95 protein-coding genes, 1 tRNA gene, 5 pseudogenes and 1 riboswitch (1 of these 102 only partly in view) are annotated in these 106,319 nt (G+C 71.3%); of the genes and pseudogenes, 53 read left to right on the plus strand and 48 right to left on the minus strand.

Annotated features, from left to right (window positions below; genetic code table 11):
- Window positions 1-661: the 5' portion of a sacsin N-terminal ATP-binding-like domain-containing protein gene (locus tag ACTWQE_RS02935; RefSeq protein ID WP_443327286.1), read on the minus strand. The gene continues 2,720 nt to the left of window position 1, outside the view; only the first 661 of its 3,381 coding nucleotides appear in the window; the start codon lies at window positions 659-661; its stop codon lies off the left edge, out of view.
- Between the two features lie 210 nt (window positions 662-871).
- The gene (locus ACTWQE_RS02940) at window positions 872-1,813 is read right to left on the minus strand and encodes a DUF3027 domain-containing protein (RefSeq protein ID WP_443327195.1); all 942 of its coding nucleotides are present in this window, start codon (window positions 1,811-1,813) and stop codon (window positions 872-874) included.
- Between the two features lie 903 nt (window positions 1,814-2,716).
- On the opposite strand from ACTWQE_RS02940, the gene ACTWQE_RS02945 reads away from it, so the two are divergent.
- The 4 genes from ACTWQE_RS02945 to ACTWQE_RS02960 are packed head-to-tail and all read left to right on the plus strand — an operon-like array spanning window position 2,717 to window position 6,384.
- Window positions 2,717-4,186, plus strand: a complete 1,470-nt coding sequence (locus tag ACTWQE_RS02945; RefSeq protein WP_443327196.1) for an MFS transporter — start codon at window positions 2,717-2,719, stop codon at window positions 4,184-4,186.
- Between the two features lie 26 nt (window positions 4,187-4,212).
- On the plus strand, window positions 4,213-4,737 hold the full coding sequence (locus ACTWQE_RS02950; RefSeq protein ID WP_443327197.1) for a hypothetical protein: 525 nt from the start codon (window positions 4,213-4,215) through the stop codon (window positions 4,735-4,737).
- A 52-nt stretch (window positions 4,738-4,789) separates the two neighbouring features.
- A complete protein-coding gene (locus ACTWQE_RS02955; protein ID WP_443327198.1) occupies window positions 4,790-5,545 on the plus strand; it encodes a futalosine hydrolase in 756 nt (251 codons plus the stop codon).
- Window positions 5,542-6,384, plus strand: a complete 843-nt coding sequence (locus ACTWQE_RS02960) for a 1,4-dihydroxy-6-naphthoate synthase (protein ID WP_443327199.1) — start codon at window positions 5,542-5,544, stop codon at window positions 6,382-6,384. The genes ACTWQE_RS02955 and ACTWQE_RS02960 overlap by 4 nt, the downstream gene beginning before the upstream one ends.
- A 245-nt stretch (window positions 6,385-6,629) precedes the next feature.
- On the opposite strand, the gene ACTWQE_RS02965 is transcribed toward ACTWQE_RS02960, so the two are convergent.
- Window positions 6,630-6,890 carry a hypothetical protein gene (locus tag ACTWQE_RS02965; protein ID WP_443327200.1) on the minus strand — a complete coding sequence of 87 codons (261 nt, stop codon included), beginning with the start codon at window positions 6,888-6,890 and terminating at the stop codon, window positions 6,630-6,632.
- An 83-nt stretch (window positions 6,891-6,973) separates the two neighbouring features.
- On the opposite strand from ACTWQE_RS02965, the gene ACTWQE_RS02970 reads away from it, so the two are divergent.
- Window positions 6,974-7,495, plus strand: coding sequence for a GtrA family protein (locus tag ACTWQE_RS02970; RefSeq protein ID WP_443327201.1), 522 nt, complete (start codon window positions 6,974-6,976; stop codon window positions 7,493-7,495).
- An 825-nt stretch (window positions 7,496-8,320) separates the two neighbouring features.
- On the opposite strand, the gene ACTWQE_RS02975 is transcribed toward ACTWQE_RS02970, so the two are convergent.
- Window positions 8,321-8,704 (minus strand): cold-shock protein, encoded by a 384-nt coding sequence (locus ACTWQE_RS02975; protein ID WP_443327202.1) that lies wholly within the window; start codon window positions 8,702-8,704, stop codon window positions 8,321-8,323.
- A 169-nt stretch (window positions 8,705-8,873) separates the two neighbouring features.
- Here ACTWQE_RS02975 and ACTWQE_RS02980 point away from each other — a divergent pair, with 169 nt between their 5' ends.
- On the plus strand, window positions 8,874-9,134 hold the full coding sequence (locus ACTWQE_RS02980; RefSeq protein WP_443327203.1) for a hypothetical protein: 261 nt from the start codon (window positions 8,874-8,876) through the stop codon (window positions 9,132-9,134).
- On the opposite strand, the gene ACTWQE_RS02985 is transcribed toward ACTWQE_RS02980, so the two are convergent.
- Together ACTWQE_RS02985 and ACTWQE_RS02990 are read right to left on the minus strand one after the other, a co-directional pair.
- Window positions 9,113-9,736, minus strand: coding sequence for an HAD family hydrolase (locus ACTWQE_RS02985; RefSeq protein ID WP_443327204.1), 624 nt, complete (start codon window positions 9,734-9,736; stop codon window positions 9,113-9,115). The genes ACTWQE_RS02980 and ACTWQE_RS02985 overlap by 22 nt on opposite strands.
- 185 nt (window positions 9,737-9,921) lie before the next feature.
- Window positions 9,922-11,043 (minus strand): hypothetical protein, encoded by a 1,122-nt coding sequence (locus ACTWQE_RS02990; RefSeq protein ID WP_443327205.1) that lies wholly within the window; start codon window positions 11,041-11,043, stop codon window positions 9,922-9,924.
- Window positions 11,044-11,919: 876 nt separating this feature from the next.
- On the opposite strand from ACTWQE_RS02990, the gene ACTWQE_RS02995 reads away from it, so the two are divergent.
- The 3 genes and pseudogenes from ACTWQE_RS02995 to ACTWQE_RS03005 form a co-directional block, all read left to right on the plus strand.
- Window positions 11,920-14,781: a helicase C-terminal domain-containing protein gene (locus tag ACTWQE_RS02995; RefSeq protein WP_443327206.1), complete on the plus strand. Its 2,862-nt coding sequence runs from the start codon at window positions 11,920-11,922 to the stop codon at window positions 14,779-14,781.
- A gap of 231 nt (window positions 14,782-15,012) precedes the next feature.
- Window positions 15,013-16,662, plus strand: coding sequence for a DNA repair helicase XPB (locus ACTWQE_RS03000; RefSeq protein ID WP_443327207.1), 1,650 nt, complete (start codon window positions 15,013-15,015; stop codon window positions 16,660-16,662).
- 149 nt (window positions 16,663-16,811) lie between these two features.
- A pseudogene (locus ACTWQE_RS03005) lies at window positions 16,812-17,606 on the plus strand (ATP-binding domain-containing protein); the annotation flags it as partial.
- A 387-nt stretch (window positions 17,607-17,993) separates the two neighbouring features.
- Here the strand turns inward: ACTWQE_RS03005 and ACTWQE_RS03010 are convergent.
- Window positions 17,994-18,674 (minus strand): copper homeostasis protein CutC, encoded by a 681-nt coding sequence (locus ACTWQE_RS03010; protein ID WP_443327208.1) that lies wholly within the window; start codon window positions 18,672-18,674, stop codon window positions 17,994-17,996.
- A 56-nt stretch (window positions 18,675-18,730) separates the two neighbouring features.
- On the opposite strand from ACTWQE_RS03010, the gene ACTWQE_RS03015 reads away from it, so the two are divergent.
- Window positions 18,731-19,384, plus strand: a complete 654-nt coding sequence (locus ACTWQE_RS03015) for an HD domain-containing protein (protein ID WP_443327209.1) — start codon at window positions 18,731-18,733, stop codon at window positions 19,382-19,384.
- 335 nt (window positions 19,385-19,719) lie between these two features.
- Here the strand turns inward: ACTWQE_RS03015 and ACTWQE_RS03020 are convergent, their stop codons facing one another.
- Window positions 19,720-19,980, minus strand: a complete 261-nt coding sequence (locus ACTWQE_RS03020) for a DUF4031 domain-containing protein (protein ID WP_443327210.1) — start codon at window positions 19,978-19,980, stop codon at window positions 19,720-19,722.
- 2 nt (window positions 19,981-19,982) lie between these two features.
- Window positions 19,983-20,345 carry a hypothetical protein gene (locus tag ACTWQE_RS03025; RefSeq protein ID WP_443327211.1) on the minus strand — a complete coding sequence of 121 codons (363 nt, stop codon included), beginning with the start codon at window positions 20,343-20,345 and terminating at the stop codon, window positions 19,983-19,985.
- A 315-nt stretch (window positions 20,346-20,660) separates the two neighbouring features.
- On the opposite strand from ACTWQE_RS03025, the gene ACTWQE_RS03030 reads away from it, so the two are divergent.
- From ACTWQE_RS03030 to ACTWQE_RS03050, 5 genes are all read left to right on the plus strand, one after another.
- A complete protein-coding gene (locus ACTWQE_RS03030; RefSeq protein ID WP_443327287.1) occupies window positions 20,661-21,545 on the plus strand; it encodes a MurR/RpiR family transcriptional regulator in 885 nt (294 codons plus the stop codon).
- Between the two features lie 31 nt (window positions 21,546-21,576).
- Entirely contained in the window at window positions 21,577-22,524 is a 948-nt protein-coding gene (murQ, locus tag ACTWQE_RS03035) for an N-acetylmuramic acid 6-phosphate etherase (RefSeq protein WP_443327212.1), read from the plus strand.
- A gap of 489 nt (window positions 22,525-23,013) precedes the next feature.
- Window positions 23,014-24,660, plus strand: coding sequence for a PTS transporter subunit EIIC (locus ACTWQE_RS03040; protein ID WP_443327213.1), 1,647 nt, complete (start codon window positions 23,014-23,016; stop codon window positions 24,658-24,660).
- Window positions 24,661-25,021: 361 nt separating this feature from the next.
- A complete protein-coding gene (locus tag ACTWQE_RS03045) occupies window positions 25,022-26,647 on the plus strand; it encodes a hypothetical protein (RefSeq protein WP_443327214.1) in 1,626 nt (541 codons plus the stop codon).
- A gap of 358 nt (window positions 26,648-27,005) precedes the next feature.
- Window positions 27,006-28,649 carry a hypothetical protein gene (locus ACTWQE_RS03050; protein WP_443327215.1) on the plus strand — a complete coding sequence of 548 codons (1,644 nt, stop codon included), beginning with the start codon at window positions 27,006-27,008 and terminating at the stop codon, window positions 28,647-28,649.
- A gap of 214 nt (window positions 28,650-28,863) precedes the next feature.
- On the opposite strand, the gene ACTWQE_RS03055 is transcribed toward ACTWQE_RS03050, so the two are convergent.
- From ACTWQE_RS03055 to ACTWQE_RS03070, 4 genes are all read right to left on the minus strand, one after another.
- Window positions 28,864-30,066 carry a cytochrome P450 family protein gene (locus ACTWQE_RS03055; protein WP_443327216.1) on the minus strand — a complete coding sequence of 401 codons (1,203 nt, stop codon included), beginning with the start codon at window positions 30,064-30,066 and terminating at the stop codon, window positions 28,864-28,866.
- 78 nt (window positions 30,067-30,144) lie between these two features.
- Window positions 30,145-30,405: a DUF7848 domain-containing protein gene (locus ACTWQE_RS03060; protein WP_443327217.1), complete on the minus strand. Its 261-nt coding sequence runs from the start codon at window positions 30,403-30,405 to the stop codon at window positions 30,145-30,147.
- Window positions 30,402-30,611, minus strand: a complete 210-nt coding sequence (locus ACTWQE_RS03065) for a hypothetical protein (RefSeq protein WP_443327291.1) — start codon at window positions 30,609-30,611, stop codon at window positions 30,402-30,404. Before ACTWQE_RS03065 ends, ACTWQE_RS03060 begins: the two co-directional genes overlap by 4 nt.
- Complete coding sequence (locus ACTWQE_RS03070) at window positions 30,608-30,838, minus strand: hypothetical protein (RefSeq protein ID WP_443327218.1); 231 nt, start codon at window positions 30,836-30,838, stop codon at window positions 30,608-30,610. The genes ACTWQE_RS03065 and ACTWQE_RS03070 overlap by 4 nt, the downstream gene beginning before the upstream one ends.
- A 113-nt stretch (window positions 30,839-30,951) precedes the next feature.
- Here ACTWQE_RS03070 and ACTWQE_RS03075 point away from each other — a divergent pair, with 113 nt between their 5' ends.
- The 6 genes from ACTWQE_RS03075 (at window position 30,952) to ACTWQE_RS03100 (ending at window position 35,987) form a co-directional block, all read left to right on the plus strand.
- On the plus strand, window positions 30,952-31,785 hold the full coding sequence (locus ACTWQE_RS03075; RefSeq protein WP_443327219.1) for a helix-turn-helix domain-containing protein: 834 nt from the start codon (window positions 30,952-30,954) through the stop codon (window positions 31,783-31,785).
- Window positions 31,775-31,981: a DUF397 domain-containing protein gene (locus ACTWQE_RS03080; protein ID WP_443327220.1), complete on the plus strand. Its 207-nt coding sequence runs from the start codon at window positions 31,775-31,777 to the stop codon at window positions 31,979-31,981. Before ACTWQE_RS03075 ends, ACTWQE_RS03080 begins: the two co-directional genes overlap by 11 nt.
- Window positions 31,982-32,504: 523 nt before the next feature.
- Window positions 32,505-32,969, plus strand: coding sequence for a hypothetical protein (locus ACTWQE_RS03085; protein ID WP_443327221.1), 465 nt, complete (start codon window positions 32,505-32,507; stop codon window positions 32,967-32,969).
- A gap of 396 nt (window positions 32,970-33,365) precedes the next feature.
- Window positions 33,366-33,836, plus strand: coding sequence for a hypothetical protein (locus tag ACTWQE_RS03090; protein ID WP_443327222.1), 471 nt, complete (start codon window positions 33,366-33,368; stop codon window positions 33,834-33,836).
- Window positions 33,837-34,477: 641 nt separating this feature from the next.
- On the plus strand, window positions 34,478-35,056 hold the full coding sequence (locus ACTWQE_RS03095; RefSeq protein WP_443327223.1) for a Uma2 family endonuclease: 579 nt from the start codon (window positions 34,478-34,480) through the stop codon (window positions 35,054-35,056).
- A 139-nt stretch (window positions 35,057-35,195) separates the two neighbouring features.
- A complete protein-coding gene (locus ACTWQE_RS03100; RefSeq protein ID WP_443327224.1) occupies window positions 35,196-35,987 on the plus strand; it encodes a VOC family protein in 792 nt (263 codons plus the stop codon).
- 179 nt (window positions 35,988-36,166) lie between these two features.
- Here ACTWQE_RS03100 and ACTWQE_RS03105 read toward each other — a convergent pair whose 3' ends face one another.
- The 5 genes from ACTWQE_RS03105 to thrC form a co-directional block, all read right to left on the minus strand.
- Complete coding sequence (locus tag ACTWQE_RS03105) at window positions 36,167-36,478, minus strand: hypothetical protein (protein WP_443327225.1); 312 nt, start codon at window positions 36,476-36,478, stop codon at window positions 36,167-36,169.
- Window positions 36,479-36,843: 365 nt separating this feature from the next.
- On the minus strand, window positions 36,844-38,466 hold the full coding sequence (groL, locus tag ACTWQE_RS03110; RefSeq protein ID WP_443327226.1) for a chaperonin GroEL: 1,623 nt from the start codon (window positions 38,464-38,466) through the stop codon (window positions 36,844-36,846).
- Window positions 38,467-39,331: 865 nt separating this feature from the next.
- The gene (locus ACTWQE_RS03115; RefSeq protein WP_003986833.1) at window positions 39,332-39,535 is read right to left on the minus strand and encodes a cold-shock protein; all 204 of its coding nucleotides are present in this window, start codon (window positions 39,533-39,535) and stop codon (window positions 39,332-39,334) included.
- 411 nt (window positions 39,536-39,946) lie between these two features.
- Window positions 39,947-40,225: a MoaD/ThiS family protein gene (locus ACTWQE_RS03120; RefSeq protein ID WP_443327227.1), complete on the minus strand. Its 279-nt coding sequence runs from the start codon at window positions 40,223-40,225 to the stop codon at window positions 39,947-39,949.
- The gene (gene thrC, locus ACTWQE_RS03125) at window positions 40,222-41,535 is read right to left on the minus strand and encodes a threonine synthase (protein ID WP_443327288.1); all 1,314 of its coding nucleotides are present in this window, start codon (window positions 41,533-41,535) and stop codon (window positions 40,222-40,224) included. The genes ACTWQE_RS03120 and thrC overlap by 4 nt, the downstream gene beginning before the upstream one ends.
- Before the next feature lie 17 nt (window positions 41,536-41,552).
- A riboswitch (SAM riboswitch) is annotated at window positions 41,553-41,696 on the minus strand.
- 189 nt (window positions 41,697-41,885) lie between these two features.
- On the opposite strand from thrC, the gene ACTWQE_RS03130 reads away from it, so the two are divergent.
- Both ACTWQE_RS03130 and ACTWQE_RS03135 read left to right on the plus strand, forming a co-directional pair.
- The gene (locus ACTWQE_RS03130; RefSeq protein WP_443327228.1) at window positions 41,886-42,869 is read left to right on the plus strand and encodes a glucosyl-3-phosphoglycerate synthase; all 984 of its coding nucleotides are present in this window, start codon (window positions 41,886-41,888) and stop codon (window positions 42,867-42,869) included.
- 410 nt (window positions 42,870-43,279) lie between these two features.
- A complete protein-coding gene (locus ACTWQE_RS03135) occupies window positions 43,280-44,845 on the plus strand; it encodes an alpha,alpha-trehalose-phosphate synthase (UDP-forming) (protein ID WP_443327229.1) in 1,566 nt (521 codons plus the stop codon).
- Window positions 44,846-44,985: 140 nt separating this feature from the next.
- On the opposite strand, the gene ACTWQE_RS03140 is transcribed toward ACTWQE_RS03135, so the two are convergent.
- From ACTWQE_RS03140 to ACTWQE_RS03155, 4 genes are all read right to left on the minus strand, one after another.
- The gene (locus ACTWQE_RS03140; RefSeq protein ID WP_443327230.1) at window positions 44,986-45,495 is read right to left on the minus strand and encodes a GNAT family N-acetyltransferase; all 510 of its coding nucleotides are present in this window, start codon (window positions 45,493-45,495) and stop codon (window positions 44,986-44,988) included.
- Window positions 45,496-45,541: 46 nt separating this feature from the next.
- Complete coding sequence (gene otsB, locus ACTWQE_RS03145) at window positions 45,542-46,390, minus strand: trehalose-phosphatase (RefSeq protein WP_443327231.1); 849 nt, start codon at window positions 46,388-46,390, stop codon at window positions 45,542-45,544.
- A 34-nt stretch (window positions 46,391-46,424) separates the two neighbouring features.
- A complete protein-coding gene (locus ACTWQE_RS03150; protein ID WP_443327232.1) occupies window positions 46,425-46,664 on the minus strand; it encodes a DUF3263 domain-containing protein in 240 nt (79 codons plus the stop codon).
- A 237-nt stretch (window positions 46,665-46,901) separates the two neighbouring features.
- Complete coding sequence (locus tag ACTWQE_RS03155) at window positions 46,902-48,203, minus strand: extracellular solute-binding protein (protein ID WP_443327233.1); 1,302 nt, start codon at window positions 48,201-48,203, stop codon at window positions 46,902-46,904.
- 172 nt (window positions 48,204-48,375) lie between these two features.
- Here ACTWQE_RS03155 and ACTWQE_RS03160 point away from each other — a divergent pair, with 172 nt between their 5' ends.
- From ACTWQE_RS03160 to ACTWQE_RS03180, 5 genes are all read left to right on the plus strand, one after another.
- Window positions 48,376-49,320: an SIS domain-containing protein gene (locus ACTWQE_RS03160; protein WP_443327234.1), complete on the plus strand. Its 945-nt coding sequence runs from the start codon at window positions 48,376-48,378 to the stop codon at window positions 49,318-49,320.
- A gap of 658 nt (window positions 49,321-49,978) precedes the next feature.
- Window positions 49,979-50,908, plus strand: coding sequence for an ROK family protein (locus ACTWQE_RS03165; protein WP_443327235.1), 930 nt, complete (start codon window positions 49,979-49,981; stop codon window positions 50,906-50,908).
- Window positions 50,908-52,059, plus strand: a complete 1,152-nt coding sequence (nagA, locus tag ACTWQE_RS03170) for an N-acetylglucosamine-6-phosphate deacetylase (protein ID WP_443327236.1) — start codon at window positions 50,908-50,910, stop codon at window positions 52,057-52,059. Before ACTWQE_RS03165 ends, nagA begins: the two co-directional genes overlap by 1 nt.
- Before the next feature lie 133 nt (window positions 52,060-52,192).
- A complete protein-coding gene (locus tag ACTWQE_RS03175) occupies window positions 52,193-53,131 on the plus strand; it encodes a 1-phosphofructokinase family hexose kinase (protein WP_443327237.1) in 939 nt (312 codons plus the stop codon).
- Window positions 53,132-53,261: 130 nt separating this feature from the next.
- Window positions 53,262-54,161: a class II fructose-bisphosphate aldolase gene (locus ACTWQE_RS03180; RefSeq protein ID WP_443327238.1), complete on the plus strand. Its 900-nt coding sequence runs from the start codon at window positions 53,262-53,264 to the stop codon at window positions 54,159-54,161.
- 158 nt (window positions 54,162-54,319) lie between these two features.
- Here the strand turns inward: ACTWQE_RS03180 and ACTWQE_RS03185 are convergent, their stop codons facing one another.
- Both ACTWQE_RS03185 and cdgB read right to left on the minus strand, forming a co-directional pair.
- Window positions 54,320-55,300 (minus strand): carbohydrate-binding protein, encoded by a 981-nt coding sequence (locus ACTWQE_RS03185; RefSeq protein ID WP_443327239.1) that lies wholly within the window; start codon window positions 55,298-55,300, stop codon window positions 54,320-54,322.
- 571 nt (window positions 55,301-55,871) lie between these two features.
- Window positions 55,872-57,557 (minus strand): diguanylate cyclase CdgB, encoded by a 1,686-nt coding sequence (gene cdgB / locus ACTWQE_RS03190; protein WP_443327240.1) that lies wholly within the window; start codon window positions 57,555-57,557, stop codon window positions 55,872-55,874.
- Window positions 57,558-57,914: 357 nt separating this feature from the next.
- On the opposite strand from cdgB, the gene ACTWQE_RS03195 reads away from it, so the two are divergent.
- Window positions 57,915-58,415 (plus strand): flavin reductase family protein, encoded by a 501-nt coding sequence (locus ACTWQE_RS03195; protein WP_443327241.1) that lies wholly within the window; start codon window positions 57,915-57,917, stop codon window positions 58,413-58,415.
- 317 nt (window positions 58,416-58,732) lie between these two features.
- Here ACTWQE_RS03195 and arfB read toward each other — a convergent pair whose 3' ends face one another.
- Window positions 58,733-59,158 (minus strand): alternative ribosome rescue aminoacyl-tRNA hydrolase ArfB, encoded by a 426-nt coding sequence (gene arfB / locus ACTWQE_RS03200; RefSeq protein WP_443327242.1) that lies wholly within the window; start codon window positions 59,156-59,158, stop codon window positions 58,733-58,735.
- A 190-nt stretch (window positions 59,159-59,348) separates the two neighbouring features.
- Between arfB and ACTWQE_RS03205 the strand changes: the two genes are divergently transcribed.
- The 6 genes and pseudogenes from ACTWQE_RS03205 to ACTWQE_RS03230 all read left to right on the plus strand — a co-directional run bounded on the left by ACTWQE_RS03205 (window position 59,349) and on the right by ACTWQE_RS03230 (window position 63,413).
- Entirely contained in the window at window positions 59,349-59,924 is a 576-nt protein-coding gene (locus ACTWQE_RS03205) for a TerD family protein (protein ID WP_443327243.1), read from the plus strand.
- A 200-nt stretch (window positions 59,925-60,124) separates the two neighbouring features.
- Window positions 60,125-60,670, plus strand: coding sequence for a GNAT family N-acetyltransferase (locus ACTWQE_RS03210; RefSeq protein ID WP_443327244.1), 546 nt, complete (start codon window positions 60,125-60,127; stop codon window positions 60,668-60,670).
- Window positions 60,671-60,739: 69 nt separating this feature from the next.
- A pseudogene (locus ACTWQE_RS03215) lies at window positions 60,740-60,991 on the plus strand (M4 family metallopeptidase); the annotation flags it as partial.
- Between the two features lie 106 nt (window positions 60,992-61,097).
- On the plus strand, window positions 61,098-62,183 hold the full coding sequence (locus tag ACTWQE_RS03220; RefSeq protein ID WP_443327245.1) for an S-(hydroxymethyl)mycothiol dehydrogenase: 1,086 nt from the start codon (window positions 61,098-61,100) through the stop codon (window positions 62,181-62,183).
- Window positions 62,183-62,824, plus strand: a complete 642-nt coding sequence (locus ACTWQE_RS03225) for an MBL fold metallo-hydrolase (RefSeq protein WP_443327246.1) — start codon at window positions 62,183-62,185, stop codon at window positions 62,822-62,824. The genes ACTWQE_RS03220 and ACTWQE_RS03225 overlap by 1 nt, the downstream gene beginning before the upstream one ends.
- Before the next feature lie 91 nt (window positions 62,825-62,915).
- Complete coding sequence (locus ACTWQE_RS03230) at window positions 62,916-63,413, plus strand: hypothetical protein (RefSeq protein ID WP_443327247.1); 498 nt, start codon at window positions 62,916-62,918, stop codon at window positions 63,411-63,413.
- A gap of 156 nt (window positions 63,414-63,569) precedes the next feature.
- Here ACTWQE_RS03230 and ACTWQE_RS03235 read toward each other — a convergent pair.
- Window positions 63,570-64,276: pseudogene (locus tag ACTWQE_RS03235) on the minus strand (pentapeptide repeat-containing protein).
- A 143-nt stretch (window positions 64,277-64,419) separates the two neighbouring features.
- On the opposite strand from ACTWQE_RS03235, the gene ACTWQE_RS03240 reads away from it, so the two are divergent.
- Window positions 64,420-65,424 (plus strand): zinc-binding dehydrogenase, encoded by a 1,005-nt coding sequence (locus ACTWQE_RS03240; RefSeq protein WP_443327248.1) that lies wholly within the window; start codon window positions 64,420-64,422, stop codon window positions 65,422-65,424.
- A gap of 268 nt (window positions 65,425-65,692) precedes the next feature.
- Complete coding sequence (locus tag ACTWQE_RS03245) at window positions 65,693-66,514, plus strand: SDR family NAD(P)-dependent oxidoreductase (RefSeq protein WP_443327249.1); 822 nt, start codon at window positions 65,693-65,695, stop codon at window positions 66,512-66,514.
- 297 nt (window positions 66,515-66,811) lie between these two features.
- On the opposite strand, the gene ACTWQE_RS03250 is transcribed toward ACTWQE_RS03245, so the two are convergent.
- Window positions 66,812-67,288, minus strand: a complete 477-nt coding sequence (locus ACTWQE_RS03250) for a GNAT family N-acetyltransferase (protein WP_443327250.1) — start codon at window positions 67,286-67,288, stop codon at window positions 66,812-66,814.
- Between the two features lie 88 nt (window positions 67,289-67,376).
- Between ACTWQE_RS03250 and ACTWQE_RS03255 the strand changes: the two genes are divergently transcribed.
- The gene (locus ACTWQE_RS03255) at window positions 67,377-68,312 is read left to right on the plus strand and encodes an NAD-dependent epimerase/dehydratase family protein (protein WP_443327251.1); all 936 of its coding nucleotides are present in this window, start codon (window positions 67,377-67,379) and stop codon (window positions 68,310-68,312) included.
- Window positions 68,313-68,542: 230 nt separating this feature from the next.
- Here ACTWQE_RS03255 and ACTWQE_RS03260 read toward each other — a convergent pair whose 3' ends face one another.
- From ACTWQE_RS03260 to ACTWQE_RS03280, 5 genes are all read right to left on the minus strand, one after another.
- Entirely contained in the window at window positions 68,543-70,696 is a 2,154-nt protein-coding gene (locus tag ACTWQE_RS03260) for an alpha-galactosidase (RefSeq protein WP_443327252.1), read from the minus strand.
- Window positions 70,697-71,015: 319 nt separating this feature from the next.
- A complete protein-coding gene (locus tag ACTWQE_RS03265; protein ID WP_443327253.1) occupies window positions 71,016-71,603 on the minus strand; it encodes an HhH-GPD-type base excision DNA repair protein in 588 nt (195 codons plus the stop codon).
- Window positions 71,604-72,256: 653 nt separating this feature from the next.
- Window positions 72,257-73,069, minus strand: coding sequence for an alpha/beta fold hydrolase (locus ACTWQE_RS03270; protein ID WP_443327254.1), 813 nt, complete (start codon window positions 73,067-73,069; stop codon window positions 72,257-72,259).
- Window positions 73,070-73,288: 219 nt separating this feature from the next.
- Window positions 73,289-74,482, minus strand: coding sequence for an o-succinylbenzoate synthase (gene menC, locus ACTWQE_RS03275; protein WP_443327255.1), 1,194 nt, complete (start codon window positions 74,480-74,482; stop codon window positions 73,289-73,291).
- On the minus strand, window positions 74,479-75,522 hold the full coding sequence (locus ACTWQE_RS03280) for a chorismate synthase (RefSeq protein WP_443327256.1): 1,044 nt from the start codon (window positions 75,520-75,522) through the stop codon (window positions 74,479-74,481). Before ACTWQE_RS03280 ends, menC begins: the two co-directional genes overlap by 4 nt.
- Before the next feature lie 127 nt (window positions 75,523-75,649).
- Here ACTWQE_RS03280 and ACTWQE_RS03285 point away from each other — a divergent pair, with 127 nt between their 5' ends.
- Window positions 75,650-77,341 carry a helix-turn-helix domain-containing protein gene (locus ACTWQE_RS03285; protein WP_443327257.1) on the plus strand — a complete coding sequence of 564 codons (1,692 nt, stop codon included), beginning with the start codon at window positions 75,650-75,652 and terminating at the stop codon, window positions 77,339-77,341.
- Window positions 77,342-77,433: 92 nt separating this feature from the next.
- Here ACTWQE_RS03285 and dapE read toward each other — a convergent pair whose 3' ends face one another.
- Together dapE and ACTWQE_RS03295 are read right to left on the minus strand one after the other, a co-directional pair.
- The gene (gene dapE / locus ACTWQE_RS03290; RefSeq protein ID WP_443327258.1) at window positions 77,434-78,495 is read right to left on the minus strand and encodes a succinyl-diaminopimelate desuccinylase; all 1,062 of its coding nucleotides are present in this window, start codon (window positions 78,493-78,495) and stop codon (window positions 77,434-77,436) included.
- 17 nt (window positions 78,496-78,512) lie between these two features.
- Window positions 78,513-79,238, minus strand: a pseudogene (locus tag ACTWQE_RS03295) (amino acid permease); the annotation flags it as partial.
- 268 nt (window positions 79,239-79,506) lie between these two features.
- Here ACTWQE_RS03295 and ACTWQE_RS03300 point away from each other — a divergent pair.
- The 6 genes from ACTWQE_RS03300 to ACTWQE_RS03325 all read left to right on the plus strand — a co-directional run bounded on the left by ACTWQE_RS03300 (window position 79,507) and on the right by ACTWQE_RS03325 (window position 83,696).
- Entirely contained in the window at window positions 79,507-79,776 is a 270-nt protein-coding gene (locus ACTWQE_RS03300) for a winged helix-turn-helix domain-containing protein (protein ID WP_443327259.1), read from the plus strand.
- A 140-nt stretch (window positions 79,777-79,916) separates the two neighbouring features.
- The gene (locus ACTWQE_RS03305) at window positions 79,917-80,354 is read left to right on the plus strand and encodes an NfeD family protein (protein WP_443327260.1); all 438 of its coding nucleotides are present in this window, start codon (window positions 79,917-79,919) and stop codon (window positions 80,352-80,354) included.
- A gap of 29 nt (window positions 80,355-80,383) precedes the next feature.
- The gene (locus ACTWQE_RS03310; RefSeq protein ID WP_443327261.1) at window positions 80,384-81,487 is read left to right on the plus strand and encodes an SPFH domain-containing protein; all 1,104 of its coding nucleotides are present in this window, start codon (window positions 80,384-80,386) and stop codon (window positions 81,485-81,487) included.
- A gap of 20 nt (window positions 81,488-81,507) precedes the next feature.
- A complete protein-coding gene (locus ACTWQE_RS03315; RefSeq protein ID WP_443327262.1) occupies window positions 81,508-82,254 on the plus strand; it encodes a DUF427 domain-containing protein in 747 nt (248 codons plus the stop codon).
- Entirely contained in the window at window positions 82,209-82,796 is a 588-nt protein-coding gene (locus ACTWQE_RS03320; RefSeq protein WP_443327263.1) for a redoxin domain-containing protein, read from the plus strand. The genes ACTWQE_RS03315 and ACTWQE_RS03320 overlap by 46 nt, the downstream gene beginning before the upstream one ends.
- Before the next feature lie 6 nt (window positions 82,797-82,802).
- Window positions 82,803-83,696: a cytochrome c biogenesis CcdA family protein gene (locus ACTWQE_RS03325; RefSeq protein ID WP_443327264.1), complete on the plus strand. Its 894-nt coding sequence runs from the start codon at window positions 82,803-82,805 to the stop codon at window positions 83,694-83,696.
- Window positions 83,697-83,886: 190 nt separating this feature from the next.
- On the opposite strand, the gene ACTWQE_RS03330 is transcribed toward ACTWQE_RS03325, so the two are convergent.
- Window positions 83,887-83,959: transfer RNA gene (locus ACTWQE_RS03330), tRNA-Thr, on the minus strand.
- 199 nt (window positions 83,960-84,158) lie between these two features.
- Between ACTWQE_RS03330 and ACTWQE_RS03335 the strand changes: the two genes are divergently transcribed.
- From ACTWQE_RS03335 to ACTWQE_RS03345, 3 genes are all read left to right on the plus strand, one after another.
- The gene (locus tag ACTWQE_RS03335; RefSeq protein ID WP_443327265.1) at window positions 84,159-85,295 is read left to right on the plus strand and encodes an ABC transporter ATP-binding protein; all 1,137 of its coding nucleotides are present in this window, start codon (window positions 84,159-84,161) and stop codon (window positions 85,293-85,295) included.
- A gap of 188 nt (window positions 85,296-85,483) precedes the next feature.
- Window positions 85,484-85,906, plus strand: coding sequence for a hypothetical protein (locus tag ACTWQE_RS03340; RefSeq protein ID WP_443327266.1), 423 nt, complete (start codon window positions 85,484-85,486; stop codon window positions 85,904-85,906).
- A 90-nt stretch (window positions 85,907-85,996) separates the two neighbouring features.
- Complete coding sequence (locus tag ACTWQE_RS03345) at window positions 85,997-86,764, plus strand: nucleotidyltransferase family protein (RefSeq protein ID WP_443327267.1); 768 nt, start codon at window positions 85,997-85,999, stop codon at window positions 86,762-86,764.
- Between the two features lie 365 nt (window positions 86,765-87,129).
- Here ACTWQE_RS03345 and ACTWQE_RS03350 read toward each other — a convergent pair whose 3' ends face one another.
- The 7 genes from ACTWQE_RS03350 to ACTWQE_RS03380 all read right to left on the minus strand — a co-directional run bounded on the left by ACTWQE_RS03350 (window position 87,130) and on the right by ACTWQE_RS03380 (window position 93,952).
- Window positions 87,130-88,710, minus strand: coding sequence for a DoxX family protein (locus tag ACTWQE_RS03350; protein ID WP_443327289.1), 1,581 nt, complete (start codon window positions 88,708-88,710; stop codon window positions 87,130-87,132).
- An 87-nt stretch (window positions 88,711-88,797) separates the two neighbouring features.
- Window positions 88,798-89,751, minus strand: a complete 954-nt coding sequence (gene rlmB / locus ACTWQE_RS03355) for a 23S rRNA (guanosine(2251)-2'-O)-methyltransferase RlmB (protein ID WP_443327268.1) — start codon at window positions 89,749-89,751, stop codon at window positions 88,798-88,800.
- Between the two features lie 76 nt (window positions 89,752-89,827).
- Window positions 89,828-91,237, minus strand: a complete 1,410-nt coding sequence (gene cysS / locus ACTWQE_RS03360; RefSeq protein WP_443327269.1) for a cysteine--tRNA ligase — start codon at window positions 91,235-91,237, stop codon at window positions 89,828-89,830.
- Window positions 91,234-91,773: a PPOX class F420-dependent oxidoreductase gene (locus ACTWQE_RS03365; protein ID WP_443327270.1), complete on the minus strand. Its 540-nt coding sequence runs from the start codon at window positions 91,771-91,773 to the stop codon at window positions 91,234-91,236. Before ACTWQE_RS03365 ends, cysS begins: the two co-directional genes overlap by 4 nt.
- A gap of 114 nt (window positions 91,774-91,887) precedes the next feature.
- A complete protein-coding gene (ispF, locus tag ACTWQE_RS03370) occupies window positions 91,888-92,397 on the minus strand; it encodes a 2-C-methyl-D-erythritol 2,4-cyclodiphosphate synthase (protein WP_443327271.1) in 510 nt (169 codons plus the stop codon).
- Entirely contained in the window at window positions 92,384-93,157 is a 774-nt protein-coding gene (gene ispD / locus ACTWQE_RS03375) for a 2-C-methyl-D-erythritol 4-phosphate cytidylyltransferase (protein ID WP_443327290.1), read from the minus strand. The genes ispF and ispD overlap by 14 nt, the downstream gene beginning before the upstream one ends.
- A gap of 312 nt (window positions 93,158-93,469) precedes the next feature.
- Window positions 93,470-93,952, minus strand: a complete 483-nt coding sequence (locus tag ACTWQE_RS03380; protein WP_003953493.1) for a CarD family transcriptional regulator — start codon at window positions 93,950-93,952, stop codon at window positions 93,470-93,472.
- A 529-nt stretch (window positions 93,953-94,481) separates the two neighbouring features.
- Here ACTWQE_RS03380 and ACTWQE_RS03385 point away from each other — a divergent pair.
- Window positions 94,482-95,207 carry a DUF461 domain-containing protein gene (locus tag ACTWQE_RS03385; RefSeq protein ID WP_443327272.1) on the plus strand — a complete coding sequence of 242 codons (726 nt, stop codon included), beginning with the start codon at window positions 94,482-94,484 and terminating at the stop codon, window positions 95,205-95,207.
- Between the two features lie 286 nt (window positions 95,208-95,493).
- On the opposite strand, the gene ACTWQE_RS03390 is transcribed toward ACTWQE_RS03385, so the two are convergent.
- Window positions 95,494-96,174, minus strand: a complete 681-nt coding sequence (locus ACTWQE_RS03390; protein ID WP_360860746.1) for a response regulator transcription factor — start codon at window positions 96,172-96,174, stop codon at window positions 95,494-95,496.
- A 139-nt stretch (window positions 96,175-96,313) separates the two neighbouring features.
- Window positions 96,314-97,618: a sensor histidine kinase gene (locus ACTWQE_RS03395; RefSeq protein ID WP_443327273.1), complete on the minus strand. Its 1,305-nt coding sequence runs from the start codon at window positions 97,616-97,618 to the stop codon at window positions 96,314-96,316.
- Window positions 97,619-97,897: 279 nt separating this feature from the next.
- On the opposite strand from ACTWQE_RS03395, the gene phoU reads away from it, so the two are divergent.
- Together phoU and ACTWQE_RS03405 are read left to right on the plus strand one after the other, a co-directional pair.
- A complete protein-coding gene (gene phoU / locus ACTWQE_RS03400; RefSeq protein ID WP_443327274.1) occupies window positions 97,898-98,575 on the plus strand; it encodes a phosphate signaling complex protein PhoU in 678 nt (225 codons plus the stop codon).
- Window positions 98,576-98,703: 128 nt separating this feature from the next.
- Complete coding sequence (locus tag ACTWQE_RS03405; RefSeq protein WP_443327275.1) at window positions 98,704-98,874, plus strand: hypothetical protein; 171 nt, start codon at window positions 98,704-98,706, stop codon at window positions 98,872-98,874.
- A 418-nt stretch (window positions 98,875-99,292) separates the two neighbouring features.
- Here the strand turns inward: ACTWQE_RS03405 and asnB are convergent, their stop codons facing one another.
- Window positions 99,293-101,140 carry an asparagine synthase (glutamine-hydrolyzing) gene (asnB, locus tag ACTWQE_RS03410; RefSeq protein ID WP_443327276.1) on the minus strand — a complete coding sequence of 616 codons (1,848 nt, stop codon included), beginning with the start codon at window positions 101,138-101,140 and terminating at the stop codon, window positions 99,293-99,295.
- 149 nt (window positions 101,141-101,289) lie between these two features.
- On the opposite strand from asnB, the pseudogene ACTWQE_RS03415 reads away from it, so the two are divergent.
- Window positions 101,290-101,541 (plus strand): annotated as a pseudogene (locus ACTWQE_RS03415) (tyrosine-type recombinase/integrase); the annotation flags it as partial.
- A 126-nt stretch (window positions 101,542-101,667) separates the two neighbouring features.
- Here ACTWQE_RS03415 and ACTWQE_RS03420 read toward each other — a convergent pair.
- On the minus strand, window positions 101,668-102,429 hold the full coding sequence (locus tag ACTWQE_RS03420; protein WP_443327277.1) for a phosphoglyceromutase: 762 nt from the start codon (window positions 102,427-102,429) through the stop codon (window positions 101,668-101,670).
- 135 nt (window positions 102,430-102,564) lie between these two features.
- On the opposite strand from ACTWQE_RS03420, the gene ACTWQE_RS03425 reads away from it, so the two are divergent.
- Window positions 102,565-104,019 (plus strand): MDR family MFS transporter, encoded by a 1,455-nt coding sequence (locus ACTWQE_RS03425; protein ID WP_443327278.1) that lies wholly within the window; start codon window positions 102,565-102,567, stop codon window positions 104,017-104,019.
- 137 nt (window positions 104,020-104,156) lie between these two features.
- Here the strand turns inward: ACTWQE_RS03425 and ACTWQE_RS03430 are convergent, their stop codons facing one another.
- Both ACTWQE_RS03430 and mshA read right to left on the minus strand, forming a co-directional pair.
- Window positions 104,157-104,678, minus strand: a complete 522-nt coding sequence (locus ACTWQE_RS03430) for a YbjN domain-containing protein (RefSeq protein WP_443327279.1) — start codon at window positions 104,676-104,678, stop codon at window positions 104,157-104,159.
- Complete coding sequence (mshA, locus tag ACTWQE_RS03435; protein ID WP_443327280.1) at window positions 104,671-106,050, minus strand: D-inositol-3-phosphate glycosyltransferase; 1,380 nt, start codon at window positions 106,048-106,050, stop codon at window positions 104,671-104,673. Before mshA ends, ACTWQE_RS03430 begins: the two co-directional genes overlap by 8 nt.
- Window positions 106,051-106,319: the final 269 nt, after the last annotated feature.

Raw genomic sequence — 106,319 nt, forward strand, 5'->3', positions numbered from 1 at the left:
CCGCGAGATCGGCGGCCGCGCCGTCGCGCAGGGGCAGCACGACGGCGGTGTCGTAGCCCACGGGGGCGATGCCCTGCGCGGGCAGCGGCAGCCGCAGCAGGGGTACGTGGCCGTCGCGGCGGCGCAGCTCGTCGGCGAGGCCCGGACTCACTGCGGCCGCCTCGGTCGCGAGCTCCCGGGCCTCGGCGAGGGACCAGCGCACTCCCCCCGTGCGGCCGACGACGGCGGGCTCGTCGCTGACGGCGAGCACGGCCGCGAAGCCCACGCCGAACCGGCCGACGGAGCGCGCAGTGTTCTCGTCGTTCTCGTCGTTCTCGTCGTCCCGCTTCGCCGAGGCGCGCAGTGTGGAGAGCGACTCGACTCCGGCGGCGTCGAGCGGGGCTCCGGTGTTGGAGGCTGCGAGCACGGCGGGGGCGCCGTCCGCGGCGGGGTGGAGCGTCAGCCTCAGGCGACCGGGGACACCCGAGCGGGCGGCCGCGTCGGCGGCGTTCTGGGCCAGCTCGACGACGAGCCGGTCCCGGTAGCCGCCGAGAGCCAGATCCTCCTCGGCGTTGGCGTCCTCGCGGAAGCGGGCGGGTGACGCGGCCCACGCGTCCAGGACACCGCGCCGCAGCCGCGCCGTCCCGAACGGGTCCGCCCCGTCGGCCGTCGCCCGCACCATCGCCGTGCCGCTCACGTGTCGTCTCCCTCTCCCGGACCACGCACTGTCAGCGCCGAACGTACCGCTTACGACGCCGGAAGGCTGTCCGCACCCCCTGCCGGTCCCCCGGGGACGGGTCCCGCGGACGGATACACGCGCCCCTTCCGGGAGTGTTGAGCGGGCACACCCGCAAGCAGGCTGCTCCTCGCGGACGGCGGCCGGAGGGGGAGGTCAGGAGTGACCGAGTTCTTCCTCCGCCGGAGTCGTGTCCTCCACCGAGCCGCCCGTACGGTCCGGGTGCAGCGGCAGCAGGTCCACCTTCGTCTCGTCGATCACCGGAGGCGCCGGGCGCGGCGGCTTCGGCATGACCGCGGCCTCGGAGTGGCCGCCGCAGCCGTAGGCGAGCGACACGACCCGCCCGTCCGCCGGGGAGAACTCGTTCGCGCAGACCCCGAACGCCTGCTTGAGCGATCCGGCCAGCGGCAGCAGGAACGCACAGGTCGCACACGCGGCGGGTGCGGCCTGTGCCATCGGCGTCTTCGCACCGTACGCCTCGTCCCAGCGGTCCGCCGCGGTGTGCAGCCCGTAGCGGGAGAGGACCCGCGCGCGGCGCATCCCCAGCTCCTCGGCCACGGCCGAGATGCTGCCCCGGGCCGGGGGGATGTTCAGCGCCGACGGCGGTACGGCCGAGACGTCCGCGTCCTCGGCTTCGGCGAGCTCCTCCAGGTCGCGTGAGCGCTCCGTCTCCTCGGAGACGAGGGAGTTCGGCGGAGGCGCGTCCTCTCCGGTGAAGCCGGGCTCGAGCCGCAGGTCCTCCGCCTCTGTCGGCAGCAGGTCTCCCGGGCCCATGTCCCCGGGCCGCAGGCGCTCGCTCCACGGCACCCACTCCGGCGCGAGCAGCGCGTCGGAGCCGGGCAGCAGCACCGTCTCGTCGAGGGTGACCACCTTGGCGCGGGAGGCGCGGGCGACGGTCACCGCCCACCGCCAGCCGCGGTAGGCCGGTTCCCTGCAGTCGAAGAAGTGCGTGACGACCCGGTCGCCGTCGGCGACCACACCGAGGTGCTCGCCGACGGACTCCTCACCCGCGGCCTCCACGGCCGCGGCCAGGGCGAGTTCGACCGCCTCGGCGCAAGCACGGTCAGGGGTACGGCTTCGCATCGTCGCAGCACTCACAAGAATCGATTCTCTCCTACGCCGTATGACGAGTGCGCCAGCCGAACCGGCCGAGCGGCCGGAAGGACAACGGACGGAGCGGACCGTGGGACCGCGTCGACGTCCGCGCCCGATCGGCTTCGGGCGCACCTGTTACACCCCATTCTGCGGGATGGCGGACAGGCGCGCGGCCATGAACAACCGCTGGTGGCGCGCTAGTGCTCCGCCGTGCAGGTCCGGCGAGGGTCGGTGCGGCGTCTGGTGCCGTGTAGCGCAAGGCGGAAGATCGCTCTCGTACCGAGATCCCATGCCGACCGGCCGGGGGGTACTCGAGCGACTCCGACAACGCGGCGCGGTGCTCCCGGCCGACGGCCGGGGGCGTGCGGTGCCAGGCGTCGCGCCGTCGCAGGATCTGCGCGGCGGAGCACTAGGCACGCTACCCCCAACCGCTGCCCGTGGCCCACCCTCCCCCGACTTCGTCCCCGCCGGAACGGCACGGCCGCCCCCACAGGAGCACCGCACGAGTCCGGCCGGAGCGCTCGCCCGTACGGGCCGGAGGGCTTCGCGAACCCCCGGCACGGCCCGTCCGGACCCCGCCGGAAGGGCACGGTCGTACGGGCGGTGGCCACGCACGAACCCGGCAGGAACGGCACGTTCGGCCTCGCCGGAAAGCGCCCGGACCCAGCAGGACCAGCACGTTCCGCCTCGCCGGAGGACGGCGCGTACCCCACCCGAAAAGCGCTCGGGCCCAGGCGGGCACGGAGGAAGGAGGCGGAGAGCATTTGCCCGGGGGCGCCCCGGGGACGGCGGGCGGGGCGTCGGCGGAGCGGTGACAGGCAAGCCACCACCGCCGTCCGGCGGAAAGACCCCTGGCGCTCACCGGACCGGCGGTCTGGTGTGGATGGGTTGGGGCATATTGACGGAGTGGCAGCCGACTGGTCGTCCGACAGCACGGGTCCGCTCCGCCGCGTCGGCGCGGCAGTGGGCCGGGCGCTGCATCTGCCCTTCACCGCCACCGCCCGTGGCATCCGCCGGGCCACGCACGCCCACGGCGCGGGCGAGTCGGGCCTCGGCAAGCTGATCGAGCTGCACGCCGTGAACGCCGCCGGCGACATGATGATCACCGTCGCGCTGGCCTCCACCGTCTTCTTCTCCGTCCCCACCGACGAGGCGCGCGGGCGGGTCGCGCTCTATCTCGCGGTCACCATGGCCCCGTTCACCCTCCTCGCCCCCGTCATCGGCCCGCTCCTCGACCGGCTGCCGCACGGCCGCCGCGCCGCGATGGCGGGCGCCATGCTCACCCGGGCGCTGCTCGCCCTGACCATGTCGGGCGCCGTCGAGACCGGCGGTCTGCAGCTGTATCCGGCGGCGCTGGGCGTGCTGGTCGCCTCCAAGGCGTACGGGGTCGTCCGCAGCGCCGTCGTGCCCCGGCTGCTGCCGCCCCGCTTCGCGCTCGTCAAGGCGAACTCCCGGGTGACCCTGGCCGGGCTGCTGGCCACGGGGGTGGCGGCGCCCGTCGGGGCCGTTCTGCAGCACATCGGGCCCAGCTATCCGCTGTACGGGGCCTGCGCCGTCTTCGGCCTCGGGACCTTCCTCGCCTTCACGCTGCCGCACAAGGTGGACTCGGCGAAGGGCGAGGCGAAGGCGCGCTTCCTCGCCCACTCCCACGGCCGCACCGCCGCCACCGAGCAACACCACGAGCCCGGTGTGGTCGGGGCCGGGGCGACCCGGACACGCCACGTCCCGGCCTGGTTCGCCCGACTCCGGCGCCGCGGGGCGGTGACCCGGCCCCGACGGCCCGGGCTGCGCACCGTCGGCCCGTCCGTACTGCACGGGCTGCAGGCGAACGGCACGCACCGCGCGCTCTCCGGCTTCCTGATCTTCTTCCTCGCGTTCCTGCTGCGCGAGCAACCGCTGGGTGGGCTCAGCGCGGCGTTCTCGCTCGGCCTCGTGGGAGTCGCGGCGGGCGTGGGGAACGCTCTCGGCACGGCGGTCGGAGCGTGGCTGAAGGCGCGCGGCCCGGAGGTGATCATCGCGACGGTGCTGGGACTGGCACTCGCAGCGACGCTCTCGGCGGCCGTGTTCTTCAACCCCGTGACGCTCGCCCTCGTCACCGCCACGGCGGGCTTCACCCAGGCGCTGTCCAAGCTCTCGCTGGACGCGCTGATCCAGCGGGACGTACCGGAAGAGGTACGGACCTCCGCGTTCGCCCGGTCCGAAACGCTTCTGCAGATGTCGTGGGTGGTGGGCGGCGCGATCGGGATCTCGCTGCCGCTGAACGGCGTGCTGGGGATGTCCGTGGCGTCCGCCGTGGTCGCCGGGGGTGTGATCGCGACCGTACGGGGGCTGCTCGCGGCGGCCCGGCGCGGCACGCCGCACCCCCGCGTGGCGTGAGAAGAACGGCCCGATAGCCTTCGCGCATGAGCATTGCCACGCGGCGGAGCCGCAATTCGATGCAGAGCAGGAGCAGGACCGCCCGCACCGCCGCGGCCGCCGGTGCCGTGACGCTGGGGCTCCTCGCCCTCTCCGCCTGCGAGAAGCCGACCCCGCTGGCCACCGTCACCGTGGGCTCGGACACCGTGTCCTCCGAGGCCGCCTGCTACACCGACGGCAAGAAGCTCTCCGAGAAGGACCTGCGCGACTGCATCAGCGCGAAGTCCGGCAAGAAGCTCACGGTCAGCGAGGGCGAGCGGATCCGGATCGGTGTCGATCCCGAGGTCGCCGACTCGGGCTGGGCCATGGTCGTCAACGGCCAGGGCACGATGACCGAGGCGAGCAAGGACACCTACCGGAGCTTCGACTACGACGAGATCTTCGCCCCGACGCAGACCCCGACGGGCGGCGGGGCCGCTCCGAAGACCGCGCAGGTGGCGATCATCGAGGTGGACGAGTCGGGTCAGGCGAAGGGCGCCTGGCTGTTCACGCTGAAGCGGAACTCCTCCTGACGGACGGCCCTCCGTACCGAAGGGCACAGGCGCGACCGAAGGGCACCGGCTGATGCGCGTCCTCGTCGTCACCGCTGTACCGGCGGAGTCCGAGGCGGTCACGGCCGGGCTCTCGGGGGTGCTCGCCACCCCGGCCGGGGCCGTGCCCGATCCCGGTCGCACCCCGACAGGGCCGGTGTCCCCGGCCCCCTCCGCCCCCGCCCCGGCTGCCGGGCCCGTCATCGATGTGATCGCCCCCGGCGTCGGGCCGGGGGCCGCCGCGGCCGGGACCGCCGCGGCGGTGACCGCCGGAGCCCTGACGGGCCGGCCCTACGACCTCGTCGTGTCCGCCGGGATCGGCGGCGGCTTCACCGGGGTCGCACCCGTCGGCTCGGTGGTGGTGGCGGACGCGATCGTCGCCGCCGATCTGGGAGCCGAGACCCCGGAGGGCTTTCTGCCCGTCAGCGAACTGGGCTTCGGTACGAGCGTGCACCGGCCCCCTCCCCTCCTCTCCGGCGCCGTTGCAGGGACGGCCTCCGCCGTTCACGGGACGGCGCTCACCGTGTCGACCGTCACCGGCAGCGCCACCCGCGCCGCCGAGCTGGCCGGGAGCCACCCCGGCGCCGCGTCCGAGGCCATGGAGGGCTTCGGTGTCGCGGAGGCCGCCGCCGCACAGGGGCTGCCCGTGCTCGAGATCCGGGCGATCTCGAACGCCGTGGGCCCGCGCGACCGGGCCGCCTGGCGGATCGGCGAAGCGCTGGCCGCCCTCACCGGGGCCTGCGGCGCGCTGGTGTCCGTACTCGACACATGGCAGGAGCCCCTCTCGTGAGCGCAGCACTGAAGATCGCCTACTCGCCGTGCCCGAACGACACCTTCGTCTTCCACGCCTGGGCCCACGGTCTCGTCCCGGGCGCGCCCGCACTGGATGTGACCTTCGCGGACATCGACATCACCAACGGGATGGCCGAGCGCGGAGAGCTGGATGTGCTCAAGGTGTCGTACGCCGTGCTGCCGTGGATCCTCGACCGCTACGCCCTGCTGCCGTGCGGCGGGGCGCTCGGCCGGGGCTGCGGCCCGCTCGTGCTGACCCGGGAGCCGGGCACCGCGCTCGCCGGGAGGACCGTCGCCGTACCGAGCGAGCGGTCGACGGCGTATCTGCTCTTCCGTCTGTGGGCCGCGGCCGAGGTCCCGGGCGGGGTGGGGAACGTCGTCGTCCTGCCGTTCCACGAGATCATGCCCGCGGTCCGGGACGGCAAGGTCGACGCCGGACTCGTCATCCACGAGGCCCGCTTCACCTACCGGGACTACGGCCTCCACTGTCTCGCGGACATGGGCGTGCACTGGGAGTCCACGACCGGTCTGCCGATCCCGCTCGGCGCGATCGTCGCCCGGCGGGACCTGGGCACCGAGCGGCTGACCCGGCTGGCGGAAGCCGCGCGCACCTCGGTACGGATGGCGTGGGCGGACCCGGAGGCGTCGCGGCCGTATGTCCTGGAGCACGCCCAGGAGATGGACCCGGCCGTCGCCGACCAGCACATCGGGCTGTACGTCAACGAGTTCACCGCCGACCTCGGCGAGGACGGCTACGCCGCCGTACGCGGTCTGCTCACACGTGCGGCGGCCGAGGGGCTCGTACCGCCCCTCGGCCATGACGCGCTCAGCTCCTAGCCAGCTAGGGCGTGTTTCGAAAGTCCCGCCTGGCCCGCGACGCCTGGCACGCACGCTCGCTGCGTTGTCGGGCTCGTCCGAGTACGCCCAGTACGAGGACGACCCTCCGCCTTGCGATCGCACGCACCAGCCGCCGCGACCCCCGCCCTTCAGGCGGACGGCGCTACTTTCGAAACACGCCCTAGTCTCGTGATTCCGTTTAACTCACTTCGAGTCATTCCTGACCAGCTTCTTCGGCGCTTCTCCTACAGGCCGGCCAGCCCGCGCGCGGTATAGCGGGCCTTCCAGCGGTCCACGCGGTCCACGTCACCGGCAACACTCCGGCGAGGTCTGTCCTTGCGACGCCGCCCCTCGGCGGACCACAACGCAATCCGGGCCCGCAGGGCAACATCAGCAGACACGTGACGCGAGCCCGCCACCTCCCGTAAATCATCAATCTGTTCCGAGGAGAGATCCATGCCGGGAGCAATGAGCCCATCGACGAAAGGTGACTCAAACAGGATCACGAGGCACTGGAGGGGTCCGGGTCCTGCGGAAGCGTGCAGCTAGCATGCATGAGCTACGGCCTACTACAGACGAGGTGCGCACTTTGACCATCACCGGATTAGCGGTATTGGGGCAGAAGCTGAAACGGGTTGGCGGCGAGGTCGGCAGATTCGGCACGGTGGGAGCTGTCGGCTGGGTGGTGGACACAGCGGTGTTCAACCTTTGCTTGCATCTGGCGCACCTGCAGACAGTCCGTTCCGGATTGATCGCCAACTCGGTCGCGATCGGGACCAATTACCTCGGAAACCGCTACTGGACCTACCGCAACTGCGACAAACGCCACGGCATCAGAGAGGCCACCCTGTTCCTGCTGTTCAGCAGCGTGGGAATGGTCATTCAGAACGGTGTACTCGCCCTGTCGCACTACGGCTTCGGCTACACATCGTCTCTTGCCGACAACGTGGCGAAGAACGTGATCGGACTCGCCTTGGCCACCGGATTCCGCTTCTGGTCCTACCGGACTTGGGTGTTCCGGAAGCGGCCCCGGAGCGAAAGCGACGTGGACCACACAGAAAGCGTTCTTGAACGCGCGGGGTCGGGTGGAAGCCGGGCTCGCGGTCTCTGAGGTGGGTGACTGCCTCCTCGGCTCGAGGTTGCTGAACGGAACAGCAGGGGGGAATTCCATCAAGTCCGTGGATCAGCGCAAAGCCACATGCTCGTCACTCATCCGGAAGGGACGTACGCCAAGTCGATTACCGGCCCCGAGCAAGGGCGGGCACCGCTGGCCGGCGCAAGTCGCCGTAGTGCCGTCGATCGTGACGTCAGCGCGCGGTCTGTGGGGCATAAGGCGTGATCGGTCGATGTGGCGGGACGAATCCGTCACTTTTCAGATGGCTCACCGGAGCTTCCCCGAGTTATGGGCGACGCTGGAACAGCAAAGCAGTGCACGGCCTGTACTACCTGCTCATACATGCATGGTTCGCCCGTCTGGGGCGGCGGTCTGATGGCCACTACGTCTGCCATCCGTGGTGGCCATGGCCACCCCAGCCGGTGCCGTGACATGGCTGGGGCCAGACTCCTCCAGGTCTCCGGGCTGGTTTCGGCCCTGGCCAGGCTCGCCCATGCCTTCCTGGCCGCGATAGCCACGTCAAGGTCGAAAGGGAGACGAAGAAACGGTGCTCCACGTGTTACTCCCCTCACCGTGGCAGAAGTGCGGCGTCTCATGGCCGCTACCCGCACCAAACCCACCGACCGGCGGCGTCGAACGCGCGCTGAACTGGTCCCGCTGGCGACGGCGTCGCAAGGCCACCGCCCAGGGATGCCACTACCGCCGCCGCACGGGTTCAGTGTCTCGCCGCCATGAGTCACGAACCGCCGGCACATGACGTGCCATGACCTCGATATACTCAGCACCAGCACCCTGACCAGCACTGATACCGGAACTGGAGTGCTAGACGTCCAGCTGGTCGGCCACCGCGCGCAGCATGCCCGCGATCTTGTGGCCGTGCGCCTTGTCGGGGTAACGCCCGCGCTCGAGCTGCTGCGAGACGCTCTCCAACAGTGTGGTGAGGTCCTGGACGATCGAGGCCAGCTCATCCGGCTTGCGACGCTGCGCGGCCGCCACGGACGGCGCCGGGTCGAGAACCGTCACGGACAGTGCCTGGTCTCCGCGGTTGCCCGCCACCACACCGAACTCGACGCGCTGGCCCGGCTTGAGTGTGTCCACTCCGGGCGGGAGTACGGAGGAGTGCACGAAGACATCGCCGCCGTCATCGCGGGAGAGAAAGCCGAAGCCCTTCTCACTGTTGAACCACTTGACCTTGCCGGTAGGCACGTCTGTCCTCGTCCTCGTACTCGTCGGGGAAAACAACCACAAACAGCTCTGGATAGCAGTACAGCGGGCCGTGAGACCCGCCATGTCCAAGGCTAATGGTCCCGTACCTGGTGACAAGACGTCGCCTGGTGGTTCCTCAGCGCTCCTGGAGCCGATCTACCCTGGTCCGATGAGCAGTACTCCTTCCTCCGCGGGTGACCGGCTCGTCCGGATCGGCGCGATCGTCTTCATCATCGGCGCGATGGCGACCCTGGCCACCATGGCGCCGCTCTTCCTGGGCGGTGATCCCCTGCCGTCGGCCGCGTACTTCGTCTGCATGCTGATGGGCGTCGGCTTCGTCATCGCCGCGGCCGGCGTGCTGCGGTCGATCACCGCCGCGACCCCCCGCGCCGAGGGCCGGGGGCGGCGTCAGGCCGGGCCGGACCGGTAGCCGACGAGCCAGGCCGGGAACTCGGTCAGGTCGGAGAGGACCACATCCGCCCCGGCGGCGCGTAGTTCGGCCGCGCCGAACGGACCCGTGGCGACCGCCACGGACAGCGCACCGGCCGCCCGAGCTCCCCGGATGTCACCGGTGTGGTCGCCGACGTAGACGGCCGCGCCGTGTTCGCGCAGCGCCTCCGCCTTGGCCTCCGCCCACAGCCAGCCGATCACGGCGTCGGGGTCGATCCCCAGATGCTCGAGGTGGAGCTTGGCGTTGGGCTCGTGCTTGGCGGTGACGACGATCGCCCGCCCGCCCAGACCCTGTACGGCGGCGACGGCCTCACCGGCCCCGGGCAGGGCGGCAGTCGGGGCTATGGCCCGGGCGGGGTAGAGCTCGCGGTAGCGGTCACCCACCGCCTGGATCCGCTCGTCCGGGAACCAGTGCGCGAGCTCCTGTTCCAGCGGCGGACCGAGCCGGGTGATGGCGAGCTCGGCGTCGATGTACGTACCGGTCTCCGCCGACAGCGCCTCGTACGCCGCCTTGATGCCCGGGCGGGAGTCGATGAGCGTCATGTCGAGGTCGAAGCCGACCGTCAGGGGTTGCGTGGCCATCCCGTCATTGTGCCCTTGACCGGCCCCCTACTTAGGCTCGCCTTGCCTCCCCTGAGGATCGTCTCGTCCGACCGATGTCGCTACGGGCCATGGCCGCGCCGCCGTGGACGTACAGCGGGTGCTGGGCGGTCTCATGGTTGCCGCCCGGCACGCCGTCGGGGCACGACAGGCCGCGATGTCGCAGGTCAGCCTCCCGGCCGCCGCCGCGCTCTCCACACCAGGAAGAGGGCCGAGGCGACAGCCGCGGCGCGCAGGGCCACGGGCCAGGTCTCGACGAGCGCCGCGCCCATCCCGCCCTGGGGAATCGGCTCGCCCCAGCGCCCGTCCACCCGGCCCCACAGCCAGACGCCGGCGCTCGCCGCCACCAGCCCCGGCAGGCCGAGGGCGGCCAGCTTCGCCTCGGTGCGGGAGAGCTTGCGGGTGCCGTAGGCGATGAGCCAGCCGAGGGCGAGCGGGACCAGGGAACCGAGAGCGGCACCGGCGACGAGGAGGGCAGCGGCGGTCAGCAACAGCGGACTGAGCGGTCCCCGCGCCACGGCGTCACCGCGCCGCCGGGACAGCACACGCCGTAGCAGCCCCGGCCCGGCCGGGGCGGCCCCTTCCACGACCTCCGCGGGCCCGTCGCCCTCCGCGGCCTTCGTGCCCTTGGCGGCCTTCGCGCCCTTCCCTGCCCCCTCGGGGGCACGGTCCCGGGGCGGCGGCTCGAGTATCTCGGGAATCTCGATCCCGCCGGTGAAACCGGGGACGGACGCGCCCGGGCTGCCGAAGGGGCCGGGTTCGACCCGCCACCAGTCGGGCACGGCATCCCGCGGACCCAACTCGCCCTCACCAGCGAGATGCGGCGGCGCGGGCACGGCATCAGCGGCCGGAGCCGACTCCTGACGCGGTACGGGCACCCGGGGAGCACGGCCGACGCGCTGGGTGAACCCCGAGAGGCGCTCGCGGGCGCCGGCCGGCTTACGGACGGGTCCGGACGGCGGCGCAGGCGACGGCGCGGGCGAAGGACCGGGCGAAGCGTCAGGCACCTCGCCGACCGTGCCGCCCGACGCTCCGGTGGGTGTACCGCCCGTCCCGTCGCCGGATGTGCCGCGCGCCGCATCCACCACCTCGGTGGGCGTGCCCAGCTTGCCGAGAATCCGCTTCACGGCGGCCGGAGTGTCGGCAGCCCCGGCACGCTGCTGCTCGATCTCCGCCCGCAGCCGGGTGACCAGACGCATCCGGTCACCGGACGGCAGTTGCTGTTGCTGAGCCAGGTCACCGACCCGGCTCAGATAGTCGAATACGACCCGATCGCTCTCGATCCCCACCAAATCCCCTGCGGGCACGCGCACTTGTCGACGGCTTGACACCTGCCACGACGGTACCGGTTCACACGTCCCCCGGCCCCGGGGGACACGACGCCCTCTCCGGGCCCTGGGCCCTGCCGCCCCCGGGTGATCGCCAGGTCCGCTGCACGCCACGCGGTGCGTTCCCGGTCACCGTCGGCGAAGCGATGCTGTCAGGCCGGAGGGTCCGCGCCCGGGATGGTTGGGCGCGCAGGACGGTCGGGTGGCCGGAGCAGTCGGGCACCGCACACTTCGGCGCCCGGGACTGTTGGGTGCGCCGCGGCTTCACCGGCGGCGTCACCTGGGTAGGCGGGGAGCGGCTTCCCCCGATGGGGTGGGTTCGGCAGACAGGGCGCACAGCTCGGCGGCGGTGCTCCACAGCTCCTCTTCACGGCCCTGGTCGTAGGACGCAGGAGAGGACGGGGCTGCTTCGCGGCGGTCGATGTAGGAGCCGCTGGGGCCGGGACGGGTGCCTGCCGCAGCGTCGGCGACCCGGACGCCCGGCCCTTCACGCCCTCCGGCTCACTCCTCTTCGTTCCTCCACCCCGACCTCGTCCTCCCCCTCCTCCGCGGCACCGGCCGTGACCGGTCCGGGGAAGGGCACCAAGCCGTCGCGCGGCTGCGGCAGGCGTGGAAGCGTTGCGGCCCCGGGCTGTCGAGATCGGCGTGCTCGAGCCGGGCAGAAACCCGCCGCGGCACGAGCAGAGGCGGACGGTGGCGGCGTCCGGTCTGCGGGCGGGGCATGCGGGCCGGACGCGAGCCCGCCCGCAGGCCCCGGGGCGGAGGCCTGCGCCGAAGCCCGGGGCACCTGCGTCAGGCACCGAACGCCGGCCCCGCGGAGTGGCTATCGTGAGGCGGATGGCCACCAACCGGAACCGGGAGGAGCGCGTGCCGACAGAGCCCCGCGGCGGAAGCGGCAGCCGCCCCCGCACGGCCGCCCCGCCCCGTACGCTCGCCGACGAGTTGCGCACCCGGTCCGACGACGACCTCGCCGCCCTCCTCCGGGCACGGCCCGACCTCCTCTCCCCCGTCCCCGGCGACCTCACCCAGCTCGCCACCCGCGCCGGCACCCGCGCCTCCGTCGTCCGCGCCCTCGAACGGCTCGACCGCTTCGCCCTGCAGACCGCCGAGGCCCTGTCCATCGCGCCGGACCCCTGCCCGTACGCCACCCTGCTCGGCCTGATGGCGGGCGACCCCGGCGCTGAGGACGCACAGGCAGCCGACGACATCGAGCGGGAACTCCCCCGCGCCGTCGCCACCCTCCGCACGCAGGCGCTCGTATGGGGCGGGGACGAGCGGCTCCGTCTCGTCCGCACCGCCCGCGAGGTGCTGGCGGGCGGAGCCACCGGTTCGTCGCCCACCGGCCTGGGCCCCACCGTCGCCGAAGCGACCGCCGGAATGTCACCCGGCCGCCTCCAGGAGATCATCGCCACCGCCGGGCTCCCGGCCACCCATGACCCGGTGACCGCCGTCGACGCGCTCACCGCCCTCTTCTCCGACCGCACACGGATGTCCGCGCTGCTCGCCGGGGCGCCGGAGGAGTCCCGGGAGACACTCGCCCGACTCGTGTGGGGCCCGCCGTACGGGACCGTGCCCGCGCACCCGTCCCCACCGGTCCGCTGGCTGACCGCCCGCGGGCTGCTCCTGCCGACCGGGCCGGGCACCGTCGTCCTGCCGCGCGAGGTCGCCCTGCATCTGCGCGGCGGCCGGGCGCACCGTACCCCCGAGCCCGTGGCACCGGCCGTTCGGCCCGCGGCCGAGCACCGTCCGCACCTGGTGGACGCGACCGCGGCGAGCCAGGCGCTCACCGCGCTCGGCACGGTCGAGGACCTCCTGAAGGAGTGGGACCTCGGCGGCCCGGCGGTGCTGCGCGCGGGGGGTCTGAGCGTCCGCGACCTGAAGCGGACGGCCGTCGCGCTCGACACGGACGAGGCCACCGCGGCCTTCTGGCTCGAACTCGCGTACGCCGCCGGACTGCTCGCGTCCGACGGCGAGGCCGACGAACGGTTCGCGGCGACCCCGGCGTACGACGAGTGGCTTCGCCGGCCCGCGGAGGAGCGCTGGGCCGAGCTGGCCACCGCCTGGCTGGCGGCGACCCGTACGGCGGGTGTCGTCGGCGGGCAGGACGCCAAGGGCCGCACGCTCGCCGCTCTCGGCCCGGGCCTGGACCGTTCGCCGTCCCCCCGGATCCGCCGCCGCACACTCGAACTCCTCGCCTCCCTCCCCGAAGGCGTCTCGCCCTCCCCGGATGCCCTGCTGGCCCGGCTCCGCTGGGAGCACGGGGCGGCGGCCTCCTCGGGGGGCGACCCCGGAGCGCGTGGGCCGCGGGCGACCGACGCGGCCGGCCCGGGGGCGGCCCCGGCGGCCCGGAGCCGGACAGGCCCGACGGCGGCCCGGAGCCCCGCGGGCCGTCCCGCGCCGGGCAGAGCCTCCGCCTCCCCTTCCCCGGCCGATCTCCGCACCCGTATCGCCCGGTGGACCCTCGCGGAGGCCGAACACCTCGGCATCACCGGCCGTGGCGCCCTCTCGGCCCACGGACGCGCCCTTCTGGGGCCGCTGCCGCAGGACGACGCGGAGCACGGGGCGCCGACCGGGGCGGCCGGGACCACAGCGGACACGGCCTTCACCGTCGCCGGTTCCCCAGGAGGCGGGGTGGACGGAAACCGCATCCCGGCCCAGTCGGCCACAGCGCCCGGCCCCCCGGCCGCCGTCCCCGGGGCGGGCCCGGGCCCGGCTCCGGCACCAGGCCGGGACGCCACAGCGGCCCGAGCCGCGGCGCTGCTCGGCCCCAACCTCCCGGCCCCCCTGGACCACGTCCTCCTCCAAGCGGATCTGACCGCCGTCGCGCCCGGCCCCCTGGAGCGGCCGCTCGCCGAGATGCTGGGAGTGCTCGCGAACGTCGAGTCGAAAGGCGGCGCGACGGTCTACCGGTTCACCCCCGGCTCCGTACGTCGCGCCCTGGACGCCGGCCGGACCGCCGCCGACCTGCACGCCTTCCTCGCGGAACACTCCCGTACGCCCGTGCCGCAGCCGCTCAGCTATCTGATCGACGACGTGGCCCGTAGGCACGGGCACCTCCGCGTCGGAGCGGCGTCCTCGTACGTCCGCTGCGACGACGACGCCCTGCTCGCCGAGATCGTCGCCGACCGGCGCTCGTCCGGGCTGGGGCTGCGCCGCCTCGCGCCGACCGTGCTGGCCGCGCAGGCGACCCCCGACCAACTCCTGGAGCGACTGCGCGAGATGGGGTACGCCCCGGCGGCCGAGTCCGCCGAGGGCGATGTGCTCGTGACCCGCGCCGACACCCGTCGCACCCCGCCGCGCGCCGCGCCCAGGCCCCTCCAGAGCGGCCCGCCCGTCCCCGACAGCACCCTGCTGGGCGCGGCGGTCAAGGCCGTCCGCGCAGGCGATCTCGCCGCCACGGCGGTCCGCAGGCCCCCGGCCGCGCGGACCCCCGCCGCCGCGGACGACGGCCGCCTCCCCCGCACCACCTCGGCCGAGACGCTCGCCACCATGCAGGCGGCAGCCCTCACCAGCAGCGCGGTCTGGATCGGCTATGTCAACGCGGACGGCGCCGCCAGCCAGCGGGTGATCGCGCCGGTGCGCGTGGAGGGCGGCTTCGTGACGGCGTACGACCACACCGCCGACGAGGTCCGTACCTACCCCCTGCACCGCATCACCGGCGTCGCCGAACTCGCCGACGACCCGGCCCACGAGGCGTAGGCCCTGCCGGACGATCTCGATGTGCTCGCTCTCCCGCAGCTCCGGCCGTCCCACCGCCCCCCTCGTCATCCACGGCGCGTTCGTCCACGGACAGGAGTCGGCCGACGAGCCCGGCGCCCGCGGAGCGCCCGTACGGGCCCGTGGCCGACGATCCGCCCGGCCATCGCCGCCGCATGGGGCACACTGGAGATTTGGCCGTAAGGGCCGAACCCGCGCAGAAAGGGCCGAGGCGTGAACGGACCGCTCATCGTCCAGAGCGACAAAACGCTCCTCCTGGAGGTCGACCACGAGCAGGCGGACGCGTGCCGCCGCGCCATCGCCCCCTTCGCGGAGCTCGAGCGAGCCCCCGAGCACATCCACACGTACCGCGTGACCCCGCTCGGGCTGTGGAACGCCCGGGCGGCCGGGCATGACGCCGAGCAGGTCGTCGACGCGCTCGTCGAGTTCTCGCGCTACCCCGTGCCCCACGCCCTTCTCGTCGACGTCGCCGAGACGATGGCCCGCTACGGCCGTCTCCGGCTGCTCAAGCACCCCACCCACGGCCTCGTGCTGGAGTCCTCCGACCGCCCCGTCCTCGAGGAGATCCTGCGCTCCAAGAAGGTCCAGCCGCTGGTCGGCGCCCGCATCGACCCGGACACGGTCGCCGTGCACCCCTCCGAGCGAGGACAGATCAAGCAGACGCTGCTGAAGCTGGGCTGGCCCGCCGAGGACCTCGCGGGCTACGTCGACGGCGAGGCGCACCCGATCGAGCTGCACGAGGACGGCTGGGCCCTGCGCCCGTACCAGCGGCAGGCCGTCGAGGGCTTCTGGCACGGCGGCTCCGGCGTCGTCGTCCTCCCCTGCGGCGCGGGCAAGACGCTGGTCGGCGCGGGCGCCATGGCGACCGCCAAGTCGACCACCCTCGTCCTCGTCACCAATACGGTCTCGGCGCGGCAGTGGAAGCACGAGCTGGTGAAGCGGACGTCGCTCACCGAGGACGAGATCGGCGAGTACAGCGGCACCCGCAAGGAGATCCGGCCCGTCACCATCGCGACGTACCAGGTCCTCACCACCAAGCGGAAGGGCATCTATCCGCATCTGGAGCTGTTCGACTCCCGTGACTGGGGCCTGATCGTCTACGACGAGGTGCATCTGCTCCCCGCCCCGGTCTTCAAGTTCACGGCGGACCTCCAGGCCCGCCGCCGCCTCGGGCTCACCGCCACGCTCGTACGGGAGGACGGCCGCGAGTCGGATGTCTTCTCGCTCATCGGGCCGAAGCGCTTCGACGCGCCCTGGAAGGAGATCGAGGCGCAGGGCTACATCGCGCCCGCCGACTGCATCGAGGTACGGGTCGACCTCACCGACAGCGAGCGGCTGGCGTACGCGACGGCCGAGACCGACGAGAAGTACCGCTACTGCGCCACCACCGACACCAAGCGCCGGGTCACCGAAGCGCTGGTCGAGCGGCACCGGGGGCAGCAGACACTGGTCATCGGCCAGTACATCGACCAGCTCGACGAGCTCGGCGAACACCTCGGCGCCCCCGTCATCAAGGGCGAGACGACCAACGCGCAGCGCGAGAAGCTCTTCGAGGCCTTCCGGCAGGGCGAGCTCGGCGTCCTCGTCGTGTCCAAGGTCGCGAACTTCTCGATCGACCTGCCCGAGGCGACGGTCGCCATCCAGGTCTCGGGCACGTTCGGCTCCCGCCAGGAGGAGGCGCAGCGCCTCGGCCGCGTGCTGCGTCCCAAGGCGGACGGCCATCCGGCGGTCTTCTATTCGGTGGTCGCCCGGGACACGATCGACCAGGACTTCGCGGCGCACCGGCAGCGGTTCCTCGCTGAGCAGGGGTACGCGTACCGGATCGTGGACGCCTCCGAACTGCCGGCCACGGACGAGGCGTAGCCGCCGTCCCGCCGTCGGCCGGGCCCGCGCCCGGCCGGCGGCGGTTGGCGACGCGTCCAGCGACGGACCACCGGTGACCGCTCGGCGTACTCGCCGAGGACGACCACCTTGAACGCGGCGCCCACGTACACGCGGATCGCGCGCAGCGCGTCTGGGGGAAGCCGGGCCGGAGCGTGAAGTCCGCCCAGTGGTCCTCGGCCGACGCGGTACTGGTCGACGAGGCCTCGGATCTCGTCGAGCGCACGCACTCGCTCGGGCATGTCGTCCTGGACGAGGCACAGGACCTCTCCCCCATGCAGTACCGCGCGGTGGGCCGTCGCTGCTCGACGGGTTCCGCGACCGTACTGGGCGATCTGGCCCAGGGCACCACTCCCTGGGCGACGGGGAGTTGGCCGGAGGCCCTGTCCCATCTCGGGAAGGCGGACGCGCGGATCGAGGAACTGACGGCGGGCTTCCGGGTGCCGCGCGAAATCATCGCGTACGCCTCGCGACTCCTTCCCGCGATCGCACCGGGCCTCGCGGAGGCGACCTCGGTCCGGGAGGCGCCGGGATCGCTCGTCGTACGAGCCGTGGACGCTCCCGCGGACCTGCCCGCCTCGGTCCTGGCCGCGTGCCGGGACGCGCTGGCGCAGGAGGGGTCGGTGGGGCTGATCGCGGCGGACGCACGTGTTCCGGTGCTCGTCGCGGCCCTCTCGGAGGCAGGCCTCGGCCACCTCTCCCCCGGCGAGGAGACCTCCGCCGAGGCACGGCTCACCCTCGTCCCGGCCTCGCTCGCGAAGGGCCTGGAGTACGACTACGTGGTGCTGGACGAGCCGGCGGCGGTGGTCGACGGCGAACCGGACGAGCGCACGGGGCTGCGCCGGTTGTACGTGGCCCTGACGCGAGCGGTCTCGGGCCTCACGGTGGTCCACGGGGCGCCTCTCCCCTCGGCCCTGAGGCTCTGACCGCTCGCTCGCGCCCGTGCGTGGAACCGATCCGGAGCGGACCAATTCCTGGATCGGTCCCGGTCAAGGTCCACCGGACCGCGGCCACACCGACACTGCCCGGACCTGGTCCGCAGCGAGCCCCGTCCGAGCACCCACCGGACCCCGGTCCGGGAGCGTTGCCCGGGACTGTCCGCGTCATGGTGACGGGGGCCGCGACCTCCGGGTGGGGGTCCTGGAACGTCCATTTACGGGCCTGGCGGCCCACACATACTCCCCTGGCCTTCGGCATGGGGGACCCCAGGTTTCCAGAACCCCACCCTCCGGCCCCGTCCCCCTCCCCACTCGGCCACAACAACCACGACTCGCACAACCCACCGCAATGGGCACCCACTCTGGTGGAGACTGTCAGAGCGCGTTGCGCCACTCGCGGACCGCCGCCGCCGAGACCGGGGAGGCCCAGCCTGCGGGGCGTGCCGCGGTGCCGATGTGGAAGGCGTCGATCCCGGCGGTGCGCAGTGTGGACACGTGATCCAGGCGGAGGCCGCCGCCGACCATGAGCCGCGCCTCGTAGCCCGGTTCACCCGAGCGCGCCGCCTCCGCGAGGAGCGTCGGCAGACCCTCGTCGACCCCGGCCGCCGACCCGGCCGTCAGGAAGGTGTCGAGGCCCGGCAGTCCGGCGAGCTGCTTGCGCGCCGCGTCACGATGGCGGGTGCGGTCGATGGCTCGGTGGAAGGTCCACCCGCAGCCTTCGATCACGGCGACCAGCGTCTCGACGGCCACCAGGTCCGGGTGCCCGTCGTGGTCCAGGAAGCCGAGTACGAACTCATCGGCTCCCTCCGCAAGCAGCTCCTCGGCCCTGGCGCACAGCCCGTGCACCCCCTCGGCGGAGAAGCCGGGATCGCTCCGGAGCATGACGCGCAGCGGAAGGTCCACCGCTGCCCTGACCTCCGCGAAGACCTCACGGGAAGGGGTCAGCCCATCGGCCGCCATATCGGTGACCAGTTCGAGACGGTCCGCCCCTCCGGATCGCGCGGCGATCGCGTCCTCGGCATTGAGGGCGACGACCTCGAGGATTGGTCTAGACATATCTCAAGGTTGCCACACGGGGACCACCGCCGGAAGCTGTGGCACACAATTGATTCATGGCAGCCACCGCCACCCATGACATCCTTCTCGCCCGCTGGTCCGACCTGCTGCGCCGCTGCCAGGAGGACCCGACCCCGGACCCCGTCCCGTACGGTGAGAACCTCCTCGCCCGATGGGCCGAACCCCAGCGGCGATATCACACCACACACCACCTGCTGGACGTTCTCGACCGCATCGAGGAGCTGGCGCACCACTGTGCGGACCCGGACGCGGTCCGGCTCGCCGCCTGGTTCCACGACGCCGTCTACCTGCCGGAGCGCTCGGAGAACGAGGAGCGCAGCGCGCGTCTCGCCGAGCGCGCCCTGCCCGAAGCGGGCGTCTCGGCGACGCGCACCGCCGAGGTGGCACGGCTCGTACGGCTCACGGTCACCCACGATCCGGAGCCCGGGGACGCGGACGGCGAGGTGCTGTGCGACGCGGACCTCGCCGTCCTCGCAGGCCCCCCACAGGCGTACGCGGCCTACGCCGCCGCTGTCCGCCAGGAGTACGGCTTCGTCCCGCACGACGCCTTCCGCGACGGCCGCGCCGCGGTCCTGCGCCAACTGCTCGGGCTGCCGCGGCTGTTCCGCACGGACACCGCCCACGACCGCTGGGAACGCACCGCCCGCCACAACATGACCGGGGAACTCGAACTCCTCACCGTGACGTGACGGCAGCGGAGCCCTGTCCCCGACCGGGCGAAGAAACCGGAACGGAGCCCGGCCCGGAACGGGCGAAGGAATACGGCAAGCGGAGCCCCCGACGGCGGGCGGGGGCCCACCACGCACCCGCGCCGCAAAACCCACCGCACCACAAAGCACCCCGCCCCACGCGCGGCAGCGGCCCCGCCGACGAGGCGCGGAAACGGGCCCCGCCCACCACGCCGGGAGCAACCCCACCCCGCAAGACCAGGAACGGGCCCAGCCCCGCAACGTGAGGAACGGGCCCAGCCCGCAAAAGCGCGGAGCGGCCCCGCCGGCGAGGCGAGGAGCCCGTCGGCCAGGCGTCAGCGCCCCTTCGGCCGCCGCAGCCCCGCCTCCGTCAGCCGTCGTACCAGCTCCTTGCTCCCCACCTCGATCGCGCCCGCCCCCACCGCGTCCCCGTAGCGATGGCTCGGCACGTCGTAGTGATCCCTCTCGAACGCCCTCTCCGGCGCCCCGATCCGCGCCGCGAAGGCATGGAGCTCCTCGTAGGAGACATCACTGACCATGTGCGACCACATCCGCCCGTGCCCGGGCCAGGTCGGGGGATCGATATATATCGCCACGGTCAGCTCCCCATGGCCGGGCCCAGGCGGCCCACCGGCGCGACCACCACGCCCGCCTTGCCGCACACCCAGTGCGGATCGGCGCCCAGCTCCGGTTCCACATCCAGGGCATGCGGGTCCCCGCCCTCCGTGCACACCGGGCACAGCGGCCACCGCCCGTACCGCTCGAGCAGGGCGTCCTGGACGTCCTGGGCCACCAGGCCCACCACGAACTCCACGCCTGGGGGCCACTGTTCGACCCACCACCGCCGGTGCGCCACCGCGTCTTCGACGAGCGATACGACATCGGCCTGGGCCACGCCCCCCGCCGTCAGGTCGGCGATGATCAGGGCGCGGGCAGCGTGCAGTGCCTGCTCAAGCTCCATGAGGCCCATTGTCGCCCCGCCCGGGGAGGGGTTGACTCCACCCCTGCCTGAAAATACCTTCCAAGGGTGAGCAGCAACATGAAGGAAACTTTCAGCGGCAACCGAGGCGGCGGCACCGGCAACCGAGGCGGCGACGCCGGCGCCGGCAACCGCGGCACCGGCCCCGGGAGCGCAGGCACCGACAGCGCGGCCACCGGCAGCCGGGGCAGCAGCGCGGGCACCGGCCCAGCCGGCGACCCGGGGACCAGCCGAGGAAGCAGCCCGGGGACCGGCCGGGGCAGCAGCGCCGACCGCGGCCGAGGCACCAGCAGGGGCATGGCTCCGCCCGCCCCCGCCGCCCTCGCCGCCAAGGTCCGTACGCTCGGCCCCTCGATGACCCGTTCGATGCAGCGGGTCGCCGAGGCCGTGGCCGGCGACCCGGCGGGCTGCGCCGCGCTCACCGTCACCGGTCTCGCCGAGCGCACGGGCACCAGCGAGGCCACCGTCGTCCGTACCGCCCGCGCCCTCGGCTACCCCGGCTACCGCGATCTGCGCCTCGCCCTCGCCGGTCTCGCCGCCCAGCAGCAGTCCGGGGCCGCACCGGCCGTCACGGCCGGCATAGCGGTCGACGACCCGATCTCCTCCGTGGTCGCGAAGCTCGCACAGGAGGAGCAGCAGTGCCTCGCCGACACCGCGGCCGGTCTCGACACGGCCCAGCTCGAGGCGGCGGTCACGGCGGTCGCCACCGCCCGCCGCATCGATGTCTACGGCATAGGGGCGTCGAACCTGGTGGCGCAGGATCTGGTGCAGAAGCTGCTCCGCATCGGCCTCATAGCCCACGCCCACGCGGACCCCCATCTCGCGGTCACCAACGCCGTACAGCTGCGGAGCGGCGATGTGGCCGTCGCCATCACCCACTCCGGCCGGACGACCGACGTCATCGAACCGCTGCGCGTCGCCTTCGACCACGGCGCCACGACCGTCGCGATCACCGGCCGGCCCGACGCCGACGTCGCCCAGTACGCGGACCATGTCCTGACGACCTCCACCCCGCGCGAGAGCGAGCTGCGGCCCGCGGCCATGTCGAGCCGTACGAGCCAGCTGCTGGTGGTGGACTGCCTGTTCATAGGTGTCGCCCAGCGGACGTACGACTCGGCGGCACCCGCCCTCTCCGCTTCCTACGAGGCCCTGGCCCACCGCCACAGCCCCAAACGCATCTGACCTTCCGAACACTTCCGGGAGAGCCACCCCCATGACCTGGACCGCCGATTCCGGTTCCGAACGGCTGCGCGCCGAGCTGGACACCCTCACCACCGAGGCGTTCCGCGGCGAGCTGGCCGATATCGACCAGCTGCCCACTCTCGAGATCGCGAAGATCATGAACGGTGAGGACACCACGGTTCCCACCGCCGTCGCCGGACAGCTGCCCCGGATCGCCGCCGCGATCGACGCCACGGCCGCCCGTATGGCGCACGGCGGACGGCTGGTCTACGCGGGAGCGGGGACCGCGGGGCGGCTCGGCGTGCTCGACGCGAGCGAGTGCCCGCCGACCTTCAACACCGCGCCGGCAGATGTGGTCGGATTGATCGCCGGCGGCCCCGGCGCCATGGTCACCTCGGTGGAGGGCGCGGAGGACAGCAAGGAGCTCGCGGCGGCCGATCTGGACGCGCTCGCCCTGACCTCGCGGGACACGGTCGTCGGCATCTCGGCCTCCGGCCGCACCCCGTACGCCATCGGCGCCGTCGAGCACGCAGGGGCCCGCGGCGCGCTCACCATCGGCCTGTCCTGCAACGCCGGTTCGGCCCTCGCGGCCGCCGCCGAGCACGGCATCGAGGTCGTCGTCGGCCCGGAGCTGCTGACCGGCTCGACCCGGCTCAAGGCCGGTACGGCGCAGAAGCTCGTGCTCAACATGCTGTCGACGATCACCATGATCCGGCTGGGCAAGACGTACGGGAACCTGATGGTCGACGTCCGCGCCTCGAACGAGAAGCTGCGCGCCCGCTCGCGCCGGATCGTCTCCCTCGCGACCGGCGCGTCGGACGCGGAGATCGAGACCGCGCTCGCCGCGACGGACGGGGAGGTGAAGAACGCGATCCTCACCATCATCGGCGGCGTCGACGGCCCGACGGCGGCCCGGCTGCTCGCCGACGCCGACGGGCATCTGCGGGCGGCGCTCCGCGCCGCGGAGAAGTCTGCCTGACAGTCCGTCAGGCCGGCCCGGCCCTCCAAGGGCACCGGCCGCGCTGGTGACCGTTGCTCAAGACACGGGCCCGGTTGCGTGCAGCTGTTCCGGCCGGCCCCCGACCCCGTAGTGAGCAGCCTCTCCGGCGGGGCGGTGATGCCTCCAGGTGATGCGCTGGGGCACCAACCGGCACCCGGCTCGCACCGGACGTACCTGCTGCCCCGGCCCAGCGCACCAGCCCGCCTCCACCCACACCAGCCCCGACGCCTTCACCCGACTCGCGCCCCGCGGCCCGACCTCACCCGACTCGACCGAACCGCGCCCCACGTCCGACCTCGACCGACCCGCGCCCCGATCTCGTCCGACCCGCGCCGGTGCCGCGCCACCCCGCGCGGCGAGGCGCGGATCGAAGCGGCGCCGTGGCACCGACGTGCCACCCCAGCCGTACCGCCCTCGCGCCACCGGCACCGCCCCACGGCCGTGCCCCGCACAGCAAGGCCACCGCACATGGCAGCAGCACAGGACAAGAACCGCGCCACCGCCGCCGCGATCCTCCCCCTCGTCGGCGGAGCCACGAACGTCGTCTCCGTCGCCCACTGCATGACCCGGCTCCGCCTCGGGCTCGCGGACCGGTCCCTCGTCCAGGACGAGGCGCTCAGAGCCCTGCCCGGCGTCCTCGGTGTCGTCGAGGACGACACGTACCAGATCGTGCTCGGCCCCGGCACGGTCGCCCGGGTGACCCCCGAGTTCGAGCAACTCCTCGTATCGGAACGGGCCTCCGAAGTGGTGCGGCCCCCGCGGACCGACGAGACGGCGGAGCCGCAGGATGCCGCCTCCGGGCCCGCGGCCGAACCGCAGGACGCCACCGCCCGGCCCACGCCGGCACCCGGACCCGGACCCGCACCCGCACCCGCACCGCACCCCGCCACCGCCGACGAACTCGCCGCGCAGGGCGCCGCGATCAGATCGGCGCGGAAGCAGCGGAACGCCACCCCGTTCAAGCTCTTCCTGCGCCGGATCGCCGATATCTTCGTCCCCCTGATCCCCGCCCTCATCGGCTGCGGCATCGTCGCGGGCATCAACGGCCTGCTGACCAACCTCGTCAATACGGGCCACGCCACCTGGGCGACCTCCCTCGTCCCGGCCCTCTCCGTCATCGCATCCGGTTTCCTGTCGCTGATCGCGGTCTTCGTCGGCCTCAACACGGCCAAGGAGTTCGGCGGAACGCCCGTCCTCGGCGGCGCGGTGGCGGCGATCATCGTCTACGCGGGTGTGGCGAACGTCAGCTTCCTCGGCCAGAAGCTCTCACCCGGCCAGGGCGGAGTGCTGGGCGCGCTGGCCGCCGCCCTGCTGGCGGTACACGTCGAGAAATGGTGCCGCCGCTGGGTCCCGGAGTCCCTGGACGTCCTGGTCACCCCGACCCTCACCGTCCTGATCTCCGGTCTGGTCACCCTCTTCGGTCTGATGTTCCTCGCGGGCGAGGTGTCGACGGCCATCGGCACCTTCGCCGACTGGCTGCTGGCCACGGGCGGGATCTTCGCCGGATTCGTCCTCGGCGGGCTGTTCCTGCCGCTGGTCATGCTGGGCCTGCACCAGGCCCTGATCCCGATCCATACGACGCTGATCCAGCAGCAGGGCTACACCGTGCTCCTCCCCATCCTCGCCATGGCGGGCGCGGGCCAGGTCGGCGCGGCCGTGGCGGTCTATCTGCGGCTCCACAGGAACACCTCGATCCGCAGGACCATCCGCTCAGCCCTCCCGCCCGGCTTCCTCGGCATCGGCGAACCGCTCATCTACGGCGTGTCCCTCCCGCTCGGCCGCCCTTTCATCACGGCCTGCGTGGGCGGGGCCTTCGGCGGCGCCTTCGTCGGGATGTTCAACCAGCTGGGCGACGCCGTCGGCTCGACCGCCATCGGCCCCTCCGGCTGGGCGCTCTTCCCGCTCCTGGACGGCAACACGGGCCTCGGTACGGCGGTGGCCGTCTACGCGGGCGGCCTGCTGGCCGGTTACGTCGCGGGGTTCGTCGCCACGTACTTCTTCGGTTTCAGCCGACAGATGCTGACCGAGCTGAACGCCCCGCAGGACGCGGCCACGGTGGCGGCCGAACCCTCGGGATCCCTGCTGCAGGGGGCGAGCGGAGCCGGTCCGCGCTGAGTGAGCGACCCGCCGGCCGTCGCGGCCAATAGGCCATGTGGTCCGTCCGGCATCCCCCCCGGCGGGGCCGCCACCACGCAGGGACGTCACCGCATCGGTGGTCGCGGAAAGCTCCGATTCCTCAATACCGCGGCGTTCGCAGATGACGGTCATCGCGAAAAAGGCGTCGGCACTGACGAGATCGGTGCGGTCGGAAAGGCCATGATGGCGCGGCAGCCGGTCCGGCCACGACGCGGTAGCGACCAGCCGACTCGGTAGGCCAAGCGGGGGAACACCGGGGGATTCCATGTCCCGGCAGACGCGGACATCGTTGAAAGAGAGAGGGAGAAGCTTTCAACACTCTGAGTCCGCCGTGGGAGAAATGGTGCAGCTGCAGAAGATCAGGAGGGCCACGCTGGCGGCCCTGATGGTGGGCGGACTGGCGTCCACCGGTTCCGGGCTCGCCTTCGCCGACAACCATGGCGCCACCGCGACCGGCGGCTCCGGTAGCGAGGATGTGTTCCAGCAGAACACCGCCCAAGACCACCGGCAGAACAACAACTGTGCCAACACGAACAGAACGTCTCTCCCTGGAGAGCTGACGGGGAGCCGCGCGGAAACCCGCTGTGCGACCGGGGACGCCTCCTTCAACAAGCGGACCGTGACCAAGGGCGGCGGTGCGCACGCCACCGGCGGCTCCGCAGAATTCGACGCGTTCCAGCAGAACACGGCACAGAAGGGCCGCCAGAACAACAACTGCGCCAACCACAACCTCCCCTTCACCGTCGGTGATTCGGCCGGCGGTCAGGTGGCGACCCACTGCTCCGACAAGGACCGCTCCCACAACAAACACACCCTCACCAAAGGCGGCGGCGCCCACACCACCGGCGGCTCCGGCGCAGGCGTGCTCCAGCAGAACACGGCCCAGGAGGGCCGCCAGAACAACACCTGCACCCACCTCAATGCCGGTGGCATCAACGCGAGCGACGGCGGCCGCGTGGACAGCCACTGCGCCAACAAGGACCGCTCCCACAACAAACACACCCTGGCCAAAGGCGGCGGCGCCCACACCACCGGCGGCTCCGCCGTCGGTGTATTTCAGCAGAACACGGCCCAGGAAGGGCGCCAGAACAACACCTGCACCAACCCCAACAACTCCAACATCAACGCGAGCGACGGCGGCCGCGTGGACAGCCACTGCGCCAACAAGGACCGCTCCCACAACAAACACACCCTCACCAAGGGCGGCGGCGCCCACACCACCGGCGGCTCCGCCACGGACCAGGTGTTTCAGCAGAACAGGGCACAAGAAGGCCGACAGAACAACAACTGCGCCAACCTCGCCAACTCCGGTGTCGGCACGACCGGCGGCCGGGTAGCGAACAGCTGCGCCAACAAAGACCACTCCCACAACAAACACACCCTCACCAAGGGCGGCGGCGCCCACGCCACCGGCGGCTCCAGCGGAGGCGGCACGGTGCACCAGCAGAGCACGGCGCAAGAGGGCCGACAGAACAACAACTGCGCCAATCCCAACGTCTCCGGTGCCGGCACGACCGGCGGCCGCGTGGACAGCCACTGCGCCAACAAGGACCGCTCCCACAACAAACACACCCTGGTCAAGAGCGGCGGCGCCCACGCCACCGGCGGCTCCGCCGCAAACAGCAGCTTGTTCCAGCAGAACGCGGCGCAGGAGGGCCGCCAGAACAACAACTGCAGCAACCTCAACGTCTCCAGCATCAGCGCAGATGGCGGCCGGGCGGAGGCTCGTTGCGCGACAGTCGATCACTCCGTCAGCAAGGGCACGACTGAGATCAACGGCGGCGCCAAGGCCGTAGGGGGCTCCAGCACGGCGGAGCTGGCCCAGCAGAACACCGCTCAGGAAGGGCGGCAGAACAACAACTGCGCCAACCCCAATGGCGTGAACCTCACCGCCACCGGAAGCCGTACCCGGGCCCAGTGCGTCGCTGTCGACAACTCCAGGAACATCCGCTCCGGCCACCGGTAGACACCGCACGCACGAGCCTCCCCCACGTCGCGACACCCGGCCCCGCCCTTTCCCGGGCGGGGCCGTCGCCGCACAGGGACCTCACCGCCTCGGTCCTCACGGGAAAGCCGCTGACCATGATGCCGGGGCCTTTACGGATGATGGTGACCGGCAGCGGAAGGCGTAGGCACTGACGAGATCGGCGCGGCCGGAGAAGGCCATACGTCGAGGCAGCCGGTCCGGCCACGACGCGGAGGCGACCAGCCGACTCGGTAGGCCAAGCGGGGGGCCCACCGGAGCATTCCATGTCCCATCGGGCTCGGAAGCCGTTGAGGCGAGAGAGGCGGAAGGTTCAGCACTCCGAGTCCATGTGGGAGAAATGGTGCAGCTGCAGAAGATCAGGAGGGCCACGATGGTGGCCCTGATGGTGGGTGGACTGGCGTCCACGGGTTCCGGGATCGCCTTCGCCGGTGGCGGTGGCGCCACGGCCACCGGCGGCTCCAGCACGGGCGGTGATCTGTTCCAGCAGAACACCGCCCAGGTGCACCGGCAGAACAACAACTGCGCGAGCCCGAACAGCCTGATGGCGGACCCCGCCCCGACCGGGTTCCGCGGGGAAACCAGCTGCGTGACCGGTGATGCCTCCTTCAACAAGAACGCCGCGGCCAAGGGCGGCGGCGCCCACACCACCGGCGGCTCCGGGGACCTCTCCGTGGAGCAGCAGAACACCGCGCAGACAGGCCGGCAGAACAACAACTGCGCCAACCCCAACGACTTCACCCTCACCGCGATCGGCGACAGCCGGGCGGACAGCCGGTGCACCGACAAGGACCGCTCCCGCAACAAGCACACCCTGGTCAAGGGCGGCGGCGCCCACACCACCGGCGGCTCCGCCACGACCACCGTGAGCCAGCAGAACACCGCCCAGGAAGGCCGGCAGAACAACAACTGCGCCAACCCCAACACCACCACTCTCACCGCGATTGACGGCAGGGTGGACAGCCGGTGCACCAACAAGGACCGCTCCCGCAACAAGCACACCCTGGTCAAGGGCGGCGGCGCCCACACCATCGGCGGCTCCAGCGCTCCCGGCTTTGTGACTCAGCAGAACACCGCCCAGGAAGGTCGGCAGAACAACAACTGCGCCAACCCCAACCAGTCCGATGTTGTCGCGAGGGACGGCGGCCTGGCCGCCAACCAGTGCACCAACAAGGACCGCTCGAAGAACAAGCACACCCTCACCAAGGGCGGCGGCGCCCACACCATCGGCGGTTCCAGCGCGGCGGTCGGCGTGGTCCAGCAGAACACCGCCCAGGAAGGCCGACAGAACAACAACTGCGCCAACCCCAACAACTCGACCATCGTCGCAAGCGAGGGCGGCCTGGCCGCCAACCAGTGCACCAACAAGGACCGCTCGAAGAACAAGCACACCCTCACCAAGGGCGGCGGCGCCCACACCATCGGCGGCTCCAGCGCAGCGGTCGGCGTGAGCCAGCAGAACACCGCCCAGGAAGGCCGACAGAACAACAACTGCGCCAACCCCAACGGCTCCACCATCGTCGCAAGCGAGGGCGGCCTGGCCGCCAACCAGTGCACCAACAAGGACCGCTCGAAGAACAAGCACACCCTCACCAAGGGCGGCGGCGCCCAGTCCACCGGCGGCTCCAGCGCGGGCGGCGTGTTCCAGCAGAACACCGCCCAGGAGGGCCGACAGAACAACAACTGCGCCAACCCCAACCTGTCGGACATCAACCTGCCGGACAGCCGGACCGTGGCGCGCTGCAAGACGGTCGACCACTCCAAGAACGTGGGCACCGCCGAGATCGGTGACGGCGCCAAGGCCACCGGCGGCTCCAGCACGCTCGGCCTGTTCCAGCAGAACACCGCTCAGGAGGGCCGGCAGAACAACAACTGCGGCAACCCCAACAACCTCACCCTCACCGCCACCGGCAGCCGCTCCCAGGTCCGGTGCGTGGCCGTCGACAAGTCCAAGAACATCGGCTCCGGCCACCACCACCGGTAGCCACCGGCACACACGCCAAAGCCCGCATCCCACGTCGCGCACGGCCCCGCCCGCATCCCCGGGCGGGGCCGCCGCCTTTCCAGGCATCGCCGACGTGAGGCGAACACAGGGGCGCTGCCGGGTGCCGGTACGGATCCCTCAGGGCATCCTGGCCACGGAAAACCCCGGCTCCGGCCCCCGGGTGAGCACCGGCACGGCACACCCGTAGGGGGCCCTACCAGCGCACCGGCAGCGTACGCAGACCGCGCAGCAGGCTCGGGCGCCAGTCCGGGGCGGCGGTCGGGTCCTCAAGAGCCAGGTCCGGGAAGCGGCTCAGGAGTGCGGGCAGCGCCACCATGGCTTCGAGCCGGGCGAGCGGGGCCCCGAGGCAGTGGTGGATGCCGTGGCCGAAGGCGAGCTGAGCGCGGTTCGCGGCGGGATCGCGGTGGATGTCGAAGCGCTCGGGAGCCGTGAAGTGCGCCGGGTCCCGGTTGGCGGCGGCGAGGGACAGCACGACCCGCTCGCCCTGCGGTATCGCGGTGCCCGCCAGCGTCAGGGGCTCGGCGGTGTAGCGGTACGCGGCGATCTGCGTCGAGGGCTCGTAGCGGAGCGTCTCCTCGATCGCGCCCTCCACGAGCCCCGGATCCGCGCGCAGGGCCGCGAGCTGGCCCGGGTGACGCAACAGCAGGTCGACGGCGCTGGAGATCAGGTTGACGGTCGTCTCGTGTCCGGCGACGAGCAGCAGGAAGGCCATGCCGAGGAGTTCCTCGGGCGTGAGGTGGTCGCCGTCCTCGTCGTGGGTGCGGACGAGGGCGTGCAGCAGGTCGGCGTCCTCCCCGGGCGCGACGCGCCGCTTCTCCTCGATGAGGCCGTGGAGATACGCGGTCATGGCTCCCGCCGCGGCGGCCGCGGCGTCAGCCTCGGCGACGGCGACGATCGCGCTGGACCAGCCGTGGAACGCCTCGCGGTCCTCCGGCGGAACGCCGAGGAGTTCGCAGATGACGGTGATCGGCAGCGGAAAAGCGTAGGCACTGACCAGGTCGGCGCGGCCGGAGGGCGCCATCGCGTCGAGGAGTCCGGCGGAGATCCGCTCGATACGCGGGCGCAGCTCCGCGATGCGACGGGCAGTGAACTGGCGGGAGACGAGGGCGCGGAGCCGCGTGTGGTCGGGCGGGTCGACCTGGAGCATATTGCGGCCGATCGCGTAGCCGCCGTCGCTCTCGAACTCGGTCGAGTGCCGGATGTCGTTACGCAGCCGGGGATCGGTGAGAGCGGCGCGCACGGCGTCGTACCCGAGGACCATCCAGACCCTCTCACCGGCGGGCATCCGTACCCGGTGAACCGGGCCCTCGGCGAGGAGTTCGCGGTAGAGGGGGTACGGGTCGGCGAAGAAGTCGGGGGTGGCGGAGGTCAGTTCGGTGATGTGGTCGATGCTCATGGCGACTCCCAGTTAAGTGGGGGATGGTCCCCGATTACCTTTTCCGGAGCCTACCAAGAAGTGGGGAACGCTCCACAGTTACGTACGGAATCCAGGCCGCCCGCCCATTCCCCGCCAGGCCCGCCACGGCCGGGTGATCACCTCCCGATAGGTGTGATGTGACGGGTTGCGCCCCGCGTGACGGAGCGTCCAGTCCTGGGTTACGCCGACGTCCTCGCCCGTCAGCGACCTCTCGCCGCACACCGCGCACTCCATCGCGAAGGTGAGGGGTTCAGCGTCCGGTTCACGGTCAGGGGTGAGCGTCCACAGCTCCCTGCGGATCACGGTGTGCGCCGTCACGGAAGCCTGCTCTCACGGTTGAGTTCGGTCACCCGCGCCCGGAGGACCTCCCCCGGCCCGGCGGGCCGGAGCGCGTCGGGCGGGCAGTCCCACTCCCGGCCCCCACCGGGCGGCCGGAGCTGTACGTACGGGCCCTGCTGCCCCATGACCTGGCCGATCCGGCCCTGGCGCACGTCCACCACGTACGCACCGCGCTCCGGGGTCACGGCCGCCGCTCCCGCAGTACGGCCGCCAACTGCCGGGCGGTGGCGAGGTTGCAGCGCCCCAGCTCGACGAGCGGCTGTGCCTCCTCCGCCGCGCACGACACCGGGTCGATACGCAGCGACGGCAGCACGACCCCCACAGCTCTCAGCCCCTCCCGCAGTTCCGCAATGGCCTCTTCCGCCGCACGCACACGCTCAGCCGCCGCACGCCGTCGCTCTGCAGTCGTCATCGATTCCCCTTCCACGCTGAGTATTGGTGTTCTGCACACAGCGTGTTCATGCATGACTAGCCTGAACAGGGGAGGAAGCCCAACAAACCCATGTGATGTGATGAGGAGTCACCTTGCCCCCACCGAAGAAGCTCGATCCGTCCTCCTCTCCCCGCGCCCTGCTCGGCGCCGAACTCCGCCACAAGCGCGAGAAGGCCGGTATGACCCAGGAGGAGCTGGGCAGGCCGATGTTCGTGAGCGGCTCGTTCATCGGCCAACTCGAAGCGGGGACGCGGCGCATGCAGGCCGACTACGCGCGGCAGATAGACGAGATCCTGGGCACGGACGGCTTCTTCACCCGCAACTGCCGCGCGGCCACCAAGTCGCGCTACCCGGACCACTTCGCCGAGGCGGCGGAGGCGGAAGCGGTGGCCCTGACGATCAAGGAGTACGCGCCGCAGCTGGTGCCCGGGCTGTTGCAGACGGAGGCGTACGCGCGAGCGGTCTTCCGCGAGTTCCAGCCGACGGCAATGGACGAGGTCATCGACGAACTCGTGGCAGCGAGGCTGGAACGCGCCCACCTCCTCGATGATCCAACAGGCCTTATGTTTTGGGCCATCCTGGACGAGGCGGTGCTGCGAAGAGTCGTCGGCAACCCGGCAACCATGGCGGCGCAGCTGAAGCACATCTCAGGGCTGGCCCGTCGCCACCGCATCATCATGCAGGTCCTGCCCTTCACAGAGGGCGCCCACGCCGCGCTGGAAGGGTCGCTCAAGCTCATGACTTTTCAAGACGCCCCACCATTGGCCTACCTCCAAGGCCTGGGCACCGGGGAACTGATGGACGATCCGGCGCTGGTGACGCAGTACCACCTGTCCTACGATCTCGTCGGGGCCGCAGCGTTGTCTCCAGAGGCGTCCCTGACCCTGATCGAGTCGGTGGCGGAGGATTACACGCATGAGCATTGACCTGAGCACTGCGCATTGGCGCAAGTCCAGCTATAGCGGCGGCAGCGGCGGGGACTGCATCGAGGTGGCCGACGGCCTCACCGGCGTCGTACCCGTCCGGGACTCCAAGGACCCCCACGGTCCGGCGCTTGTGTTCCCGGCCAACGCCTGGACCTCGTTCGTCCAAGCCGTCAAGGACGGTGAGCTCCCCGGCTGAGCCCCGGCTCTCTTCAGGAGGCGGGTGAGTGGGCCCAACAACCACTCACCCGCCTTACGTATGGCCCGGCGCGGTTTTGCCCGACTGACGGGCTTATGGCTGCCGTGAGCAGAATTCACTCAGCAGCATTTCTGGGGCCGAGCTGCCCCAAGTCGCCATGAGCGGCCCTGCGCGGCCCCTGGACGTGACCGTCGGACTCGTGGAGGCAGGCCGTCGGCAGCAGCCGGGACCTCTCGAAACGCCGACGAGAGACTCACGTCCCGGAACGGGCGGTGCGGAAGCGCCGCGGTGCCCCACAACAATCCCCGCGTTGCGCCCGCCTGCATCCGTCAGCGGATTCGGTCAGCGGGCTACTGGCTGCGGGCTGACGCGCACCCCCTCCCACGCCTGGCCCTCAAAGATCATCCCATTGGCGTAAAACGGACACCTAATTCGTAACCACAACAGAATCCACTAGTTGCTACGAATTGGACCAAGCCGGACATACAGGTCACCGGCCCCGCCCACACGGAAGGAGAGGCTTGTGAAGCTCGCGCAGCGCATCACGGCCGCCACCGCCCTCGCACTGTCCACCATCGGACTCTGCTGCACCACCGCATCCGCCTACTCGGCGGACCCCGACATCATCTGGTGCGGCAACCCCGTCAACCAGAGCTGGACCGACACCTCCGGAGGGGACGCCCTCATCAGTCAGGTCCAAGCGGCAGTCGGCGGCGACGCCACCGGCGGCAACGGCGGCGACGGCGGCGACGGCGGCAACGGCAACGCCGAGGGCGGCGAGGGCGGCGAAGGCGGCGAAGCCGAGGGCGGCGAGGCCGAAACAGAGGAGCAGGAGGCCAACGAAAACGACCTCACCGGCGGAGACGGCGGCAACGCCGAGGTGTCCAGCGTGCAGTTCGCCAACAACAACCGATGCGGCACGATCACCGACGTGGACAACTCACTCGACATCGACAAGAGCGTCCGCGTGAAGAACAACGACTTCTAGCGCCACGACGGTCGGCATAGTCCCGACCACGGCTAACAACCACGCATGAAGCCACACCAGGCCCTGCTCGAAAACCCGCAGGCACATTGTGGCGCCTGGAATCGCCAGCACCCGGGTCGCTCCGGGTGGCCTCGCCCAACGGCACGCCACCCGGAGCCACTCCTCGCCCACAGCTACAGCCGGGCAGGTGGGCGCGGACGGCTTCCCGCCCACTCCCGGGGAAGCCTCCTCCCCTCTGCGCCGTCAGCAGTTATGCACTTACGTGTTGGCAGGCGCAGGCCATTTGGCGCAAATGAGGCACTTCATCAGCAACTCAACCAAATCCCGGCAGTTACCCATCAAGAACCGGGCCGGGCATAAAGGTCACCGGTACCGCCCACACGGAAGGAGAGGCTTGTGAAGCTCGCGCAGCGCATCACGGCCGCCACCGCCCTCGCACTGTCCACCATCGGACTCTGCTGCACCACCGCATCCGCCGCCCCGTGGGACGACGACCCCGAAATCATCTACTGCGGCAACCCCGTCAACCAGAGCTGGGTCGACACCTCCGGAGGTACCGCCGCCATCCGGCAGCTCAGCCTGGCGATTGCCGGTGACGCCGCCGGCGGCAACGGCGGCGACGGCGGCGACGGCGGCGACGGCAACGCCGAAGGCGGCGAGGGCGGCGAAGGCGGCGAAGCCGAGGGCGGCGAGGCCTCCACAGAGGAGCAGGAGGCCAACGAAAACGACCTCACCGGCGGAGACGGCGGCAACGCCGAAGTGGGCAACTACCAGGACGCCAGCGGCAACCGCTGCGGCAAGGTCACCGACGTCGACAACTCACGCACCCTCGACGAGAGCGTCCGGGTGACGAACAACGACTTCTGACGCCACGACAGGCCCAACAGGCAATCTGCTGGGCCAGTCCAACGCAGAGCGACCTGGTCGGACCGCCCTCAGCTGCGGTCCGACCAGGTCGCTTCGTCGTCAGCCGTCAGGAAGCCAACTCCCGGCGTGAACCTCATCGGCGCCAGCACCCTGCCCCTCCCGCCAAGAAACCACTGAGCGGCTGCTCTCCCGCCCCCAAGGGCCTTACATACCAGGTGATATGACGTATGGTGACCGGTTTGCCACACATCGTCGCGAAGCTCCAGCCTACGAGCAGAACGAACGCCCCCCGTCGGCGTCGGCGCGCCGGACGGGGCCTGCCCAGCAAGATCGACAGGGTAATCCGATGGCTACCGAGCACCTTGATGCCGCCCCGCAATCCGCCCGCACTCCTCACGGCGGACGCCGGTACGGAAGCTGAACGCGGCGGGCCGACACCCGCCCCGTAGGACCGGTGGCACGCCAGTGCCCATGCCTGGGCGAAGTCTCGCCCGACCGTCACCCGGGTGGCCCGGCTCCCGACCGGATCCACGAGTCCGACGCCGACGCGCTGCCCCATGAACAACCGAAGGGAACCACCCATGACAGTTCAACACGCGCCGCCCGGAGCCAGGGCACCATGGAGGGGAGGAGGCGACGCCATGACCCCCAGCACCGCTGATCACCCCCAGATGCCCGTCGAGGACTTCGAGCAGCTCGCCCGCACGGCCCCGGAGACCGTGACGCTGGAATTCATCAACGGAAAGCTGGAGGTCAAGCCGGTGCCGGACGGAGACCACGGAGCGATCATCATGTGGCTGCTCAGGCAATGCATGCAGCAGCGCCCGGAGTTGGCTCTCTATCCGGAGCAGGGGCTCAAGACAGAGAAGTACCGCAAGGGCCGCTCACGCCCCGACGGTTCCCTGGTCCCGGAGGATCATTTCGTGGGGCAGGGAGAGTGGGCCGACCCCGACGGTGTCCTGATGGCCGTCGAGGTCACTTCGCGCGATCCGGACACCGACCGCCGGGACCGCGTGGAGAAGCGCGACGGTTATGCCGCCGCCGAGATCCCGGTCTACCTGCTCATCGACCGTGACGCCTGCACGATCGCCGTCTACAGCGAGCCCGAAAACGGGAAGTACCGCGGCCGGATGTCCTACCCGTACGGAGCGGTCGTCGAGATCCCCGCTCCGGTGAGGATCACGCTGGAGACCGAGAAGCTCAAGGACTACACCCACTGACCGGCCCGGCGGGGCAGGGAACCGGCGTGGCCAGGGGGCGCCCCGAGTGGCGCCGGGGGGCGTGCATGGGGAGGGTGGCAGAAGGGGGCTGTTCGCGTTCCGGCCACCCGGGACGGCCGGACCCGACCTGGAGGCACCGATGCCCGAAGTCACCGTTCCCTACCAGCCCGGCACACCGTGCTGGGTCGATCTCGTGGCCCCCGACCAGCAGGCCGCCCTGGACTTCTACGGCGAGCTGTTCGGCTGGACCGGTGAGATCGGCCCGCCCGAGCAGGGCGGATACTCGATCTGCACGCTCCACGGACGGCCGGTCGCCGGCATCATGTCCGCGCAGGCCATGGGAGACCAGCCCACGCCACCGACCGTATGGACCACCTACGTCACCTCGGCGGACGCCGAAGCCACCGAACGGGCGATCGGCAACAGCGGCGGCACCGTGATGGCGCCCGTCATGGATGTCATGACCCTGGGGCGGATGCTGGTGGCCGCCGATCCCACGGGAGCGGTCTTCGGCGTCTGGGAGCCGAAGGATTTCATCGGCGCGGGGATCGTCAATGAGCCGGGCGCGCTGATCTGGAACGAACTCAACACCACCGACCGCGACGCGGCGGCCGCGTTCTATCCGGCGGTGCTCGGAATCGAGGTCGCCCCCATGGAAGGCGCCGAAAACTACTTCGCGCTGACCGTGAACGGCCGCACGGTCGGAGGGCTCCAGGTGCTGCCTGACGACATGCCCGGCGGCATTCCCCCGCACTGGCTGGCCTATTTCGCGGTCGAGAACACCGATGCGACCGTGGCGAAGCTGACGTCCGTCGGCGGGTCGGTACTCCAGCCACCATTCGACATGGCGGCTGGACGGATGGCCGTGGTCGCGGATCCCCAGGGAGCGCCGTTCGCCGTCATCGCCGCGACGGGCCCGAACCCCACCTGACGCCCCAGCGAACAGCAAGGCCGACAACAGGGCCAGGCGAAGAGCGCACTCACCAGTTGCTGACGCAGCACGGCGCGCCGGCCCGTCGAGTGGCGGGGTCGTCACAGGCAGGAGCGAGCGCGGAATGATGCATCCTGAGGCTTCCTGGATCTGCGAGGCCCAGGACTCCAGGCTCCAGTTCAGTTCAGCAGACTGAACAGTGATGTACAGACGATCAAGCACGCCATCGAACTCAGCAGCGCCACATACAGGCGACGAGTCTGGTCCCGCCGCCAGGCGGGAATGCTGACGTAGTACCCCGTGTACATACCGATCAGATTCAGCACCGAGAGCCAGATGAGTCCCGGATTCCTTGTCGAAACGTAGATGAAGATCCACGGGGATACCACGCCGAAGAAGATCAACGCATTCCTGTGGAACGTGTACTTGCTCTGCGTGGGCCCCTCTCGCGGAATCGGATCTCCCATATCGGGAAGCTCTGGCATCGTCATGCTATTCCTCCGTCGCACGACAGCTGTCGGGCAGAGATCAACTCGGTCTGCACCGTGCGCCTATGCGGCCCGGTTGTCGTAAGCCGAGCCGGGCACCGGGAAGCTCCCGTGCGTAGGCTTCACCGTCGGCTACACCTGCACCGAGTGCGACCGGGCGGCAACTCCTAGGGCCACCGGCGATGCACCGGCCGCTCACCCGGTCGGGGCAGGCGGCAGCGGTGCGCATGTCAGCGCGCGGACTCGGGCCCGGAAGGGCGCGGAGTGACCGGACGGCGCGCGGACGGTGCGGAAACGCCCGAGGGCGGCACCCGGGTGGGTGCCGCCCTCGGTCCGTACAGCTGGAACAGCCGATCCGTGAAGCCGGATCAGAAGTCCATGTCACCGCCCGGCATGCCGCCCGGAGCGGCCGCGGCGGCCTTCTCCGGCTTGTCGGCGATGACGGCCTCGGTGGTGAGGAACAGCGCCGCGATGGAGGCGGCGTTCTGCAGCGCGGAGCGCGTGACCTTGGCCGGGTCGATGATGCCCTCGGCGATCAGGTCGACGTACTCGCCGGACGCGGCGTTGAGGCCGTGGCCCGGGGTCAGGTTGCGCACCTTCTCCACGACGACGCCGCCCTCGAGGCCGGCGTTGACCGCGATCTGCTTCAACGGGGCCTCCAGGGCCAGGCGTACGGCCTGGGCACCGGTGGCCTCGTCGCCCTCGAGCTCGAGCTTCTCGAACACGGAGACGGTCTGCAGCAGGGCCACGCCACCACCGGCGACGATGCCCTCCTCGACGGCGGCCTTGGCGTTGCGCACCGCGTCTTCGATGCGGTGCTTGCGCTCCTTGAGCTCGACCTCGGTCGCGGCACCGGCCTTGATGACGGCCACGCCGCCGGCCAGCTTCGCGAGGCGCTCCTGGAGCTTCTCGCGGTCGTAGTCCGAGTCCGAGTTCTCGATCTCGGCGCGGATCTGGTTCACGCGGCCCTGGACCTGCTCGCTGTCACCGGCGCCGTCGACGATGGTCGTCTCGTCCTTGGTGACGACGATCTTGCGGGCGCGGCCCAGCAGGTCGAGGGTGGCGTTCTCGAGCTTGAGGCCGACCTCCTCGGAGATGACGGTGCCACCGGTGAGGATGGCGATGTCTCCGAGCATGGCCTTGCGGCGGTCACCGAAGCCCGGGGCCTTGACGGCGACGGACTTGAAGGTGCCACGGATCTTGTTGACGACCAGGGTCGACAGGGCCTCGCCCTCGACGTCCTCGGCGATGATCAGCAGCGGCTTGCCGGACTGCATGACCTTCTCCAGCAGCGGAAGGAGGTCCTTCACGCTGGAGATCTTGGAGTTGACGATCAGGATGTACGGGTCGTCGAGCGACGCCTCCATACGCTCCATGTCGGTGGCGAAGTAGGCGGAGATGTAGCCCTTGTCGAAGCGCATGCCCTCGGTGAGCTCGAGCTCGAGCCCGAAGGTCTGCGACTCCTCGACGGTGATGACGCCTTCCTTGCCGACCTTGTCCATCGCCTCGGCGATGAGCTCGCCGATCTGGGTGTCGGCGGCGGAGATGGAGGCGGTCGAAGCGATCTGCTCCTTGGTCTCCACGTCCTTGGCCTGCTCGAGCAGCTGGGCGGAGACGGCCTCGACGGCCTTCTCGATACCACGCTTGAGGGCCATCGGGTTGGCACCCGCGGCGACGTTGCGCAGGCCCTCCTTGACCAGGGCCTGGGCGAGGACGGTCGCGGTCGTCGTGCCGTCACCGGCGACGTCGTCCGTCTTCTTCGCGACCTCCTTGACCAGCTCGGCGCCGATCTTCTCGTACGGGTCCTCGAGCTCGATCTCCTTGGCGATGGAGACACCATCGTTGGTGATCGTGGGGGCGCCCCACTTCTTCTCGAGGACGACGTTCCGGCCCTTGGGGCCGAGGGTCACCTTGACGGCGTCGGCGAGCTGGTTCATCCCGCGCTCGAGGCCGCGCCGCGCCTCCTCGTCGAACGCGATGGTCTTGGCCATGTGAAGTGGTCCTCCCGGACTGGGGTCCCCCCGGACGTAGTCCGAGGGAGGGTGGATACTTCGGACCGCGCTGGCGCCCGCGACGGACGGCCTGCACGCCTGGTGGTTCCTTGCCCCACCGGGCCTGCGGGCCTCACCGACCCGGTCCTGCTGTCACTCTCAACGTCAGAGTGCTAACGCCAATGATTAGCACTCGACCCCATAGAGTGCAAGCGCCCGAAGGGCTCGACGGGGGGTGGTGGCCGGGTGACGCGGTGGGCGCAAGCGCCCGAAGGGCTCGACGGGGGGTGGTGGCCGGGTGACGGCGTGGCGGCACGCGCCCGAAGGACTCGACGACGTGCGGCGGTCGGCAGGTCACTCCCATGCCGATGGCCAGAGGAGGCCGGGCACAAGCGACGACCCGAAGGCCGGTGGTGGCCGGGTGACGGCGTGGCGGCACGCGCCCGAAGGCTCGATGAGCGGTGGGAGTCGGTCAGGGTCCCGCCCATGCCGACAGCCACGGGAGGGCAGGCACACGCCCCACGAAGCCCCCGAAGGCCAGGGGTCGGTGAGCGGCGGGCGGGCCCCAGCTCCCCGCTGGGCCGCTGCTGCGTTCGCGGCCGTACGTGCCCCCGAAGGCCGGTGGACGACCTCGGGCTCCGTACGAGCCTCCGTGTCCTCGAGCGTCGCACCGAGCAGCTCCCGCCGTTCCAGACCCATGCGGTCCGCGCCATTCCGCGAGGGATGCCACGGCGCGTCACCGGGCGATCCGCGAGGGATGCGACGGCGCGTCACCGGGCGCGCCGGGGCGCGCCGCGGCCGTAACAGGAGCGGGCCCGCCCCCTGCTGGGGGCGGGCCCTACGCTGCAGTCAGTCGGCGCGACCTTCAGCCGGCTACACGGACCATGTCCGCCTGCGGCCCCTTCTGGCCCTGCGAGATCTCGAACTCGACCCGCTGACCTTCCTCGAGGGTGCGGTAGCCGTCCATCTGAATCGCGCTGTAGTGCACGAAGACGTCCGCACCACCGTCGACCGCGATGAAGCCGTACCCCTTCTCCGCGTTGAACCACTTGACGGTGCCCTGAGCCATCCCTAACTCCCCTATTACTGGCCCTTGCGCAGGTCCGCACTCCGCGAACCCGGGTCAGACCTCACCCCCCGACAGGTGGGGGTGTGCGCCGGAACGCGTCGACCGCGGCTGAATGTATCTGCACAGATGCCGTCTGCAACAGGTCAATCGGACGAGAAATCCAGCCGCAGCCGACAGGCGCTATCCGCTCAACTGACGGGAATTCAGGGCAAGTCGGGCCGGGCATAAAGTATTAACGCGACAAATTGCGCGCACACTTCGGTCACATCTTGTCGCGTTCTCATATGCAGTCGGCATGGACGCCGGGGGCGGAGCGCTCAACTGTACCGCGCTCAACCACACAGAATGACCCCCTCCGTTTCTCTCACGGAGGGGGTCATTCCTATTACGTAAGGTTGTTGCGTTTATTCCTCAGCAGCCGCCGGCGACCGCCGGAATGATGGAGATACCCGCGCCGTCCGGCGTCGCCGTATCCAGGCCCTCGGCGAAGCGCACATCGTCGTCGTTGACGTAGATGTTGACGAAGCGGCGCAGCTTGCCGGTGTCGTCCAGCACCCGCGCGCCGATGCCCTGATGCTTCTTCTCCAGGTCCGCGAGCACCTCCGCGAGGGTCGCGCCCTCGGCGGGTACCTCGGCCTTACCACCCGTGTAGGTGCGCAGGATGGTGGGGATACGGACGTTGACGCTCATGCGAGGCCAGCCTCTCGGAACGAGTCAAGGGTGGGGCGGATGGTCGCGGACGGGCCCGTGGTCGGGGCCACCGCGTCCAGGGTCTTGAGGCCGTCGCCGGTGTTCAGCACAACGGTCTCGGCGGCCGGGTCGAGCTGACCGGTCTCGATCAGCTTGCGCAGCACCCCCACGGTCACGCCACCGGCGGTCTCGGCGAAGATGCCCTCGGTGCGCGCCAGCTGCTTGATCGCGTCGACGATCTGCTCGTCGTTCACGTCCTCGACGGTGCCTCCGGTGCGGCGGCAGATGTCCAGCACGTACGGGCCGTCGGCCGGGTTCCCGATGGCGAGGGACTTGGCGATCGTGTCGGGCTTCACGGGCCGTACGACGTCGTGGCCGTCCTTGAAGGCCCGGGAGACCGGGGAACAGCCCTCGGCCTGGGCACCGAAGATCTTGTACGGCTTGTCCTCGACCAGCCCGAGTTCGATCAGTTCCTTCAGACCCTTGTCGATCTTGGTGAGCTGGGAGCCGGAGGCGATGGGGATCACGATGTTGTCCGGGATCCGCCAGCCGAGCTGCTCGCAGATCTCGTACGCCAGGGTCTTGGAGCCCTCGCCGTAGTACGGGCGCAGATTGACGTTGACGAAGCCCCAGCCCTCACCGATCGGGTCGCCGATCAGCTCGCTGCAGAAGCGGTTGACGTCGTCGTACGTGCCCTCGATACCGACCAGGTCGCCGCCGTAGACCGCGGCCATGACGACCTTGCCCGCCTCCAGGTCGTGCGGGATGAACACACAGGACCGGAAGCCCGCGCGGGCGGCCGCGGCGCCGACCGCGCCGGCGAGGTTGCCCGTGGAGGAGCAGGACAGAGTCGTGAAGCCGAAGGCACGGGCCGCCTCCACCGCGATGGCGACGACGCGGTCCTTGAACGAGTGCGTCGGGTTCCCGGAGTCGTCCTTGACGTGCAGGCCGCCGGTGATGCCCAGCTCACGGGCGAGGTTGTCGGCCTGGACCAGCTGGGTGAAGCCGGGGTTCAGGCTCGGCTTGCCGGCGACGTCCGCGGGGACGGGCAGCAGGGGCGCGTAACGCCAGATGCTGTTCGGACCGGCCTCGATACGCTTCCGCAGCGCCTCGGGGTCGCCGACCGGAAGGTCGTACGCGACCTCGAGCGGCCCGAAACACACCTGACACGCGAAGATCGGCCCGAGGGCGAAGCGCTCGCCGCATTCGCGGCAGGACAGCGCGGCGGCGGGTCCGAGAGCGACAGTGGAGGTGACCGGGCTTTCGGGGGTGGTGTCCCGGGAAGTCGCGCTAGCAGTTTGCACAGCCATGGAGGCGAGGCCCTTTCTCCTCATCTTCCCCGTGACGTACTTCGCCACGAGCCGGAATTGGCACCTTCCCAAGCCGGGAGCCTCGCATCTGATGAACGAGAACCGACTGGATGGTTGCCGGGGCTTCAACGGGCCGTTCCCTCTGCCCCTCTGGATGAGCGGTATGGCACCGGGCCGGGCCCGGGCGTTTGTCATCCGCGGCAGCCACCCCGACATGAAGTGGACTCCCGCGCTGTTCAAGACTGTAACCGACGGCCCGGACAGTTGAGATAGTCGTCCGAACCGCGAGATGAATCACAGACCCGCACCACACCGGGTCGACCACACCAGGCACAGGGAGACGAAAGCACGTGCTGCAAGAGGTGGAGCGCTGGCTGGAGCGCCGCTCCTGGTCGGCCGGCGACCGGCCGCTCGACCGCTTGCTCGCCGCGAAGCACGCGGGGGGAGCCGCCGGGACGGTCAGCGTCGTGCTCCCCGCCCTCGACGAGGAGACCACGGTCGGGCCGATCGTGGAGACGATCCGCCGCGAGCTGATGAGCGAGGCCGTGCCGCTCGTCGACGAACTGGTGGTGCTCGACTCCGGCTCCACGGACCGTACGGCCGCGGTGGCCGCCGCGGCCGGGGCCCGCGTGGTCCATCGGGACACGGTGCTGCCGCGGCTCCCCGCGCTCCCCGGCAAGGGCGAGGTGCTGTGGCGCTCGCTGCTGGCCACCAGCGGCGAGATCCTCTGCTTCGTCGACGCCGATCTGCGGGACTTCTCCGCCCGCTTCGTCTCGGGGATCGTCGGCCCGCTGCTGACCGACCCCGACGTCCACCTGGTCAAGGCGATGTACGACCGGCCGCTCGGCGACACCGGCGACCGGGGCGGCAGGGTCACCGAGCTGGTCGCCCGGCCCCTGCTCAATCTGCACTGGCCGCAGCTGGCCGGGTTCGTCCAGCCGCTCGGCGGCGAGTACGCCGCCCGCCGCGCGCTGCTGGAGCGGCTGCCCTTCCCCGTCGGCTACGGCGTCGAGCTGGGCATGCTCGTCGACGCGCTGGACCTCGTCGGACTCGACGCGCTCGCGCAGGTCGACGTCGGCATACGGCTCCACCGCCACCAGGACGGCCAGGCGCTCGGCCGGATGGCCGCGACGATCTACCGCACGGCCCAGGCCCGGCTGGCGCGCGGGCACCTCGTACGGCCCGTGCTCACGCAGTTCGACCGGGCCGAGGAGGGCGGGTTCACCCCGTCCGTGCACGAGGTGGCGGCAGAGGAGCGGCCCCCGATGATCACGGTTCCGGAGTACCGCGAGCACCGCGCCCACCGGGCCTCCGGGCGCGGCCGGGTGGCGTGAACGGGCCCTGACGGGCTCCACTCCTCCGGAGGGGCGGAGCACCGACGTGCGACGGAGGCGGGGGCCCGAGGCGGGGCCCGAGGCGGGGCCCGAGGCGGGAGCCCGGCGGGAGCCCGAGGCGGGAGCCGCGCGAGGGCTCGGGAACCGCCCGGGGTTGGGCAGCCCGCCCAAGGGCTCGGGAACCGCCGAGGGCGCGACCGGCCGGCGCACGCTCGGCGACGCCTTCTGCCCTGGCCCGCCCGCGCGCAGCACGCCGGACCGCAGCCGGCCAGGCGAAGGCCGCCTGCCGGTTCGGCAGCCCACCCGGGTCGGCACTGCACCCCACCCCCGTCGGCTGTTCCCGCGGCAGGACGACAAACCGCCCCCTGTCCGTACGTTTGAGCGGATCTACGGCGGGCTAGGCTCGCGACATGGTCGCAGAGCAGGCTGCCGAGGTACTCGTCGCGTCCAATCGCGGCCCCGTCTCGTACGCCCGTCGCGAGGACGGCTCCCTCGCCGCCAAGCGCGGCGGCGGCGGACTGGTCTCCGGGCTGAGCGCCATCGGCCCGGACACGGACGCCCTGTGGGTGTGCGCCGCGCTGAGCGACGGCGACCGCGAGGCCGTACGCCGTACGGGCGGCACGCTCGACCCGGCCGACACCGGGGGTCAGCGGGTCCGGATGCTGGGCATCGACCCGGAGGTGTTCACCGCCGCGTACAACGGCATCGCGAACTCGGTCCTGTGGTTCGTCCACCACCTGCTCTACCAGACCCCGCTGGAGCCGGTCTTCGACGCGGACTTCCGCGACCAGTGGGCGGCCTACGAGTCATACAACGCGGCGTTCGCCGACGCTCTCGCCGAGTCGGCGGCCGAGGGCGCCGCCGTCCTCGTGCAGGACTACCACCTGTGCCTCGTCCCCGGCCTGCTCCGTGAGCGCCGCCCCGACCTCAGGATCGGGCACTTCTCCCATACGCCGTGGGCGCCCGTGGACTACTTCCGGCTGCTCCCCGACGACATCGCCCGGCAGCTGCTGCACGGCATCCTCGGCGCCGACCGGGCGGCCTTTCTGACCCACCGCTGGGCGGAGGCGTTCGCCGCGACCTGCGTGGACGCGCTGGGGGCGGAGGCGCGCTCCGGCGCGGACGCCGACTACGGCGCGGAGGGACGCTCCGGCGCGGAGACCGACTCCGGTGCTGGTTCGGAGGGCGGTGCCGGTGGCGGTGCGGTGGTACGCGGCGGTGTCGGTGGCGACACCGGTGCGGTCGTGCACAGCGGCCGTACGACCCGGCTCGGGGTGCACGGGCTCGGCGCCGACGCGGACTTCCTGCGGGAGCGTGCGCACCGGCCGGACGTGGACGAGCGGATGGCCGCCCTGCGCGGGCAGATCGGCGGCGACGACCGCAAGGTGATCGTCCGCGTGGACCGCACCGAGCTCTCGAAGAACATCGTGCGCGGGCTGCACGCGTACCGTCAGCTCCTCACCGACCGCCCCGAGTGGCGCGGCCGGGTCGTCCACATCGCCTTCGCCTATCCCTCCCGGCAGGACCTGGAGGTCTACCGCCGCTACACGGCCGAGGTGCAGCGGGTCGCCGACAGGATCAACGCCGACTACGGCACGGACGACTGGCAGCCGGTGATCCTCCATGTGAAGGACGACTTCGCCCGCTCGCTGGCCGCCTACCGGCTCGCGGACGTGGCTCTGGTCAATCCCATCCGCGACGGCATGAATCTCGTCGCGAAGGAGGTGCCGGTCGTCTCCGACGCGGGGTGCGCGCTCGTGCTCTCCCGCGAGGCCGGTGCCTACGAGGACCTCGGCAAGGAGGCGCTGGTGGTGAACCCGTACGACGTGACGGGGACGGCGAAGGCGCTGCACCAGGCGCTGTCGATGACGGCCGGGGAGCGGGCGGAGCGCACCAAGCGGCTGGCTGCGGCGGCGACGGCGCTGCCGCCACAGCGCTGGTTCCTGGACCAGCTCCAGGCCCTCCGGGCGGGTTGATCCCGGCGCTTCGGGTTGCCCCCGGGCCGGGGGTTGTCGGCGGCGGGCATCAGAGCCGCGCGGGTGGGGGGCCGCGGTCCGTTCCCGCCTCTCATCGGTGCGGGATGCCCCGGCTCGCCGCTCGGGGTGCCGCCGGGGGTTCAGACGCCGAAGGCGGCCGGGTACTGGATGGTTCCGGTGGGTGCCGGGCGGTCCGTGGTGAGGGTGAGGGCCATCATCGCCTCGTCGGGAACCTCGAAGGGTGCGCGGATACCGAAGCGGGAAGCCGGGGTGAAGCCGAAGCGGGGGTAGTAGTCGGCGTGCCCGAGGACGACCACGGTGTTCTCGCCCATGGCGCGGGCGGCCTCCAGCGCCGCTCGGATGGCGGCGGAGCCGGCGCCCTGGCTCTGGTGTGCGGGCAGGACCGCGCAGGGGGCGAGAGCGAGAGCCGGTCGGCCGTCGATGTGGCAGCGGGTGAGCAGAGCGTGTCCGACAAGGGTGCCGTCCCCGGCTTGGGTCACCATCGACAGGCCGTTGATCCACGCGTTCGGGTCGGCGCGCAGGGCGTCGACGATGTCGGCCTCCTCGGAGGTGGGGAAGGCGGCACGGTGGATGTCGCGGAGGGCGGGGATGTCGTCGGCGGTCTCGGGGCGGGCAGTCCAATGGGTCATGGTGGTTCCGTTCCGGCTCACGTCCGGTGGGCCTCGGCGCGCCGCGTCAGGGGTTCATCGCGTCGGCCAGCGCCGACAGCAGGTCCACCACGCCCGGTGGGCCGTCGACCACCAGGTCGGCGCGGTCCGCCAGTTCGGTGACCTCCGTGCTACCGCTGCAGACCAGGACCCCCGGCAGTCCGTCGGACCTCAGCTGCTCCACCGCCGCGAAGGCGGCGAGGTCGCCGAGGTCGTCGCCCGCGTAGAGAACCGCACCCGCGCCCGACTCCCGTACGTACTCCTCCAGGGCAACGCCCTTGTCCATGCCCGGCGGCCTCAGCTCCAGGACCATCCGGCCCGGCTCGACGATCAGGCCGTGCCGCTCGGCCAGGGCGTGGAGCGGTTCGCGCAGGGCCTCGAACGCGGCCTGGGGGTCATCGGCGCGGCGGGTGTGGACGGCGATGGCGCGGCCTTTGTCCTCGACGAACGTGCCGGGCCGGCCGCCGTTGCGCTCGAGTACGCCGGGGAGTTCGGCCTGGACGGCTGCGACGCCCGGGTGAGGGGCGGGCGCGCGGACCCTGCCGCTGAGGGCGTCCCAGCGCTCGGCCCCGTAGTGGCCCAGCACCACCAGATGCTCCAGGCCCGGTACGCCGTCGAAGCCGCCGTACCGTACGGCGACCCCGGCCGGGCGGCCGGTGATCACCGCAACCGAGCCGACGCGTGGCGCCAGGCGGACGAGTGCGGGTACGGCACCTGGATGGGCGCGGGCCCGGTCCGGGTCCGGCACGATCGGTGCGAGCGTGCCGTCGAAGTCGAGTGCCACCACAGCCCGTTCGGGTCGCTGCAGCAGCGCGGCGAGACCTTCGCGGCCTGCGGGGGTGACGGGGTTCGGCAGGGAGTCCGGGATGCTGCCCATGGGCCCGACCCTACCGGGGACGGGCCCGTTCGGGTCAGCGATTGCGGCGGCGGGACTCCCGGACGCGCCGGAGGCGGTTGATCGTCACCGGGTCGTGCGCGAGGGCCAGCGGGTCGTCCAGGAGGGCGTTGAGAAGCTGGTAGTAGCGGGTCGGGGACATACCGAGCCGCTCCCGTATGGCCCGCTCCTTGGCGCCCGCCCCCGACCAGGTGACGCGCTCCATGCCGAGCACGGCGCGGTCCCGGTCGGACAGGCCTCTCCGCTCCTCGGTCATGCCGTGCACCCTAGCGCCGCGTCAGCCGAGGTTCACCCCGCGCTGCCCTGGCGCGGCCTTTCCCCCTGCTACCGCTGGGTGGGGTCCGCTTGGCCGGAGGGTGGAGGAGGGCCCCAGCTGCGTTGCCCGATCGACCGAACAGCCCTCCCCCTGCTTCGGCATGCGGCACCCCAGAGGCCGATCCGGCGCCTTGCATGCGGCCGACCGCAGCGGAACACCTGAGGAGCACCAACTGCCCTATTCGGTCGCGTTCTCCGTGGTGTCGGCGTCGCGCTGGAGCTCGCCCAGCACGCTCGCCGGGTCGCCGTTCTTCTCCACGACGGTGCCGATCGACTTCTTGAGCCGCTTGACGACCGGGCCCCAGGACCTCTTGTTCACCGGGTAGAACTCGGCGTTCGGCAGCTGGTCGAGGAATTCCCACAGGTTCTTGTTGTCCTCGTCGGCCCGCATCGCCTCGGAGGCCGATGTGGTGACCGGCAGCAGGTCGTAGCGGTCCGTGAACTTCAGTACGTTGTCCTCGTCGTAGACGAAGTCGAGGAACGTGCCCACCTGCTCGCGGTGGCCGTTCCGCTTGAACGCCATCATCCAGTCGGAGACGCCGGTGGTCGCCGGGGACTCCCCGTCCTTGCCGGGGAGCGGCGCCATGCCGTATTTCACATGCCGCGCTTCCGCCTGCTTCATCAGCGTCGGGTGGCCGTTGAGCATCGCGACATCGCCGCGTGTGAAGCTGTCGAAGACCTCCTGACGGTCGGTCCGGCCGGGCTTGGGGTTGGTCAGGCCCTTGGCCACCATCTCGTCGCGCAGCCAGGTGAACGTGGCGATGTTCGCCCGCGAGTCGATGGTGTAGTTGCCGATGTTGTCGGCGTAGCCACCGCCACCGCTCAGCATCCAGTTGAGCGTCTCTGCCTGCGCTTCCTCGGCCCCGAGCGGCAGTCCGTACGGTGACGTCACCCCGGCCCGCTTCAGTGCCCCGGCGTCCTGCTCGAGCTCGCTCCAGGTCCGCGGCGGTGAGGTGATGCCCGCCTTGGCGAACAGCGCCTTGTTGTAGAAGAGCACGCGGGTGCTGGAGACGAACGGCAGCCCGTACTGGACGCGGTGGACCTCGCCCGCCTTCGCGAGGGCGGGGAGGAAGTCGGCCTGGGTGGGGATGGAGAGTAACTGGTCGGCCCTGTACAGCAGCCCCTGCGCGGCGTAGTCGGCATAGGCCCCGATCTGGGCGATGTCGGGGGCCTCGCCGCGCTCGACCATCTCGGCGACCTTCCGGTCGACGTCGTTCCAGCTGTAGACCTCGACGTCGATGCTGATACCGGGGTTCTTGGCCTCGAACGCGCGGGCGAGCTCGGCCCAGTACTCCTCGGAGCTGTTGGCGGCCTTGTCTCCGTAGTCGGCCGCGACGAGCTTGATCGTCACATCCCCGCCGATCGAGCTGTCGGCCCCGCAGCCGGAGAGCGTGAGGGCCATGGCCATCGTCACGCCGGCGGCCATGAGGCCCAGAAAGCGCCGCTGCACTGCGGATACCACCTTTGCCCTGAATGTCATCTACCGCCCGGGGCTCCCCCCACCCTGAGCGACGCGCGGATCACCCCCCGCACGCACCCACAAGGTCTACACCACGCCGGGTCCGCCCCGGGCAGCGCCCTTCCCTGGCCCAGCTCAGGGCTGCTATTCACGAGGCGACCACCTTCACACCGCCTCGAAGGAGCACCCCGACATGTCCTCAGCCGAGGAGTCCCGCACCGCGGCCGAGACGGCCACCCAGCCCAGGTGTTGGCGCCGCGCGGCGGAGGCCGTGGAGAGGGCGCAGGGGCTGCCGCGCCCGGGGGAGCGGGTGGCGGTGACCGGGTGCGGCACCTCGTGGTTCATGGCCCAGGCGTACGCGGCGCTGCGTGAGGCCGCAGGCCAGGGGGAGACCGACGCGTTCCCCTCGTCCGAATTCCCGTTGGGCCGCGCGTACGACCGCGTCGTCGCGATCACCCGCTCCGGCACCACGACGGAGGTCCTGGAGCTGCTGTCGGCGCTGCGCGGCCGTACCCGCACGACGGCGCTCACCGCCGACCCGACGACCCCGGTGATGGCCACGGCGGACGCCGTGGCCGTCCTGGACTGGGCGGATGAGGAATCGGTCGTCCAGACCCGCTTCGCCACGACGGCCCTGGCGCTGCTGCGAGCCGCCCTGGAATCGCAGGGACCGCTGCCCGCAGGGGTGAAGACCGTCGCCGAAGCAGCCGTCGACGCCGAACTGGCCCTCACCCAGCCCCTTCCGGCCGCCGTGCTCGGCGCGGAGCAGTGGACGTTCCTGGGGCGCGGCTGGACGTACGGGATGGCACAGGAGGCGGCCCTCAAGATGCGCGAGGCGGCGGGCGCCTGGACCGAGTCGTACCCGGCGATGGAGTACCGGCACGGACCGATCTCCATCACCGGGCCGAACCGCGTCACCTGGCTCTTCGGCTCGCTCCCCGAGGGGTTGTCGGGCGATGTCGCCCGGGTCGGCGGCACCCTGCTGGCGGACTCGGACAGTGCGACGGGGCCGCGCGCCCTGGACCCGATGGCGGATCTGATCCGCGCCCAGCGGCTGGCGGTGGCCATGGCGGAATCCAAGGGCTACGACCCGGACCACCCGCGCAACCTCACCCGCAGTGTGATCCTCCCGAACTAGCCCTCCCCGGAACCCCGGCCCCCGACGACGGAAGCCGAGCGATGCCCAACCAAGGCCGCACGGGTGCCACACCGTCGACCGCCCGCCAGATCAGCGTCAGTCGGCCGCAGAAAGAGGCCGGAGTGACCCCCACAGGACGGAAACGGAAACGAACCTGTGCCGGAGGGACACCCCCGGGGCGGCCACAGAAAGGGGCCAAGTCGCCGGGGCACCACCCAGGGTAGGCACGGGAGGGGTCGGGGTCGGAGGGGCGGGGTTCTGGAAACTTGGGGTCCCCCATGCCGAAGGCCAGGGAAGTATGTGTGGGCCGCCAGGGCCCGTGGATAGACGTTCCGGGACCCCAGCCCCGGAGGGCCCGGCCCCGGCACCCACCACGTACCCGCACCGCACCCCGCACCCCGCACCCGCAACGCGCCCGCGCCCGCGCCCGCCAATCCACGCACCACAAAGCACCCCACCCCCACGCGCGGTATCGGCCCCGGCGACGAGGGGCGGAACGGGCCCCGCCCGCAAGGCGAGGAGCGGGCCCAGCCTCGCAAAGAGCGCGGAGCGGCCCCGCCGGCGAGGCGAGGAGCCCCGGCGGCGAGGCGAGGAGCCCCGGCGGCGAGGCGAGCAATGGACTAGACCTCTCACCCCGTCCCGCGCGACACTGTCCTCCGTGAGACACGTCATCGCCCTCGATGTGGGCGGCACCGCCATGAAAGCCGCGCTCGTGACGGCGGACGGCGCCCTCCTGCACGAGGCCCGCCGGCCGACCGGCCGCGACCGCGGTCCCGACGCCGTCGTGGCGTCGATCCTCGACTTCGCCGCCGACCTGCGCGACCTCGGCCTGCACCGCTTCGGCGACCCCGCCTCCGCCGCCGGAGTAGCCGTTCCCGGCGTCGTCGACGAGCCCGGCGGTATCGCCGTCTACGCCGCCAACCTCGGCTGGCGGGACGTACGCCTGCGCGCCCTCCTCACCCAGCGGCTCGCCGCGCCCGTGGCGCTCGGCCACGACGTGCGGACGGGTGGTCTCGCCGAAGGCCGCCTCGGCGCCGGGCGGGGTGCCGACCGGTTCCTCTTCATGGCGCTCGGCACCGGAATAGCCGGGGCGATCGGTATCGACGGCCGGATCGAGCCGGGCGCACACGGCTGTGCGGGCGAGATCGGCCATATCGTCGTACGCCCCGACGGTCCCGGGTGCGGCTGCGGCCGACGGGGCTGTCTGGAGACCGTCGCCTCCGCCGCCGCGGTCTCCCGCGCCTGGGCGGCCGCTGGTGGCGGCCCCGGCGCGGACGCCGCCGACTGTGTGAAGGCCGTCCGGTCGGGTGACCCCCGGGCGGCTGCCGTGTGGCAGGAGGCGATCGGCGCACTCGCCGACGGCCTCGTCACGGGTCTCACCCTGCTGGACCCCGACACACTGATCATCGGTGGCGGACTCGCGGAAGCCGGGGAAACGTTGTTCTCGCCGCTGCGCGCAGCGGTCACGGCCCGGATCACGTTCCAGACAGTTCCGCACATCGTTCCGGCGGCCCTCGGGGACACCGCCGGATGCCTGGGCGCAGGTCTGCTCGCCTGGGATCTTCTCTCCGCGGAGGTAACCGCCTGATGGTGGCTCGTAAGGTTCTCACCGGCGCCCGCGTGGTGCTGCCGACCGGTGTCGTCGAGGGCGGCCGGGTCACCGTCGACGGCCGGACGATCGCCACGGACGAGAGCGGGTCGGCGCCCGCCACCGTCGTACTCCCCGGCGACCACTGGATCGTCCCCGGCTTCGTCGACATCCATGTGCACGGCGGCGGCGGCGCGACCTTCTCCGCCGGGACGGCCGAGCGGGCCCTCGAGGTCATCGGAACCCACCGGCGCCACGGCACCACCACCCTGCTCGCCTCCACCGTCACCGGAGACCTCGACGACCTGGCCCACCAGGCGTCCGCGCTCTCCGAACTCGTCGAGCAGGGCGATCTGGCGGGCCTCCACTTCGAGGGGCCGTTCCTCGCCCGCAACCGCTGCGGCGCGCACGAACCGTCCCTGCTGCGCGACCCGGACCCGTCGGACGTACGGAAGCTCGTCGACGCGGCGCGCGGTACGGCGCGGATGATGACCCTCGCGCCGGAGCTGCCCGGCGGTCTGGACTCCGTACGGCTGCTCGCCGACCACGGCGTCATCGCGGCCGTCGGCCACACCGACGGGTCCTACGACGTGACGCGACAGGCCATCGAGGCAGGCGCGACGGTGGCGACACATCTCTTCAACGCGATGCCGCCGCTCGCGCACCGCGCCCCCGGCCCCGTCGCCGCTCTTCTGGAGGACGAGCGGATCACGATCGAACTGATCAACGACGGGGTGCATCTGCATCCGGCCGTCCTGGAGCTCGCCTTCCACCGGGCGGGCGCCGGGCGCGTCGCCCTCATCACCGACGCGATGGGCGCAGCCGGGAAGGGCGACGGCCGCTACCCGCTCGGCGGACTGGACGTCGAGGTCAAGGATGGCGTCGCCCGGCTGGTCGAGGGCGGTTCGATCGCGGGCTCCACGCTGACGCTCGACTCCGCGTTCCGTCGGGCCGTGACGCTCGACAGGGTCCCCGTCGAGCAGGTGGTGGAGGCGATCTCGGCGACCCCGGCGCGGCTGCTGGGCGCATACGACCGGATCGGCTCGCTGGAGCCGGGCAAGGACGCGGACCTGGTGGTGCTGGACAGGGACTTCGCACCGGTCGGAGTGATGCGCAAGGGAGAATGGGTGCTTTCACCCGAACTGGTTTGAGTGTTCCCGGGGTTGGGCATCGGCGGTTGGTCCGGAGGTCTGGGCCGACCGCCGCTGTTTTGGCATGATCGCTCGCGCACTTGTACCCCTGCGCCGGCCCTCGGCAGCACGCACGCCCCACGGGAGGGGACCGTTGATCCTCACGGTCACGCTGAACGCCGCTCTCGACATCACCTACCGCGTGCCGCGGCTGCGGACCTCCGCCACGCATCGCGTGGCGGAGGTTTCGGAACGCGCGGGCGGCAAGGGGCTCAATGTGGCGCGTGTGCTCGGGGCCCTCGGGCACCGGGCGGTGGTCACGGGCTTCGTCGGCGGGCCGACCGGGGCGTCCCTGCGGGAGCTGCTGGCGCGGGACCGCACGCCGGGCGGCGTCATCGACGCCCTGACGCCGATCGCGGGCGCGAGCCGCCGGACCGTCGGGGTCGTGGACGCCTCGTCCGGAGAGACGACCCAGCTCAACGAGGCGGGCCCGACCATCGGCCGGGCCGAGTGGAACGCGTTCCTCGGTACGTACGCGGAGCTGCTCGGCGAGGCCGAAGCCGTAGCGCTGTGCGGCAGTCTGCCGCCGGGGCTCCCGGTCGGTACGTACGCACAGCTCGTCCGGGAGGCGCAGGCCGCGGGCGTACCGGTGCTGCTGGACACCGCGGGCGAGCCGCTGCGCCGGGGCATCGCCGCCCGCCCCGACCTGGTCAAGCCGAACGCCGACGAACTGGCCGGGCTCACCGGCTCCACCGAGCCCGTCCGTGCCGCGCACGACGCCCGTCGGCGCGGCGCCCGTGCGGTCGCGGCCTCGCTCGGGCCAGCCGGGATGTTCGCGGTGACCGCGGACGGCAGCTGGCACGCGGCCCCGCCGAGCCGTATCAGCGGCAATCCGACGGGGGCGGGGGACTCGGCCGTCGCGGGGCTGCTCTCGGGCCTCGCCGAGGGCCTGCCGTGGCCCGGACGGCTGGCGCGAGCCGTGGCGCTGTCCGCGGCAACCGTACTGGCCCCGGTGGCGGGCGAGTTCGACCGCGCGGCGTACGAGGACCTGCTGCCGCGCGTCGAGGTGGCCGACGGGTCGGCGGCGGCGTGACGGCTGGGACCCCCCTCATGCCCCGCCGGCGTGCATCCGGCCGGCTCCTCTCCCGTCGGCCGGGCCGAGCACGGCAGGAGGCTCGCGGTATGCAGCGATCGGGCTGAAGCGGCCCGGGATTGGGGGCGTCATGCCACTCGTCGGCACGGGCGAGCTCGTCGTACGGGCGCGGGCGGCGGGCCATGCCGTCGCGGCGTTCAATGTGATCACGCTGGAGCATGCCGAGGCGATTGCGGCAGGCGCGGAGACCGCGGGGGCTCCCGCGGTGCTCCAAGTGTCCGAGAACGCCGTGAAGTTCCACGGGGGACGGCTCACCGCGATCGCGGCGGCCATGGCCGCGGTCGCCCGCACGTCGACCGCTTCCCTGGCACTCCATCTCGACCACGTCGAGTCCGTGGAGCTGTTGCACGCCGCGCACCCGGAAGGGTTCAGCTCGGTGATGTTCGACGCCTCGAAGCTGAGTTACGGCGCCAACGTCAAGGCGACGGCCGAGGCGGTGCGGTGGGGCCACCAGCGCGGCCTCTGGGTGGAGGGCGAGCTGGGCGAGGTCGGCGGCAAGAAGGGCGAGGCGCCCCTGGACGCCCACGCGCCGGGCGCCCGGACCGACCCGGCGGAGGCGGCCGCCTACGTCGGCCGTACGGGCGTGGACGCGCTGGCCGTGGCGGTCGGCAGCGCGCACGCCATGACGGAGCGGACGGCCGTCCTGGACCATCGGCTGATCGGACGCCTCCGGGACGCGGTATCCGTCCCGCTGGTGCTGCACGGCTCGTCGGGCGTTCCGGACGAGGAGCTTCGCAAGGCCGTCGTCGCCGGGATGGTGAAGATCAATGTGGGGACCGCTCTGAACAGGGCCTGCACCGGGGCGGTACGGGCCTTTCTGGAGGAGCAGCCGTCGGTGGTCGACCCGCGCAGATATCTGCTTCCCGCACGGGAGGCCATGGCCGGGACCGTGGCGGACTTCATCGCCGTACTGACCGGCTCCGGCCCGCGTGACGACCCGGGCGGAATACCGCCCGCTCCGCGGAACTGAACACGCTGCGACGCGCAGGACATCGGCTGCGCGGAGGACGACTCATCCCGTCGGGATCCGCCGCCCTCGGCGGCGGGCCCCGCGTGGGTTCGGGAGAACGCGCGTTTCGGAGAACGGGAGCGTCCTCCGAGGACGGAAGCGCAGAGCGACCGCGCGCCCTAGTCCTTCACCTGACCGGCCTTCAACTGCACGTAGTCCAGGTTGAAGTTGCACGTGTCGGTCGGACCGCAGGAGAACTCGATGGTGTTGGTGCCCTTGTTGAGCTGAAGCCAGTCGTAGCGCATCGTCCAGCCCTTCTCCCACTCGCCTGGCTTCGCGCCGGCGTAGTTGTCCAGCTTGAGGGGCTCGGAGCGGGGGCTACTGTTCACCGTCAGCGTGGCCTTGGTGTCGGCGCCCGGGACCCCGTAGCCGGTGAACAGCGTGTACTGGCCCTTCTTCGGGACGTCCACGGAGTACGTGGCCGTTGCGCCCGCCTGGTCCATATGGACGTACGCGCCGGTCTTGGAGCGCGCGTTCGGCACGTCGCGGGCGACACCGGCCGTGCCTCCCAGGCGCAGGGAGGCTCCGTCCAGCCTGTCCGAGGAGAACTTCTTCTCCCCCTCACCCTTGCCCTCGTCCGCGGGCTCGTCCGGCTGTCCCTTGCCCTCGTCGACGCTGTCGGCGGGACCGGAGTTCCCGGCCTGGTCCTTCTTCGTGTCGTCCCCGCCATTGGTGAGCATCGCCACGCCGATGCCTATGAGCACCACGGCGACGACGGATATCGCACCGATCAGCAGGCCCTTGCTGTTGGGGCCGCGTCCGCCGCCGTGCCCGGCGGGCGACGGCGGGGCGGGCCGGCGCGGCGCACCGCCGGGGAGGGTCTCCGGGGCGGCGTAGTGGGCGTTGGGCTGCCGGCCGTACGACTGCTGCGGGGCCTGCTGGGACTGCTGGCCGTACTGGCGCTCGCCGACCCGGGTGACCTTGTTGTACGAGGTGCGGGGGACGCCTGGCTGTGCGGCGGGGCCGGGGTAGCCGTAGCCGCCGGTGCGGGGAGCCGTGTCCGTGCCGCTCGCCCCGCCGTCGCCGCCCTCCGAGCGGTACAGATAGCCGAACGGATCGTCGTTCTCAGGCGTGCTCGCACCGTTGTTGCCGGCCGTCATCCCCTGTCACTCCCCAACTGGTTCTCGTACCACCGGCGCCCTTGATCCGTAGCGCCCTGACAGCTCCTATCAAGGCCGGGGCGGCCCCGACAGACTCTGCGCTGTCCGGATGGCCAATGTTCACGATCGATTCACTGCCGGTGTCACAGCGGAGACACCGCCGACCGGCCGAGCCTACCCGCTCCCCGCGGTGACTGTTCCCCGCTTGGCGCAGGATACGGGCGCCGCTGCTGCCGCTGAGCTCGGCGTCGCCTTACCCCATGGGGGATCGGCCATGCCAGGGCTGACGAGGGGTGAGACGCGTCTCACTCACCACGGGCCGCTGCCTCACCGCCCTGCCGCCGAGGGCCGGTGCGGTGTGCTGTGCGGCCCGTCACACCGGGCCACCGCCTCACGGTGGCCGCCCCACCCCCGCCTCCGACAGCCGCACAGGGGCGGGCCGAGCGTGGTCGACGGGCGCCGGTCCAGGATTCCGTGGGGCCTCCGGGACGGGGAACGCCATCGCCGGGCCCGGCCGGACACGGCGCCGTGGCGGCCCCGACACCTTCCGGGCCGCGCCGCCCGGCCGGGGTCAGCCCGCTCGGCGGTGCTGCTTGGAGCGGGACCGCTTCTCCACGTACATCCGCTGGTCCGCCGAGGCCAGGACCTCTTCCGCGGACATCCCGCAGCCCGCCCAGGAGATACCGAAGCTGGCGCCCACTCGTACCGCACGGCCGTCCACCCGGATCGGCGGGATGATCGCGTTGCGCAGCCGTACCGCCAGGTCCTGGGCGTCCGCGCGGCCGAGGCCGTCGGCCAGGACCACGAACTCGTCGCCACCGAGCCGGGCGACCGTATCGCCGTCCCGGACGCCGTTGGTCAGGCGCCGGGCCACCTCGATCAGCACGGCGTCGCCGGTGTGGTGCCCGAAGCGGTCGTTGATCGACTTGAAGCCGTCGAGGTCGCAGAAGAGGACGGCGAGACCCTTGGCGCCGTCGTCCGTGTCGCCCTCGGGCGCGACGGTGTGGACATGATGGTCGTAGGCGATCCCGCCCGGCGGGCCGCCGAAGGGCGCGTCGAAACCGTCCGACCGGAAGCCGTGCTCGTCGGTCTCCACCTCCGCGACGTCATCGCCGTACGCGGCCCCGATGTACACCCCGCCCGTGTCCAGCGTGGCGCTGCTCGGCCCGTCCGGGGACGGCGGACGGTTGCAGAGCCGGGCGCTGAGGCGGGCGCGCAGCTCGGCGCTGTTGGGCAGGCCGGTGAGGGAGTCATGACTGGCGCGGTGCGCGAGCTGGAGTTCGTGGCGCTTGCGCTCCTCGATGTCCTCGACGTGGGTGAGCAGGAAGCGCGGCCCGTCGGCGGCGTCGGCGACAACGGAGTTGCGCAGGGAGACCCAGACGTACGTGCCGTCGCGGCGGGCCAGCCGGAGTTCGGCGCGGCCGCCCTCGGCGGACGTACGCAGCAGGGTGCCGATGTCCTCCGGGTGGACGAGGTCGGAGAAGGAGTAGCGGCGCATGGCGGAGGCCTGGCGGCCGAGGAGGCGGCACAGGGCGTCGTTCGCGCGCAGCAGCCGGCCGTGCTGGTCGCCGCCCATCTCGGCGATGGCCATCCCGCTGGGGGCGTACTCGAAGGCCTGGCGGAAGCTTTCCTCACTGGCGCGCAGGGCCTGCTGTTCGCGTTCGAGACGGACGAGGGCGCGCTGCATGTTGGCGCGCAGCCGGGCGTTGCTGATCGCGATGGCGGCCTGGAACGCGTACATCTGGAGGGCCTCGCGCCCCCAGGGTCCCGGCTTGCGGCCGTTGCGCGGCTTGTCGACGGAGATGACGCCGAGCAGTTCCTCGCCGGAGGAGTACATGGGCGCGAGCAGCCGGTCCATGGGGTGCCACTCGTCGGCGAACCGCGGCTGGGGGCCGTCGCTGTGCCACTGCGGTATGTCGTCGTCGTCCAGGATCCAGCCTTCGGTGTGCGGGATGAAGCGCAGCTCGCCCCATCGCTCGCCCATGGTGAGCCAGCGCTCCCAGGCGGCCCGGGAGCCGACGCGGCCGGCCATGAGGGCCTCGGCGCCGGAGTTGCCCGCGACGGCGGCGACGACGAGGTCACCGTCGGGGCGGACCAGATTCACGGCGGACAGCCCGTACCCGAGGCCGTTGATGGTGCCGTCGGCGACTGTCTGCAGGGTGTCCGCCAGGCTGCGGGCGGTGTTGAGGTCCGCGACGACATGGTGGAGCTGTCGCAAGGTCGCAAGACGGACATAAGGCTCCGACTCGGTTTCCACCGCTCACACCCCCCCGATACCTGACAGCAACTCCAGGGTCCTAGTCGTCCGATTACCACGGTCACTGAATCACAGCGAGCTGCTCAGTCGGTACACAGGGTCAACAATTCCTGCCTGCTGTGACTCAAGTCACAGCAGGGAATGAAGGGTTGAGCGAGCGGAATGGGAGCGCTCCTCACACTTATTGAACGCAAATGTGAGAACGGGAAGACCGTCCGGGAGCCTCTCGGCCAGGAGACCTAGGTCTTCGGTGGGCCCAGGGGCCGATGCAGCCGCGACGGAGCGCCGGATAGCGTTCCTGGCGTGTTGCCACAGACCTCTTCCCCGCACGCAGAGACCATCCCCCATGCTGATGGGGTGAGCGACGACGAGTTCCGCGCCGCCATGTCCCGGCTCGCCGCGGGCGTGGTGTTGGTGACCGCGTACGACCCGGAGTCCGGCCCGAGCGGCGAGGACGTCGGCATGACGGCGACCGCGTTCCTGTCGGTGTCGCTCGACCCGCCGCTGGTGATGGTGAGCGTTCGCAACGACTCCCGGATGGACGACCTCCTGGAGCGGCACCCGCTGTGGGCGGTGTCCGTGCTGTCCGAGAGCCAGCGGCACATCGCCGGGCGGTTCGCCATGAAGGGCAGGATCAGCGACCGGCTCCTCTTCGACGACATCCCGTACGAGCGCGGGGAGGTGGCCGGTGCGCCTCTGGTCCGCGGTGCGCTGGCGGTTCTGGAGTGCCGTACGGAGCAGCGGGTGACGGCGGGGGACCACAGACTCGTGATCGGGCGGGTGCTGACGGCCCGTACGCCGAGTGCGGAGGGCGGGCCTCTCCTCTACTTCCGAGGACGCTACCGGCGGCTCGACTGACGCGCTTGCCGTAACGCCCTGCCAGTCCCGGCACGAGGCCCCGGGAGCCGGGGCCGGAGCGGTAGGACGCGTCCGCCACCCGAGGCGGTGAGAGCCGTCTGTCTCGTGGAGCGGTGGCACGTCCGCCTCCTGGCGGCGGTGGCCCGTCCCCCACCCGGGGTGCGACGGAGCCGGTGGCCGGGCCCCCCGTGCGGTGCGACGGAGCCGGGCCCGGTCAGGGCGGTTGCCACAGCGGCCCCGAGGGCGCGCCGACAGCAGGCACGGCCCCTGCCGCGGCGCCGGTGGCAGACACGCTCGTGCCGCGGCGCAGACGGCCGCTACCAGTCGCGCCCCGAGCGACCGCGCTTGGTCTCGCCGCGCTGCTTCTTCTCGCGCAGCCGCCGCTCGTTGATGCGCCGCGGCACACGCGTCGTACGGCGGGGGCGCGGCGGGGGCGCCGTCGCCTCGGCGAGCAGAGCGGCCAGGCGGACGGCCGCCGCCTCACGGTTGCGCCACTGCGAGCGGTGCTCCGAGGCCCGTACGGACACGACGCCGTCGGTCAGACGGCCCGCGAGCCGCTCCAGCGCTCGCTCCCTCCAGACCGGAGGAAGTGCTTCCGTCTTCCCGAGGTCGAAGCGGAGTTCGACCTGACTGTCGCTGGTGTTGACGTGCTGGCCGCCAGGGCCCGACGAGCGGGAGAAACGCCACAGGAGCTCGGCCTCCGGCAGGGAGACCGAACCACGGATGACGTAGGGACCGGACATATGTCCCATGATCCCGGCTCGATGCGATTCCGTCACCCCGTTTTCCACGGCGACGACAAGGGTTGAGTAAAGAAAGTAAAGCGGTATGGAACCCTGTGGTGGGCTCGTGGCGTTGTGGAGGGTGACGGTAGCTTCGTCACCGCACGGAGCCCGGCACACTGACGATGAAGACGATGAAAGGGACATCCCCATGGCTGTAAGCCTGTCCAAGGGCGGCAACGTCTCGCTCACCAAGGAGGCCCCCGGCCTCACCGCCGTCACGGTCGGCCTCGGCTGGGACGTCCGCACCACCACCGGCACGGACTTCGACCTCGACGCGAGCGCGATCGCCGTCAACGGGGCGGGAAAGGTCGTCTCCGACGGCCACTTCGTCTTCTTCAACAACAAGTCCACCCCGGACCAGTCCATCGTCCACACCGGTGACAACCGCACCGGCGAGGGCGGGGGCGACGACGAGGCCATCAACGTCAACCTGGCCGGCCTCCCGGCCGACGTCGACAAGATCGTGTTCCCGGTCTCGATCTACGACGCCGAGAGCCGCAGCCAGAACTTCGGCCAGGTGCGCAACGCCTACATCCGCATCGTCAACCAGGCCGGTGGCTCCGAGATCGCGCGCTACGACCTCAGCGAGGACGCGGCCACCGAGACCGCCATGGTCTTCGGCGAGCTGTACCGGAACGGCGCCGAGTGGAAGTTCCGTGCGGTCGGCCAGGGCTACGCGTCCGGCCTGACCGGTATCGCCCAGGACTTCGGCGTCAACGTCTGACGCCCTGCGACAGCGCCGCCCATCAGCTGTCCGGACTCCCCATCAGTTCTCGAGCTTCGATCTGAGTTCCTGGTTCCTGGGCTTCGATCTGAGTTTCTGGTTCCTGGGCTTTGATCCGAGTTTCTGGGAGTCCACCCGCTGACCTGCCGTCGGCCCCCGGTTCCCCGCCGACCGGGGGCCGTCGCGTTAGCGTGCGGCCCATGATCCTCGAACCGCTCACGATCCCCGACGACGTGACGCACGGGCCGCTGGGACCGCACGGGCTGCCGGTGCCGCTGCTCGACGAGCTGACCGCGCTCTACCGCTCCGACCCTGTCTTCCAGCGGATCAGTGGCGACTTCCCCGACCCCGAGGACATCCGCCCCGAGCAGGTGGCCGCGAGCCTCGCCGAGGAGCTGGCGCACCCCTCCTCCGAGGTACTGCTCGCGCGGGAGGGCCACCGCCTCCTCGGCGTCGCCATCACACTCGCCGAGCACCCCGACCCCGACGATCCCGACCCCTGGATCGGTCTGCTGATGGTGCACGGCCAGGAGCAGCGCACGGGATACGGCCGCGAGCTGGCCCGGCTCGTGGAGGAACGGCTCAGGGCGGGGGGCGCGGAGGGCGTACGGCTGGCGGTCCTGGAGAGCAACCCCAGGGCCCTGGCGTTCTGGACGGCACTCGGCTACGAGATCATCGACCGTCGTGAGGACCGGCGACTGCACCGCCCGTGTGTGGTCCTGCGCCGGGACCTCCGCGCGAGCTGAGTATCCGTCAGCCCGGCTGGTAGCGGAAGCCCGTTCCACCCGTCGCCACCGGCCGCCTTGCCCGTCCGAGGCAGCGGCGCGAAGACGATCAACGGTGTGAGCTACAACAGCCCGGCTTGCAACGGCTCCACGGTGACGGGGATCGGCCGGGCCAAGGCGGGAAGACCTGGTACAAGGCCCTCACCGCGTACTTCCCCTCCACCACCAACGACAAGGCCGCGCGCACCGCGACCCTGAAGGCGGCGGGTGACCTGTACGGGACGACGAGCGCCGAGTACAAGGCGGTTCGGCGCCGCCTGGACCGGAATCGACGTCACGTAGCCCTCGGAACGCGCACGGCGCGTCACAGGGCATGACGCGGGCCGTACCGTCTCCCCACGGTGCGGCCCGTTCCGGTTCCGCCACCACCGGATTTACGCTGCACACCATGACTCAACACGTGCGCGGTGTGGTTGCTCCCGGCAAGGGCGAGCCGGTGAGGGTCGAAACGATCCTGGTCCCGGACCCCGGACCGGGCGAGGCGGTGGTGAAGGTGCAGGCCTGCGGGGTCTGCCACACCGACCTGCACTACCGGGAGGGCGGGATCAACGACGAGTTCCCGTTCCTGCTCGGGCACGAGGCGGCGGGCGTGGTGGAGTCGGTCGGCCAGGGCGTCACGGACGTGGCGCCCGGAGATTTCGTGATCCTCAACTGGCGTGCGGTGTGCGGCGAGTGCCGTGCCTGCCGGCGCGGCCGCCCCTGGTACTGCTTCTCCACCCATAACGCCTCCCGGCCGATGACGCTCGGCGACGGCACCGCCCTCTCCCCCGCACTGGGCATCGGCGCCTTCGCCGAGAAGACGCTGGTCGCCGCCGGGCAGTGCACGAAGGTCGACCCGTCGGCGAGCCCGGCCGCCGCGGGTCTGCTCGGCTGCGGGGTGATGGCGGGCCTGGGCGCGGCGATCAACACCGGCAACGTGGGGCGCGGTGACTCCGTCGCGGTGATCGGCTGCGGCGGCGTCGGCAACGCGGCGGTCGCCGGAGCCCGGCTGGCCGGAGCATCGAAGATCATCGCGGTGGACCTGGACGACCGGAAGCTGGAGCTCGCGCGCTCCCTGGGCGCCACGCACACCGTCAACGGCCGGACGGCGGACGTGGTGAAGGGCATCCAGGAGCTGACCGGAGGGTTCGGCGCGGACGTCGTGATCGAGGCGGTCGGCCGCCCGGAGACGTACCAACAGGCGTTCTACGCCCGTGATCTGGCCGGTACGGTCGTCCTCGTCGGAGTTCCCACGCCCGAGATGCGGCTGGAACTGCCGCTGCTCGATGTCTTCGGCCGCGGTGGCGCGCTGAAATCCTCCTGGTACGGCGACTGCCTGCCCTCTCGTGACTTCCCGGTGCTCATCGACCTCTACCTCCAGGGGCGGCTGAATCTCGAAGCGTTCGTCAGCGAGACGATCGGGCTGGACGACATCGAGGAGGCCTTCGGGAAGATGCAGCGCGGCGAAGTGCTGCGCTCGGTGGTGGTGTTCTGATGGCGGCGCCCTCGGCGGTACGCGTCGACCACCTCGTCACCTCCGGCACGTTCTCCCTGGACGGCGGGGTCTGGGAGGTCGACAACAACGTCTGGCTCGTCGGCGACGACTCCGAGGTGTATGTGATCGACGCCGCCCACGACGCGGACGCCGTCCTGACGGCCGTCGGGGACCGCAGGCTGCTGGGCATCGTCTGCACCCACGGTCACGACGACCACATCGACGCCGCCCCGGAGGTCGCGGAACGGGCCGGGGCACCGGTCCTGCTCCACCCCGAGGACGAGGTGCTCTGGCGGATGCGGCACCCGGACCTCCGGCCGGACGCCCCACTGGCCGACGGCCAGGTCCTGACCGTCGGCACCGCGGAGCTGCACGTCCTGCACACCCCGGGCCACAGCCCCGGCGCCGTCTGTCTGTACGCCCCGGACCTGGGCACCGTCTTCTCCGGCGACACCCTTTTCCAGGGCGGCCCCGGGGCCACCGGCCGCTCGTACTCCTCCTTCCCGACGATCATCGAGTCGATCCGGGAACGGCTGCTCACCCTGGAGCCGGACACCCTCGTACGCACCGGGCACGGCGACTCCACCACCATCGGGGCGGAGGCGCCCCACCTGGAGGAATGGATCGCGCGCGGTCACTGAACCCGGCCCCGGCGGAGCGGAGGGGACGGGCCCGCATCCGCCGGGCCATTCCACGGGCCACCGGGCCGCCGGGGCGTGACACCATCGAACCGTGATCGACCTCGGCTATTCGCTCTCCCGCCGCTTCCCCGACCCGCCGCAGACGGACTACCGCACGGCGGACGTCCACGCCCTGCGGCACGACCTCTTCTGCGGCGATGTCTACCTCGCCGACACCAAGGCCGACCGGGAGCTGTCCACAGCCTGGGGATGGGTGCCGGTGCTCGACTTCGCCTGGGCCCTGTGCGACATCGTCGAGCAGCTCGACCAAGACCCCCGCGGCAGCCGCTCCCACCGTCCCCAGTACGCCGAGCTCGACTTCACCGAATCCACGGACCGGATGGTGTTCGAGCGCCGGTTCGGCTGGGTGGACATCACGGCCGACTGGATGCCGGCGGACGAGCCACCGCTCACCTTCAGCCACTCCGCGCTGCGCCGCGAGGCCCGCGACTTTCTGCATGATCTGATCGCCGACCTCACCGACATGCACGACGGGCTCGCCGACAACCCCGTCATCTGGGACCTCCAGGCACGCTTCCGCAGGACCTGACTCCAGCCTCGCAGCCTCCAGGCCGGCAGTACGTGGCTCCAGCCCGGCAGTACGTGGCTCCAGCTCCGCAGCCCCCAGCCCCGCAGGACGTGGCTCCAGCTCCGCAGGGTGTGACCTCGGCCGCTGCTGGACCTGATTTCCCCCACAGGACCGTATTCAGCCCGACGGCCCCGCCTCGACCCGTACCCCTATCCACGCCGCGAACGCCGGGGCCAGATCGAGCAGTTGGGACGGGCTGATCACAGCCCCCGCCAGCCGCTCCACCCCCCGCGCGATATCCAGCTCCGCGACCGCCCGCAGATCCACCTCGCTCATCTCCGCGCCGTGGAAGTCCGCCGCCCGGAGCGTGCAGTCCCGGAACTCCACCCGCTGCAGCCGTGCCCCGCCGAAATCGGCCTCGAGGAGCACACACCCCTCGAACACGACGTCCGTGAGCGAGGAGTTCCGCAGTTCAGATAGTCGATCTTCCCTCCCCGCACCAGCACCCGCTCCAGCACGGACCCGTGCAGCTGCACCCCGCCGAGCCGCGGCTCGGTCAGCTCCACATCCCTCAGCGCCGCCCCGGCAAGGTCCGTACCGACCCCTCGCACCTCCTCCAGCACACAGTCGATGAACCGCGCGCCGCACAGCCGCGTCTCGTCCAGCCCGCAGCGGTACACCCCGCAGTCCATGAACCGCGCGCCGCCGCCCTCCTGCCCGGACAGATCGAGGTCCGCGAACTCCAGCCCGTCGTAGTCCCCCTCCGGCTCCAGGCCCTGCCCCTCGAACGCACCCAGCCGCGGCAGCCGCACCTCGGCCCGCCGCACCGCTCCCCCGGCCTTCCTGCCCCGCGCCACGCTCATCACCGCCTCTCGACCACCCATCGTGGACCACCCCACTGACACCGTCCCCGACCACGCCACGGCGCCCCTCGTGACAAACACCGCCGGACGCCACTTGACCTCAACCAAGCTCGAGGTCGGAAGGTGATGAGCGACGCCCCGCACCGCTCTGACGAGGAGACACCATGCACGCGATCCGGCTGCACGCCTTCGGCCCCGCCGCGAATCTGACGTACGAGAAAGTCGATGACCCCGAGCCGGGGCCGGGGCAGGTCCGGATCGCCGTCACCGCGTCGGGCGTCCACCTCCTGGACACCGCGCTGCGCGAAGGCATACAGGGCGGCCCCGTCCCGGCGCCCGAGCTGCCCACCATCCCCGGTCGCGAGGTCGCCGGGACGGTCGACGCGCTCGGCGACGGCGTGGACGGTGTATGGCTGGGTCGCCGGGTCGTGGCCCACCTCGGACTGGTCCCGGGCGGCTACGCCGAACTCGCCGTCGTGGGCACGGAGAAGCTGCACGCCCTGCCCGACGGACTCGGGGAGGCAGAGGCCGTCGCCATGATCGGCACAGGCCGCACCACCATGGGCATTCTGCGTCTCGCCGGGCTGACCTCCGACGACATCGTGATCATCACGGCCGCGGCAGGCGGTGTCGGCTCCCTCCTCGTCCAGTACGGCAGGAACACCGGGGCCACCGTCATCGGCCTCGCGGGCGGCCGGGCCAAGGTCGCACGGGTCCGCGAGCTGGGCGCGGACCTCGCCGTCGACTACACCACCGGCGACTGGCCCGACCAGATCCGCGACTTCCTGGGCACACGCCGGGGGACCGTCGTCCTCGACGGGGTCGGCGGCGACCCCGGCCGGGCAGCCGTCGACCTCCTCGGCCGCGGCGGACGCCACCTCGTCCACGGATGGTCGGCGGGCGGGCCGCTCGCCGGCGGCCTGCTCGAGTTCTCCGGCGAGGAATTGGCGGAGCGCGGCATCACCACCCGGACCGTGCTCGGCCCCCCGATGCTCGAGGGCATCGGCGGCGACAACCCGCTGCGCACCCTGGAGGAACGGTCGATGGCCGAGGCCGCGGCCGGCCGACTCGTACCCGTGGTGCAGCGCTTCCCGCTCTCCGAGGCGGCCGCCGCCCACCGGGCCCTGGAGAGCCGCGCCACGATGGGCAAGGTCGTCCTCATCCCCTGAGACCGGGCACGCGCCCCCTCCCCCGGCCCCTGGCGCACGGCCCGGGGCGGCCTCGTTGCCCCGCCCGACGCGTGGCTGAGTGGGCGCCAGGTCCCCAAGGCCCCGGCCGCCGACGAGGAGTGGAGAACTCTCTGGCGTGGGGCATGTACGTCGGTTAGCGTCTCCGGCGAGACGGGTCGGTCCGTCACGTTGAGTGGAGGCGGGGCGGCGTTGGCGGGCATGGCCGGTGCAACGCGGCGATCGCCGTGGACGAAGGAGTTGGTTTTGCATGTCGAGCGCCAGGACTTGGTTCATCACCGGGGCTTCCCGTGGCTTGGGCCGGGCGTTCACCGAGGCCGCACTCTCCGCTGGAGAGCATGTCGTGGCAGCCGCCCGCAATGTTGAGCCGCTCGTCGAGTTAGCCGAGAAGTACCCGGATGATCTCGTACGGCTTGCCCTGGACGTTTCTGACCGCGGAGCCGTGTTCGAGGCGGTGGAACGGGCATCATCGGCTTTCGGCCGACTCGATGTCGTCGTCAATAACGCAGGCGGTCTGTTGTACGGCATGGTGGAGGAGGCAACGGAAGAACAGATCCGAGACCACCTCGACGTCAACTTCTTCGGTGCGGTGTGGGTTGCCCAGGCCGTGATTCCCTGCCTGCGTGCGCAGGGCTCCGGGCGCATCCTTCAGGTCACGTCGATGGGCAGCGGCGGCGGCATGGCCTCCGTCGGGTTCTACGGGGCGGGCAAGGCGGCACTCGACTCGGTCAGTGAAGCGCTGGCGATGGAGGTCGAGCAGTTCGGGATCAAGGTCACCATCGTGCAGATGGGCGGGTACGCTACGGGGCTGTTCACGGCGGGGACCACAACGACTGCACCCGACCCGGCCTACGAAGGACTGCGTTCCCAGCTGGCGGAAATGTGGGGCGAGGACGCCGGCCCGGATCCGAGCACCGTGGCACCCGTCATCATGGAATTGGCCGGACTGCCGGACCCGCCCCGGCGCCTGATTGCCGGTAGCCGGTCGTTCGATCTCGTCCAGGAGATGGACCAGGCCCGTGTCGAGGAGTACCGGACCTGGGAACCCCTCAGCCGCATGGCACTGGGCTGACCTCACAGGAGCGTGGAGTCCGGCCTCGCTGCGCATGCCGGGGCCGGCTTTCTGCGGGACAACCTGCGTTGCCCCGTGGAGGGATGGGAACGTCCGGACGTTCCCGGGGTCGGGCCGCCGTGCTCGGTTTGATGCCTGGGGCCGAGGCTGCGCGGACAGCATGCGGAGCAGGAGATCCGCTGTGCCGGCTGCCGGCGCCGGTGGCGGTTCTCGGCAGTCGACTGATGCAGAGGACCGACCAGCACTTCCACGTCCGGGCCTCCAGCCGACCCCCTGTCGGCCGTCTTCCGGCCCCGGTCAGTCCGCCCCCGCGCCCAGCACCGCCAGCGCGTCATCCGTCAGGCGGAAGCCGGTCCACTCGTCCATCGGGACCGCGCCGAGCGCCTTGTAGAAGTCGATGGACGGGGTGTTCCAGTCCAGGACCGACCAGTCCAGACGGCCGTAGCCGCGCTCCACACAGATCCGCGCCAGCTCGGCGAGGAGCGCCTTGCCGTGGCCCCGGCCGCGGGCCTCGGGGCGGACGTAGAGGTCCTCCAGATAGATACCGTGCACCCCGCGCCAAGTCGAGAAGTTGAGGAACCACAGCGCGAAGCCCTCGGCCCGGCCGTCCGTCTCCGCGATATGGGCGAACGCCGCCGGACGGTCCCCGAAGAGGGCGCGGCGGATGTGCTCCTCGGTGGCCTCCACCTCGTGCTCCGCCTTCTCGTACACGGCGAGCTCGCGGATCATGGCGACGATGGCCGGTACGTCCTCAGGTGCAGCGGGTCGGATCATCCGCCCAGGTTACGGCGGTGCGGCAGGTGGGCGCACCGGCCCATGTCACACCAGGGCCCAGCACCGCCGTCGTACAAGCATGGGCGCCATGAACCAGACGCGGACCCCTCGCACGGTCCTGCTGGCGGGCGCGAGCGGCGTCCTCGGGCGGCACATCGCCAGGGCCCTCACCACCGCCGGACACCGGGTCGTCCCACTCGGCCGCGGCCCGGAGAACGCGGTGCGCGCCGACCTCCTCGACCGTGCGGGCCTGCTGCGTGCCGTGGACGGCCTGGCCGTCGACACCGTCGTCCACGCGGCGACCGCCCTGCGCAAGCCGCCGATGCGCCACGGGGACATGGCGGCCACCGACGCCCTGCGCATCCAGGGCACCGCGAACCTCCTGGACGCCGCCCGGGCGACCGGCGCCCGCCGCTTCGTCGCCGAGTCGATGATCTTCGGCTACGGCTACGGGGACCACGGCGACCGGGTGCTGCACGAGGACACCGACGTGTTCGGCCCCAAGGGCTCCACCCGCTCCCTCGAGCAGCACATCGGGGCGATGCGGACCAAGGAGGCGATGGCCTTCTCCGCCGTCGGTATGGACGGCATCGCGCTGCGCTTCGGGCTCCTCTACGGCGAGGGTGGCACGGACGCCCTGCTGCCGATGCTGCGCAGACGCTCGCTGCCGCTGCCGGAGGACCACGGCCGGGTGCTGCCCTGGGTGGAGCTGCCCGACGCGGGGTGGGCGGTCGTCGCCGCGGTGGAGCGGGGACGGTCCGGTCAGGCGTACAACATCGCGGACGACGAACCGATCGGCTTCGGCGGCCATGTACGGGCCGTCGCCGAGGCGTTCGGACTGCCCCGGCCGATGACGGTGCCGCTGGGACTGCTGCGGCCGATGTCGTACGCGTACGCGGCCATGTCCACCTCCATGCGGGTCTCCAACGCCAAGGCCAGGGACGAACTCGGCTGGGCCCCGACACACCGCGGGAGCGTGGCGGGGCTGCGCAGCCTCGCCGCGGCGACCCGTCGGGCGGCCTGATCCCGGCAACACGCAGTCGGCAGCCCGCAGTCGGCAGCCCCGACCGCCCCCGGGTCACCGGCCCCGGGGCCCGAGCCAGGAACCTCCCGGGTCCCTGACCCGAGGGCCGTGCCAGGAACCTCCCGGGTCCCGGTTCCGGGCCCCGCGCCAGAAACACCCAGGTCCCTGACCCACGGGCCGGACGCCGGGAACCCAGGTCGGCCCCGAGCGCGGCCCGGCCCCGGCGGGGCTCAGAGCCGACGTGCCTCGATGAGGACCAGGCTCTCCGGGTGCAGAGCCGGGGCCTGGACTCCCACGGCCGACAGCACCCGCCCCGGCAGCTCCACCCCGGAGTCCCACCAGGGGAGCCGCGAGCCGGTGAACGCCTGGGGACGGTCACCGGGGGCGAGGGGAGTGAGACGGTACGTGGACGTGCCGTCCAGCCCCGGAAGGCGGACCCGGCCCGGCGGGGCCTGCACGCCGGTCGCCATCCGGACGAGTGCGTAGACCCCGCGCGAGCGGTCAGGCGCCACCACACCGTGCACCCACAGAGCCGGGTCGGGGTGGTCGCCGCGGACGACCGTCCCGCCGTGCAGCAGCGGCCGCAGCTCCTTGTACGCCGCGATCCACGCGGCGAGCCCGGCGCGCTCCCGCGGCCCCGCCCCGGTGAGGTCCCATTCGATGCCGAAGTGGCCGAACAGAGCGGTGCCCGCGCGGAAGTCGAGCGTGTGGGAGCGCCCCGTCGTCTGCGAGACGGGCGCGCCGACGTGCGCCCCCATCAGCTCGGGCGGCAGCAGCATCCCCGTCCAGCGCTGGATCTGCTGGCGCTCCAGCGCGTCGATGCAGTCGCTCGTCCACACCCGGTCCGTACGCTCCAGGATCCCGAGGTCGATACGGGCGCCGCCCGAGGAGCAGGACTCGATCTCCAATCCCGGGTGGCGGGCGCGCAGTTCGTCGATGAGGCGGTAGACGGCCACCGTCTGGGCATGGACCCCGGCGACGCCTGCCGGGCCGGTTCCGGCTTCCACCAGATCCCGGTTGTGGTCCCATTTGAGGTAGCCGACGGCGTACTCGGCGACCAGGGCGTCCAGCCGTTCCAGCAGGTAGGCGTACGCCTCCGGCCGCCCGAGGTCCAGCACCTGCTGATGACGGGCGAGCGGCGGGGTGCGGCCGCCGGTGGACAGGATCCACTCGGGGTGGGCGCGGGCCAGATCGGAGTCGGGGTTGACCATCTCCGGCTCGACCCAGAGACCGAACTCCATTCCGAGCCCCCGGACATGGGCGGCCAGCGGATGCAGGCCGTCCGGCCAGACGTCCTTGTCCACATACCAGTCGCCGAGTCCCGCACGGTCGTCGCGACGGCCGCCGAACCAGCCGTCGTCCAGCACGAACCGCTCCGCGCCCACGTCGGCGGCCGCGTCGGCCAGAGCCTTCAGCTTGTCCAGGTCCTGCTGGAAGTAGACGGCCTCCCAGGTGTTGAGGGTCACCGGGCGCGGCGTACGCGGATGGTGCGGGCGGTCGCGCAGAAAGCCGTGGAAACGCCCCGCCAGTTCGTCCAGCCCGCGCCCGTACGAGCCGTAGGTCCAGGGGGTTTCGTACGTGTCGCCGGGAGCGAGCCGGACCTCCCCCGGGAGCAGTGCCTCGCCGCCGCCGAGGAGAGAGACACCGGCCGGCGTGCGCTCGGCGAACGACCGGTGGTTGCCGCTCCATCCGACGTGCAGGCCCCACACCTCACCCGTACGGAACCCGAAACCGCCTTCGCCCGCAGCCTGGACGAGGGTGGCGTCGGCGCCGGTGCGGCCGCGCCGGTTCTCGCGCAGATGCGTGCCGAGGGTGAACTCATGCCGCTGGGGGATGCGTTCGCGCAGATGACGGCCGGTGAGATCGAGCAGTTCGGTGGCGTGGGACGGTACGGGCAGGGTGAGCAGCAGCCCGTCCAGCGTGTACGGGTCGTCGCCGTCGTTGGTGAGGGCCGCCCGCAGCCGTACGAGCCCGGACCGGGTGAGCTCGATCTCCAGCCCGAGCGCCAGCCCGGCGTGTTCGTCGGCGGCCTCAACGGTGACCCGGTGCCGTACGGGGCCTTCGCCGGCCCCGGCCTCCAGGGCCCGGACGGTGAAGGCGGTGGAGAAGTCCCGGCCGTCCCGGTGCCCGGTCAGTCCGGGGGTGCCCAGCCACCCGGCGGACAGCTCCGGCAGCACCGCCACGGGCACCCGTACGTCGAGGGTGCTCGACATGATCTGCGGCTCGTCGGCCCCGGCGAGGGCGGCGAGGGCCTCGTCGCCGAGCGCGCCGAGGTCCGCGCCCCAGTGGACGATCCGCGGTAACAGCCCGCCTGTGCAGTCGAGGACGAGGCTTGTGCGGGCGGAGCGGAGGTGGAGGTAGCCGTGGGAGTGCCCGACGCCCATATGAGCCCCTTGGTCGGTCGGCGGTCACCGGCCTCGGTGGGGTGGCCGGGTGAGGATCATTTGTATTGCGGAAACGGCTTTCCGTGCCAGGCCCAAGCTGCTCGCGCGCCGCCGACCGGGCCGCCGAAATCCGGGCGCAGCGCATCCGGAGGTACGACACGGTGGCGCCCGGCGTGTCACGGCGACTGCCCGGATGGTCACCGGGGTGTGCGCCGAAGCAGCGCCGCCGGGCCCTTGCGGCACCACCGCCGGGCCCTTGCCCAGGACGACGCGGCACGCACGCGCCGCAGCGAGGCCTCACAACCGCGGAACCTGAGGGCTACTTCTTGGCGGCGGCCTTGGCGGCCCGTTTGGCCTCCTGCTTGTAGGCACGCACCTTGTCCAGCGATTCGGGCCCGGTGATATCGGCCACCGAGCGGTACGAGCCCGCCTCGCCGTAGGCACCCGCCGCCTCGCGCCAGCCCTCGGGCGCCACCCCGAGCTGCTTGCCCAGCAGGGCCAGAAAGATCTGGGACTTCTGCTTGCCGAAGCCGGGCAGTGCGTTCAGCCGCTCGAGGAGCTCCTTGCCGGTACCGGCGTCGCGCCACACCGCCGCCGGATCACCGTCGTAGTGATCGACCAGGTACTGGCAGAGCTGCTGCACCCGCTTCGCCATGGAGCCCGGGTAGCGGTGCACCGCGGGCTTCTCCGACAGCAGCGCGGCGAAGGCCTCCGGATCGTAGGCGGCGATCTCCTGAGCGTCCAGATCGTCACCGCCCAGCCGCTCGGCAATGGTGTACGGGCCGGAGAACGCCCACTCCATGGGGATCTGCTGATCGAGAAGCATGCCGATCAAGGCGGCCAGCGTGCTGCGGCCGAGCAACGCGTCGGCCTCCGGCCGCTGAGCAAGCCGAATTCTCACGTCCATGGTCAGCCGGTCCCTCACTCACGCGTTCCGTCGGTTGCCTCCACGCTAAGCGGTCGCCCTCCGGGCGGCGATTCAAACGGCCGCCCTCCCCATGGCCAATACCGCAACTGCATTTGCGGTGACCTCGCTCTGCGGGCGGCCTCTCCGGGACCCGAGCCTTGGCGAACGACCTGTCCACAGCGTCTCTCGCGCGCCCAATATCTGATCGGCAGTCCGGCAACCAAGCTCGGAATCAAGAGCTGAGCTGCGAAAATCCGCAACCGGTCGCAGTATCAGAGCCAGGACCTATCCGGCGGATCATGGCGGCGGAACATCCGGACAGGCATGCCCCGGCGGACTGCACCAGGTGCCTCTACGGCGCCCAGGGATGGGCCGCGGTGTCGGCCAGCATGGACACCACAACGCCGAGACACAGGACCACGAGTGCCGGGCGCGGCGAGACGCGGCGGGCAACGAAGCCCGCAGAAGCGGAGAGGGCGGCGCCCACAGCGCAGATGGCGGCCCAAGCCCCCACCGGCGTCAGCAGCCCGGCTCCCACCACCTCGGCCCAGAAGGAGAACCACGACGGATAGCACCCTGAGGGCCGCTCCACCAACGGGCGCCCCGCCGTCCCTTGGCCCCCTGGAGGGTGCGCCGGCAGCAGGATCCGCTCCTCATCCGGCCCGCGGCCCGACCTCGTGCCAGAAGGCATCGACGCGGGCGTTCCATTCTTCGGGTATCTCCTGGAAAGGCTGGTGTGCCTCCTCCTCCATCACCGCGAACCGTGCGCCGGGAATTCTGTCCGCGACGGCGCGGCAGAGCACGGGGCGGCTGGTGGAGTCGCGGCCGCCGGCGAGGACCAGCGTCGGGGCGGTGATTTCCGGCAGGCGGTCGGTCGTATCGTGATCCAGCATGGCGTCGAGGAAACGCTGGAAGTTCGCGGTCGTCTGCTGGTGCGGAAAAGCGAGCACCTCCTCGATGAACTGGTCGACGGTGCCGTCGTTGTGCGCCCGGGCCGTGTAGACGTCCAGGAAGAACCCCTCCAGGAACGCGCGCTCGCTCGGGGCAACCTCCACCAGCCAGCGGGCGAACAGCATCCACCGGCGCAGGTAGTGGTCCGGCACCGACCAGGTGCTCTGCAGGACCAGGCTGCGCACCAGCTCAGGGTGGCGGAGCGCCAGCTCCTGGCTGATGATGCTCCCGCCGGAGAAGCCGGCGACGTGGGCGGATGCAATGTCCAGCGCCCGCAACACCGCCGCCGCGTCGTCGGCCATCACCTCGACCGAGACGGGATCCTCAGGCATGGCGGTCCGACCCGCCCCCCGGTTGTCGAAGGCGGTCAGCCGGTAGCGGTCGGCCAGCCCGTCGAGCTGGAACTGCCACGACTCGACGGTGTCACCGAGGCCGCCGATCAGCAGAACGTCTGGCCCTTCGCCGACCTGCTCGGTCCAGATGTCCAGCTCACCGGCGCGCACGTGCTGTCCCATCGATCAGCCCTCCTTGGGTCTGCCATGCCGGTTCTGCAGGTGCTCGGCATGCGTCCGCAGACACGTCGCCCGGTTTGAAGAACCCGACCGTGGAAGTCGAGGCAGAGGGTGGGCATCGACGTCCGACCCGCCCAGGTCGATCTCCTCTCTCCCCCCACCGCGGTTGATCACGAGGAGACCGTTCGGATCGATGATCGGGCTCCGGCTTCCTCCGGTCGGTCACTCAAGCATCCGCTCGTGGAGCAAGGCACGCCAGCCGTTCGGAACCGGAACTGCTCCGGCCTGGGTTGCCTCCAGGCTCCTCCGTCCCGCGTACAACTCCTGAGTCGCCGTCGTAAACCGGGCAAGCGCGTCCGGCAGCGGGGCGATGCCGATGCCCGGGGCGGTGGGTACGGGCAGGTGGCCGTCCTGGAGGACGAACGGTTCGGTGATGTCCTCGGCGAAGTACCGGCTGGAGGCGGAGGTGTCGCCGGGGAGGGTGCAGCCCGGGAGGGCGGCGAGCGCCAGGTTGGGGGCGCGGCCAATGCCCGTCTCCAGCATTCCGCCGCACCACACGGGCACGCCGTGGGCGGTGGCCACGTCGTGGATGCGACGGGCTTCCGGATAGCCGCCGACGCGGGCCGGTTTGACGTTGATGACCCGGCAGGCGTCCATCGCGATCGCGGACGCCGCGTCGCGCGCGGAGTGGATCGACTCGTCGAGGCAGACCGGGGTGGCCAGACGCTTCTGGAGCTGGGCGTGGGCGTGGAGGTTGTTCTCCTCCAGCGGCTCCTCGATCAGCAGCAGCCCGAAGTCGTCGAGCTTACGCAGGTGCTCGGCGTCGGCGAGCGTGTAGGCGGTGTTGGCGTCGACCTGGAGCGGGAGTTCGTCGCCGAAGCGTTCGCGTACGGCGCGCACCGGCTCGACGTCCCAGCCCGGCTCGATCTTCAGCTTGATGCGGATGTAGCCCTCGGCGAGGTACTGCTCGACGTCGTCGAGCAGTTCGGGCACGGAGTTCTTGATGCCGACCGAGACCCCGGCGGGCACCCGTTCGTGGACCGAGCCGAGAAAGGTCGCGAGTGACATCCCGTAGGCGCGCAGCTCGGCGTCCAGGAGGGCGGTTTCAAGGGCGGCCTTGGCGAGTTCGTGGCCCTTGACGGAGGTCATGGCGGGGGCGACGGCTGCGGTCGTCGGCTCGGGCAGGGCGGCGACGCGCGGCAGCAGGAAGTCCCGGATGATGATCTCGGCGCCGGCGACGAACTCCGAGCAGTACAGCGGCTCCGGGTCGGCAGCGAACTCCGACCAGCCTTCGGCCTCGTCGGTCACCACATGCAGCAGGAAGGTGTCCTTGCTGGTCATCGTCCCGAAGGAGGTACGGAACGGGGTGATGAGCGGGATGGCGACGTGGAGCAGTTCGACGCGTTCGAGCTTCATTCCTGCTCCTCGGAAGCGGATTCGGAGGGGATCTTGGAAGTGGCCTGGGAAGAGGTCTCGACGGTGGTCCCGGCGCTCGTCCGCACCGTCGGGAGGTCGGGGGACGGGCGGGTCAGCAGGTACCAGCCGTCGCGGGACATGGCCGTCGCGCGCAGGCCCTCGGCGTACGCCTCGGTGAAGACCTCGCGCACGGCGTGCCGCCAGTCGAGCGCGAGCGCCGGGTCGGTGGCGCGGAGCGCGACGATGTCCTCGGGCACGCGGCACCACAGCCTGTCCGCGTCGCGCAGGTCGAGCGGGCCGCCGTCCGGTGCGCGGCGGACGGCGTCGGCGGCCGAGCGGCCCTCGGCGGGGTCGTCCGTCCGCGTGGTCCCCGTCACCAGGTCCCACGCGACGGTCAGCCGGTCGCTCTCGTCGCCGTTGTTCACGCCGTCGCTCATCGGTCCGTAGAAGTCGACCAGGTACTCGCTGCCGACGGCGCCCAGCTTGACCAGGTTGAAGCGGGCATTACGGCTGACCAGCGGGTCGAAGGTCCAGCGCATGGTGGTGGCGCCCCGCTCCAGCGCCCACAGCCGCTGCGCCTGCTTGACCGCGAAGCCGACGCCCCGGCCGGACGCGGTCGCCGCCGCCACGAACGAGTACACGTCCCGCTCGGCGGGTGGCCCGAATACCGCCACCGCCGCCCCGGCGAGCCGTTCGCCCGACGGCCCGGCGCAGTACGCCGCGTGCACCGCGCCACCGGCGTGCACCAGGCTGTGCAGCACCTCCGAGGGGTAGGGCGGGGTGACGCGCGGCGTCTGCCACACATCGGCGAAGAAGTCGGCCACGGCACTGATGCCGACCACGTCGTGCACGGTACGGACCGTGACCCCGGCGGCACGGGCCGCGGCGTCGGCGACGCCCTCCCAGGCGATGTGGGCTGCTTCCCCGCCGATGTGGGCTGCATCCGCGGCGTTACGGGCCACGTCGCCGGCGAGGGCGCCCGCGTTCGGCGTACCGGCCGCCGCCCCGGACCCGGCGGCGGAGATCGTCACAGGTGTCATGTCTTGAGTCTCCCGGGCCACAGCTCGTCGGCCATTGTCGTCGGGCACAATGAAAGCCCGCGCCCCTGTTGTGATCGGCCAAGGCCCTGAGCGATCACTGTCCGATAAAAACGCCAATCGTCCCCACGTGACCGTCACCCACCGGAGAGCCCGACCGCCCATGGACGCCTGCACCCTCGAGGAACTTCTCGACACCCTCGGCGATCCCATGCTCCGCGTGCTCACCGCCCCGGCCGGCCTCACCACACCCGTCTCCGAGGTCCTGCTGTACGACGCCGGGGCCCCGTTTCCGCGCAGTGCGCCCGGCGCCCTGCTGCTGACGGTCGGGGCGCGAGCGGGTGAGGTCGGGCCGCTGGCAGGCGATGCTGCGGAGGCCGGGATGGCCGGACTCGTCGTACGGGACAGGGACGGGCAGCCCGACACGGTGGCGGCCGCGAAGGCCCACGGCCTCGCGCTGCTCGCCGTCGACGAGGACGCCGCCTGGCATCACGTCCATCTGCTGCTGGCCTCCGCGATCGGCTCCCGGCCCGGCCCGGAGGGCAGCGGGGCAGCCTTCGGCGACCTGTTCGCGCTCGCCAACGCGGTGGCCACGGCCGTGGGCGGCGCGACCGTCATCGAGGACGTCCGCCAGCGGATCCTGGCCTACTCCACGGTCCCCGGGCAGGTCGTCGACGAGGCCCGGCGGCAGGGCATCCTGGGCCGCCAGGTGCCGAGCAGCCCCGAGAACACCGAGCAGTACCGCGTCCTGTTCGCCGCCCCCGGACCCGTACGCCTCGCCGCACTCGACGGCGACGAGCTGCCGCGGCTCGCCGTCGCGATCCGCGCGGGCGGCGAGACGCTGGGGTCGGTGTGGGTCGTCGACGACGGGCACGTCGGCCCCGATGCCGAGGGCGCGCTCACCCAGGGTGCGTCCACGGCCGCCCTGCTCCTGCTGCGGGCACGGGCGAGCGAGGAACTGTCCCGGCATCTGACGAGCGACCTGCTGCGCCGTCTCCTCGACGGCACCGCCGATCCCGCCGGGGCCGAGCACCGCCTCGGCCTCGCCGCCGGCACCCCAGTCCGTGTCGCGGCCTTCGCCCTCGACGGCGCGGTGTCCGCACCCGACGGGGAACAGACCGCGCTGCGGCTGCTCGACCTCGTACGGCTCCAGTGCGAGGCGCGGTACGGGCGGCACGCGTGCGTGCTGGTGGACGGGAGTGTGTACGCGCTGCTGCCGGTGGCCGGTGCGGGGGTAGCCCCTGCTCATGGGGGTACCCCCGCTCGAGCGAAGCCGAGGGTGGGGGAGGAGCCGAGAGCTTGGGGGAGCGGTGGGGAGCGGCACAAGCGCCTCGCCGAGGACATCGCGCGGCGCGCGGGTAAGGCTCTGCGGGTGCCGGTGCGGGCCGGGCTGGGCGACGTGGTCCCGGACCTGGCGGCCGTGCGCGGCTCACGGGACGACGCCGACCTCGTCCTGCGGGTGCTCGGCCCGGACGAGGACGTCGCTGCTGTGACCGAGATACGCGCCCGTGTCACCCTGCTCCGGCTGCGTGAACTCATCGGCGAGGAGCGGGCGTTGACGGCGGGTGCTTGGCGTGAGGTCCTGGCGTACGACACCGAGCACGGCACCGACTACGCCAGAACCCTGGTGTGCTGGCTGGACGCCGGATGCGACATGGCGCGGGCGGCGAAGCTGCTCGCCGTGCACCCCAACACCTGCCGGTACCGCCTCAGGCAGGCGCAGCAGCACCTCGGCATCGATCTGGACGACCCGGACGAGCGGTTGGTGCTGTGGCTGCAGCTGCGGACGCTCGGGGGCCTGCGGGGCTCCGACCGGGCCTGACCCGCGGCAGGTCGCGGGTGGGGTTCACCGGTCGGCGTGACGGTCGGCACCATCCGGCCCCACCGGCCCGGGGCAACGCGTCCCCGTGGGGTTCAGCCGCTCAGCCAGGCCGCGAGCCGAGCCTCGCACTCCCGCAGCTGCCCGACGGGCACGTACTCCCCGGCGGTGTGCGCGAGCGTCGGGTCACCCGGGCCGTAGTTGAGCGCGGGCGTGCCGAGCGCGGCGAAGCGGGCGACGTCGGTCCAGCCCAGCTTGGGGCGGGGGGTCGCACCCAGGACCTCGACGAGCGAGGCGACCGGGCCCTGTCCGAGCCCCGGCAGGGCTCCCGGCACGACCTCGGTGACCTCGACCTCGTCCTGGGGGAAGAGCCCGCGCAGATACGCCTCGGCCTGCCCGGCCGAACGGCTCGGCGCGAAGCGCAGGTTGACCGTGATCACGCAGGTGTCGGGGACGACGTTCTCGGCGATGCCCGCGCGGACAGCGACCGCGTTCAGCCCTTCGCGGTACTCCAGGCCGTCGATGACGATCCGCTCGGCGGTGTGGTCGTCGAGGCGCTGGAGCACGGCGGCCGCTCGGTGCGCGGCGTTGACGCCCATCCAGGAGCGGGCGGTGTGCGCGCGCTCGCCGCGCACCGTGATGTCCGCGTTCAGGACACCCTGGCATCCCGCCTCGACGCCCGCGTCGGACGGCTCCATGAGGATCGCGAGGTCCGCCTTGAGCAGGTCGGGACGTTCGGCGGCGATACGGTTCAGGCCGTTGCGGTCGCCGGAGACCTCCTCGCACTCGTAGAAGACATACGTGACGTCACGTACCGGTGCGGTGACGGTGGCCGCGAGGCGCAGGGCGACGGCGACGCCGCCCTTCATGTCGCACGCGCCGAGCCCGTGGAGCAGCTCTCCATCCAGCCGGGAAGGCAGGTTCCCGGCGGCCGGGACGGTGTCCAGGTGGCCGCCGATGACCACCCGCTCGGCGCGGCCGGAGTCGGTGCGGGCCACGACGGAATTGCCGATGCGTTCGACCGTCAGATGCGCACACGCGCGCAGGGCGGACTCCACGGCGGCGGCGAGGACGGACTCGTCACCGCTCTCGGACGGGATGTCCACGAGGGCCCGGGTGAGGTCCACCAGGTCGGCGGTCGGGTTCAGCGAGGTCATGCGGCGGTCTCCTCCTGCGAGGCGGCGCCCGCGCTCACACCCGCCATGCCGAGCGGGAACAGCGGCTGGAAGTTCCCGGCGCGGAACGCGGTGAAGGCGACGGCGCAGATCATCACCAGGGCGGCCACCTTCACCGTCACCATGATCGTGTCGGCGACGGCGCTCTCGCGGGCCCCGCGCAGCAGCACCACCATGGCGAGGACGACGATCGCGACCGCCGGAACGTTCAGCACGCCGCCCGCGCCCGGCGGGGCGGCCGGCGACTCGGGCAGCGTCCAGCCGACGGTGAGCTCCAGCAGCTCGTTCACGTACTGGCCCCAGCCGACCGCGACGGCGGCGACCGAGACGCCGTATTCCAGCACCAGACACCAGCCGCAGACCCACGCGACCAGCACGCCGAGCGTGGCGTAGGCATAGCTGTACGAGGATCCGGCGCCCGGGGTCATGCCCGCCAGCTCGGCGTAGGACAGGGCGGGGAACAGTGCGGTGATCCCGGCGAGCACGAAAGAGACCACGACGGCGGGGCCGGCCTCGGGCACCGCCTGGCTGAGGACGACGAAGATCCCTGTGCCGAGGGTCGCGCCCACGCTGAGCAGCGTGAGCTGTGTCAGCCCCATCGTCCGACGCAGCTCACCACCACGGGCCTCGGCAACCAGATCGGCGACGTCCCGCCGCCGCGTCAACCTGCTCGCAGCCCCGACCTCACCCGCGGGTCTCCGCGGGCTCGTCCGCACAGTGTCCACGCGTCCACTCCTCTCACAGCTCCCACTCCGGCCCTTGATGATGCGGAACAGGCGGCGGGGAGAGGCGTGCGTATTGGCCAAGATGGTGAGGGACACTTTGGCTTTCTGGCCAATGCCGGAGGTGGGTCCCGCGAGAACCTCCAGACAGTCAGGGCCCCGGAGCCGCTAGCGTCGGGCTGCCCGATGCCCGGCAGCCCTGACGGGGAGTCGCCGCCGCGGGCCACGGAGTGTAAGCGCGGTCACCGCCGGGTCGGCGGCACGGGCGGCGGTGGGGTTGGGGCACGGTCCGGCAGCGCACGGCTGCGGGGATCAAGGGTGGACGCTGGTGCGGATCGCGGTGCTGGTGGGGCGGGGCTTTCCTGTCCGCTTCAGCCAGCCGCAGTTGAGCCGGGCCCGGCGGCAGACGGACTTCTCTGTGCAGGTGGCGGTGCACCGGACGGCCGAGCGGGACGACAAGCAGGCGGCCCGGCCGGCGGAGGGCGCCGACCAGCACCGGCAACGCGGGTCGGACTTCCTGGTCGCCGTCCAGGCGTCCTGATCGCAGACCACGCGGGTTCCGGCAGCTTCCTCGTCTCGTCCGATGGGATGCGCTCCGTTGAACCAGGCCGGACAAGTCTGCATCCGTCCCGGTTCCGGGGGGTAAGTCGGTGGATAAGTCCCCTGAGGGAGGCTGAACCGATGCCGTGGTTCGTATGGCTGCTCGCCGCCGCGGCGCTTGGTGTCGCGGAGTTCTTCACCCTGACGCTGGTCTTCGGGTTGCTGGCCGGTGCTGCATTGGTTGCCGCTGTAGTCGCTGGTGCGGGCATCGGCCTTCTCGGCCAGCTCGTGGCGCTCGGAGTGGCAGCGGCAGCGGGTCTCGCCATCCTCCGTCCTCTCGCGCTGCGGCATACGGCACAGTCACCCCTCACACGCGAGGGCAGCGATGCGCTGATCGGCAAGCGGGCCGAGGTCATGCAGGAGGTCACCGCGACCCGCGGCCTGGTCAAGGTATCCGGCGAGGAATGGTCCGCTCGCGCTCTCGACGAAAGCCAGGTGATCCCGGTGGGAGCACTGGTGGATGTCATGGAGATCGAGGGCGCTACAGCCGTCGTCTACCCCCGCGAACTCCTTCCATGAACGGCTGAACACATAGCAAGGGAGGAAGTGTGGATCCGGTTGTCATCCCGATTCTTGTGGCAGCGATTGTTGTTGTGTTCCTCGTGGCCGCCACTGTGCGGATCGTTCCGCAGGCGCGCCGCTACAACATCGAGCGGTTCGGCCGGTATCGGCGGACGCTGCAACCCGGCCTGAACTTCGTCCTGCCGGTGGCGGACCGCGTCAACACCAAACTCGACGTGCGCGAGCAGGTGTATTCGTCCGACCCCAAGCCGGTGATCACCGAGGACAACCTCGTGGTGAACATCGATACCGTGCTCTACTACCAGATCACCGACCCGCGGGCGGCGGCCTACGAGGTCGCTGACTACCTGCAGGCGATCGATCAGCTCACCGTGACCACGCTGCGGAACGTCATCGGCAGCATGGACCTGGAGCAGACGCTCACCTCACGTGAGGAGATCAACACCCGGCTCCGCACCGTCCTCGACGACGCCACCGGCAAGTGGGGCATCCGGGTCAACCGCGTCGAGATCAAGGCCATCGATCCACCGAACACCATCAAAGAGGCGATGGAGAAGCAGATGCGGGCCGAGCGTGACAAGCGCGCGGCCATCCTGCACGCCGAAGGGGAGCGGCAAGCCAAGATCCTTACCGCGGAGGGAACGAAGCAGAAGGACATCCTGGAAGCACAGGGCACGCAACAAGCCATGATCTTGCGGGCGGACGGCGAGGCAAAGGCGGTGGAGCGCGTCTTCCAGGCCGTCCACCGCAACAATGCCGACCCGAAGATCCTGGCCTACAAGTACCTCGAAACGCTTCCACACTTGGCGAAGAGCGACAACAACACGTTCTGGGTGATCCCGGGGGAGCTGACCGAGGCAGTGCGCGCCGTCACCAGCGCGTTCGGCGATCAGTCAACGATGGGTCTTCCCGAATCTGGGCAACCGGAGGGAACAACCACTACCGACGGCGCGTCTGACGAAGGCGGGACTGCGGAGCTCGAGGCAGGCTCGACGCTTTCGCTCGATGCCGCCGCGGCTGCTGATGAGGTCGCGAAGCAGGCCGCCGCCGCAGTGAGCGACGCCAAGGCCGAGGCCGAGGCCGCGAGGGCGTCCCAGGTGCCGGGCCGGGGGCAGACGTCCGGCGATTGAGCCACGGCCATGCTGCCTGTATGGAACGGCACGGTGATCGGGAGGCCCCGCGCACGGTGATCGTCGAGGGTAGCCACCACTTCCCGCCCGAATCGCTGCACCGCGAGTACTTCACCGAGAGCCGCTCACGGTCGTTGTGCTTCTGGAAGGGGCTCGCCCGGTACTACTCCGTCACCCTCGACGGGCGGGCCAACCCGAATGCGGCAGCTGGTTCGTGCTCCTCCAGGAACGCACTCCTGCTCCTCTACGCCGGGCTACTGATACGCACAGCTCGCAGGGCCACTGTCGCCGATACGGGGACAGCCGGCGCTCACGGCTCGGGCCACCGGCAGGGCAGAGACACCGAGGTGAGGGACGGCTGCCCGAGCGACTGCGGGCTGTGCCCGGAGCACAAGCAGCACGCGTGCCCGGGGATCATCGAGGTCAACACTGGCTGCAACCTGGACTGCCCGATCTGCTTCGCCGACTCCGGCCACCAGCCGGACGGCTACTCCGTCACGCACGAGCAGTGCGAGCGGATGCGCTGCACCAAGGTGCTGCGCGACTACGCCGACCACGGCCTGCTCCGCCTCGCCCGAGGCCGCTCGCATCACCGTCCTGGACCCCGAACGGCTCAAGGACGCCGCGGGCTGACGTCACCGAACCGTAAGCCCGCCACCATCCACGAGGTTGGGGTGGTGGATCTACAGTCACCCCCATCCCGAGCACACAGGAGTCCTCCATGCGCGCCCGCACCGTCCTCCCAGCCGCCCTCGCCGCCGCCCTGATCACCCTCACGGGATGCGGCCCCGGCAGTGGCTCCGACGACGCGGCGGAGGGCGCATCCGCCTCGAACGCGTCGTCCCCGGCGCAGCCGCCCGCCTCCTCCGACACCGGCGACAGCAGAGCCACCGGGGACCCGGATCCGCAGGCGCTTCAGTTCACAGCAACCACGGTGGACGGCAAGCCCTTCGACGCCAAGACCCTGGTGGGCAAGCCGACCGTGCTGTGGTTCTGGGCGCCCTGGTGTCCCAAGTGCAAGGCCCAGGCATCCGAGACCGCGAAGGTCGCCGCCGACTACGCGGGCAAGGCCAACGTCGTCGGCGTCGCCGGCCTGGACAAGAACGCCGCCATGAAAGACTTCGTCGCCGACACCGGCACCTCAGCCTTCCCCCATCTCTCCGACGAGCAAGGCGAGGTCTGGAAGCGGTTCAAGGTCACCGAACAGAGCCGCTACGTCATCCTCGACAAGGACGGCAAGACCGTCTACGAAGGCGTACTCCCCGCCGGCCAGGGACTTGCCGAAAAGCTCGCCGGACTCACCGGCTGAACGACCATGTCCGACCTGCCCCTCGCCCTCGCCCTCACCGCGGGCATGCTCGCCGCCGTCAACCCGTGCGGCTTCGCCCTGCTCCCCGCCTACCTCTCCCTGCTCGTGCTCGGCGACGACGCCCCCACCCGCACCGTCGCCATCAGCCGGGCCCTGACCGCGACCGTCGCGATGACCGTCGGCTTCGCCGCCCTCTTCGGCATATTCGGCCTCGCGATCCAGCCCGTCGCCGGACAGGTCCAGGAACACCTGCCCTGGTTCACCATCGCCTTCGGACTCGTCATGGCCGCCGTCGGCGCCTGGCTCCTGGCCGGCCGCCAACTGCCCGCCTTTGCCCCGAAAGTCCGCCGGGCCCCGGCTGTCACTCGCTCTATCCTCTCGATGGCACTGTTCGGCATGGCGTACGCCACAGCGTCCCTCGGCTGCACCATCGCCCCGTTCCTCGCCATCGTCGTCTCCGCCTTCCGTTCCGGCTCCACCGGCGAGGGCGTCACCCTGTTCGCGGTCTACGCCGCCGGGATGGGACTGATCGTCGGCGCCGCTTCCTTGACCGTCGCCCTCACCCGCACCACCGCCGTCACCCGGCTGCGCCGCGTCGGCGCCATCGCACCCCGCCTCGGCGGCGGACTCCTCTTCCTCGTCGGCGCCTACGTCGCCTACTACGGCTGGAACGAAATCCGCGTCCAACGAGACCCCAACACCCAGGACCCCGTCATCAACGCGGCCGGAGCCGTCCAGCGCGCGATCGCCAACACGCTGGACACGATCGGCCCTGCAGTCATCACCGCATTCTTCGCGGGCCTGCTCGTCACAGGAGTGATCATCCGCAGGCGCCGCGCCCGCCGCCGCGGCTCAGCCGCTGCTTCCCCGCCCGCACCGCATGCATCGTCGCCCGGGTAAGGGGCCGTGTTCGCGCCGAGCACGCTGACCACACCCGAGGTGCTCAGCGACGACCCCGGGGAGACGGCCGCCTGACGGCATGTTCCCAGGGCGTTCCCATCCGACACGAATAGGCCCTCCGTGATCTTCACGGAGGGCCTTTGCCGCATGAACTTGGCGCCTGACCAGGTGTTTCTCTGTTCAGACACAGAGCCGACTGTCGGGTTCGAACCGACGACCTTCGCTTTACAAGAGCGGTGCTCTACCAGCTGAGCTAAGTCGGCGCCGCGCGCGCATCGACTGCGCGCGAAGGCTGCTCCACTCTACACAGACCGCCCTGCCTCCGGCATCAGGCAATCCGGGGCCCTCCGGCTACTGACAAACCGCGGCCCGCCGGGTAGCGTCCAGGCAGCCCACCATCAGTGGACTACACCTTTACTCGGATCGTCCGGCACGTTCCTGCCGGTGAAGGGACCTATCACCATGGCTACGGTCACATACGACCAGGCGACCCGGATCTATCCGGGCACCGACAAGCCCGCCGTCGACAAGCTCGACATCCAGATCGAGGACGGCGAGTTCCTCGTCCTCGTCGGCCCGTCCGGCTGCGGCAAGTCCACCTCCCTGCGGATGCTCGCGGGCCTCGAGGACGTCAACGACGGCGCGATCCGCATCGGTGACCGCGATGTCACCCACCTCCCGCCCAAGGACCGGGACATCGCCATGGTGTTCCAGAACTACGCGCTCTACCCGCATATGACCGTCGCCGACAACATGGGCTTCGCGCTCAAGATCGCCGGTGTCAACAAGAGCGAGATCCGGCAGAAGGTCGAGGACGCGGCGAAGATCCTCGACCTCACCGAGTACCTCGGCCGCAAGCCCAAGGCCCTCTCCGGCGGCCAGCGCCAGCGGGTCGCGATGGGCCGGGCGATCGTCCGTGAGCCGCAGGTCTTCCTCATGGACGAGCCGCTCTCCAACCTCGACGCCAAGCTGCGCGTCCAGACCCGTACCCAGATCGCCGGGCTGCAGCGCCGCCTCGGCATCACCACGGTGTACGTCACCCACGACCAGGTCGAGGCCATGACCATGGGCGACCGGGTCGCGGTCCTCAAGGACGGCCTGCTCCAGCAGATCGACTCGCCGCGCAACATGTACGACCGCCCGGCCAACCTCTTCGTCGCGGGCTTCATCGGCTCCCCCGCCATGAACCTCGTCGAGGTGCCGATCACCGACGGCGGTGTGAAGTTCGGCAACAGTGTCGTCCCGGTCTCCCGCGAGGCCCTGAGCGCCGCCGCCGACAAGGGCGACCGCACCGTCACCGTCGGCGTCCGCCCCGAGCACTTCGATGTGGTGGAGCAGAACGGCGCCGCCGCCAAGTCCCTGTCCAAGGAGACCGCGGACGCCCCGGCCGGGCTCGCCATAACGGTCAACGTCGTCGAGGAGCTCGGGGCCGACGGCTACGTCTACGGCACCGCCGAGGTCGGCGGCGACCGGAAGGACCTGGTCGTCCGTGTCAACGGCCGCCAGGTCCCGGAGAAGGGCTCGGTGGTCCACGTCGTACCGCGCCCGGGCGAGCTCCACGTCTTCTCGACCTCCTCCGGCGAGCGCCTCAGCGACTGACGGCCCCCGCTCGGCGCCGTACGCCTCCGGGGTGTACGGCGCCGACGCGCGCCGGCGGGGAGAGATCCGCACAGATCCGGCGTTTTGCCCTTCCACGTCAACGCGTTGAAGGGACCTGCCCGGCAATTCATCACTCGAGTGGGTGACTAAATGTCGCCAAATCATCACTCCTCGCTACGATCGCGGGCGTGAACCACGCAGCCCGCCGCATCGGCAGAACTCTCGCTCTCGTCCTCCCCGTCGTCCTCGTTCTCTCCGGGACGCTCGCGGTCACCAGCGTCCCCTGGTCGTCACCGGATACCGACTCCCGGATGCTCACCGCGTCATCGGAGAAAGCCTCCACCCACGCGAAGTCCCGCGCCCCGCAGGACATCCTCCGTGAGCGGCTCCTCACCGAACTCCAGGAGAAGGACCCGGCCGTCGCGCTCACGCACCTCCAGGAGGCGACCAACGCCCGCCCCTCGCTGGCGAAGCACTGCGCCTCGATCGCCCGCGCACTCGGCCGTGCCGCGGTCGCCAAGTACGGGGGCGCTGCCCACCGCGCCCAGGCGTACTCCCGCCCGGTCTGCGACACGTCCTTCGCGTACGGGGTGGCCGAGGAGGCCCGCTGACCCCTTCACATCCCGGAGCGGTTCCTTCCGCAGCCAGGAGGCGGACACTCCCGTATCCCGGATGAGCGCATGGCGCATAAGGTGCACACCATGACAGGTGATCACCGCGCGGATGTGAGCGGCTACGCGAACGCGCACGACGTCGCCCCCACGCAAGCCGTGATTCTGGCCGGCGGCCAAGGGGCGCGGCTGCGTCCGTACACCGACGACCGCCCCAAGCCGATGGTCGAGATCCCCGGCACCGGGACCCCGATCATCGGCCATCAACTGGCCTGGCTCGCCGACGAAGGTGTCACCGACGCCGTCGTCTCCTGCGGACACCTCGCCGAGGTGCTCCAGGACTGGCTGGCCTCCTCCGCCGACCAACTCCCGCTGCGGGTCACGACGGTGGTCGAAGCGGAGCCTCTGGGCCGCGGAGGGGGCCTCAAGCACGCGGCCGCCTCCCTGCCCCATCCCGACCGGCCGTGGTACGCCACCAATGGCGACATCTGGACGCGCTTCTCCCTGCGCGAGATGGCCGCTTTCCACTACGAGCGTGACGCGACGGCGACACTCGCTCTGGCGCGGCCCCGTATCCCCTGGGGCGCGGTCGAGACCGACCGGTTCGGCCATGTCCTGGACTTCATCGAGGCCCCGCCCTCGCCGTATCTGATCAACGCCGGTGTCTACGTCTTCTCGGCCGCGTTCACGGCCCTTCTCCCCGATCGTGGTGATCACGAGCGCGCCACCTTCCCACGGCTCGCGCGCGAGCACCGTCTGGCGGGCTTCCCGCTTCCCCACGGCGCCTACTGGCGCGCGATCGACACGGCGAAGGACCTCTCCGAGGCGGCCGAGGAACTCGCCGCCCACACCCGCTGAGCCCTTCCGCCGCGCACCTGCCACCGAAGCTCACAGAACCCGGTCCGACGCCCACAGAACCCGGTCCCGCGCTCCACGCAACCGCCTCGCACTCCAAGCGGAAGCCGTCCCTCACCCACCCCTCGCCGCAGCCCGCAGAACTCACAACCGCCACAGAACCCCGTCCCGGCCCCGGAAGCGCTCATGGCCCGCGCAGGCACGGGACGCCCCCACCACACACCGCATACGGCGATGCCGCCCACACCAGGACGGTGGGGGCGGCATCGTGCGGATCGGTACTGCAATCGTGCGGATCGGTACTGCCGTAGACGGCGTCGGCCGGTATGGGGCCGGGAGAGTCGTCGGTCCGACAGACACCCGGGGCATCAGCCCAGCAGACCTCCCAGAGCCCCGCCACTCGACCCGTCACCGCTCGTACCGCCGGAGCCGCTCCCCCCGCCACCGCTCGCACCGCCGGGCGTTGCCGCGCCGCCGGTCGAGGACGGGCCCGCCGTACGGCTGGGCGGTGCGGCGGGCGCGACTGGCTGCTGCGGGGTCTGGGCACCGCTGCTGTCCTGGCCCGGGGGAGCCTGACGGCCGGGCTGCTCTCCCGTGCCGACGGTCCCCGTCTCCCGCTCCGTGCCCGGCCCGGTCGAGGCCCCCGACGAGGCGGACGGGCTCGCGCTCCGGCTGGCCTCCGGTGAGCCGGAGCCCGCGGAGGACGGCTCCTGCGACGACCGGTCCCCGTCCGACCGCCGCGGCAGCGGCGATCCCGGCAGATGGTTCCTGGGCGCGTCCGTCGGGCCCGGCACCGTCGTCAGGTCAGAGGACCGCACCGCGCCGCCCAGCATGGAGCCGACCAGCAGCGTCATGCCTCCGACGACCGTCGCCATGACCGCGCCGCGGCGCAGCACACGCCGCCGCAGGTCCCAGATGCCGACCCGCGGCCCGAGCTTGCGCCAGGCCTCGCCCGCGAGCCGGGCGTCCACCGAGTAGACCGGTGCGCCCGCGATGATCAGCGGGCTCCAGGCGGCGAGGTAGATGATGTCCGGCGCGTCGTAGACGGGTACGGTCCGCCAGCTGACGGCCAGGAGCAGGGTGGCGGACAGCAGCGCCCCGAACGAGGCGGCGAGCCGCTGCCACAACCCGAAGACCGTCAGCACGCCGACCACGACCTGCAGGAAGGCGACGGTCAGACCCGCGCCCACCGGGTGGGCGACCGCGAAGTCGCGCAGCGGCGAGGCGAAGGCCCACGGGTGCAGATGGGAGAGCCAGGTGACCATCGAGCCGCGCCGGCCACCGTCGAAGTACACGGGGTCGCAGAGCTTGCCCATGCCGGCGTAGATCAGGATGAAGCCGAGGAAGATCCGCAGCGGGAGCAGGACGACGCCGAGGTTCATCCGGCGCCCGGGGTAGTAGGCGTGCCGGACCTGGTCCGGCCCCTGGCGGCGGCTCCGCGGCCCCTCGCCGAACGCCTCGAACTCGTCGGTGTCCGCGTCGTCGTGGAGCTCGTCTTCGTGGAACGCGTCGTCGTAGGCACCGCGCGCGGGCCGGACCCCGCGCAGCAGATTCGTGTCGCCCGGCTGCGGGGACCGCGGGCCGATGACGGTCGGGGGCGCCTCGTCGAGGCGGATACGGGGCAGTACCTGGGTCGCGCCCACATCGCCCCGGCCGCTCCCGGCCTCCGCGCCGAGGTGCACGCCGGAGTTCCGTACGGCCTGCAGGAGCCGGCCGGCCGCCGGGTCACCGGGCTCGGTCCGCCCGCTCCAGACGACCGGCGCCCGGCGCTTCCCCGGCAGACCGACGCCTCGGGAGCCCGTGACCGGCGTGGCGAGCTGCACTCGGAAGCTCGCGTGGTTGACGATGACCTGGGACGGGTCGCACGGCACCTTCACCGTGCTCAGCACGGGTTCGTCGTCGAACCCTGGCGAGCGTCCCCCCGTAGGGCGGGGTGTTCTGGTGTCCACACTCAACTAACCGAGTGACTCGCCCTTAAGACACTGCCTTGCCCGCGCCGATGTGTCCGAGGCCCGTCAAGGCCCCGGACCCGGACATCACGCCCTGCGACGAGCCGTCTCGTAGAGGACGACCCCCGCCGCGACACCCGCGTTCAGGGACTCGGCGCCGCCCGGCATCGGAATCCGCACCCGGAGATCACAGGTCTCGCCGACGAGCCGGGACAGGCCCTTGCCCTCGCTGCCGACCACGATCACGACCGGGCCGTCCAGCGCCTCGAGGTCCTGGAGCTCGACCTCGCCGTCGGCGGCCAGGCCGACCACGGTCATCCCGGCCTTCTGGTACGCCTCCAGGGCCCGGGTCAGATTGGTGGCCCGGGCGACGGGCGTACGGGCGGCGGTGCCCGCCGAGGTCTTCCAGGCGCCCGCCGTCATCCCGGCCGCGCGCCGCTCGGGCACGACCACGCCGTGCCCGCCGAAGGCGGAGACGGACCGGACGACCGCACCGAGGTTCCGCGGGTCGGTGACGCCGTCGAGGGCGACGATCAGCGGGTCCTCGCCCGCATCGAAGGCGGCCGCGGCCAGGTCCTCCGGGTGCGCGTAGTCGTACGGCGGCACCTGGAGCACCAGCCCCTGGTGGTTGAGGCCGTTCGTCATCCGGTCCAGCTCGGGCTTCGGCGCCTCCATCAGCGCGATGCCCCCGCGGTCGGCAGCGAGCTGGAGCGCCTCCCGCACCCGCTCGTCGTTGTCGATGAACTGCTGGACGTAGAGCGTGTTCGCCGGTACGCCCTCGCGCAGCGCCTCGACCACCGGGTTACGGCCGACGACCAGTTCGTTGGTGCCCTTGGGACCGCCGCGGCGCGGGGCCGGGCGCCGGGCCGCCTGCTTGGCCTTGGCCGCCGCCACGCGCTGCTTCGCATGGCCCTTGCGCGCCGAGGCCGGCGGGGTCGGACCCTTGCCCTCCAGGGACCGGCGCCGCTGCCCGCCGCTGCCGACCTGCATGCCCTTCTTGTTGGACGTGCGGCGGTTCCTGCGCTGGCTGTTGCCGGCCATGGGTCACCTAATCTCTTACTGCTGCTGCAAACGTGCGTACGTATGGGCTGTCGGGCTCCGGTCCCCGGAGCCCCGGTCAATTGTGCGCCTGGCGCGGGCCGAGTTCCCAGCGCGGGCCGGACGGGGTGTCCTCGATCACCAGACTCGACTGCTGGAGCTGGTCGCGGATGGCGTCCGCGGTGGCGTAGTCCTTACGGGCCCGGGCCGCCTGCCGCTGCTCGAGCACGAGCCGCACCAGGGAGTCCACGACGCCGTGGAGGTCGTCACCGTGGTCCGCACCCGCCCAGGGCTCGTCCAGCGGGTCGAGGCCCAGCACTCCGAGCATCGCACGGACCTCGGCCAGCCGGGCGACGGCCGCTTCCTTGTCGTCGGCCGTGAGCGCGGAGTTACCCTGCCGGACGGTCGTGTGCACGACGGCCAGAGCCTGGGGCACGCCCAGGTCGTCGTCCATCGCCTCGGCGAAGGCCGGGGGCACCTCGGCCGCGGGCTCCACCGGCCCGCCCGCCTTCTCCACGACGCGCTGGACGAAGCCCTCGATCCGGGCGAAGGCGGACTCGGCCTCCCGCAGCGCGTCCTCGCTGTACTCGATCATCGAGCGGTAATGGGGTGTGCCCAGGTAGTAGCGGAGCACGATGGGGCGCCAGCGCTTGACCATCTCGGAGACCAGCACCGAGTTCCCGAGCGACTTGCTCATCTTCTCGCCGCTCATCGTCACCCAGGCGTTGTGCACCCAGTACGCGGCGAACGCGTCGCCGAAGGCCTTGGCCTGCGCGATCTCGTTCTCATGGTGCGGGAAGACGAGATCGACGCCGCCGCCGTGGATGTCGAAGGCCTCGCCCAGGTACTTGTGCGCCATCGCCGAGCACTCCAGGTGCCACCCGGGCCGTCCGCGGCCCCATGGCGTCTCCCAGCTGGGCTCGCCGGGCTTGGCGGCCTTCCACATGGCGAAGTCCCGCGGGTCGCGCTTACCGGTCTCGCCCTCGCCGGACGGCTGGAGCAGCTTGTCCAGTTCCTGGTTGGAGAGGGCGAGATAGCCGGGGAAGGAGCGCACGTCGAAGTAGACGTTGCCCTCGGCGGCGTAGGCGTGGCCCCGCTCGATGAGGCCGCGCATCATCTCGATCATCTCGGGGACGTGGCCGGTGGCACGGGGCTCGTACGTCGGAGGCAGGCAGCCGAGCACGTCGTACCCGTAGTTGAAGGCACGCTCGTTGCGGAAGCCGATCGACCACCACGGCTCGCCGGTCTCCGTGGACTTGGCGAGGATTTTGTCGTCGATGTCCGTGACGTTGCGGATGAACGTCACGTCATAACCGCGGTACGTGAACCAGCGGCGCATGATGTCGAAGTTGAGCCCCGACCTGATGTGCCCGATGTGGGGCGCGGCCTGCACGGTCGCGCCACACAGGTAGATCGAGACGCGGCCCGGCGTGAGCGGGGTGAAGTCACGGATCAGCCGGGCGCTGGTGTCGTACAGGCGAATGGTCACGCAACAAGGGTAGTGCGCCCATGGCAGTGCCCAGCGCCCCATCGGGACACGAGGACACAGAAGCGTGACACCCGTGATACGACGGCGACGGCGTCGTGATGTCCGGGCACCCGGTGACCGGGGCGGGACAGGGGCTGCGTATCCGACGACCTTGCGGGCGCGATAGGGACGACCACGCGTTCGGCGTCCTCGTCCGCCGCCGGGTTGAACTCGTCGTACGGTCGGCCGGTGTACTTCAGGGACAGTTCGTCGATGAGCTCCTGGCCGCCCTCGGTGCCGAGGGTGGCGGTGCCGCGGATCTCGGCGTAGGTGTACGGCGCGTCAGCCGGGTTGGCCAGCACGGTCACCCGGGGGTCCCGCCGGATGTTCTTCTCCTTCCGGCGGCCGGTCGTGGTGGAGACCAGCAGATCGTCACTGTCACGCTTCACCCACACGACGGAGAGCTGCGGGCTGCCGTCGGGCTGGATCGTGGCCAGGGTCACGAAGACCGGGCTGTCGAGAAGCTTTCCGAGGTCGTCGGAGAGTGTGGCTGCCACGGCAGGTCCTGCCCTACGGGCGTGCGGAGGTGCGCGTAACCCGATCCGTACCCAACTCCCGTTCAGGCAGCGCTATTTCCCGGTCCGCGCACCTGTGCCCGGCAGGACGGTGCGTCAGCGGCGGGGGAAGACCACGGCCGTGGCCAGCGCGGCGAGGCCCTCCGCCCGGCCGGTCAGCCCCAGACCGTCCGTCGTGGTGCCCGAGACCGAGACCGGGGCCCCCACCGCCGCGGAGAGCGCCTTCTGCGCCTCCTCGCGACGCTTGCCGATCTTCGGCCGTACGCCGATCACCTGGATCGCCACATTGCCGATCCCGAAGCCCGCGGCCCGGACGATCCGGGCCGCCTCCGTGAGGAGGGTGACGCCGGACGCGCCGGACCACTCGGGGCGGCCCGTGCCGAAGTGCGCGCCGAGGTCACCGAGCCCCGCCGCGGAGAAGAGCGCGTCGCAGGCGGCATGGGCGGCGACGTCCCCGTCGGAGTGCCCGGCGAGGCCGTACTCCGCCCCCTCCCAGAGCAGGCCGGCGCACCACAGCTCGCGCCCCTTCTCGAAGGCGTGGACATCCGTGCCGATGCCGACCAGCGGCAGCACCGGGCCGGGCCCGGGTGTGTCAGGTGAAGCCATCGGTGGCCCTCCTGCGGGCGAGTACGGCCTCGGCCAGGACGAGGTCGAGCGGGCGGGTCACCTTGAACGCCTCCTCGTGGCCGGGCACGACCACGACCGGGACACCGAGCCGCTCGACCATCCCGGCGTCATCGGTCGCGCCCTCGCCCTCGCAGACGACCTTCGCGTGCGCCTCGACCAGCGTGGCGCGGTCGAAGCCCTGGGGGGTCTGTACGGCCCGCAGCCGGGCGCGCTCGGGCGTGCCGACGACCAGCTCGGGCTCCCCGGCGGCGCCGCCGCCGCGCGGCTCGACCTGCTTGACGGTGTCGGCGACCGGCAGCGCGGGGACGACGGCGGGCGCCCCGCCCCGTACGGTCGCGGCCACCGCGTCCACGGTGTCCACGGGCACGAGCGGGCGGGCCGCGTCATGGACGAGGACGATGCCGATGTCCTCGGGAAGCGCCTCGAGACCGAGCCGCACCGACTCCTGACGGGTCTCGCCGCCCGGGACGACCAGCACGTCGGTCGTCTCGGGCAGGGCGTGGTCGTCGAGGAGGGTGCGGACCTCGGCGGCACCGTCCGGCGGGGCCACCACGACCACCAGGGAGACGGCTCGGGAGCGGGCCATGGCTCGCACGGCGTGCACCAGCATGGGGGTTCCGCTCAGCGCCCGCAGGGCCTTGGGAGCGCCGGGCCCGAGCCGGACGCCGCGGCCCGCCGCGGGGATGACCGCAGCGGTGCGGGTGGTGCTCGGTGCTGGGGACTTTGGTTGCGCGTTCAGGTTTGTTTCCTCGGCCGAGTTGGGTATGGCCACAGCGTGCCGGGCGCGATTGCCCCGACCGGTCCCTTCCGTGACAACCGGTCGAGCCTGTGCCCGGGCCCGGCACACCACTCAGCGGGCCGTAGTCACATCACGCGGGCATCCATACAGCGGGCATTCGACGACAAAGAACGAAGAGACGACGCCAGGGCGCTGCGCACATGCCGCAGCGCCCGGCGACGACACAGGTCACTCGGGCACCGCGGCACTACCACTACTTACTGGCACCGGCTTTCGCGCGGCAGGGCTTGCGTCAGGACAGCCTGCGGCGCGTCAGGACGCGAGCACCTCGTCGAGCAGGGCCTCGGCCTTGTCCTCATTGGTGTTCTCCGCGAGAGCGAGCTCACTCACCAGGATCTGCCGAGCCTTGGCGAGCATCCGCTTCTCACCCGCGGAGAGTCCACGCTCGCGCTCACGGCGCCACAGGTCGCGTACGACCTCCGCCACCTTGATCACGTCACCGGAGGCGAGCTTCTCGAGATTTGCCTTGTAACGACGGGACCAGTTGGTGGGCTCTTCGGCATATGGTGCACGCAACACCTCGAAGACCCGGTCCAGCCCGTCCTGCCCGACCACATCGCGCACGCCGACGAACTCCGCATTGTCCGCTGGCACACGAACCGTCAGGTCGCCCTGGGCGACCTTCAGCACCAAGTAGGTCTTGTCCACGCCTTTGATCTGACGAGTTTCGATGGCCTCGATCAGCGCGGCCCCGTGATGGGGATAGACCACGGTGTCGCCAACCTTGAACGTCATGTGACAGGTACCCCTTCCGTGGCTATCCAGAGTAACACGGGAACGCCCCGTTCTGAATGGCGTTTTCGCAGGTCAGGGCATATCTCGGGGCTTGACAACAGCAGCCGGAACGTGCTGCACGGGTTCACCGGAACCAGGTATTCGCAGGTCGGAGCCACTGTGGCGGGGAGGAGAAACGCGTACGTTACACACTTCCACGGGGCCGCACGACTGGCTGAACGTCCGGTTTGCCGGAGTCCAAGCGGCTGACTTCCGCTACTCCGTTCGGAGCGCGTGACGCGGATCCGGTCGCGTTTCACTAATTGATCACGCCGGCACCGATCGGCGGACTGATCAATTTCCGAACGTTCACGCATTCCCCGTCGATAATCGCGCGGGCGGGCCGACGGAGGATATTCACGAGTCTCCGGGCCCGCTGCCGCGCGACGGGCCTCCGGCGCCCGGGGGCGGGTCGGGTGAAGGGCCGCCACCACGGCTCGGTAATGTAAGCGCGCTGACACACCCTTACGTTCAAGGAGATGCCGCCGCCGTGAGCCTCCCTCAACCCTCGGCCGGGGGCGCCCCCAGCCTTCGACGCGGTGTCCTCGCCGTCACCGCCATCGCGCTGTCCGTCACCTCTCTCACCGCCTGCGGGGCGGGTACCACCGCGTCGACGCTCCAGGTCAAGCCGGACAACGCCGCGACCGCCGTCGGGACCCTCAAGATCCAGAATGCGGTCGTGATCACCCAGCCCGACGGTGCGGAGGGCCCGGTCGCCGTCTCGGCGAGGATCTTCAACAACGGCGGCAAGGAGGAGACCCTCGAGGCCGTCACGGTCGAGGGGGCGCCGGCCCCGGCGAAGGTCTCACCGGCCAAGGGCTCCGGCCCGGTCACGATCCCGGCCGGCGGCTCCATCCTCCTGGGCGGCAAGGGGAACCCCACGGCCGTCCTCGCGCGGAGCGGCGAGTCCCTCCGGGACGGCGACGCCCAGAGGGTGGTCTTCGCGTTCGACGAGACCGGCGAGGTCCCGCTGACGGCGTTCGTCGTGCCCGCGCAGGACTACTTCAAGGACTACGGGCCGACCGCGCTGCCCACGCCGTCGACGTCTCCGAAGCCCACCGGCTCGCCCACCAGGGGTGCCTCCCCCACCGGCTCCCCGACGGGCAGCCCGGCCGGCGAGGAGGCGGAGAACGGCGACGAGGCAGCGGCCGGGGACGACGCCAACGGCGATGCCTCCGCGAGCCGACCCGGGGAAGGCCACGACGCGGGCCACTGACCAGCCCCCGCCCGTAGGGCGTGTTTCGAAGTCCTCCCCCAGACTCCGTCCGCGAGGTTCCCCCAGGTCCACGGCGTCTGGCACGCACTCCCCCAGCTACCGCTGGGTGGGGGAGCCGCGGACCCCGCCCTTCGGGCGGACGGCCCTACTTTTGAAACAGCCCTGAGGCGAAGGCCCCGGAGCGCGTCTCCGGGGCCTTTCCCGCGCCTGAGTACGGCACCACCGCCCGCCCGGACCGCCCGGACGACCGCGGTCCGCGCCGGGCCGGCGCGGCCGTCGGGCAGGCTTACGGCTCGAACTTGTAGCCGAGACCGCGGACCGTGACCAGGTAGCGCGGGGCGCCCGGGTCCGGCTCGATCTTGGCGCGCAGCCGCTTCACATGGACGTCGAGCGTCTTGGTGTCGCCCACGTAGTCGGCGCCCCACACCCGGTCGATCAGCTGCATCCGGGTGAGCACCCGGCCGGCGTTCCGGAGCAGCATCTCCAGCAGGTCGAACTCCTTCAGCGGCAGGTCGACCTTGCCGCCGCCGACCGTGACCACGTGCCGGTCGACGTCCATACGTACGGGTCCGGCCTCCAGGGCGGCCGGGACGACCTCCTCCGGCTCCCCGCGGCGCCGCAGCACGGCGCGGATGCGGGCCACCAGCTCGCGGGAGGAGAAGGGCTTGGTCACATAGTCGTCGGCTCCTATCTCCAGCCCGACGACCTTGTCGATCTCGCTGTCCTTGGCGGTCACCATGATGACCGGGACGTTGGAGCGGCCGCGCAGCTGACGGCACACCTCCGTGCCGGGCAGTCCCGGCAGCATCAGGTCGAGCAGCACCAGGTCGGCGCCGTTGCGTTCGAACTCGTCCAGTCCATCGGGCCCCGTTGCCGCGATGGCGACCTCGAAGCCCTCCTTGCGGAGCATGTACGACAACGCGTCGCTGAACGATTCCTCGTCCTCGACGACGAGCACTCGGGTCACGGAATGACCTCCGGTCGGATCTCTGAGAAGCACAGGGCGGTGCAGCTCGGGCTACGGCCCGTACCCCTGTCATCCATCGGGGTACGGGGGGTCGCTCCCCGGACGTTCGTGGACTCGTCCTGGATGACGAGCACACGGGTCACGGAAGGACCTCCGGGGCGGGAAGGTGTTCATCGGTGAAGGTCTCGTACGGCCCGTCGTCCTCGTCATCGAGGTCACCCGGCTCGATCAGGGCCCGGCCGCGGCGGTCCGCCTTGTCCCGGTCCCTCTCGCGGCCGGCCTCCGGGAGCCGCAGAGTGAACGTGGAGCCCTGACCCTCGGCGCTCCACACCGTGACCTCCCCGCCGTGCGAGGCGGCCACGTGCTTGACGATGGCGAGGCCGAGGCCGGTCCCGCCGGTGGCGCGCGAGCGCGCCGGGTCGACGCGGTAGAACCGTTCGAAGATCCGGTCCTTGTCGCGCTCGGAGATGCCGATGCCCTGGTCGGTCACAGCGATCTCGATCATTGCCCCGGAGCCTCCGGTCTGGCCCCCGCCGCCGGATGCGCTGATCCGTCGGCCGGCGATGCCGACCCGGGTGCGGGCGGGGCTGTAGTTGACGGCGTTCTCGACGAGGTTGCCGAGGGCCGCGGCGAGCTGTCCGCGGTTGCCCCACACATGGAGGTCCGCCGTGCCGCCGGCCGCCATGGTGATCTGCTTGGCCCCGGCCTGATGACGGCAGCGGTCGATGGCCTCGGCGACGAGCTCGTCCACGCGTACGGGCTCGGCGTCCTCCAGCGGGTCGTCGTTCTGCACCCGGGAGAGGTCGATGAGCTCCTGCACCAGGCTGTTGAGCCGGGTCGCCTCGATCTGCATCCGTCCCGCGAACCGGTTCACCGCCTCCGGGTCGTCCGCGGCGTCCGTCACGGCCTCGGAGAGCAGGGAGAGCGCACCGACCGGGGTCTTCAGCTCATGGCTCACGTTCGCCACGAAGTCGCGGCGCACCGCCTCTATCCTGCGGGCCTCGGTGAGGTCCTCGACCAGCAGCAGCACCAGCCGGGAGCCGAGCGGGGCCACTCTGGCGGAGACGGCGAGGCCCTCCCCCCGGCCCGAGCCGCGCCGGGGCAGGTCCAGCTCCACCTGTCGTATCTCTCCGTCGCGGCGGGTGTCCCGGGCCATCTGGAGCATCGCGTCGACGGCCAGCTTGCCGCCGCGGACCAGCCCGAGGGCGTACGCCGCGGAGCTGGCCTTGACCACGCTGTCGGCCTCGTCGAGGACGACCGCGGACGACCGGAGCACGGACAGCACGGTGTCGACACCGGGTGGCAGCACGGCGTCGGTGTGCAGGGAGCTGCGCGTGGGTTTGCTCTGCTCGCGCTCGCTCCAGCGGAACGCCAGCATGGCGACGACGCCGGTACCGACACCGGCGATCGCTGCCGCTGCGGCGACCGCCGCGTTCACGTCCATGAGTCCAGATTAAGCGGGTGGCGAGACACATCCACAGCCATCGGAGCAGCCCCTCCGACAGACGTTCCCGAGAGTTCACCACTACGACGTGGTGGGTTCACTCTGTACGTACGGCCGTCAATGCCCGGCCAGGGCATGCCTCCCGGTGGCGGACCGGGCGTTGCCAAGAGTTCACCGTGACGTCGGTGCCGGTTCACTCGGGCGGCTCGAGCGGGACGCACAGTCCACCGACCGTGGATGCTGGTTGGAACCAGCCAGTTTGATGAGATGAGGAAATCGATGCGGGACGCATACCACGAGGAACTCGACTCGATCGGGGAAGGCCTCGTCGAGATGGCGAGGCTCGTCGGCTCCGCGATCGGCCGGGCCACCACGGCGATTCTCGACGCGGACCTCAAGCTCGCCGAGAGCGTGATCGCCGGGGACGAGAAGGTGGACGATCTGCAGCACGACCTGGAGGCGCGGGCCATCGCCCTCCTGGCGCGCCAGCAGCCTGTCGCCACGGACCTGCGGATCGTCGTCACCTCGCTGCGGATGAGCGCCGACCTCGAGCGGTCCGGCGACCTCGCCCAGCACGTCGCCAAGCTGGCGCGCCTCCGCTTCCCCGACACCGCCGTGCCGGGCGACCTGCACGCCACGATCCTGGAGATGGGGCAGCTGGCGCAGCGCCTGATGGCCAAGGCCGCCGAGGTGGTCATCACCAAGGACGTGGACCTCGCGCTCCAGCTGGAGCAGGACGACGACGCGATGGACCTGCTGCACCGCGCGCTCTTCCAGCACCTGATGGACGACCGCTGGCAGCACGGCATCGAGACGGCGGTCGATGTGACGCTGCTCGGCCGCTACTACGAGCGCTTCGCGGACCACGCCGTCTCCGTGGCCAAGCGGGTGGTCTACCTGGTCACGGGGGAGCACGCGGACGAGATCCTTCCCGTCACCCCGGTCGAGGGCGCGTAGGTCCCGTTCGTCCCGACGCGGGCGGATGTGTGCTTCCGCGCGCCGTTGATGCGCCCGCGGGCGCGGGTGTGGAGTGGGTGGCAGGCGCACTGCCTCGAGCAGGCGCACTGCCTTCGAGGAGGTATTCCATGGCCGATTCCACCCGCCCCGTCCCGTTCCGCGAAGAGCCGTCCCGCGACCGTGCTCCGCGCCTGGTCGACCTGCCGGTCCCCGTGCTCGGCTCCTGCGGCTGCGGCTCCGGATGCAGCTGCGGCTGTCAGAGCGGCGGCGCATGCCAGTGCGGCGGCTCCTGCGGTTAGGACGGCGGTTGCCGCATTCGGCGTCGTACCAGCCCGGCTGCACGGGCGGACACGTATCACGCCGAGGAGGGCCCGGCTGATCCCACGCTGTTGTCACCGACAGCAGCGGTGATCCGGCCGGGCCCTCCTCGGCGTACGGGTCACTGCTGCCCCGCCTGAGGGCACGGCGACGGCCCGAGGCGACGGCAAGCCCCTGCCGCGGGAAGACCGCGGGCAGCGGGCTTGATCGGCTCGGGTTACTTCTTCTTGCCTTGGGTCTGGCGGGCCCGTTTTTCGCCCCTGGTCAGAGGGCCGCGCACCTCGCCTGGCCTGCGGTCGGGCGGTCGTTGGTCGTCGTTGCCCGTCGTCGTCGGTCGTCCTCGGAGGGCCCGGAGTGGGGCCCGGCTCGGGGCCCGTCATGGCCTCTAGCGCCAGAGAGTCAGGACACGCGAAGCTCCGGTTGGTACATGTCCAGCCAGGTTGCGATGTCGATCATTCGGTCGAGCTGCTCGCGCACGGGGTCCGGCATTGTGGCCGGGTCCACCTTCACCATCTCGTCGATCGATGACCGAGTGACGACCTGGAAGATCGGGTGGTCCGGCTCGGAGAGCAGCTGCCTGCCCATCTGCTGCAGCCCGCCCGCGTAGCGTGCGTCCTGGGTGGACGGATAGGGGCTCTTCAACCGGTCCGCCACCGATCGCGGGAGCAGATCGCCGGCGGCTGCGCGAAGCAGGCTCTTCTCCCTGCCGTCGAAGCTCTTCAGCGACCATGGGGTGTTGTAGACGTACTCCACCAGCCGGTGGTCGCAGTACGGCACCCGAACCTCCAGGCCGACCGCCATGCTTATCCGGTCCTTGCGGTCGAGCAGCATCTGGAGGAACCGGGTGAGATGCATATGGCACATGACACGCATGCGCCGTTCGTGTTCGTCCTCCCCGGGCAACAGCTCGACGTCGGCAACCGCCTCGCTGTATCGGTCCTTGAGGTACGTCACCAGGTCACTCGTGGCCATCAGATCCGGGTTGAGCACCCCCCTCGGGTTCGATGTGGACCACTCGGACAGTACGGGGACCATCCACGGGAAGATGTGGGCGCGCTGCGCCACCGGGTCTCGGAACCATGGGTACCCTCCGAAGAGCTCGTCCGCCGTCTCACCGGAGAGCGCCACCGTGGAGTGCTCGCGGATCGCCTTGAACAGCATGTACAGCGATACGTCCACGTCGGCGAGGCCGCTGGGGAAGTCCTTTGCGGCCATGACTGCCCTGCGCGCATCAGGATCGGTGAGCGCGGTGTGGGGCAGCACGATGTCCTGGTGCAGCGAGCCGACGTGGTCGGCCACGTCGTGCACGTACGGCGAGTCCGGGGTGGCCCGCATGGTGTCGGGCCGGAAGTTGTCGGCCAGCCCGGCGAAGTCGACGGAAAAGCTGCGCACCTTCTCGCCGTGAGCGGCCAACTTCCGCGCGGACAGCGCCGTGATCGAGCTGGAGTCCAGTCCGCCTGAGAGCAGCACGCATTGCGGCACGTCCGCGACGAGTTGGCGCCGCACGATGTCGTCGAGCAGGTCACGGATCTTGGCGACAGTGGTGTCCCGGTCGTCGGTGTGCTCTTGGGTCGCCAGCTTCCAGTACGTCCGCTCGCGCACACCGGCGCGGTCGACCACCACGAGGCTGCCCGGTCGGACCTCGCGCATATGGGACCAGATTGCGTGTCCCGGCGTCTTGCACACGCTCAGCAGCTCAAACAGGCCGTCGGCGTCGATCACACGCTTGAACATCGGGTGGGCCAGGATGGCCTTGGGCTCCGAGCCGAAAAGCACGCCGTCGGCGGTGGGATGAAAGTAGAAGGGCTTGATGCCCATTCGGTCGCGGATCATGACCAGCTTCTCGTGCCGGGAGTCCCAGACCGCGAAGGCGTACATCCCGTTGAGCCGGTCGGCCAGTGCCTCGCCCCACTCCAGGTAACCGCGCAGCACGACCTCGGTGTCGCTGGCCGTCCGGAAGCGGTGGCCGTGGCGACGTAATTCCTCGCGCAGTTCCGTGAAGTTGTACACCTCGCCGCTGTAGGTGATGACCAACGGGCCGTTAGGGGTGTCGACACGCATCGGCTGCTTGCCGCCCTCGATGTCGATCACCGCCAGTCGGCGGTGGCCGAGTGCCACGTGCCGGTCCACCCAGGTGCCTCTGGCGTCGGGGCCCCGGTAGGCCATGGTCTCGGTCATCGCGTCCACCGTCGCCTGCTCTTTGGTCAGGTCGTGGTCGAACGCGAGCCAGCCTGAGATTCCACACATCTCGGCACTCCCGTCGTCGTCACAGGCTGAATTGCCCACAGCCAGGATCGTCCCGCGGATTTATTAGTGTTTTCTTCACAATGCCTGGACTAAAGGGCTCCGTCAGGTGTTCCCGATCAAGGTTGGTGGAGCATGTCAGGCGGATGGAGGTCGGCGTCATCCCGAAGGCCAAGAGCCGCGAGCACGCCGCCGCACGTGAACACGGCATGCACACCCTGCGGCACTTCTACGCGTCCGTCCTTCTGGACGCCGGGGAGAGCATCAAGGCTCTCGCGGAGTACCTCGGGCACTCCGATCCTGGGCTGATGCTGAAGGTGTACGCGCACCTCATGCCGAGCAGCCGGGACCGGGCCCGGAAGGCTCTTGGGCGAGCGCTCCGGCCTGAGGACCCGGGGGCCTGAGGACCCGGGGGCCTGAGGACCCGGGGGCCTGAGGACCCGGGGGCCTGAGAGCCCGGGGAGGGCCCAGGCCGCGAAAATGCCCCTCATCCGCGCCGAACGCGCAGGTGAGGGGCATGATCACGAAACCTACTTCTTCTTGCCCTGGTTCTTCACGGCCTCGATGGCGGCCTTCGCGGCATCCGGGTCGAGGTACGTGCCGCCGGGCTTTACCGGGCGGAAGTCGGCGTCCAGCTCGTAGGAGAGCGGGATGCCGGTCGGGATGTTCAGGCCCGCGATGTCGGCGTCGGAGATGCCGTCGAGGTGCTTGACGAGGGCGCGCAGCGAGTTGCCGTGCGCGGCGACCAGGACCGTGCGGCCGGTGAGGAGGTCCGGGACGATGCTGTCGTACCAGTACGGCAGCATACGGTCGACGACGTCCTTCAGGCACTCGGTGCGCGGCCGGAGCTCCGGCGGGATCGTCGCATAGCGCGGGTCGTGGGCCTGCGAGAACTCGGAGTCGTCCTCGATCGGCGGCGGCGGGGTGTCGTACGAGCGGCGCCACAGCATGAACTGCTCCTCGCCGAACTCGGCGAGGGTCTGTGCCTTGTCCTTGCCCTGCAGCGCGCCGTAGTGCCGCTCGTTCAGGCGCCAGGAGCGGTGGACCGGGATCCAGAGCCGGTCCGCCGCCTCCAGGGCGAGCTGCGCGGTGCGGATCGCGCGCTTCTGGACGGAGGTGTGCAGGATGTCGGGGAGCAGGCCGGCGTCCTCGAGCAGCTCACCGCCGCGGACCGCCTCCTTCTCGCCCTTCTCGGTCAGGTTGACGTCCACCCAGCCGGTGAACAGGTTCTTCGCATTCCACTCGCTCTCGCCGTGGCGGAGGAGGATCAGCTTGTACGGTGCGTCGGCCATGGCGCCGAGCCTAATCGACGGCGCCGCCCGGCCGGACCGCCCCCGTCGGCCATCGCCTTCCGGTAGTGCTCCGCCCCTGTCCGGCCGTAAGCTGCGATCGCTGCATTCACTGCTTACGCCGCCGGGGGGCTCGCTGTGTCCGTCGCCAGTCTGAGGCGTGCCGCGGTGGAGAGCGTCTCGGGTCTCCCCCGTGCCTTCTGGTGGCTGTGGACCGCGACCCTCGTCAACCGTCTCGGCTCCTTTGTCGCCACCTTCCTTGCCATGTATCTGACAGTCGACCGAGGCTCTTCGGCCTCCTACGCGGGCCTGGTCGCGGCGCTGCACGGACTCGGCGGTGTGGTGTCGTCAGTGATCGCCGGGGTGCTGACGGACCGTCTGGGGCGGCGGCCCACCCTGCTGGTCTCCCAGATCGGCACGGCGTTCTCGGTCGCGCTGCTCGGCTTCATGGAGCACCCCGTCGCGATCGCCGCGGCCGCCTGCCTCGTGGGGATGACGAGCAACGCCTCCCGCCCGGCGGTACAGGCGATGATGGCCGACATCGTCGCCCCCCGGGACCGGGTGCGGGCCTTCTCTCTCAACTACTGGGCGATCAACCTGGGTTTCGCCGTCTCCTCGGCCGCGGCCGGGCTGCTCGCCGCCCACGGCTATCTGCTGCTCTTCCTCGGCGAGGCGGCGATGACGCTGCTGTGCGCGGTGGTCGTCTTCGTGAAACTGCCGGAGTCGCGCCCGGTGCGGGACACCTCCGGTGAGGCGGCGAAGGAGCCCGGCGTCGGCATGGCCGCGGTCCTGCGCGACCGCCGCTTCACGGCCGTCGTCGGTCTCTCCTTCCTCATCGCGACGCTCATCCAGCAGGCCTTTGTCGCCCTGCCGGTCGCCATGGGTGAGGCGGGTCTCTCCAGCACCGACTTCGGGATGGTGGCCTCGGCGAACGGCGTCCTCGTCGTCGCCCTGCAGCTACCGGTGACGCGTTGCACCGAACACCGGGACCCGGCACGGCTGTTGATTCTCTCCGCCCTGCTCACCGGCTACGGTTTCGGGCTGACGGCATTCGCCGACTCCCTGACGGCGTACGCGCTGACCGTATGTGTCTGGACGCTGGGCGAAATCATCTACTCGCCGACCCAGATGGGCCTGGTCGTACGCCTCTCCCCCACCCATGGGCGCGGCCGCTACCAGGGCGTCTACAGCCTTTCGTGGTCCATCGCCGCGCTGACGGCGCCGCTGCTGGGCGGCCTGGTCATCGACCACCACGGCGCGGACGCCCTCTGGGGCCTCTGCGCAGCACTGGGCACGATGGCCGCGATCGGCTACGGGCTGCTGATGCGGGACCTGCCCGACGAGCAGCCCGTCCTCCTCGGCGCGGAGGCGGCCCCCGCCGGGGGAGGCGAAGGCGACGGTACGGGAGGATGCGTCGACGGAGGTGCCGGGCGAGGTGCCGGAACAGGCATCGACGGAGGTGCCGGGCGAGGCACCGGAGCAGCCCTCGACGGAGGTGCCGGAGCAGGCGTTGGCGATAGTGCCGACGAGGGCGCCGGCGAAGAGCCCGCCGCTCCTCGTCAGGACCCGGCGGCCGGGACAGCCTGCGGGTGATGCGGCAGGACCGGCGGACTCTGCGCGGTCAGCGCACGTCAGCGCGCCGGTACCACCTGAACGCCCGGCAGTCGGGCGAGCGTCGCCGCCCGTTCCGCCACGCTACGGGGCCGGTGCCCGGCCCCCGCGGGCGCGCCTCAGTCCTGCGACTCGTCGGGCTGCTGGGTCAGATGCGTGAAGGCTTCCAGGTTCCGCGTCGATTCGCCGCGCGCCGTCCGCCACGCGTACTCCTTGCGGATCGCCGTCGCGAAGCCCATCTCCAGAAGCGTGTTGAAGCTGCCGTCCGCGTTCTCCAGGACCGCGCCCAGCAGCCGGTCCAGCTCCTCCGGTGTCACCGCGGACAGCGGCAGCTTGCCGACCAGGTAGATGTCGCCGAGCCGGTCGATCGCGTAACTCACCCCGTACAGCCGGGTGTTGCGCTCCAGCAGCCAGCGGTGGACAGCCGCTTCGTTCTCGTCCGGGTGCCGGACGACGAAGGCGTTCACCGACAGCGAGTGCTTGCCGACGACCAGCGAACAGGTCGTCGACAGCTTCCGGGTTCCGGGCAGCTTCACGACGTACGTGCCGTCGTTCGGACTCTCCCATTCGAGTCCGGCGTCGTCGAGGGTCCGCTCGACGGTCTTCCGTGTGTCCAGTCCAGCGTGAGCAGCGTCAGCCATGCAGCGAGCGTAGACGACGCCGCTCGTTCATCGCCGCCGTGTACACCTCCGCCGTCGCCGAGGCCGCCGTGTCCCAGCCGAACGACTGCGCGTGCCGGGCCGCCGCCTCGCCCATCCGGCTCACGAGCGAGGGGTCGTCACTGAAGCGGCGCAGCGCCCGCGCGTAGTCGGCCGGTTCGTGCCCTGACACCAGGAAGCCGCTGACACCGTCCCGTACGGCCACCGGCAGGCCGCCCACCGCGGCCGCGACGACCGGGGTGCCGCAGGCCTGCGCCTCGATGGCGACCAGTCCGAAGGACTCGCTGTACGAGGGCATGACCAGCACGGACGCCGCCCGGTACCAGTCCGCGAGCTGCTCCTGGCCCACCGGCGGCCGGAAGCGCACCACATCGGAGATGCCCAGCCGGGCGGCCAGCTTCTGCAGCCCCTCGGGCTTGGCCAGCCCGCTGCCGCTCGGCCCGCCGACGACGGGGACCACGATCCGTTCGCGCAGCCGGGGCTGCTCCTCCAGCAGGGCGGCGACCGCGCGCAGCAGGACGTCCGGTGCCTTCAGCGGCTGGATACGGCCCGCGAAGAGCGGGATCAGCGCGTCCTGCGGCAGCCCGAGGCGGGCACGCGCGGCGGCACGGCCGGCCTCGGTGCCCGCAGGGTCGGGCCGGAAGCGGTCCAGGTTCACCCCGGGGTGGACGACGGCGACCTTGCCGGGGTCCGCGTCGTAGTGCCGTACGAGCTCGTCGGCCTCCTCGGCCGTGTTCGCCACGAGCCGGTCGGCGGCCCGGACTATCTGGGTCTCGCCGATGACCCGCGCGGCCGGTTCGGGGGAGTCGCCCTCGGCGAGCGCGGCGTTCTTGACCTTGGCCATGGTGTGCATGGCATGGACCAGCGGGACGCCCCACCGCTCGGCGGCGAGCCAGCCGACGTGGCCGGAGAGCCAGTAGTGGGAATGGACGAGGTCGTAATGGCCCGGGCGGTGGCCCGCCCATGCCTGCATCACACCGTGCGTGAAGGCGCACAGCTGCGCGGGCAGCTCCTCCTTGGACAGGCCTTCGTAGGGGCCGGCGTCCACATGCCGTACGAGGACACCGGGCGCCAGCTCGACGGCGGACGGAAGCGTGCCGGTCGTGGCGCGGGTGAAGATCTCGACCTCGATGTTGATCGCGGCGAGACGCCGGGCGAGCTCGACGATGTAGACGTTCATGCCGCCGGCGTCCCCGGTGCCGGGCTGGTGCAGCGGCGAGGTGTGCACACTGAGTATCGCCACCCGCCGTGGTCGGCGCGGACCGGCGCCGGGCAGCCGCAGACGGTGCGGAGTGACCAGGGGGCCGTGGTTACGGCCGCGGAGCGCCCCGAGCCGGGACACGTACTGGCTCACCTCGTGAGACCTCCTTGCGGGAGCGGACCTTCCCTTTGAACGTGTAACCAACGGAACGCCTCACACCATTTCCGTTTTGCCAAAACGTGACGGTCCTGCCGTGCCGAGGCCTCGCCCATGGGAGCGTAGGGACTCCGTCGGGGAGCGCGCGCAGGGCCGCGGAGCGCGCTCGGGGCGGTTGCCGGGGGCGTGCCGCGACGGGCGCGCTCGGGGCGGGGGCCCCGGAGGCAGGCCGCGGAGGCGACGGGGCGGGGGTTCCGGGGCCGTGC

Source organism: Streptomyces sp. 8N706, assembly GCF_052245415.1.
Lineage (GTDB): Bacteria > Actinomycetota > Actinomycetes > Streptomycetales > Streptomycetaceae > Streptomyces.

Excerpts from the sequence above, each read along its gene's own strand:
- phoU (WP_443327274.1), top strand. The coding sequence starts at position 97,898 with ATGCGGGACGCATACCACGAGGAACTCGACTCGATCGGGGAAGGCCTC.
- ACTWQE_RS03325 (WP_443327264.1), top strand. The coding sequence starts at position 82,803 with ATGTCCGACCTGCCCCTCGCCCTCGCCCTCACCGCGGGCATGCTCGCC.
- ACTWQE_RS03220 (WP_443327245.1), top strand. The coding sequence starts at position 61,098 with ATGACTCAACACGTGCGCGGTGTGGTTGCTCCCGGCAAGGGCGAGCCG.
- ACTWQE_RS03180 (WP_443327238.1), top strand. The coding sequence starts at position 53,262 with ATGCCACTCGTCGGCACGGGCGAGCTCGTCGTACGGGCGCGGGCGGCG.
- ACTWQE_RS03160 (WP_443327234.1), top strand. The coding sequence starts at position 48,376 with ATGTCCTCAGCCGAGGAGTCCCGCACCGCGGCCGAGACGGCCACCCAG.
- ACTWQE_RS03395 (WP_443327273.1), bottom strand. The coding sequence starts at position 97,618 with ATGGACGTGAACGCGGCGGTCGCCGCAGCGGCAGCGATCGCCGGTGTC.
- ACTWQE_RS03040 (WP_443327213.1), top strand. The coding sequence starts at position 23,014 with ATGGCAGCAGCACAGGACAAGAACCGCGCCACCGCCGCCGCGATCCTC.
- ACTWQE_RS03260 (WP_443327252.1), bottom strand. The coding sequence starts at position 70,696 with ATGGGCGTCGGGCACTCCCACGGCTACCTCCACCTCCGCTCCGCCCGC.
- thrC (WP_443327288.1), bottom strand. The coding sequence starts at position 41,535 with ATGGCTGTGCAAACTGCTAGCGCGACTTCCCGGGACACCACCCCCGAA.
- ACTWQE_RS03045 (WP_443327214.1), top strand. The coding sequence starts at position 25,022 with ATGGTGCAGCTGCAGAAGATCAGGAGGGCCACGCTGGCGGCCCTGATG.
- ACTWQE_RS03015 (WP_443327209.1), top strand. The coding sequence starts at position 18,731 with ATGGCAGCCACCGCCACCCATGACATCCTTCTCGCCCGCTGGTCCGAC.
- ACTWQE_RS03155 (WP_443327233.1), bottom strand. The coding sequence starts at position 48,203 with ATGACATTCAGGGCAAAGGTGGTATCCGCAGTGCAGCGGCGCTTTCTG.
- ispF (WP_443327271.1), bottom strand. The coding sequence starts at position 92,397 with ATGGCTTCACCTGACACACCCGGGCCCGGCCCGGTGCTGCCGCTGGTC.
- ACTWQE_RS03050 (WP_443327215.1), top strand. The coding sequence starts at position 27,006 with ATGGTGCAGCTGCAGAAGATCAGGAGGGCCACGATGGTGGCCCTGATG.
- ACTWQE_RS03420 (WP_443327277.1), bottom strand. The coding sequence starts at position 102,429 with ATGGCCGACGCACCGTACAAGCTGATCCTCCTCCGCCACGGCGAGAGC.
- ACTWQE_RS03025 (WP_443327211.1), bottom strand. The coding sequence starts at position 20,345 with ATGGAGCTTGAGCAGGCACTGCACGCTGCCCGCGCCCTGATCATCGCC.
- ACTWQE_RS03405 (WP_443327275.1), top strand. The coding sequence starts at position 98,704 with ATGGCCGATTCCACCCGCCCCGTCCCGTTCCGCGAAGAGCCGTCCCGC.
- dapE (WP_443327258.1), bottom strand. The coding sequence starts at position 78,495 with ATGACCTCGCTGAACCCGACCGCCGACCTGGTGGACCTCACCCGGGCC.
- ACTWQE_RS03255 (WP_443327251.1), top strand. The coding sequence starts at position 67,377 with ATGAACCAGACGCGGACCCCTCGCACGGTCCTGCTGGCGGGCGCGAGC.
- otsB (WP_443327231.1), bottom strand. The coding sequence starts at position 46,390 with ATGGGCAGCATCCCGGACTCCCTGCCGAACCCCGTCACCCCCGCAGGC.
- groL (WP_443327226.1), bottom strand. The coding sequence starts at position 38,466 with ATGGCCAAGACCATCGCGTTCGACGAGGAGGCGCGGCGCGGCCTCGAG.
- ACTWQE_RS03010 (WP_443327208.1), bottom strand. The coding sequence starts at position 18,674 with ATGTCTAGACCAATCCTCGAGGTCGTCGCCCTCAATGCCGAGGACGCG.
- ACTWQE_RS03150 (WP_443327232.1), bottom strand. The coding sequence starts at position 46,664 with ATGACCGAGGAGCGGAGAGGCCTGTCCGACCGGGACCGCGCCGTGCTC.
- ACTWQE_RS03335 (WP_443327265.1), top strand. The coding sequence starts at position 84,159 with ATGGCTACGGTCACATACGACCAGGCGACCCGGATCTATCCGGGCACC.
- ACTWQE_RS03380 (WP_003953493.1), bottom strand. The coding sequence starts at position 93,952 with ATGACGTTCAAGGTTGGCGACACCGTGGTCTATCCCCATCACGGGGCC.
- ACTWQE_RS03250 (WP_443327250.1), bottom strand. The coding sequence starts at position 67,288 with ATGATCCGACCCGCTGCACCTGAGGACGTACCGGCCATCGTCGCCATG.
- ACTWQE_RS03305 (WP_443327260.1), top strand. The coding sequence starts at position 79,917 with ATGCCGTGGTTCGTATGGCTGCTCGCCGCCGCGGCGCTTGGTGTCGCG.
- ACTWQE_RS03030 (WP_443327287.1), top strand. The coding sequence starts at position 20,661 with ATGGCTCCGCCCGCCCCCGCCGCCCTCGCCGCCAAGGTCCGTACGCTC.
- ACTWQE_RS03185 (WP_443327239.1), bottom strand. The coding sequence starts at position 55,300 with ATGACGGCCGGCAACAACGGTGCGAGCACGCCTGAGAACGACGATCCG.
- asnB (WP_443327276.1), bottom strand. The coding sequence starts at position 101,140 with ATGTGTGGAATCTCAGGCTGGCTCGCGTTCGACCACGACCTGACCAAA.
- ACTWQE_RS03105 (WP_443327225.1), bottom strand. The coding sequence starts at position 36,478 with ATGACGATGCCAGAGCTTCCCGATATGGGAGATCCGATTCCGCGAGAG.
- ACTWQE_RS03120 (WP_443327227.1), bottom strand. The coding sequence starts at position 40,225 with ATGAGCGTCAACGTCCGTATCCCCACCATCCTGCGCACCTACACGGGT.
- ACTWQE_RS03280 (WP_443327256.1), bottom strand. The coding sequence starts at position 75,522 with ATGACACCTGTGACGATCTCCGCCGCCGGGTCCGGGGCGGCGGCCGGT.
- ACTWQE_RS03265 (WP_443327253.1), bottom strand. The coding sequence starts at position 71,603 with ATGGACGTGAGAATTCGGCTTGCTCAGCGGCCGGAGGCCGACGCGTTG.
- ACTWQE_RS03205 (WP_443327243.1), top strand. The coding sequence starts at position 59,349 with ATGGCTGTAAGCCTGTCCAAGGGCGGCAACGTCTCGCTCACCAAGGAG.
- ACTWQE_RS03135 (WP_443327229.1), top strand. The coding sequence starts at position 43,280 with ATGGTCGCAGAGCAGGCTGCCGAGGTACTCGTCGCGTCCAATCGCGGC.
- ACTWQE_RS03240 (WP_443327248.1), top strand. The coding sequence starts at position 64,420 with ATGCACGCGATCCGGCTGCACGCCTTCGGCCCCGCCGCGAATCTGACG.
- rlmB (WP_443327268.1), bottom strand. The coding sequence starts at position 89,751 with ATGGCCGGCAACAGCCAGCGCAGGAACCGCCGCACGTCCAACAAGAAG.
- ACTWQE_RS02955 (WP_443327198.1), top strand. The coding sequence starts at position 4,790 with ATGCGCGTCCTCGTCGTCACCGCTGTACCGGCGGAGTCCGAGGCGGTC.
- murQ (WP_443327212.1), top strand. The coding sequence starts at position 21,577 with ATGACCTGGACCGCCGATTCCGGTTCCGAACGGCTGCGCGCCGAGCTG.
- ACTWQE_RS03225 (WP_443327246.1), top strand. The coding sequence starts at position 62,183 with ATGGCGGCGCCCTCGGCGGTACGCGTCGACCACCTCGTCACCTCCGGC.
- ACTWQE_RS03320 (WP_443327263.1), top strand. The coding sequence starts at position 82,209 with ATGCGCGCCCGCACCGTCCTCCCAGCCGCCCTCGCCGCCGCCCTGATC.
- ACTWQE_RS02980 (WP_443327203.1), top strand. The coding sequence starts at position 8,874 with ATGAGCAGTACTCCTTCCTCCGCGGGTGACCGGCTCGTCCGGATCGGC.
- ACTWQE_RS03345 (WP_443327267.1), top strand. The coding sequence starts at position 85,997 with ATGACAGGTGATCACCGCGCGGATGTGAGCGGCTACGCGAACGCGCAC.
- ACTWQE_RS03055 (WP_443327216.1), bottom strand. The coding sequence starts at position 30,066 with ATGAGCATCGACCACATCACCGAACTGACCTCCGCCACCCCCGACTTC.
- ACTWQE_RS02985 (WP_443327204.1), bottom strand. The coding sequence starts at position 9,736 with ATGGCCACGCAACCCCTGACGGTCGGCTTCGACCTCGACATGACGCTC.
- ACTWQE_RS03080 (WP_443327220.1), top strand. The coding sequence starts at position 31,775 with ATGAGCATTGACCTGAGCACTGCGCATTGGCGCAAGTCCAGCTATAGC.
- ACTWQE_RS03095 (WP_443327223.1), top strand. The coding sequence starts at position 34,478 with ATGACCCCCAGCACCGCTGATCACCCCCAGATGCCCGTCGAGGACTTC.
- ACTWQE_RS03070 (WP_443327218.1), bottom strand. The coding sequence starts at position 30,838 with ATGACGACTGCAGAGCGACGGCGTGCGGCGGCTGAGCGTGTGCGTGCG.
- ACTWQE_RS02950 (WP_443327197.1), top strand. The coding sequence starts at position 4,213 with ATGAGCATTGCCACGCGGCGGAGCCGCAATTCGATGCAGAGCAGGAGC.
- ACTWQE_RS03115 (WP_003986833.1), bottom strand. The coding sequence starts at position 39,535 with ATGGCTCAGGGCACCGTCAAGTGGTTCAACGCGGAGAAGGGGTACGGC.
- arfB (WP_443327242.1), bottom strand. The coding sequence starts at position 59,158 with ATGTCCGGTCCCTACGTCATCCGTGGTTCGGTCTCCCTGCCGGAGGCC.
- ACTWQE_RS03315 (WP_443327262.1), top strand. The coding sequence starts at position 81,508 with ATGGAACGGCACGGTGATCGGGAGGCCCCGCGCACGGTGATCGTCGAG.
- ACTWQE_RS03100 (WP_443327224.1), top strand. The coding sequence starts at position 35,196 with ATGCCCGAAGTCACCGTTCCCTACCAGCCCGGCACACCGTGCTGGGTC.
- ACTWQE_RS03270 (WP_443327254.1), bottom strand. The coding sequence starts at position 73,069 with ATGGGACAGCACGTGCGCGCCGGTGAGCTGGACATCTGGACCGAGCAG.
- ACTWQE_RS03430 (WP_443327279.1), bottom strand. The coding sequence starts at position 104,678 with ATGGCTGACGCTGCTCACGCTGGACTGGACACACGGAAGACCGTCGAG.
- ACTWQE_RS03210 (WP_443327244.1), top strand. The coding sequence starts at position 60,125 with ATGATCCTCGAACCGCTCACGATCCCCGACGACGTGACGCACGGGCCG.
- ACTWQE_RS02995 (WP_443327206.1), top strand. The coding sequence starts at position 11,920 with ATGGCCACCAACCGGAACCGGGAGGAGCGCGTGCCGACAGAGCCCCGC.
- menC (WP_443327255.1), bottom strand. The coding sequence starts at position 74,482 with ATGAAGCTCGAACGCGTCGAACTGCTCCACGTCGCCATCCCGCTCATC.
- ACTWQE_RS03140 (WP_443327230.1), bottom strand. The coding sequence starts at position 45,495 with ATGACCCATTGGACTGCCCGCCCCGAGACCGCCGACGACATCCCCGCC.
- ACTWQE_RS03245 (WP_443327249.1), top strand. The coding sequence starts at position 65,693 with ATGTCGAGCGCCAGGACTTGGTTCATCACCGGGGCTTCCCGTGGCTTG.
- nagA (WP_443327236.1), top strand. The coding sequence starts at position 50,908 with ATGGTGGCTCGTAAGGTTCTCACCGGCGCCCGCGTGGTGCTGCCGACC.